Origin of the sequence: Janibacter indicus (genome assembly GCF_900176385.1) — a bacterium.
GTDB classification, from domain to species: domain Bacteria; phylum Actinomycetota; class Actinomycetes; order Actinomycetales; family Dermatophilaceae; genus Janibacter; species Janibacter indicus.
Genome location: NZ_FWXN01000013.1, coordinates 1 through 88,841, shown reverse-complemented (window position 1 = coordinate 88,841; position 88,841 = coordinate 1). Strand labels below are relative to the sequence as shown.

The window sequence follows — 88,841 nt, the reverse complement described above, 5'->3', positions numbered from 1 at the left end:
AACCCACCGGCCGAAAACCCGGCCCACAAAAGCAATAGCCGGACCTACAAAAACGTAGGTCCGGCTATGCCGATGTCCTGAGACATCACATTGGTCGGGCTGACAGGATTTGAACCTGCGACCCCTTGACCCCCAGTCAAGTGCGCTACCAAGCTGCGCCACAGCCCGTGGCTGCTCCCTCAGGAGCGAACGTCACCATATCCCACGTCCCCGGCACTCACCGAATCGAGGTCCGCGGGTCTCGGATCAGCGCCGACGACGCTTCTCGCGCACCCGCACGGAGATCTCGATCGGGGTTCCCTCGAAGCCGAACTCCTCGCGCAGGCGACGCTCGAGGAAGCGTCGGTAGCCGGCCTCGATGAAGCCCGAGGCGAAGATGACGAAGCGCGGCGGACGGGTCGAGGCCTGGGTCGCGAAGAGGATCCGCGGCTGCTTGCCCGAGCGCACCGGGTGCGGGTGTGCCGAGGCGATCTCGCCGAGCACGGCATTGAGTCGCGAGGTCGGCACGCGGGTGTCCCAGGAGTCGAGAGCCGTGTCGAGAGCCGGCGTCAGCCGGTCGACGTGGCGACCGGTGAGCGCCGACATGTTGACCCGCGGCGCCCACTGCGTCTGCACGAGCTCACGCTCGATCTCGCGCTCGAGGTAGAAGCGCCGCTCCTCGTCGAGCATGTCCCACTTGTTGTAGGCGATGACGAGTGCTCGGCCAGCCTCGACGACCTGGCTGATGATCCGCAGGTCCTGCTCGGTGATCGACTCGTGCGTGTCGATGAGCACGACGGCGACCTCCGCCTTCTCGAGCGCCGCCTGGGTGCGCAGCGAGGCGTAGAAGTCGGCGCCCTTGGTCTGGTGCACCCGGCGCCGGATGCCAGCGGTGTCGACGAAGCGCCAGGGGCGCCCGCCGAGTTCGATGATCTCGTCGACCGGGTCGCGCGTGGTGCCAGCGAAGTCGTCGACGACGACCCGCTCCTCCCCCGCGAGCTTGTTGAGCAGACTCGACTTGCCGACATTGGGCCGACCGATGAGGGCCACGCGACGCGGACCCCCTTCGGGCAGTGCCTTGGCGGAGGCGGAGACCTCCGGCATGACGTCGAGGACGGCGTCGAGGGCGTCGCCGCTCCCCCGTCCGTGGAGGGCGGAGACGGGCAGCGGCTCGCCGAGGCCGAGGTTCCACAGGGCGGCGGCGTCGGCCTCGAAGCGCTGGTCGTCGACCTTGTTGGCCACGAGCACGACCGGCTTGCCGGACTTGCGCAGCAGCCGCACGACGGCCTCGTCGTCGTCCGTGGCACCGACGATGGCGTCGACGACAAAGACGACAACGTCGGCCATCTCGATGGCCACCTCGGCCTGCTCGGCGACGCGCAGGTGGATGCCCTCGGCACCGATCTCCCAGCCACCCGTGTCGAGCAGCGTGAAGCGGCGCCCGGCCCACTCGGCGTCGTAGGCGACCCGGTCACGGGTGACGCCCGGCGTGTCCTCGACGACCGCCTCACGGCGGCGCAGGACGCGGTTGACGAAGGTCGACTTGCCGACATTGGGCCGGCCGACGATGGCGACGACCGGCAGCGGTCCGGCGGCCTCCTCGGCGGCCTCCGGCTGGAAGCCGTCGATGATCGCGCGGTCCTCGGGCGTCAGCTCGAAGTCCTCGAGCCCGGCACGCAGCACCCGCTCGACGCCCTCGGCGCTCTCGTCGTCCCCGTGGGATGCGGTGGGTTCGGTGGTGTCCACGATGCTCCTGGTCAGTCGGTGGTGACGGCCATTGTCGCAGCCGTGGGCGGCCGCGGCCGCAGATGTCGAAGGGGGTGTCAGCTCGCTCGCGCAGCAGCGACGACGTCCATCACCGCGGCGACCGAGCCCTCGAAGTCGAGATCGGAGGTGTCGACGACGGTCACACCCTCCGCGGCCTCGGTGAACTGCGAGACGGTCGAGTCGTCGCGGTCGCGCCGCACGACCTGGTCGCGGGTCGCGGCGATGGCCGCGTCGTCGGTGGCGCCGTGCACCTCGAGCGAGCGGCGCCGCAGCCGGGCCTCCTCGCTCGCGGTGAGCAGGATGCGCACCTGGGCGTCGGGCGCGATGACGGTCGTGACGTCGCGTCCCTCGGCGACGCACGCACCGTGGCGCGCGGAGATGTCGTCGATGAGCGCGCGCTGACGTCGCTGCATCTCGACGCGCACCTCGGGCACGGTCGCGACGGTCGAGACGAGAGAGCTGATCTCGCTGGTGCGGATCGCTACGGCGACGTCGGTGCCGTCGACGGCGACCGTCGGCGCCTGCGGGTCATCGCCGATCTCGAGCGGCAGGCCGAGCGCGGCCGCGATGATCGCGTCGGCGTCGCCGAGATCGACCTCGGTGTGGCGGCACCACCAGGTCAGGGCGCGGTACATCGCGCCGGTGTCGAGGTAGCCGGCGCCGAGCCGGGTGGCGACGGCACGCGAGACGCTGGACTTGCCGGATCCCGAGGGTCCGTCGATGCCGATGACGAAGGGGGCGGGCTGGCTGGTCACGAGGGGTCAGCCTAGTCGCCGCTCAGGAGTGGATCTGCCACCCACGGGTCTGCAGGGCCTCGGTGAGCGGTCCCGCGGCGGCCGGGAGCACGGAGATCTCCGCCACGCCGAAGGGCAGGCCGAGCCCGTGGTCGAGCCGCAGGTCCTCCATGTTGACCCCCTCCTCACCGATCTCGGTGAGCAGCCGGGCGACCTCGCCGGGTCGGTCGTCGACGACGACCCGCACCACGGCGTAGGCAGCCGGCGGCGCACCGTGCTTGCCCGGGATGCGGGCGTGGCCGGCATTGCCGTCGGCGATGCTGCGGGCGAGCACCGCGCGGGCGCCGGGGGCGTCCGCGACGTGCGGATCCGTCGACAGGGCCTCGAGGGCCTCGACGATCCCGACGAGGTCCTGGGACATCGCGCGCAGCACCTGTGCGACGGCTCCGGCGTTGCCGGAGAGGATCTGGGTCCACAGGCCGGGGTCGCTCGCGGCGATTCGGGTGACGTCACGCACGCCCTGGCCGGCCAGGCCCACGGCCTGCTCGCTCAGGTGCTCCAGCCGGGCCGCGACGAGCGAGGCGGCGACCTGCGGTGCGTGGGAGACGGCAGCCACGGCGGCGTCGTGGTCGGCGGGGCTGAGGGTCGTGACCGCGGCGCCCGTGGCCCGGGCGAGCCGGGAGACGACCTGCGTGGCGGCCGGGTCGGTTCCTTCGTGCGGGCAGAGCACCCACGCCCGGCCCTCGAAGAGGTCGGCCCGCGCACTGATCGCGCCCGAGCGCTCGCGGCCGGCCATCGGGTGGCTGCCGACATAGCGCTCGATGGCCACGCCGGCACGCACGAGATCGGCGAGGATCACCTGCTTGACGGACGCGACGTCGGTGACGACGGCCTCGGGCCACCGCTGCAGCGCGGCGACGACGAGCCGAGGCGTGACGTCCGGCGGCGCGGCCACGACGACGACACCGGGGGCGACGTCGGCGCTGATCCGTCCTGCCCCGAGGTCACGGGCCAGCGAGACCGAGGTCTCCGACTGGTCCTCGAGAGTGACGTCGGCACCGGCGGCGGTGAGCGCCAGCCCGATGCTCGCGCCGATGAGGCCGGTCCCGATGACGTGCACCGGGGGCAGAGCGGATGCCGCTCCCTTCGCCTCGGCGGAGGCCGTCACAGCCCCGCGGCCTTGTAGAGGTCGCTGATCTCGCGCTGGCTGAGCGGGCGCCACCGGCCGGACTTCGTCGAGCCGAGGGTGATCGGCCCGACCTGGGTGCGCACGAGGGAGATGACCGGGTGACCGACGTGGTCGAGGAGGCGACGCACGATGTGCTTGCGGCCCTCGTGGAGGATCACCTCGACGATCGCCTTGCCCGGCTTGGAGTCGACGATGCGGAAGGAGTCGACCTGGACCGGCCCGTCGTCGAGCTCGACACCCGCCCGCAGCTGCTTGCCGAGGTCCTTGGGCACCGGCCCGGGGATCTCGGCGATGTAGGTCTTGAGCACGCCGTGGGCGGGGTGCTGCAGCCGGTGGGCGAGGTCGCCGTCGTTGGTGAGGATGAGCAGGCCCTCGGTGTCGGCGTCGAGGCGCCCGACGTGGAAGAGCCGCTCCGGGCGGCCGGCGACGTAGTCGCCGATGTTGAGCCGGCCGAGCTCGTCGGACATCGTCGTGACGACGCCCGCAGGCTTGTTGAAGGCGAGGTAGACCCGCGACTCGTCGAGCTGGATCCGCTCGCCGTCGACGTGGACGGTCTGGCGAAGGGGGTCGACGCGCACCCCGAGCTCGGTGACGACCTGACCGTCGACCTCGACGCGGCCCTCGGCGATGAGCAGCTCGCAGGCGCGGCGGGAGCCGACGCCTGCGGCGGCCAGCACCTTCTGCAGGCGGGTGCCCTCGGGGTCGTGGACGTCGATCGTCGGCAGGCGCGGCGGCTCCGGGGCCAGGTCGGGCTGGCCTTTGCGGCTGCGACCGGTGGTCCCCCGGTCGGGCTGGGGGCGTCGGCCGGGGCGCGGGGGCTTCTTCGGTCCGGTGCCTCGGGGGGCACCCTGGGGGCCTCCGGGACGGCGGTTGCGGGGTGGGGTCATCAGCGGGCCTCGTTCACGAGTTCGTCGAGCACGGATGCGTCGGGCAGGTAGGGGGCGATGGGCGGCAGGTCGTCGAGGGAGTTCAGGCCCATGCGCTCGAGGAAGTAGGGCGTCGTCCCGTAGAGCGTGGCACCGGACTCCTCGTCCTTGGTCACCTCGATGATCAGGCCACGGGTGAGCAGGGTGCGCACGACACCGTCGACGTTGACACCGCGGACGGCGCTGATCCGCGCCCGGGAGATGGGCTGGCGGTAGGCGACGACGGCGAGGGTTTCGAGGGAGGCCGCGGTCAGCCGCGACTGCTGGCCGTCGAGGACGAAGCGCTCGACGACCGGGGCGTAGGCGTGGTGGCTGTAGAAGCGCCACCCTCCCCCGACGTTGCGCACGGTGAACCCGTGGGTGCCGTCGCCGTAGTGCCGCTCGAGGTCGTCGAGGACCTCGCGGATCTCCTCGACGGGCAGCTCCAGGGCAGAGGCGAGCGCGTGGTCGGTCACCGGCTCCTCGACGACCATGAGCACGGCCTCGATCGCCGCGCGGGCACCGCCGGGCAGCTCGCCGACGTCGAAGGCGACCTGCACGTCGTCGCCGGTCTCCGCCTCCGGGGCTGCGGCGTCGTCCTGCGGCTGGTCCGGCAGGGTCTCGGGTTCAGTCATCGTCGTCCTCCACGTCCGCTGCGTCCTCCTGCTCCGGCGAAGGGGGCGCAGCCTCCCCTTCGTCGAACTCGGCCCCGACGTCCACGGTGCCCTCGTCGCTGCCGGTCCAGCTCACCTCGAGGTCACCGAGGGCCTCCGGCTGGTCGAAGACGACCTGCTTGTCACGGAAGAGCTCAAGCAGCGCGAGGAAGCGGGCCACGACGACGAGGGTGGAGTCGGCGTCGCGCACCAGCGCGCGGAAAGACGTCGTGCCCTCGCTGCGCAGTCGGTCGACGACGACGACCGCCTGCTCGCGCACGCTGACGGCCGGCGCGTGCAGATGGGTCAGCCCGACGGTCTCGGGCTCCTTGGGGGTCAGGGCCCGGGCGGCGATCATCGCCAGCTGCTCGGGCGTGATGCTGATGACCAGCTCGGGCAGCAGCTGCGCCAGGTGCGGCTCGAGGCCGGCCTGGCGGGCGGTCATGCGCCCGGTCGCCTGCATCGTCTCGCCGAGGTGGGCGGCGACGTCCTTGAAGGCGCGGTACTGCAGCAGGCGCGCGAAGAGCAGGTCGCGGGCCTCGATGAGCTCGAGGTCCTCTTCGTCACCGTCGCCGGTGTTGGGCAGCAGGCGGGCGGCCTTGATGTCGAGCAGGGTCGCCGCGACGAGGAGGAACTCGCTCGTCTGCCCGAGGTCCCAGGAGGGTTCGCTCGCCTGCAGCGTCCGCAGGTGGGCCATGAACTCGTCGGTGACGCGCGCCAGCGCGATCTCGGTGATGTCGAGCTGGTGCTTGCTGATCAGACCGAGCAGCAGGTCGAAGGGACCCTCGAAGTTGTCCAGGTGAACGGTGAAGGCCTGCTCTGCACCACGCTTGGTGATGACGCCGCCGGGGACGGCCTCCACGGTCGTCAGGGGGCGCCGCCGCGCGAGATGAGCTCGCGGGCCAGCTGACGGTAGGCGTTGGCGCCCGAGTGGCCGGTGGCGTAGGTGGTGATCGGCTCCGCGGCGAGCGTGGCGTCGGGGAACTTCACCGTGCGGGAGATGACCGTGTGGAAGACCTTGTCGCCGAAGTGCTCGACGACCGAGCCGACGACCTCGCGGCTGTGGAGCGTGCGTCCGTCGAACATCGTCGCGAGGATGCCGTCGATCGTCAGGCCGGGGTTGAGCCGGTCGGTGATCTTGTCGATCGTCTCGACGAGCAGGGCGACGCCACGCATGGCGAAGTACTCGGTCTCGAGCGGGATGATCACGCCGTGGGCGGCGGTGAGCGCGTTGACCGTGAGCAGGCCGAGCGAGGGCTGGCAGTCGATGAGGACGACGTCGTAGTCGTCGACGACGGGGCGCAGCACCCGGGTGAGGATCTGCTCGCGGGCCACCTCGCCGACGAGCTGGACCTCGGCGGCCGACAGGTCGATGTTGGCCGGGGCGACGTCGAGGCCCTCGACCGAGGTGTGCTGGATGATCTCGGTGATCTCGTGCCCGCGGCTGACCAGCAGGTCGTAGATCGTGAGGTCGAGCGTGTGGGTGGGCACGCCCAGCCCGACGGACAGGGCGCCCTGGGGGTCGAAGTCGACGAGCAGGACCCGGCGGCCGGCCTCGGCGAGCGCGGCGCCGAGGTTGATCGTCGTGGTCGTCTTGCCGACGCCGCCCTTCTGGTTGCACATCGCGATGATGCGGGCCGGGCCGTGCGACGCCAGGGGCGGCGGCTCGGGGAAGGAGGGCATGGGTCGGCCGGTCGGACCCGGCTGGGCCATGTCGTGCTCGAGGTCGAGCGGCGGCGTCACCTCGGATGCCACAGTCGGATCACTCCATCGGGTCTGGCGGTCGGTCAGCCTCTCGCTGATCAGCGCCGACACTATCAGCGGGCGCGGGGGTGGCTCTGTGCGTAGACCTCGCGCAGCTGGTCGACGGTGACCATCGTGTAGATCTGCGTGGTCGTCACCGAGGCGTGCCCGAGCAGCTCCTGCACGACCCGCACGTCGGCGCCGCCCTCGAGCAGGTGGGTGGCGAAGGAGTGTCGCAGGGTGTGCGGCGAGACGTGCCCGGAGAGGTTGGCCCGTCCGGCCGCCGTGGTGATGACCTCCCAGGCGCTCTGGCGGGACAGGCGGGCGCCGCGGCGGTTGAGGAAGAGCGCCGGGCCCGCCTTCCCCTTCGCCGACAGCTCGGGGCGACCGCGCACGAGCCAGGCCCGCACCGCGTCGACGGCGTAGGAGCCGAGCGGGACGACGCGCTCCTTGCCGCCCTTGCCGAGAAGCCGCGCGGCACCGATGTCGAGGTCGAGATCGTCGAGGTCGAGGCCCACTGCCTCGGAGATGCGCGCCCCGGTGCCGTAGAGCACCTCGAGCAGGGCCTGGTCGCGCAGCGGGATCGCCCCGTCGCCGACACCGGCCGCGTCGATGAGTCGGGTCACCTCGTCGCGGCCGATGGCCTTGGGCAGGCGCGAAGGGGGTGCTGGCGGCGCCACGTCCTGGGCCGGGTTGTGCGCGGTCTCCCCCTCGAGCGCGAGGAACTTGTGCAGCCCGCGCACGGCCACGAGCGTGCGTGCAGCGGAGGTGGCGGCCAGCGGTGGGTGCTCGTCGTCCCCGGTGCGAAGGGAGGCCAAGAACCCTGAGACGTGCAGCTCGGTGACGTCGCCGGGAGCGGTGATGCCCTGCTCGGCGAGGTGCGCGGCGTAGCGCCGGACGTCACGGGTGTAGGCCGCGAGGGTGTGGGCGGAGACCCCGCGCTCGACGTCCAGCTGGGTCAGCCAGGTGCGCACGGCCCGCTCCATGGGCGTGCTGCTCACCGGGGCCGGCCTTCCGTGGAGGGTGCGTGTTGTGCCGCGGGCACGCCATTGTGCCCACGGGTGGCAGGGCCACGGATGGGGAGTGTAATGGCCTGCATGAAGATGGGGAGTGTAATGGCCTGCATGAAGCTTTATGCGGATCTGCCCGCACGTCGAACCGGACAGCTCGTGGCCGACGCGCTCATGCTCGCCTGGGTGCTCGTCTGGGCCCGGATCGGCGTGGCCGTGCACGACACGACGATGCAGCTGGCCGAGCCGGGGCGCAGACTGGAGTCTGCGGGCAGTGGGTTCAAGGAACGGCTGGAGTCCGCCGGCGACAACGTCGACGACCTGCCGATCCTCGACGACCGGGTGGCCGACCCCTTCCGCGACGCCGCTGGCGCCGGGACGAGTATCGAGGACGCCGGCCACAACCTCGTCGACGCGGTCGAGCGCCTGGCCACCACCCTCGGCTGGGTCACCGCCCTCACCCCGGTGCTCATCGTCGGCACCTTCTGGCTCGCCGCCCGCCTGCGGTTCGTCCGACGCGCCACGGCGGCCCAGTCGCTCGTGGACCACGTCGACGACCTCGACCTCTTCGCCCTGCGAGCCATGGCCAACCAGCCGCTGCAGCGCCTGTCCCGGATCAGCCCCGACCCCGCCGGCGCGTGGCGCCGCGGCGATGCCGACGTCATCCACGAGCTGGCGCTGCTCGAGCTCGCCGATTGCGGCCTGCGCCCGCCCCCGGGCCCGGACTCCGGCGGCTCCCGGAGCTGACGGTTCTGCTCCATCTGGTGGGTCAAGAGGTGGCACACCAGATGGATCAGGGGTCCGTGGCCGGCACTACGCTCCTGCTCCACCACATGGGTCAGGCGCCTCGGCTCGCAGGCCCTCGCCCTCGGCCCACTGCCGTAGCGTGGCGGCTCGCTCCGGCGCCCGGTTGACCCATCTCGTGGAGCAGAGCCGTAGCCAGCCCGGCCCCTCACCGGACAGGCCCCTGAAGGGCTGACCCACCACGTGGAGCAGGACCGACGCGGCGGGCGCACCAGGGCGGGCGTCGTCCCCACCCCGGCACCGAGGCGCACTGCCTTCCACAGGTTGCAGCCGCGCCTGTCGCAACCCTGCTCGACCCATTGACCATGGACCATGGACGACGAGCAGACCACCCAACCCACCGGGCCCGCTGAGGTGAGCGACCTCGACGGCTGCCCGGCTCCCTGCAGCTACTGCACCGCCCCCGGCGACTGCGAGGACTGCTTGGACTGCCTCTACTGGCCACGGACCGTCGAGCCTCCCCCGATCCGGACGAGCCCGGTCCGCGGCTGGACCACCGAGCGACCGGTCGCCGAGCTCGAGGCAGCGCGAGCAGAGCTCACGCCGTCGACCCGGGTCGGCCTGCTCATGCGCCGCCACCGCAAGCAGCATCGCCTCAGCCAGCGGGCACTGGCGGACGAGCTGGGGTGGAGCCGGTCCGCGGTCGGTCGGGCCGAGACGGACGCATCCTCGCTCACCCTGGAGAGCCTCGGCGTGCTCCTCGCCCATATCGGTTACCGAGTGGCGCTGGTCCCGGATGACCCGCCCGACCCAGCGACGTCCGCTGCGGCACGGCCCACGGCGGCGGCACCAGCGACCGGGCATCTCGACGACGAGATCCGGGACGACTCCTTCGGCGTCATCGACCTCCTGGCCCACGACGCCCGCCGTCGTCGGCTGCCGCCCTACGGCAGGGCCCGGCTGCGCAGCGCCGCAGAGTGCATCGCTGAGGAAGGCGTCGTCGGACACACCCACCCGTGGCTGTGGCAGCAGCCTGGGTGAGGGTCGCTCGGGTGCGAGCTGCCCGGCTCAGCCCTCGAGCGCCACGACCTGAGGTCGCAGGTCCTGCGCCGGGCACTCCCAGGACGCCGCATCCGCGTCACTCTGCTCGCCGGACCGGATGTCCTTGACCTGGTCGCCGTCGCCCTCGGCCGCGCCGGGGAACCACACGTACGGGATGCCCCGGCGCTCCGCGAAGCGGATCTGCTTGCCGAACTTCGCCGCCGCCGGCGCTACCTCGCAGGGGATCCCCCGCGCACGCAGCGCCGTGGCCACCGCCACGGACCGGGCCCGGGTCTCCTCGTCGGTCACCGCGACGAGGACCGCCGACGGCGACTTCCGCGAGGCACCGACGAGTCCCTTTCCGAGCAGCAGGCCGAGCAGTCGCGAGAGACCGATCGAGATCCCCACACCCGGGTAGGTGGTGCGCCCGTCACTGGCGAGCTCGTCGTAGCGGCCGCCGGAGCAGAAGGAGCCCCACGACTCGTAGCCGACCAGCTGTGTCTCGTAGACCGTGCCGGTGTAGTAGTCGAGACCGCGGGCGATCCGCAGGTCCGCAACCATCGCCCCGGGCGCTGCCGCGGCGCCGGTCTCGATGACCGCCGCCAGGGCGGCGAGCCCCTCGTCGAGCACCTCGTGCTCGACGCCCAGGGCACGGACGCGCTCCACGAAGGAGGTGTCCTCGGTCCGGATCGCCGCAAGGTCGAGGCAGGCCTGCGCCTGCTCGGGCGTGCGCCCGGCCTCGACGAGCAGCGCGACGACCTTGTCGGGCCCGACCTTGTCGAGCTTGTCGACGATGCGCAGCGTGCCGGCGACGTCGTCGATCCCCAGCCCGCGGTAGAAGCCCTCCGGGATCTTGCGGTTGTTGACCTGGATGACCATCTGCGGGATCGGCAGCTTGGCGAAGATCTCCGCCATGACGAGCGGCATCTCGGCCTCGAAGTGCGGCGCCAGCTCCCCCGCGTCGACGACGTCGATGTCGCACTGGGTGAACTCGCGGTAGCGCCCCTCCTGGGGCCGCTCGCCACGCCAGACCTTCTGGATCTGGTGGCGGCGGAAGGGGAAGCTCAGCCGACCCGCATTTTCGACGACGTAGCGTGCGAAGGGCACGGTCAGGTCGAAGTGCAGGCCCAGCTGCCCCTCACGACCGGCGGCGGACCCCCCTTCGTCATCGGCGAGACGGTGGATCCCGTAGATCTCCTTGTCGGCGTCGCCGCCCTTGCCCAGCAGCCGCTCGACCGGCTCCACGGCACGGGTCTCGATCGACGGGAAGCCGTGCAGCTCGAAGGTCGAGCGGATGACGTCGATGAAGTGCTGCTCGACGACCCGCTGCTCCGGCAGGTACTCGGGGAAGCCCGACAGGGGGGTGACCTTGGTCGGTCGGGGGGCGGTGGCGCGGTCGTTCATCACAGTCCTTGCAGGTACGGGTTGGTCGCCTTTTCGCGGCCGAGCGTCGTCGCCGGTCCGTGTCCGGGCAGGACGAGGCTGGAGTCCGGTCGCGGATGGACGACACGACGAAGGGATTCCTGCATCGCTGCGTCCGACCCGCCCGGGAGGTCGGTGCGCCCGATCGAGCCGGCGAAGAGCACGTCCCCGGTGATCAGGGTGCGGTCGACCTGCGCCTCGTCGGGGATGCCATCGGGTACCCGGCTCATCCCGAAGACCACGGACCCCTCGGTGTGCCCGGGTGCGTGCGCGACCTCGAGCTCCAGACCGGCCACGGTCAGCCGCTCGCTGTCGGTGATCTCGACGACCGTCTCGGGCTCACGCCAGGTGACCTGCTTGCCGAACTGCTGCTCGAGCATGCCGCTCAGGGCCGGGCCGAGCGACGAGCTCGACAGCGGGTCGGCGAGACGGTAGCGGTCGTCGGTGTGGATGTAGGCAGCCAGCTCGCCGCCGCAGACGGGGGTCACCGAGAAGACGTGGTCGACGTGACCGTGGGTGAGGAGCACCGCCGCCGGCTTGAGCCGGTGGGTGGTGAGCACCTCCCGCAAGGTCTCCTCGATGCCGATCCCCGGGTCGACGATGACGCACTCCTCGCCCGGGGCGTCGGCGAGGACGTAGCAGTTGGTCCCGAAGGCCTGGGCCGGGAAGGAGACGGTGAGCACGTCCCAACCCTACGTGCGCCCCCGCACGCGCTACGGGAATGGGTAACCTCGAGCCTGTGAGTGACGACACCAACGCCCCGCGCCCCGCTGCGCCCTCCCCTGCGGCCCTGGCCCGCATGGCTCCCCACCCCTCCGTGACCCCGGCCCCCGAGGTGCCGGCGGTCACCACCGACCACTCCGCCTCGGCCGCCTTCGGCCGCGCGGACGAGGAGGGCCGGGTCTTCGTGCGCGAGGGCGACGGCGAACGCGAGGTCGGCTCCTACCCCGGCGCCACCCCCGACGAGGCCCTGCAGTACTTCGCCCGCAAGTACGACGAGCTCTTCGCCTCCGCCACCCTCCTGCGCCAGCGTCTGGACTCCCACGACGTCTCCGCCAAGGAGATCGCCGACGGGCTGAAGTCGCTGCGCGAGCACGCCGAGCAGCCCAATGTCGTCGGTGACCTGCCGGCACTCGCCACGGTCATCGGCGAGCTCGAGGAAGGCCTGACCGCCAAGCGGCAGACCGAGACCGCCGAGCGCGCCGAGGCCAAGAAGGTCGCAGCCGCCGAGCGGGAGAAGATCGTGGCCGAGGCCGAGCAGATCGCGGCCCAGCCCGTCGACAAGGTCCAGTGGAAGCAGTCCACCGCGCGCATGCGGGCCCTGCTCGACGAGTGGAAGGCCCACCAGCGGGGCAAGGTCCGGCTGGACAAGGACGTCGAGAGCGCGCTGTGGCAGCGCTTCTCCAAGGCGCGCAACGGCTTCGACAAGGCCCGGCGTTCCCACTTCGCCCACCTCGAGCAGTCGCGCGGCGAGTCCAAGGCGATCAAGCAGGACCTCGTCGAGCAGGCCGAGCGCCTGTCGACCTCGACCGACTGGAATGCCACCGCTGGCGCCTACAAGCGCCTCATGGACGAGTGGCGCCGCGCCGGCCGGGCCGGCCGCGCCGACGACGACCGGCTGTGGGAGCGCTTCCGCACCGCCCAGGACACCTTCTTCAACGCCAAGGACGCCGAGGCGGCCAAGGAGGACGAGGCGCACCGGGGCAACCTCGAGGTCAAGGAGTCGCTGCTCGCCGAGGCCGAGGCGCTGCTCCCGGTCAAGGACCTCGACAAGACCAAGGCCGCGCTGCGCGGCATCCAGGAGCGCTGGGAGGCCGCCGGCAAGGTGCCGCGTGCCGACATCGACCGCATGGAAAAGGGGATGCGCCGCGTCGAGCAGACGGTGCGCGAGGCCGAGGACAAGAAGTGGGCCTCTTCCAACCCCGAGCTGTCCGCCCGCGCCTCGTCGATGGTCACCCAGCTCGAGTCCAAGGTCGCCGAGCTGCGAGCAGAGGTGGAGGAGGCCGAAGGCCGCGGCGACGCCTCCCGCGCGGCGAAGCTGCGCGAGCAGCTCGACGCCCAGCAGGCCTGGCTCGACCAGGCTCGCAAGGGCCTCGACGAGTTCGGCGGCTGACTTTCACTCGGGCGGCGAGGAGGGGTGGCGCAGGCTCACCCCTTCTTGCTCGACCCACCCGTGATGCGGAAGCAGTCGAAGACCGACTCGATCCGCTTGACCTGGTCCACTACGTGGCTCAGGTGGGCGACATCGCCCATCTCGAAGGTGAACCGTAGGACGGCCACCCGGTCGCGGGAGGTGTGCACGGCAGCCGAGAGGATGTTGACGCCGCTCTCGGACAACACCCGAGTGACATCGGAGAGCAGCCCCGCCCGGTCGAGGGCCTCGACCTGCACCTGCACGAGGAAGAGGCTCGTGCTGCTGGGGGCCCACTCGACCTCGATGAGCCGCTCGGCCTCCTTCTTCAGCGACGAGGCATTGGGGCAGTCGACCCGGTGGACCGAGACGCCGTTGCCCCGGGTGATGAAGCCCATGATCTCGTCGCCCGGCACGGGCGTGCAGCACTTGGCGAGCTTGACCCACAGGTCGTCGACGCCCTTGACGACCACACCCGGGTCGTTGGTGCTGCGTGGTCGACCGATCGGGCCGGGCATCGTCGCCTCGGCGAGGTCCTCGGTCGCCCCGTCCTCTCCCCCGGCCGTGGCGATGAGCCGGGAGACGACGTGCTGCGCCGAGACGTGCCCCTCGCCGACCGCGGCGTACAACCCGTCGACGTCCTGACGACGCAGCTCGCTCGCGACGGCGGTGAGGCTCTCGACGGTGAGGATGCGGTGCAGCGGGAGGTTCTGCTTGCGCACGACCTTGGCGATGGCCTCCTTGCCGGCGTCGACCATCTCCTCACGGCGTTCTTTGGTGAACCAGTGCTTGATCTTGTTGCGGGCCCGTGCCGAGCGCACGAAGTTGAGCCAGTCGCGAGACGGCCCCGCACCCTCGGCCTTGGAGGTGAGGATCTCGACGGCGTCACCGTTGTCGAGGGGCGAGTCGAGCGGGACGAGCCGGCCGTTGACCCGGGCACCGATGCACCGGTGACCGACCTCGGTGTGCACCGCATAGGCGAAGTCCACCGCCGTCGACCCGGCCGGCAGGGCGATGACCTGTCCCTTGGGGGTGAAGGCGTAGACCTCCTGGGTGTTGATCTCGTAGCGCAGCGAGTCGAGGAACTCGCTGGGGTCGGAGGTCTCCTTCTGCCAGTCGAGCAGCTGGCGCAACCACGCCATCTCCCCCACCTGGCCGTCGTCGACGCGACCGCCGTCGGGGCTGCCCTGGTCCTTGTACTTCCAGTGCGCGGCGACGCCGTACTCGGCCCGCCGGTGCATCTGGTGTGTGCGGATCTGGATCTCGACCGGCTTGCCCTGCGGCCCGATGACCGTCGTGTGCAGCGACTGGTACATGTTGAACTTCGGCAGCGAGATGTAGTCCTTGAAGCGTCCGGGCAGGGGGTTCCACCGGGCGTGCAGGGCGCCGAGCGCCGCATAGCAGTCGCGCACCGTGTCGACGAGGACGCGCACGGCGACGAGGTCGTAGATCTCCCCGAACTCTCGGCCGCCGACGATCATCTTCTGGTAGACGGAGTAGTAGTGCTTGGGACGGCCCGTCACCACGGCCTTGATCCGCGCCTCGCGCAGGTCGGTGACGACCTGGGAGCGCACCGTCGTGAGGTACTCCTCCCGTGCCGGCGCCCGCTCGGCGACGAGACTGACGATCTCCTCGTAGACCTTGGGGTAGAGCGTGGCGAAGGAGAGGTCCTCGAGCTCCCACTTGATGGTGTTCATGCCGAGCCGGTGCGCCAGGGGCGCGTAGATCTCGAGCGTCTCCTGCGCCTTGCGCTGGGCCGAGGCAGGTGAGACGTAGCGCCAGGTGCGCGCATTGTGCAGCCGGTCGGCGAGCTTGATGACGAGCACCCGGATGTCGCGCGCCATCGCGACGATCATCTTGCGCACCGTTTCGGCCTGGGCGTTGTCGCCGTAGGTGACCTTGTCGAGCTTGGTCACCCCGTCGACCAGCTTGGCCACCTCCGCCCCGAACTCCTCCTCGAGGTCCTCGAGGCTGTAGTCGGTGTCCTCGACGGTGTCGTGCAGCAGTGCCGCCGCGAGCGTCACCGGCGTCATGCCGAGCTCGGCGAGGATCGTCGTCACGGCGAGCGGGTGAGTGATGTAGGGGTCGCCGCTCTTGCGGACCTGCCCGCGGTGCGCCCGCTCGGCGACGGCGTAGGCGCGCTCGATGATCGAGACGTCGGCCTTGGGATGGTTCTGCCGCACGATCTGCAGCAGGGGGTCGAGTACGCCGGGCGTCGCGGCGCGGCCGCTGCCGATGCGCGCCAGCGAGGCACGCGCCAGCGACCGCGGTGAAAATCCGCTGCTGCCGGTGTTGCGCTCGCTCATGGAGTGAGCCTAGACCGTGACGAGGCTCCGGACGTCACGACCCGTCAGGGCGGTGTGTCCACCGAGTACGGCGATCTCGACGAGCACCTCGACGCCGGGCACCTCTGCGCCGCAGGACTCGAGCAGCCGGCACGCGGCAGCCGCGGTGCCACCGGTCGCCAGGACGTCGTCGACGACGAGCACCCGGGCGCCGGGCGCGATCGCGTCGTCGTGCACCTCGATCCGGGCACTGCCGTACTCGAGGTCGTAGTCCAGACCCACCGTGCGGCCGGGCAGCTTGCCCGCCTTGCGCACCGGCACGAAGCCCACGCCCAGGTGCACGGCCACGGCCGCGCCGAAGATGAAGCCCCTCGCCTCCAGACCGGCGACGGCATCGACCCGACCGTCCCAGGGCCGAGCGTGCTCGGCGACGACGTCGGCGAAGAGCGCCGCATCCGCGAGCAGCGGCGTGATGTCCTTGAAGGTCACCCCCGGCTCGGGGAAGTCCGGGATGTCGCGCAGCGCGTCGAGGATACGGTTGCGCAGCGTCGCGTCGACCTCGCGCGTCGGCAGGCTCACCCCTTGCCCCGGCGGTTGCGCGCGGTCTTCTTCGGCTGGTTGCGCGGCCCGGACTGCGCGTACTTGTGCACCTTGCGGCCGGTGACCGTCTGGCCCTCGCCCGACTCCTCCGACGACGAAGGGGAGGTCCCCTCGGTGGTCGAGGTGGCACGGGAGGGCGCCTCGGTGACGGCCGAGCCGTCGTCCGCACCACCAGCCGCCGAGCCTGCCGCAGCGCCGGCGCCGGCGCTCACCCTCGCCGGCACGCGCTCGCGCACGGCGGAGGCCTTGTGGTGCTTGCCCGCGGCCTTGTCGAGCGCGACGACGTCGGCGTCCTTGCGGCGCAGGTCGACGAGCAGCGGGGTGGCGATGAAGACCGAGGAGAAGGCACCGACGGTCATGCCGATGAAGAGCGCGAGCGACAGGTCGAGCAGCGTGCCGGGGCCGAGCTTGGCGAAGCCGATGATGAGCACGGCGACGATCGGCAGGACCGCGATGACCGTGGTGTTGATCGAGCGGACCAGGGTCTGGTTGACCGCGAGGTTGGCGGCGTGGGCGAAGGTCGAGCGCTTGTTCTGGAAGGCCGCCCGGGTGTTTTCCTTGACGTGGTCGAAGACGACCACGGTGTCGTAGAGCGAGTAGCCCAGGACGGTGAGGAAGCCGATGAGCGTGGCCGGCGAGACCTCGAAGCCGGTCCACGTGTAGATCCCGACGGTGATGAGCATGTCGTGGGCCAGCGCGACCATCGAGGCGACGGCCATCTTCCAGTTGCGGTAGTACAGCGCCATCAGGGCCGTGGTGATGACGAGGAAGACGACCAGCGCCCGCAGGGCCTGCTGGCTCACCGAGGCACCCCACGAGGGGCCGATGAAGTTGGAGCTGACCTCGGACTGGGCCACGCCGAAGGTGCTGGCCAGCTCGCGGGCGACCTCGCGCGACTCGTCGCCGTCGAGCTCCTCGGTCTGCACCCGGATCGTGTCGCCGCCGATGGTGGTGACATTGGCCGAGGCGGAGCCACCGGCGACCTCACGGACGGCCGAGGTCGCGTCGTCCTCGTAGGAGGCCGGCGCCCCCTGGGTGACGACGCGGAACTCCGAACCGCCGGTGAACTCGAGGCTGAGGTTGAGCCCCTGGACGACGAAGCCGAGTGCGGCGACCGCCATGATGACGGCCGAGGCGATGTACCAGGTCTTGGACTTGCCGACGAAGTCGATCGACCGGTCGCCGGTGTAGAGGTCGTTGCCCCACTGCGCCATGCGACTCATCGGGCGCTCCCTTCGGCCGGCACGGCGACCGGGTTGTCGATGTCGAAGTTGCCGCGGCCCTTGTATCGGACCTTGGCCTCACGCAGCGTGTCGACGTCGAAGCCCGACCACTTGTGACCGGAGGCGAAGAACTTGTTGCGGGCGAGGATCGTCAGCAGCGGGTGCGTGAAGAGCCAGAAGATCGCGAGGTCGATGAGCGTCGTCAGGCCCAGGGTGAAGGCGAAGCCACGCACACCCGAGCTGGCGAGGACGTAGAGCACGACAGCGGCGATGAGGTTGACGCCGTCGGCGACGAGAATCGTGCCCTTGGCCCGGGCCCAGCCGGCCTCGACCGCGGCCCGCAGGTTCCTCCCTTCGCGCAGCTCGTCCCTCACTCTCTCGAAGTAGACGATGAAGGAGTCGGCTGTCACGCCGATGGCGATGATCAGACCGGTCACGCCGGCCATGTCGAGGCGATAGTTGTAACCCCACGCCAGCAGCGCGATCGCCAGATAGGTGATGCCGAAGGCCACGAGCATCGAGCCGATGACGACGACCGAGAGCGCACGGTACTGCAGGAGCGCGTAGAGCAGCACGACGAAGAGGCCGATGAGGCCGGCGATGATGCCGTAGCGCAGCTGCTCGGAGCCGAGGGTCGGGCTGATCTCCTGACGGCTCTGCACGTCGAAGGACAGCGGCAGGGCACCGAACTTCAGCGACTTGGCCAGCGACCGGGCCTCGTCGATCGAGAAGCCGGAGATGCTCGCCTGGCCGTTGGGGATGGCCTCGTTGAAGCCCGGGTCGATGAGCACCTTGGAGTCGAGGACGGCCGCCAGGGCGTTGTAGGAGCCCGGCGGGTTGGTCGGGCTGGCCGGGTTGAGCCCCGGCAGCTTGACCATCTGCTTCGAGACGTCGCCGTACTCCTTGCGGCCCTTGCTCGTGAGCGTCAACTGGATCTCGGGCTCGTTGGTCTGCTGGCCCTGCGGGCCGACCCGATAGCCGGCCTCGGCGTCGGCGATCTCGGTGCCGGCGACGACGACCGGACCGAGGACGTACTTGAGGCTGCCGTCGTCCTTGCACGCGACGATCGCCTCGTCGGTCTTGCCGACGGGCTGGTCCTCCGGAGGCTTGGCGCAGTTGAGGTCCTGGAACTCGCGCCAGAGCTTGGTCGAGATGTGGTTGGGGTCGGTCGCGCTCGTGGGCTCGCCCGTGGGCTTCCAGGAGTCGGCCGAGGGGTCGGTGCCGGTCGGTGCGGCCGTCGAGCTGCTCGACGGGGCCGAGGCGGACGAGCTCGGCGACGACGTGCCCGACCCGCTGCCCGACGAGCTCGGGGTGGGTTCGGCGGTGCGCTCCTGGTTGCGCGAGGCCGGCGTCGAGCTGCTCCGGCTCGCGCTCGGCTGGGCGCTGGAGCTGCTCGAGCTCGAGGACCCCGAGCCGGAGGACCCCGACCCGGAGGAGCTCGAGGCGGACGGCTGCGGCTGGGCAGCCTCGGGGTCACCGATGTCGGTGGCGAGCACCGGGCGGAACTGCATCTGCGACGACGCGGCGATCGCGTCCTGCTGCTCCTTCGTCGGCACACCGGGCATGGCGACGACGATGTTGGACGAGCCCTGCGTGGTCACCTCGGCGCCGGAGGTACCCTGCGCGTCGATGCGCTGGACGATGATGTCGCGGGCCTCCTCGAGCTGCTGCTGGGAGACCGAGCCGCCGTCGGTGGTGCGCGGCGAGAGGATGAACTGAAAGCCGCCCTCGAGGTCGAGCCCGAGCGCGGGCGTCCACGAGGCGTCCTTCTTCCACACGCCGTAGCCCAGCGCGCCGGTGAGCATGATGATGAAGGCGAAGAGCCACATCAGGGTGCGCTTGGCGTTGTCCTTGCGGGCGACGTCCTGGGTGCGTCGGCGCTCGGCCATGTCAGTCCCGCCCGTCGGTGTCGGTGGTGACGTCCCCGTCCGGCGCAACCTTGGCGCCGATGGCGCGTCGGTCGAGGGTGAGCACGACGCCCGGGGCGGCCTCGAGGCGCACCCGGTCGTCCTCGACCTCGGTGATCCGCCCGAAGATGCCCGAGGTCGTCACGACCTCTTCCCCGACCTGCAGGGAGGCGGAGAAGTCCGCCATGGTCTTCTGCCGTCGCCGCGCGCTCCAGAGCATGAATCCGATGAGGACGAGCGGGAGGATCAGCAGGATCAGGCTGGCGGTCTGCGAGCCTTGGTTCATGGGTGCGGACTTCCTGGGTCGGGACTGGTCGGTCAGCTGACGTCGCAGTGGCTCGGGGTCTCCCGAGCCAGTGGCCGAGTCTAGGTCAGGGCTGTTGCCCTCACCAACGGACACGGCGGGGCGTGGGGTTCCGTCGTCGGCTCAGCCGAGTCGACCGGTGTCGGGGCCGTCGACGAAGGGGAGGCCCCCCTGCTCCCCCGCTGGTGGCGTGAGCCCGAGGTGCTGCCAGGCCGCGGGGGTGGCGATGCGGCCGCGCGGGCTGCGCACGATGTAGCCCTGACGCACGAGATAGGGCTCGGCGACGGTCTCGACGGTGTCGGTCTCCTCCCCCACGGCGACGGCCAGGGTCGACAGGCCGACCGGCCCACCGCCGAAGCGCCGGCACAGGGCGTCGAGCACGGCCCGGTCGAGCCGGTCGAGCCCGGCCTCGTCGACGTCGAAGAGCGCCAGCGCGGCCTGCGCGGCGTTGACGTCGACCTGCCCGGTGCCGTGGACCTGGGCCCAGTCACGGACCCGTCGCAGCAGGCGGTTGGCGATGCGGGGTGTGCCGCGGGAGCGCAGCGCGATCTCGGCCAGGGCGTCGTCGTCGGCCGTGACCCCGAGCAGTCGGGCGCTGCGCGCGAGGATCCGCTCGAGGTCGGCGACCTCGTAGAAGTCGAGGTGGCCGGTGAAGCCGAAGCGGTCGCGCAGGGGCGCCGGCAGCAGGCCGGCGCGCGTCGTCGCACCGACGACGGTGAAGGGAGGCAGCTCGAGCGGGATGGCGGTCGCGCCCGGGCCCTTGCCGACGACGACGTCGACCCGGAAGTCCTCCATCGCCAGGTAGAGCATCTCCTCGGCAGGCCGGGACATGCGGTGGATCTCGTCGAGGAAGAGCACCTCGCCCTCGGCGAGCGAGGAGAGCACCGAGGCCAGGTCGCCGGCGTGCTGGATCGCGGGGCCCGAGGTGACCCGGATCGGCTGCTCGAGCTCGGCGGCGACGATCATCGCCAGCGTCGTCTTGCCCAGACCGGGCGGCCCGGACAGCAGCACGTGGTCGGGCGGGGCGCCGCGCCGACGGGCGGCCTCGAGCACGAGACCGAGTTGGTCGCGCACCTTGGGCTGGCCGGGGAACTCGTCGAGCCGACGCGGCCGCAGCGCCGCCTCGACGGTGGTGTCGTCGTCGGTGCCGCCCGCGTCGACGATGCGGGCGGTCGCGTCGTAGGAGCCGTCGCCGGCGCGTGGGTCCTCGTCGTCGGCGACGCGCATCTCGGAGCTGAAGCCACTCATCGGGCGAGCACCTGCAGCGCGGCGCGCAGGGCGCCGGAGACGTCACCCGGGCCGTGCTCGTCGGTGACCGTGGCCACGGCCTCGGCGGACTGCTTGGCCGAGTAGCCGAGCCCGACGAGCGCCTCGGACACCTGCTCCTGCCAGGCCGCGGCGGGCGCGGCAGCAGCCGCGGCCCCAGCGGCACCGCCGGGCACCTCGGGCAGCTTGCCCCGCAGCTCGAGGGCGATGCGCTCGGCACCCTTCTTGCCGATGCCGGGGACCTTGGTGAGGGTCGCGATGTCGTCGGCCGCGACCGCGGCCGCCAGCTCGAGGGGGCTGAGCACGGACAACAGCGCCATGGCCACCCGCGGGCCGACCCCGGTGACCGTCTGGGCCAGCTCGAAGGTGTCGCGCTCGTCGGCGCTGGCGAACCCGTACAGGGTCATCGAGTCCTCGCGCACGATCATGCTCGTCGCGAGCTCGACCGGCTGGCCGACGCGTGCCGAGGCGGCCACGGCAGGTGGGGTGTGGACGAGCAGGCCGATGCCGTGGACGTCGACGACCACCCGGTCGAGCCCGACGCGCCGTGCGGCGCCGGTGACCGAGGCGATCATCGGGCGACCGACCGCAGACGCGCCCGCTCGCTCGCCGCGGCGAGCTCCCGGCGGGCCGAGCCGGCGCCCCGCCACTGGTGGCAGATGGCCAGCGCCAGCGCATCGGCCGCGTCGGCGGGTCGGGGGGCCTCGGAGAGAGAGAGGATGCGGGTGACCATCGTCGTGATCTGCGCCTTGTCTGCCCGGCCGGAGCCGGAGACGGCTGCCTTGACCTCGGTGGGCGTGTGCAGGGTGACCGGCAGCCCCCGTCGGGCCCCGGCGAGGTGGACCAGGCCGCTGACCTGGGCGGTCGTCATGACCGTGGGCACGTGGTCGGCGGCGTAGACGCGCTCGAGGGCGATCGCATCGGGCTCGAAGCGGTCGAGCCAGGCGTCGAGCTCGTCCTGGACGTAGGCCAGACGGTCACCGGTGGACCGCTCGCTCGAGGTCCGCACGACGCCGACCGCGACCATGCGCAGGGCGCGGGCCTCGCCCTCGACGACCCCCAGGCCGCACCGGGTCAGCCCGGGGTCCACGCCGAGCACTCGCACCGCGGCCTCCTGGGATCGACTCGAACACGTGTTCTGGTCGAGGTTACGTGTCGGCGGCGCACCCGGCGCCGCCGACACGCCGGGTCAGGAGTCGTCGGCCTCGAGCTCGGCGAGGACCTCGTCGGAGATGTCGCCGTTGGTGAAGACGTCCTGGACGTCGTCGCTGTCCTCGAGGGCTTCGACGACGCGGATCATCTTCTTGGCGCCCTCCTTGTCGAGCGGGACCTGCATGCTCGGCAGGAAGGAGGCCTCGGCCGAGTCGTAGTCGACCCCGGCCTCCTGGAGCGCCGTGCGGACGGCGACGAAGTCGGTCGCCTCGGACACGATCTGCCACGAGTCACCGAAGTCGTTGATCTCCTCGGCGCCGGCCTCGAGCACGATCTCGAGCAGGTCGTCCTCGCTCTTCTCCGCCTTGGGCACCATGACGACGCCCTTGCGGTTGAAGAGGTAGGCCACCGAGTTGGGGTCGGCGAGGTTGCCGCCGTTGCGCGACAGGGCCGTGCGCACCTCGGTGGCGGCGCGGTTCTTGTTGTCGGTGAGGCACTCGATGAGGATGGCGACACCGCCGGGGGCGTAGCCCTCGTAGGTGATGTTCTCCCAGTCGGCGCCACCGGCCTCGGCGCCCGAGCCGCGCTTGACGGCGCGGTCGATGTTGTCATTGGGGACCGAGCTCTTCTTCGCCTTCTGGATCGCGTCGTAGAGCGTGGGGTTGCCGGTGGGGTCGCCGCCACCGGTGCGCGCCGCGACCTCGATGTTCTTGATCAGCTTGGCGAAGAGCTTGCCGCGCTTGGCGTCGATCGCCGCCTTCTTGTGCTTCGTGGTTGCCCACTTGGAGTGGCCGGACACGTTGTCTCCTCGTTGTGGCTGGCAGGTGGTCCGAGGGTCGATCCTACGCGGCGCGCCGCACCATCTCGACGAAGAGCGCGTGGACGCGGTGGTCCCCGGTCACCTCGGGGTGGAAGCTCGTGGCCAGCAGGTGCCCCTGCCGCACGACGACGGGACGGGACTCCCCCTTCGCCTCGATGCTCGCGAGCACCTCGACGTCGGGACCGGCCTGCTCGACCCACGGAGCGCGGATGAAGACCGCGCGCACCGGCCCGCCGGCGACGCCGGCCACCTCGAGATCGGTCTCGTGGGAGTCGACCTGACGGCCGAAGGCATTGCGCCGCACCGTGATGTCGAGGCCGCCGAGGGTCTGCTGCTGCGGGTGCCCGTCGAGCAGGCGGTCGGCGAGCAGGATCATCCCGGCGCAGCTGCCGTAGACCGGCAGCCCCTCCGCGATGCGGGAGCGAAGGGGGTCCCGCAGCCCGAAGACCCGGGTGAGCTTGTCGATGGTCGTCGATTCCCCGCCGGGCAGAACGAGTCCGTCGACGGCCGCGAGCTCGTCGGGCCGGCGCACGGCGACCGTGCGCACCCCCGCCGCCTCGAGGGCGGTCCGGTGCTCCCGGACGTCGCCCTGGACGGCGAGGACGCCGACGGTGGGTGTCGTCACCAGCCGCGCTCGGCGAACTGGATCGAGCGGGCCGGCTCGTCGACGTTGATCCCGACCATCGCCTCACCGAGCCCGCGGGAGACCTTGGCCAGGGTGTCGGGGTCGTCGAAGAAGGTCGTCGCCCGGACGATCGCCTCGGCCCGCTGCGCAGGGTTGCCGGACTTGAAGATCCCGGAGCCGACGAAGACGCCCTCGGCGCCCAGCTGCATCATCATCGCGGCGTCGGCCGGGGTGGCGATGCCACCGGCGGTGAAGAGGACGACCGGGAGCTTGCCGGCCGTCGCGACCTCCTTGACCAGCTCGAAGGGGGCCTGCAGCTCCTTGGCCGCCACGTAGAGCTCGTCCTCCGCCAGCCCCTGGAGGCGGCGGATCTCCTGACGGATCTGGCGCATGTGGGTCGTGGCGTTGGAGACGTCGCCGGTGCCGGCCTCCCCCTTCGAGCGGATCATCGCCGCGCCCTCGGTGATGCGGCGCAGCGCCTCGCCGAGGTTGGTGGCCCCGCAGACGAAGGGGACGGTGAAGTTCCACTTGTCGATGTGGTTGGCGTAGTCGGCCGGGGTGAGGACCTCGGACTCGTCGATGTAGTCGACCCCGAGGGACTGCAGCACCTGGGCCTCGACGAAGTGGCCGATGCGCGCCTTGGCCATGACGGGGATCGAGACGGCCTCGATGATGCCGTCGATCATGTCGGGGTCGCTCATCCGGGAGACGCCGCCCTGGGCGCGGATGTCGGCCGGCACCCGCTCGAGCGCCATGACGGCGACGGCGCCGGCATCCTCGGCGATCTTGGCCTGCTCCGGCGTGACGACGTCCATGATGACGCCGCCCTTGAGCATCTCGGCCATGCCTCGCTTGACGCGCGCGGTCCCGGTCTCGGTCTGGGTCTCGGTGGTCATGTCGTGCTCCTCGTCGGGCCGCGTGTCGCGACGTCCATTTGATCTAGGCCAAAACGTAGCACGGCACAGGACAATATCCCGGCCCACGTCCGCAGAGCGGTCGGGACCACCTAGACTCACCCGTGATGAGCACCCAGACGCCGCAGATCTCCGGCGGCACCGCGGCCGAGATCGCCGACAGCGTCCGCGGCCTCGTCGAGCGCGGCCACCTGGCCCCCGGCGAGGTCCTCCCGCCGGTCCGTGCCCTCGCCGAGCAGCTCGGCGTCAACCGCAACACCGCCGTCGCCGCCTACCGCGACCTCGCCCGATCGGGGGTCGTCGTCTCGCAGGGACGCGCCGGGACCCGGGTGGCGCGACGCAGCCGGGTGCCCCAGGAGGGGTTCGCCGCGGCCGGCGCGCTCCGCGACGTCGGCACCGGCAACCCCGATCCGCGACTCATCCCCGACCTCGCGCCGGCCCTGGCGAGCGTCGCCGATCGCGGCCCCGTGCTCTACGGCGAGCCGACGATCGACCGGGACCTCGGGTCGTGGGCGCTCGACTGGATGGCCCCCGACGTCCCGGTCCCGGCCGAAGAGGTGCGGCTGACCCTGACGAGCGGCGCGGTCGATGCCGTCGAGCGCCTGCTCGCGCAGGCGCTGCTGCGCGACGACGCCGTGGCGCTCGAGGACCCGTGCTTCCTCGCGAGCATCCATCTCGCCCAGCTCGGCGGTTACCGGGCGGTCCCGGTCCCGGTCGACGCCGAGGGCATGACGGTCGAGGGGCTGCGCCACGCCCTCGAGCAGGGTGTGCGGGCGGTCGTGTGCACCCCGCGGGCCCAGAACCCCACCGGCTCCTCGCTGAGTGCCGCCCGCGCCACGGCGCTGCGCGAGGTGCTCGCCGACCACCCCTACGTCCTCGTCATCCAGGACGACTACTTCTCCTACCTGTCCCAGCAGCCCTTCCACTCCATCGTCGGCCCCGATCACCGGCGCTGGGCGCTGGTGCGCTCGGTCTCGAAGTTCGTCGGCCCCGACATGTGCCTGGCCGTCACGGCCTGCGACGCCGACACCGCCGCCCGCCTCGAGATGCGCCTGAGCCCCGGGACCACCTGGGTCAGCCACCTGCTGCAGCGGATCACCCACGCGGTGATCACCGACCCCTCCGCGCTCGCACTCATCGAGCGCGCCGGGGTGCACTACGCCGAGCGCAATGCCGCCTTCGCCGCGCTGCTCACCGAGCGTGGCCTGCCCACCTCTCCCGGTGACGGCGTCAGCCTGTGGGTCCCGCTGCCGGTCGCGGCACGGGAGGTCGCCGATCGGCTGACCCGGCGTGGCTGGCTGGTGCGCACGGGAGACGAGTTCCGCCTGGCGGAGGGCGCACCCCCTTCGCAGCACCTGCGCCTCACGGTGCACGACCTCGACGAGGCCTCGGCCGCGACCCTCGCCGACGACATCGTCGCCGCCGCGACCGCCACGGCCTGAGCCCGACGTCAGGGCAGCTGGTGGCCGGGCCCGCTCGGTGACGGCGGCTCGACGTGGCCCGGTGTCGTCTCCGCGGGTCGGTACCCGGCCCCACCACGAAGGGGACGCCGGCGGGCCCGCTCGCCGCGCACCGCGAGCAGGAGCGCGGCGACGAGTGCGGCGAGCAGCAGGGGGAGGCAAGCACAGCACCCCGAGGACCAGCGACGACATGCCCCGATCATGACGGCTGTGCGGCGCTCAGGCTCCCGGGAGCGTGTCGTCGAACTCCACGGTCTGCGGCAGGTCGGCGTGGCCGGCCAGTCGGAACAGGCGCACCACCCGCTTGGCCCGCACCCGCTGGACGTCCTTGACAGCGTCGTTGTGGAAGCGACGGGCGAGCTGCACCCGCAGGCCCGCCTCGCGGACGCGCTCGAGCGCAGCGGCTCCGGGGTCCCCTTGCGCCTCGATGTCGCGGGTGACCTCGGGTGGCAGCGCCGCGTGCAGGATCTCGGTCAGCTCGCTCTCGACCGACTCCCGGCCGGCGAAGTGCTGTCCCTCGAGGAGGTCGGCCTCGAAGGTGCGCTCGTTGACCCGCTCCAGCGACTCGCTCGCCGCGGCCGCCAGGAGGAAGCCCGTCGCCGGGTCGACCGCGCCGGAGTTGGCCAGCTCGAGGCTCGCCTCCGCCCGGCGCACGACGTGCGCGTCGAGGGCCGACAGGGCGCCCTCGACCTTGGCGTGCAGGCGATCGAGCCGCGCGGCGCTGTAGGAGAGGTACCAGGCGAGGAGGAGCAGGACGCAGAGCGTCAGGGCGATCCAGCTCAACGTCTCCATGGCTCTCCTGCCCGGCCACGCGGCCCGTGGTCACCGATCCGGCCCAGTCCCGGCCGCAGCCGGGTCACCTCGCGGGGGTGCCCCGCGTCGAGGACGGTCTCGTAGACGGCGATGATCTCGCGGGCGACGACGTCCCAGTCGAAGGCCCGCGCGCGCTCCCGCCCCAGTCGCGCGAGGGTCGCGCGTCGCTCTGGGTCGCCGAGCAGCTCGACGACCCGGCCAGCGAGGTCGTCAGGACGCTCGCTGCCGAAGAGGGCTCCTGCCATGCCGGCGCGCCCTCCGTCGAGGACCCGCTGGAAGGCCGCCAGGTCGCTGGCGAGGACCGGCGCGCCGGCCGCCATCGCCTCGACGAGGACGATCCCGAAGCTCTCTCCCCCGGTGTGGGGCGCGATGTAGAGGTCGGCGGATGCCAGGGCCGACGCCTTGTCCTCGTCGGACAGGGCTCCGAGGAACTCGGTGGCCGCCGCGACGCGCTCGGGCAGCTTGGCCCGGGCCGCCTCGGCGCTGCCGGGGCCGACGACGAGCAGCCGCGCACCGGGGACGGCGTCGAGGACCGCGGGCATCGCCTCGGCGAGGACCGGCAGCCCCTTGCGCGGCTCGTCGATCCGACCGAGGAAGACGATCGTCGGGCGTCCGGGCGCGCCGGTCCACCGCGGGTCACGCTCGGCGCGGGCGAAGGCGCTGGTGTCGACACCGTTAGGGATCACGACGGCGTCCCCACCGATGTGGGTGGTGACCGTGCGCCGCGCGTCCTCGGAGACGGCGATGCGCCCGTGGATCTTCTCCAACGACGGCCGCAGGAGCGGGTAGGCGGCCTGCATGACGCGTGAGCGGACGTTGGAGGTGTGGAAGGTGGCGACGACGGGGCTCGTGGCTGCCCACAGCGCGAGCACCGACAGGCTGGGCGCGAGCGGCTCGTGGATGTGCACGACGTCGAAGTCGCCTTCCTCGAGCCAGCGGCCCACGCGGGCCGACGCGACCGGACCGAAGAGCAGCCGGGCGGTCGAGCCGTTGTAGCGGATCGGCACGGCCCGACCGGCCGGGACGACGTGCTCGGGCAGGACGGTGCCCTCGTCGGCGGGGGCGAGCACCGACGGCTCGTGACCGTGCCGAGCGAGGTAGTCGGCGAGGTCGCGGATGTGGAACTGCACTCCCCCGGGCACGTCGAAGGAGTAGGGGCTCACCAGACCGACCCTCATGCGGCGCTCCGGTCCGCGGTCGTGGTCGCCCAGTCGCGTGCGGGGTCGAGGTCGTCGACGAAGACCCGCTGCATCATGTGCCAGTCGGCGGTGTGCCGGGTGATCGCGCTGCCGAAGGCGTCGGCGCAGGCCTGGGTCGTGCGCGCGACCGCGTCGCGCGAGCCGGCGGGCGCGACGGTGACCGCGTCGTGGACCGTCACGACCATGCCCCACCGGCGACCGACCCGCTCGTGCCGCAGGGTGACCGGGTAGAGCGGCAGGCCGGTCTCGACGGCCAGGGCTGCCGGACCGGCTGCCATCCGCGCGCGGTGGCCGCACAGGTCGACCTCGACCCCGCTCGCCGACAGATCGCGGTCGGCGAGCAGCGGCATGACGACCGGCTCCCCCGTCGCGAGCTGTGCCCGCAGCCGCTCGTAGGTGCCCCGCTCGGCCGGGTGAATGACCATGCCCAGCTGCTCGCGGTAGTCGAGGAAGGCCCGGAACATCTCCTCGGGCTCGAGCCGCTCGGCCACCGTGACGACGATGCCGAGGTGACGGGCGCACCACACCCCCGCCAGGTCCCAGTTGCCGGTGTGGCCGAGGAAGGCCAGCACCGGTCGCCCGGCGAGCAGGTGCGACTTCAGCTCGGGCAAGGCGCCCTCGAAGCGCACGAGGGAGTCGACGTCGGCGCCGCTCACGGACGGCAGCCGGAAGGCCTCGACGTAGTAGCGAAGGGAGGCTCGCACCCCCTCGGCGACGAGCGCCTCGAGCTCGTGCGGCCCCAGCTCCGGGCGCACCCGGGCGTAGTTGGCCCGCAGCCGCTGGACGGAGCTGCCGTTGCCCGCGACGGTCCGGTCGGCGGCGAGGTCGAAGAGCGCGTAGGCCGCGCGGGACGGCAGCACCCGCAGCACCCGCCAGGCCAGGAGGAAGGCGAGGACGGTGGCGCGCTGGCGCAGCCGGCTCACGGTCCCGAGGGTGTGGTTCCGGCGGCCTCTGCGGCGATGACCTGCTGGCGCACGAGGAGGACCCGCTGGAGGATCGTGACGAAGCTCGCGACGGCGAGCAGGCCGAGCACCACCGTGAGGACGATCTCGGGCAGGCCCAGCCCGACGAGACCGGTCGTCACGAGCGTGGCCACCAACCGGTCGGCTCGCTCGGCGATGCCGACATCGGCCCGCATGCCCAGGCCCTCGGCCCGGGCCCGGGCGTAGGAGACGACGCTGCCGAGGACAAGACAGGCGAGAGCGAGCCACGCCTTGAGCCGGTCGTCGCCACCCTGGAAGTACCAGATCGTCAGGCCGGAGAAGATCGCCGCGTCGCCGATGCGGTCGAGCGTGGAGTCGAGGAAGGCGCCCCACTTGCTCGAGTGACCGAGCTCGCGCGCCATGATCCCGTCGATGGTGTCGGAGAAGACGAAGGCGGTGATGACCAGGACACCGACGAGCAGTTGCCCCTGCGGGAAGAAGACGAGCGCCCCCAGGCAGACGCCGAGCGTGCCGAGGATGGTGACGACGTCGGGGCTGATGCCCAGGCGGAGCAGCAGGCGCGCCACCGGGGTGAGGATCCGGGTGACGGCTGCGCGCGCGTATCGGTTGAGCATGGCGGGTCAAGCGTAACTGCGCGGGGCCGGTGCTCCTGACGGCGCACCGGAGTGTGATGCAGGCCCCGTCGGCTCAGCTGCCGGCGTCCGGCCAGGCCACCGCCAGGGCGGCGCGCGCGTCCTCGAGGAGGATCGGCAGCGCCTTGGTCTGCGCGACGATCGGCAGGAAGTTCATGTCGCCGCCCCACCGCGGGATGACGTGCTGGTGCAGGTGGGCCGCGACGCCCGCCCCGGCGACGGCGCCCTGGTTCATGCCGAGGTTGAAGCCGTGCGGGTTGGAGCTGGCCTGCAGCGCCCGGATCGCCGCCTTGGTCAGGGCGGTGAACTCCAGGGTCTCCTCGTCGGTGAGGTCGATGTAGAGCGAGACGTGCCGGTAGGGGCAGACGAGGACGTGACCGGCGTTGTAGGGAAAGAGGTTCATGACGACGAAGCAGGTTTCGCCCCGGTGGACGATGAGGCCCTCGGCGTCGCCCTTGTCGGGGGCGACGCAGAAGGGGCAACCGTCCCCGGCCTCGTCGCTGGGCCGCTCCCCCGTCACGTAGGCCATCCGGTGGGGCGTCCACAGCCGGTCGAAGCCATCGGGCACGCCCACGAGGGAGCGATCGTCCTCGGTCGGGTGGTCGTGCTGCGTCATGGGCCCGATCCTGTCACGCCCCACGGCGAAGGGGAGTTCTCCCCTTCGTCATCCGGTCGGACCCCGGCAGGATGGCGACATGCATCCAGGACTGCAAAATGTCGCCAACCGGGCCGCCTACTACGCCACCCTCCGCCAGACGCTGCTCGCCGAGACGCTCGAGGAGCAGGTCGGCGATCACCAGATCGCCGGGGACCTGCAGAAGGGGACGCTGCAGTTCGTCGGCGCCGAGCGCACCCTCACCGCCCGCTCCCACCTCATCGCCTCGGTCGCACCTGGGCCGAAGTCGTTGCTCTGGGGCTGGGCGCACCCCCAGGGTGGCGGCGAGGTGGCCGGCCGGGTCAAGGAGCTCGGAGAGCGCTTCGGCATCACCGACCTCACCTCGCCGGAGCTGCCCTTCGACGCCGGCGACGACATCGCGGCGACGACGGCCCACCTGGGCCACCTCGCGGCCTGCGTGGGCGTCGAGGCGACGCGCCTCTCCCCCTACTACACGGTCATTGCCGGCGGCGGCACCCGACTCGTCATGGTGCTCGAGGGCATCGACGTCCCGGAGCCGAGCCTCATGCAGGTCGCCTCGCGCATCGAGCCGGTGCTCACCAGCGGCATCATCACCGACCACCGCTCGGCCGTGCTGGGTCTCGCGGAGCACCGCGAAGGCTTCTCGGTCGACGACCAGGGGCCTCAGCTCGTGCTCCAGGACGAGACCGGCTCGGTCACCTTCACCCTTGACGACCGGCAGCGGATCACCAACGCCAGCATGAGCCTGCACGGCGCACAGGGCTGACCTCAGGCCTTCGGGGGGACCCACTCGCGCAGCCGGCCGGTCGGGTCGCCGAAGCCGGTGGCGTCGAAGAGCGGTCGCCCCGCGTCGCTCGAGTTGAGCCGCACGAAGCGCACCCGCTCGGCGGTCGCCGCCTCCTGCACCGCGTGCAGCAGGCGCCGGCCCAGCCCCTCGCGGCGTCGGTCGGCGGTGACGAAGACCTGCTGGACGTACCACCACTCCGGCCGCCCGGGGTGGCTCAGCGTCGGCAGCTTGCGCACCGGGTGGACGAGGACGCACCCGACCGGGCGACCGTCGGGCTCCTCCGCGATCCAGCCCCGCTGCGCGGCGAAGTCGGCCAGGAGGGCATCGGCGTACTCGGTGAGGAAGCCGGGCCGTGGCGTGCGCCCGGCCTCACGGTCCTGCTGGAGGCGCAGCGCGCCGAGCGAGAGCGCGTCGTCGCGCTCGATCGGGCGGATCCGCGTCGTCATGCCCGCAACATAACCAAGAACGAGCATTTCTTTAGGGAAACGCGGCCCGGAGGCTGCATTGCCGTAGGGCAATGCAGCCTCCGGTGGGCTCGATCCCTCAGATCGTGCCGGCGGGGGCGGCATCCGGGCCGGGGTTGGTCAGGCTCGGGGCCGACATCACCTGGTCCTTGGCCTCGACGGCCGCGAGGACGCGCGCGATCGCGGTCTCGATCGGCAGCCCGTTTTCCTGGGACCCGTCGCGGTAGCGGAAGGAGACCGCGTTGTTGCTGCGGTCCTCCTCACCGGCGATGAGGGTGAAGGGCACCTTGGACTTGCTCGCATTGCGGATCTTCTTCGGGAAGCGGTCGTCGCTCTCGTCGAGCTCGACGCGGATCCCCTGCGCCCGCATCTGCTGCAGCACGTCCCAGAGGTAGTCGTTGTACTCCTCGGCGACCGGCACCCCGAGCACCTGGACGGGCGAGAGCCACACCGGGAAGGCGCCGGCGTAGTGCTCGACGAGCACCCCGATGAAGCGCTCGATCGAGCCGAACTTCGCCGAGTGGATCATCACCGGCTGCTGACGGGAGCCGTCGGCGGCCTGGTACTCGAGCGCGAAGCGGTCCGCGGACGGCTGGTTGAAGTCGTACTGGATCGTGCTCATCTGCCAGGTGCGGCCGATCGCGTCACGAGCCTGCACCGACACCTTGGGGCCGTAGTAGGCCGCGCCGCCCGGGTCGGGCACGAGCTCGAGACCGGTCTCGGAGCACACCTGCTCGAGGACGGACGTCGCCTCGGCCCAGTCCTCGTCGCTGCCGATGAACTTCGAGCTCTTGTCGCCCCCTTCGTCGCGGGTCGACAGCTCGAGGTAGAAGTCGTCGAGACCGAAGTCGCGCAGCAGCCCGAGGATGAAGTCGAGCAGGTGACGGATCTCGTCGGGCGCCTGCTCCTTGGTGACGTAGGAGTGGCTGTCGTCCTGCGCGAAGCCGCGCACCCGGGTCAGGCCGTGGATGACGCCGGACTTCTCGTGGCGGTAGACGTGCCCGAACTCGAAGAGCCGCAGCGGCAGCTCGCGGTAGGAGCGCTGCTTGCTGCGGTAGATGAGGTTGTGCATGGGGCAGTTCATCGCCTTGAGGCGGTAGTCCATGCCGTCGACGTCGAAGGGGGGATACATGCCTTCGCCGTAGTACGGGAGGTGGCCGGAGGTGTGGAAGAGCCCCTCCTTGGCGATGTGGGGGGTCCCGACGTACTCGAAGCCCTCCTCGATGTGCCGCCGCCGGACGTAGTCCTCCATCTCCCGCTTGATGACGCCACCCTTGGGGTGGAAGACGGGCAGGCCGGAGCCGATCTCGTCGGGGAAGGAGTAGAGGTCGAGCTCGCGGCCGAGCTTGCGGTGGTCGCGCTTCTCGGCCTCGGCGAGGCGGTCGAGATAGGCCTTGAGCTCGTCCTTGGTCGGCCAGGCCGTGCCGTAGACGCGCTGCAGCTGCGGGTTCTTCTCACTGCCGCGCCAGTAGGCCGCGGCGCTGCGCATGATCTTGTAGGCATTGCCGATGACCTTGGTGCTCGGCACGTGCGGGCCGCGGCACAGGTCACCCCAGGCGCGGGTGCCGTCGCGACGGACGTTGTCGTAGATCGTCAGCTGGGCGCCGCCCACCTCGACCGAAGCGCCCTCCGCAGCGTCCTCGGAGGCGCCGCCCTTGAGGCCGATGAGCTCGCACTTGTAGGGCTCGTCGGCCAGCTCGACGAGCGCGTCGTCGTCGCTGATCTCGCGGCGAACGAAGGTCTGGCCCTCGTTGATGATCCGCTGCATCGCCTTGTCGAGGGCCTTGAGGTCCTCGGGGGTGAAGGGCTCCTCGACGTCGAAGTCGTAGTAGAAGCCGTCGCGGATCGGCGGGCCGATGCCGAGCTTGGCGGAGGGGTTGATCTGCTGCACGGCCTGGGCCAGGACGTGGGCCGTGGAGTGCCGCAGCACGTCGAGGCCGTCCTGCTCCTGCGCCGTGACCGGCTCGACGACATCGCCCTGGGCGAGCTCGTGCGCGAGGTCCCGCAGCTCGCCGTTGACCCGGGCGACGAGCACGGCCCCGTCGCCCTCGAAGAGGTCCGCGGCAGTAGTGCCCTGGTCCACCGATCGCTCGTCTCCGGCGACGTTGATGGTGATCTGGGCAGACACGGGTGGCTCCTGTGGGACGGTTCGCGGTGCCCGGCCGGGCACCCGTCGAACTCTATCCCCGCGAAGGGGGCGGCCCCCAACGCATTCCCCGCTGAGTACCAGACCCCATGTGCGACCCCCTTCGTCGTCCCTACCGTCGAGTCATGCTCACCAAGGACGCTCGACTGCTCCCGCACACCGCCTGCTGGTTCGGCGTGCTCAGCCTGCTCGCCGTGCTGTGCTTCCACTTCCCCGAGCTGCTCACGAGCCAGGAGTTCCGCCCCGTCTACACCTCGGGGTTTGCTCGTGGCCTGCTGCTCGTCGGCATCATCGGGGCCTTCGTCATCGGCACGGTCGCCGTGCTCGCCGGGCAGCGACGGCCCATCGCCTTCATCGGTGTCGTCGCGGCCACGGTGGCCGTGCTCCTGGGTGGCTCCTCGATCCCGCTCGGCGAGATCGAGCCGACCCCGTGGTCGCTCGGGGTCGATTGGTTCATCCTCTCGCTCGTCTTCTCCGCGCTCGTCTTCATCCCGCTCGAGCGCTACCTCGCCCACCGGCCGCACCCCGTGCTGCGCCGGGGCTGGCGCACCGACGTCTGCTACTTCTTCCTCAGCCACGTCCTCGTCCAGCTGATCCTCATCGTCGTCACGACGTCGACGACGACGGTCGCCGCCGCCATCGCCGTCGACCCGGTCAAGGAGCTGGTCGTCGGCCTGCCCCTGTGGCTGCAGGTCCTGCTCGCCGTCTTCGTCGCCGACCTCGCCCAGGCCGTGCTCCACCGCGCCTACCACCGGGTCACGAGCCTGTGGCGCTTCCACGCGGTGCACCACTCCAGCCGCGACCTCGACTGGCTCGCCGGCTCCCGCGTCCACCTCGCCGAGACGGTGCTCACCCGCAGCATCGTCCTGCTGCCGCTGATGGTCCTCGGCTTCTCGACGCCGGCGATGAACGCCTACGTCATCATCGTCGGTCTCCAGGCCGTCGTGGCCCACGCCAACATCGGGGTCCGCTTCGGCTGGCTCGAGTACCTCGTCGTCCTGCCCCGCTACCACCACTGGCACCACGCCCGTCACGTCGACTACTGGGACCGCAACTACGCGATCCACCTGCCGGTGGTCGACATGCTGATGGGCAGCTTCAAGCTCCCGCGTGACGGCAGCTGGCCGGAGGAGTACGGCGTGCTGCGGCTCGAGACGGTCCCGGAGGGCATCGTCGAGCAGCACCTCATGCCGTTACGTGGTGACCGCGACTACGAGCGTCACGTCGCCTGAGCCCACGGCTGGTTGACTGGCCGCCGTGCACATCACCCGGATCGGCCTCACCCCGCTCAAGGGCGCCCGCCACGCAGACCTCGACCACCTCCGGCTCGACCCGTCGGGACCCCGCGGTGATCGGCTCTTCTGCCTGATCGAGGCCGACGAGGACCGGGTGCTGCGCACCGTGGAGAACCCCACGATGGTGCTCGTCTCCGCGGCCCGGGACGGCGCGGTCCTCACCGTCACCACGCAGAAGGGAGGGACGGTCGCCGGCGAGCCCGTGCCCACCGGGCACGTCGTCGAGGCGGACTACTGGGGGCGACCTGCTCGGCTCGAGGTCATGACCTCGGACCACGCCGAGCTCCTCGGGGACCACCTCGACCGCCCGGTCCGCCTGGCCGGCATCCGGTCCGCGGGCGAGGTCGTCTACGGCGGGTCGGTCAGCATCGTGACCACCGGCGCCCTGCGCGAGCTCGGCGAGGTGCAGGACTCCCGGTTCCGCGCGACGCTGACGATCGCGGCCGACCGCGACCCCGAACCGGGCAGCCTGCTGCGGCTGGGCGAGGCCGTGGTGCGGGTGCGTGGTGCGGTCCCCCGCTGCCGGGTCGTCGACATCAACACCGAGACCGGTGAGCTGGACACGAGGCACCTGCACACGCTGGCGCACCGCGACCGACCGGAGGGCGAGGTGCCCTTCGGCGTCGACGCCGACGTCGTCACCCCGGGCGTGGTGCGTCGAGAGGACCCCGTCGCCCTGATCTGAGAGTGTGGGCGGGCACACCACGGCGCACCCCATGAGAGGCACGACCATGCACGTCATCTGGGGCCTGGGCGGCATGCTCGGCCTGCTCCTCATCGCCGCCGCGCTGTCGACCAACCGTCGCGCGATCCGGCTGCGGACGGTGCTGCCGGCGCTGGCGATCCAGGTCGGCTTCGGGGCGCTCGTGCTCTTCGTCCCGTGGGGCCGGACCGCGCTGCGGTGGGCCTCCGACGGCTTCCAATCCGTCATCGACTCGGCGACCGAGGGGATCAGCTTCCTCTTCGGTCCGCTGCTGCCCGACGAGGGCGTCGTCTTCGCCCTGCAGGTGCTGCCCGTCGTCGTCTTCTTCGCCTCGCTCACCGGTGTGCTCTTCCACCTGGGCTGGCTCCAGGTCGTCGTGCGGGTGCTCGGCGGTGGCCTGCAGCGGGTCCTGGGCACCGGCAAGGCCGAGTCCACCAATGCCGCGGCCAACATCTTCCTCGGGCAGACCGAGGCGCCCCTGGTCATCCGGCCCTACGTCGCCGGCCTGACCCGCTCGGGGCTCTTCGCCGTCATGGTCGGTGGACTGGCGACGGTCGCGGGCTCGGTCCTCGTCGGCTACTCGCTGCTGGGCGCCGACCTCGACTACCTCATCGCCGCGAGCTTCATGGCCGCACCCGGCGCCCTGCTCATGGCCAAGATCCTCGTGCCCGAGGAGCCGGACAACGTCGCGTCCGGCACCGAGTTCGACGAGGCCGAGGTCGAGTCCTACAGCCCGCGCACGCAGGCGATCGTCACCTTCGCGCTCACCGGCTTCGCCAACCTCAGCTCGCTCGGCATCCTCCTCGGCGGGCTCGGGTCGATGGCCCCGAGCCGCCGCAAGGACATCGCGAGCCTGGGCATGCGCGCGATCCTCGCCGCGACCCTGGCCAACCTCATGAGCGCGACGATCGCCGGGATCATGCTCGGCTGACCTTGCGCCGGGCGCAGCCCAGCGCAGGGTCAGCTCGGGCGGGCTCAGCCCGCCTCGGTCGTGCCCTCGTAGAGCCCGATGTGGTTGCCGTCGGGGTCGGCGAGCACGGCGAACCAGCTCGTCTCCGAGATCGGTGACTTGTCCATGACGACCGACCCCCCGCTCTCCGTCGCCCTGGCGAGGACCTCGTCGATCGAGTCGACCTCGACGTAGGAGCGAGGATGCTCGAAGCCCTCGCCCCTGGGGGCCAGACCTCCCCCGCTGATCTGGTTGGGGGCCTGCCACATGGGATAGCCCTCGAAGCCGGGGATCTCGGCGATCTGCCAGCCGAAGAGCCCGCTGTAGAAGGCCGCGCCCGCCGTGAGGTCGCTGACCGGGATGTCGATGTGCGTGATGTCTCCGTGTGCCATCTGCCGAGCATGACACTGCGGTGTGACAGCCACCACACCCGCGAGGTGAGCGGTCCGGTCAGCCGCGACAACCTCACCTCCGCGACACCCTCGACCCCCGGGGCTACCGACGAGTAGCATGCGGCCATGCAGCCCCCGTCGGGCGTCACCGTCGACGCCCCGGACCCCTTCGCGGACCCGACGACACCGGTCCCGCCCGGGTGGATCGCCCGCCTCGGCCTTGCCGGTGTGGGCATGTGCGCCGGATGGTTCGGCCCGATCCAGGTGCTCCTCGGGCTCCAGGCCGCGAGCCTGACGCCCGGCCACAAGGAGGCCACCCTCTCCCTCGTCACCGGTGTCGGCGCCGCCGTGTCGACGCTCGCCAACCCGCTCGCGGGAGCCTTCAGCGACCGGACGACCTCGCGCTTCGGCCGGAGGGTCCCGTGGCTCGTCGGCGGGACGCTCGTCGGGGCCCTCGGCCTCGTCGTCCTCGCCGCGGCCGGGTCGGTCCCCCTCATGATCCTCGGCTGGTGCCTCGTCCAGGCCGGGCTCAACGGCACCCTCGCCGCGCTCACCGCCGCCGTGCCCGATCTCGTCCCCGTCGAGCAGCGCGGGCTCGTGAGCGGCGTCGTCGGCATGACCCAGACCCTCGGCATCGTCGTCGGCACCGGGGTCGCGACCCTCGTCTCCGGCACCACCGGCGCCTACCTCGTCCTGGCCGTGCTCGCGGTCGCCGCGGTCACCCCCTTCGTGCTGCGCTCCCTCGACCGGCCACTCCCCCGCGGCCACCTGCCGAGGACGCCCGTGCGGCAGTTCCTCGCCGGCTTCTGGATCTCGCCACGACGCCATCCCGACTTCGCGTGGGCCTGGGCCACGCGCTTCCTCGCGACGGTCGCCAACTCGATCTGCACGATGTACCTGCTCTTCTTCCTCACCGATGCCGTCGGCGTCGCCGACCCCGAGCTCGGCGTCCTCGTGCTCACCCTGCTCTACGCCGCGTGCCTCATCGTCTCCGCGATCGTCGCCGGCATCTGGTCCGACCGAATCGGCCTGCGCAAGCCCTTCGTCACCGCCTCCGGCGTCGTCATGTCGAGCGCGGCGGTCCTCCTCGCGATCGTCCAGACCTGGTCCGCGGCGCTCGTCGGTGCGGTGATCCTCGGCATCGGCTACGGCGTCTACCTCGCCGTCGACTTCGCGCTCATCACCCAGGTGCTCCCGCGGGCCGGTGACCGGGCCCGCGACCTCGGGGTCATCAACATCGCCAATGCCCTTCCACAGGTCCTGGCCCCGGCGGTCGCCGGACCGATCATCACGTGGTTCGCCGCCCATGCGACCCACGCTGCGGGCTACCGCACGCTCTACCTGCTCGCCGCGGCCATCGGCCTGGCGGCCGCCGTCCTCATCCGCAAGATCCGCAGCGTCGCCTAGGAGACCCATGCCCACGCCCCTGCCCCGCGACTTCCTCTTCGGCACGTCGACCGCCAGCTACCAGATCGAAGGGGGTGTGACCGCCGGTGGCCGTGGCCGCAGCATCTGGGACGACTTCTGCGACCGCCCCGGCGCGATCGCCGACGGGTCCTCGGGCGCGGTGGCCTGCGACAGCTACCACCGGTGGGACGAGGACGTCGAGCTCCTGCACGGGCTGGGCGTCGACGCCTACCGGTTTTCCATCGCCTGGCCGCGCATCCAGCCCGACGGGGCGGGGCCGGCCAATGCGGCCGGTCTCGACTTCTACGACCGTGCCGTCGACGCCCTGTGCAAGGCGGGGATCGCCCCCTTCGCCACCCTCTACCACTGGGACCTGCCCGCCGCCCTGCAGGCGAAGGGCGGCTGGATGGCCCGGGAGACCGCCGAGCGCTTCGGCGACTACGCGGCCCTCGTCGCCGACCGCCTCGCCGACCGGGTGGCCATGTGGATCCCGGTCAACGAGCCGGTCGTCGCGACCCTCTTCGGCCACGCCATCGGGCTGCACGCCCCCGGCGAATCCCGCGGCTTCGAGGCCCTGGCCGCAGCCCACCACCTGCTCCTGGGGCACGGGCTGGCCACGCGGTCGCTGCGCGCGGAGGGGGTCGCTGCGATCGGCACGGCCAACAACCACACCCCGGTCCACGCGGTGAGCGAGGCCGACGAGGACGTCGCTGCCGCAGCGCTTTACGACACGATCCACAACCGGGCCTTCGCCGAGCCGATCCTGCTCGGCGAGTACCCCAACGGCATGGGTGACGGGATGCCCGGCCCGGTCGCCGAGGACCTGACGGTCATCAGCTCGCCCCTCGATGCCTACGGGGTCAACTACTACAACCCGACGCTCGTCGGGATGCCCGGGTCGCCCGGCACCGCGGCCGCCCGCGCCGCGGTCCCCGACCAGCAGGTCCAGCTGGAGGTGCCCGATGGCATCCCCTTCCAGCTCGTGCCGGTGCCAGCTCGCGAGTACACCGCCTTCGGGTGGCCGGTCGCGCCAGAGTGTCTGACCGAGGTCCTCGTGCAGCTGCGCGAGCGCTACGGCGACCGGCTCCCCCCGGTCCACATCACCGAGTCGGGGTGCTCGACGCACGACGTGGTCGAGGACGGCACGGTGCACGACGAGGCGCGCATCCGCTACCTCGACCAGCACCTCGATGCCGTGGCCGATGCCCTCGACGCCGGGGTCGACGTCAGGGGCTGGTTCGTGTGGTCGCTGCTCGACAACTTCGAGTGGGCCGAGGGCTACACGCAGCGCTTCGGGCTCGTGCGGGTCGACGTCGAGGGTGATCAGCAGCGGGTGCCCAAGGACAGCTACGCGTGGCTGCGGGAGCGCATCCGGGAGATCCGGTCCCCGGGCTGACCACGGGGACGACGACGGCCCGTGTCCCCCCTGCGGGACACGGGCCGTCGTGACCTCGGCGGTCAGGCCAGGGTGAGCACGAGGTGCTCCGTCTCGGGCTTGCGCGTGCTGCGCAGTCCCGCGACGACCTCCTCGCCGGTGGTGTCGATGACGAAGTCGACCTTGGCCGGCAGCAGCACCGGCTTCTTGAACCACACGTGGCTCGTGCACGGACCGCTGGTGCGCGGCCCGATGGCGCCGAGGACCCGTGCGTAGGTCCACATGCCGTGGGCGATCGCCTTGGGGAAGCCCATGGCCTTCGCCGTCACGGCGCTCATGTGGATCGGGTTGATGTCACCCGACACGAGCCCGTAGGTGCGACCGAGGTCGCCGGGCAGCGACCACTTCGCGGCGGCCTGGCCCGTGGGGATCGAAGGGGGCTGCGCACCCCGGTCCGCCTCGGCGTCACCCTTGCCTCGGGCCAGGTAGGTCGAGCGCCCCTCCCAGACACGCTCGCCGGCGACGTCGACCTCGGTGACGAGGTCGACGACCTTGCCCTTGGGGTGGGCCCGCAGGTTGTCGGCGGACACGGTGATGTCCAGGGCCTCGTCGAAGCGGACCTCACGGTGCACCGTGATGACGTTCTCGACGTGGACCAGGCCCATGAGCGGCAGGGGGAAGCCCTTGCCCGACATCAGCTGCATCTGCAGCGGGAAGCCGACGACGTGCGGGTAGGTGTGCGGCAGCACGTCGCTGTTGTTGAAGCCGCAGATGCGCTGGTACTCGAGCAAATCGGACCGGTCGATCTCGTGGCCCTCCAGGCGCAGCCGGGTGTCGGGCAGCGACGAACCGCCGCCCTTGCCCGGCAGCGCCGCCTTGGCGTAGATCGGCCCGAGCGCCGGGATGCTCTTGACGGTCGTGACGGCCATCAGGCGCCCAGCAGCATCTGACCGCACACGCGCACGGTGTTGCCCGTGACGGCGCGGTTGCTGTCCCACGCGAACCAGCCGATCGTCTCGGCGACGTCGACCGGCAGACCACCCTGCGACAGGGAGTTGGTCAGGCGGCCGATCTCGCGCGTCGCGAGCGGGATCTTGGCCGTCATCTCGGTCTCGATGAAGCCGGGGGCGACGGCGTTGACCGTCACACCCTTGGCGAGGACCTGCCGGTCCTTGGCCAGGCTCGAGGTCATGCCGATGACGCCGGCCTTGCTCGCCGCGTAGTTGGCCTGACCGCGGTTGCCGGCGATGCCGGCGATCGAGGCGACGTTGACGATGTGGCCGCCCTCGTTGATGGCGGGCACGAGCGCCTCGTTCATCTTGAGGATCGACAGCAGGTTGACGTTGAGCACCGAGCCCCAGCGGTCGGCGTCGGTGTTGACGAGCAGCTTGTCGCGGGTGATGCCCGCGTTGTGCACGACGATGTCGAAGCCACCGTGCAACCGGCTCGCGTGCTCGACGATCTTGGCCCCCGCGTCCTCGGCGGTGACGTCGACCTGCAGGGCAGAGCCACCGATGCGGTTGGCCACCTCGGCCAGCGGGCCGCCGGCGGCGGGGATGTCGACGCACACGACGGTCGCGCCGTCACGGCTGAGGACCTCGGCGATCGCGGCACCGATGCCGCGCGCAGCGCCGGTGACGACCGCGACCTTGCCCTCGAGCGGGGCGTCCCAGCTCTCGGGCACAACGATGTCGCCGACGGCCTCGCCGACGTGCACGACCTGCGCCGAGACGTAGGCCGAGCGGCCGGAGAGGAAGAAGCGGACGGTCGCCTCGGCGTTGGCATCGGCACCCTCGGCGACGTAGACCATGTTGGCCGTGCCGCCGGCACGCATCTCCTTGCCGACCGAGCGCACGATGCCCTCGAGCGCGCGGCGGGCCGCGGCCTCGGCGACGTCGTCGGTGTCCGCGACCGGACGGCCGATGACGATGACCCGGCCGGTGGGGGCCAGGGTCTTCAGCGCCGGGGCGAGGATGCCGCGCAGGGTCTCCAGGTCCGCGGGGGTGCGGGCCTGGGTCATGTCCACGACAACACCGGCGACCGAGGTCGACGGAGAGGTCGCGATCTGCACGCCGTCGGCCTGCAGGGCCTCGGTGAGCAGAGCGGCGACCGGGGCGTCACCGTGCCCGGCGAGCAGGACCGCGCCGCCGATGAGCGGGGCGCCGGCCTTGTGGCGACGCAGCTTGGTCGGACGGGGCAGGCCGAGGGTGTTGGCGATCTGCTTGCCCAGACCGGAGCTGACGAACTTGCCGTACTCGAATCCCATGTGGGTGTTCTCCTTGAGTCGGTGCGGGGAAGGCTCAGGCGCCCTCGAGGATGGCCACGACGCCCTGTCCACCGGCGGCGCAGATGGAGATCAGGCCACGGCTGCCCGGGCCCTTGGCGTGCAGCATCTTGGCCAGCGCGGCGACGATGCGGCCACCGGTGGCGGCGAAGGGGTGACCAGCGGCGAGCGAGGAGCCGTTGACGTTGAGCTTGTCGCGGTCGATGGACCCGAGCGGGGCGTCCAGGCCGAGCTTCTCGCGGCAGAAGTCCTCGTCCTCCCACGCGGCGAGCGTGGAGAGCACCGTCGCGGCGAAGGCCTCGTGGATCTCGTAGTAGTCGAAGTCCTGCAGCGTCAGGCCGTTGCGCTCGAGCATGCGCGGGATGGCATAGGCGGGGGCCATGAGCAGGCCCTCGGCACCGTGGACGTAGTCGACCGCGGCGGCCTGGCCGTCGACGAACCACGCGAGCGGGGTGAGGCCCTGCTCCGCGGCCCACTCCTCGGAGCCGAGCAGCACCACGGACGCGCCGTCGGTGAGCGGCGTCGAGTTGCCGGCGGTCATCGTCGCGTCGTCGCCCTTGCCGAAGACCGGCTTGAGCTTGGCGAGCTTTTCCATCGAGGAGTCGGCCCGCATGTTCTGGTCCTTGGACAGACCCATGAAGCTCGTGACGAGGTCGTCCTGGAAGCCCTCGTCGTAGGAGCGGGCGAGGTTGTGGTGGCTCTTCATGGCGAGCTCGTCCTGCGCCTCGCGGGTGATGCCCCACTTCTTGGCCGTGATGGCCATGTGGTCACCCATCGACAGGCCGGTGCGCGGCTCGACGTTGGCCGGGGTGGCGATGCCGAGGTCCGTCGGGCGGATCTTGGTGAGCGCCAGGGCCTGCGCCTTGGCGCCCTTGGCCCGGTTGACCTTGAGCAGCTTCTTGCGCAGCGACTCGGTGACGGTGATCGGGGCGTCCGAGGCGGTGTCGACGCCACCGGCGATGCCGGACTCGATCTGGCCCAGCTTGATCTTGTTGGACACGAGGATCGCGGTCTCGAGGCCGGTGCCGCAGGCCTGCTGCAGGTCGTAGGCGGAGGTCGTCGGCGCGAGGGCCGAGCCGAGAACGGCCTCGCGGACGAGGTTGAAGTCGCGGGAGTGCTTGATGACCGCACCACCGGCAACCTCGTCGATGTGCTTGCCACCGAGGTTGTAGCGGGCGACGAGCCCGTCCAGGGCGGCGGTGAACATGTCCTGGTTGGACGCCTCGGCGTACGCGGCGAACTGGCGGGCGAAGGGGATGCGGTTGCCACCGAGGACGGCGGCGCGACGCGGCAGGTTGTTAGCCACCACAGGTCTCCTGGGTCGTGTTGGTGTCAGTCGGGGACGGCGTCGTGCGCCGCCTCTCCCACCACTGACTTTATGCGATACGGACGGTAGCAGGTACCCCTCGTCCCTGATACCGTCCCGCCTTGTGAGTGACACCACCGACGGCCGCAGCGCCCGCTGGGAGGTGCATCGTCAGGAGCGTCGCAAGGCGCTCGTCGAGTCGGCGATCCGCACCATCCGCAGCCGGGGCGCCACCGTCGGCATGGACGAGCTCGCCGCCGACGCCGGCACCTCCAAGACGGTCTTCTACCGGCACTTCACCGACCGACGCGGCCTCTACCAGGCCGTCGCCGCCCGGGTCGACGAGCTCATCCTGCGTGACATCGGCAAGGTCCTCGGTCGCCGGACGGGCGGGTTCGGCTCCGGGCTCGACGCGCTCGACGTCGACCCGCGCTCGGTGATCCACGCCGCGATCGACGCCTACCTCCAGCTCGTCGAGCGCGACCCCGAGGTCTACCGCTTCATCGTCTCCGCGCCGATCGTCGGCACCTCGACCGGCGGCAACGCCGCCGAGGTCGCCGCCAGCGCCACGGGTCGGATGGCGGGTCAGATCAGCGACCTCGTGGCCGCCGCCCTCGTCGAGCGCGGCAACGACCCGGCCCCCGCGATGCTGTGGGGCCAGTCGATGGTCGGCCTGGTGCGAGCCGGCGCCGACGCGTGGCTCGCAGGCACCGCGGGCGAGGTCTCCCGCGAGGAGGTCACCGCCCAGCTGACCGACCTGGCCTGGTCGGGTCTGAAGATCGCCTGGAAGCAGCCTACCGACGCGTAGGGTCGCGCCCATGGACCCCATCGACGCGGCTCCCGTCACGGCACTGCGCGAGATCCTGCGGCTGCCGACCGTGGCCTCCGCAGACCCGGAGACGACCGACCCCGCTCCCTTCGTCGAGCTGCACTCCCGCCTGCGCGAGCACTTCCCCCTGACCCATGAGGTGGGCGAGGTCATCGACGTCCCGCCGCACGCGCTGCTCATCCGGGTGCCCGCCGACCCGACCTCGCCGACGGCCGGGGCCGACCCCGTCGTCCTCATGGCCCACATGGACGTGGTGCCGCTCGGCGACGAGAGCCTGTGGACGCACCCGCCGCTGGCGGCCGAGGTCGTCGACGGCGTCATCTGGGGTAGAGGGACCCTCGACGACAAGGGCCAGCTCGTCGCCGTCATCGCCGCCGTCGAGTCCCTCCTGGCCGATGGGCAGCGGCCCGCACGCGACGTGTGGCTCTCCTTCGGCAGCGACGAGGAGGTCATGGGCAGCAGCGCCCGTCGTGCCGTGGAGACGCTGCGCGAGCGGGGCGTACGCCCCTGGTTCGTCCTCGACGAGGGCGGGGCCATCGCCTCCGAGGCCTTCCCCGGGGTCACCCGACCCCTCGGGGTCGTGGGCGTCTCCGAAAAGGGGGTGCTCTCCCTTCGGCTCACGGCCAGCGGCCGCGGCGGTCACGCTTCGCGACCGGCGAAGGGGGGTCCCGCCGCCCGCGTGGCCGCGGCGATCACCCGGCTGGAGCGCCGACCCTTCCCGGCCCACGTCTCCCCCGCGACGCTCGAGATGCTCCGGCGTCTCGCGCCGCACCTGCCGCGCCCCCTGCGACCGGTCGTCGAGCGCGCCGACCGCTTCCCCAGTGCCCTTGCCCGGCTGCTCGTCGCCGCCGGCCCCGAGGCCGCCGCACTGGCCCGCACGACGGTGGCTGTCACGACGCTCACCGGGTCGCCGGCGATCAACGTCAGCCCGACCTCCGTCGTCGCCGGGCTCAACCTGCGCATCGCGGTCGGCGAGACCACCGCGGACGCCACCGACCGGATCCGGCGGGTCGTCGGATCCGACATCGACGTCGAGGTGGCCGACGCGCACGAGCCGAGCCCGCTCTCGCCGGTCGACGACCCCGCCTTCGCCCTCCTCGAGCGGACGATCACCGAGGTCTTCGCCGAGGCGGTGCCGGTGCCCTACGTCATGTACGCCGCGACGGACGCGCGCCACTTCACGACGATCTGCGAGCGGGTCTACCGCTTCGCGCCCTTCCGGATGAGTGCCGCCCAGCGCGAGGCGATCCACTCCTACGACGAGCGCCTGGCGGTCGAGGACTTCCTCGACGGGATCCGGTGGTACCGCGCGCTGCTCGACGGCCTGGCGGGCGAGCGGTGAGCCCGACCATCTGGCGGATCGTCGGCTTCCTCGCCGCCGTCGAGATCGCCTCCGGCATCCTGCAGGGCTACTACACGCCGATCTACAGCGACATCGCCGACCACCTCCGCATCGCCGACGGCGACGTCAACTGGTTCGAGGCCGCCCAGCTCATCGTCGCGGCACTGGCCGTGCCCGTGCTCTCCCGGCTGGGCGACCTGCACGGTCACCGTCGGGTGCTCGTCGTCGCGACGATGATCACCGCCGTCGGCGGGTGGGTCGTGGCCCTGGCCCCCGGCTTCTGGACCTTCCTCGTGGGCTGGGCGATCCAGGGTGCCTACACCGTCTGGCTCCCCATGGAGATCGCGATCCTCCACGAGCGCTCTCGCGAGCACCCCGACCGCCCGGCGCTCGTCAGGCGCGGCGCCGCCCTCCTCGTCATGGCACTCGAGGTCGGCGTCATCGCCGGCGCGCTGGGGGCCGGTGCGCTCCAGCCGGTCCTCGGCATGACCGCACTGCTCGCCGTGCCCGCCGCCGCGACGACGATCGCCCTGGTGGCCATCCTCCTCGGAGTGCGCGACGAGTCGGCTCCGGCCACCGGCCGCCTCGACCTCGTCGGCACCGCGCTGCTGAGCACTGGGCTGCTGCTCGTCCTGGGTGGGCTCGTCGTGCTGCGCCTGCAGGGCCTGGGCAGTCCCCCGGCCTGGCTGCTCGTGGCCCTCGGCTGCGCCGTGATGTGGCTCTTCGTCCGCGTCGAGATGTCGAGCAGCTCGCCGCTCCTCGACGTGCGTGCCCTCGCCGCCCCGACGATGTGGCCGGTGCAGCTGGCCGCGGCCCTCTTCGGCATGAGCGTCCTGGGCGCGCAGATCCCCCTGTCGACCTTCGCCCGGACCGACCCCGCGGAGGTGGGCTACGGACTGGGCGTCGACGCCGCCGCGATCGCCAACCTCATCGGCCTCTACGTCGTCGCGATGGCCGTCGGGGCGATGCTGTCCCCCTTCGCCGCCCGTCGTCTCGGGGTGCGGGGCATGCTCGTCGGGGCCGCCGTGCTCGTCGCCGTCGGCTACGCGACCTTCATCCCGCTGCACGACGCGCTCGCGCACGCGATGCTCGCCATGGGCATCGCCGGCCTGGGATCGGGGGCCCTCGTCGCCTCGCTCCCGGCCGCCGCGGCCGCGGCCTCGACGCACGGGGGCACGGCCGAGGCGGCGGGCCTGACCAATGCGACCAAGACCGTCGGCGGGTGCCTGGCCTCGGCGCTCTTCGCCGTGGCCCTGGCGTCCACGGGCAGCATCTCCGACCCGACCGAGGGGCACGCACCACTCTCGGGCTATATCACGGTGTGGGGCATCTGCGCCGGCTCCGCCCTGCTCGCCGCGATCGCCCTCTCCCGCCTGCCCGCGACGGACCGCGAGCTCGAGCCCGTCGAGGTCTGAGCCACCCCGAGGCCGCATTGCCCTACGGCAATGCGCACACCCACGACCACCGCGCGCCCTCCCCCCTTCGCCCGCGTCGCCGATCCGGCGGGTCAAAGACGTCTCGCGTGCCTGAACACGCGGGACGTCTTTGACTCCGAAGGCCCGGCCGCCGCCCGTCGAGGTCTGAGCCACCCCGAGGCTGCATTGCCCTACGGCAATGCAGGTCGAGCGGCTACGCAGAGACGTCTGACGGGGCTCGCGGTGGCGGCCGCGTGACGCGGTCGCCACCGTCCCCCACGCCCGCGGCGACCGGGGATCTGCGAGCATGCGCAGCATGAGCGCCGAGCAGACCAAGGACCCCGTCGCCGAACAGATCCGCGCCGTCCTCGACGGTCGGTGGGAGGCGATCCGTCAGCAGCTGCGAGCGGACCCGCGCTTCCCCGTGGCCGAGCCCGACCTGCGGCTCGACCTCGAGCAGCACCGGGCGCGCACCCTGGAGCTCGTCACCGCCCTCACCGACAGCGAGCTCGTCCGGGCGACCCTGCCGGTCGAGCTCGGTGGCACGGGTGACGTCGGGGCCTCGGTCACCGGGCTGGAGATGATCGGCCACGGGGACCTGTCGGTCTTCGTCAAGGCGGGCGTGCAGTTCGGCCTCTTCGGTGGGGCCATCGCCAACCTCGGCACCGAGCGCCACCACCGCGAGTACCTGCCCGGCATGGCCGACCTGTCGCTGCCCGGGTGCTTCGCGATGACCGAGACCGGCCACGGCTCCGATGTGCAGTCGATCCTCACCATGGCCACCTACGACCCCGAGACCGACGAGCTGGTCGTGCACTCCCCTTCGCCCGCTGCCCGCAAGGACTACATCGGCGGCGCGGCCCGCGACGCCCGGCTCGCCGCGGTCTTCGCCCAGCTCGTCGTCGGCGAGGAGCAGCACGGCGTGCACTGCGTCCTCGTCCCCCTGCGCGACGAATCGGGCCAGCCGATGCCCGGCGTGACGATCGGCGACTGCGGGACCAAGCTCGGCCTCAAGGGCGTCGACAACGGCCGGCTGATGTTCGACCAGGTGCGCGTCCCCCGCGCCAACCTGCTCAACAAGTACGGCGACATCGACGACCAGGGCCGCTACTCCTCGCCCATCGAGAGCGTCAACCGGCGCTTCTTCACCATGCTCGGCACGCTCGTGCGCGGCCGGGTGACGGTCGCCGCCGGCGCCGGTGCGGCCACCCGCAGCGCCCTCACCCTCGCGGTGCGCTACGGCCTCCAGCGCACGCAGTTCACCTACCCCGACGGCGAGCACGAGGTCGTCGTCATGGACTACCGGGCCCACCAGCGCAAGCTTTTGCCCCGGCTCGCGAGGTCCTACGCGCTGGCCCTCGCGCAGAACGTCCTGACCGGCAAGCTCGCCGACATCAGCACCGGCGAGATCACCGACGAGTCCTCGCAGCGCGAGCTCGAAGCGCGCGCCGCCGGGCTCAAGGCGATCACGACCGAGCACGCCAACGACACGATCCAGGCCTGCCGGGAGGCGTGCGGCGGGGCCGGCTACATGGCGCTCAACCGCTTCGCCGACCTCAAGGCCGACACCGACGTCTTCGCGACCTTCGAGGGCGACAACACGGTGCTGCTGCAGCTGCTCGCCAAGGGCATGCTCACCGACTACAGGAGCGACTTCCAGGAGCTCGACACCCGCGGCGCGATCCTCTTCGGTGCCCGGCAGGTGACGACCTCGGTCATCGAGCACACGATCGGCGGGTCGATCATCCAGCGACTGATCTCCGGCGCCCCGGGCAAGGACGGCGACAACGCCCTCGAGGACCGCGGCGGTCAGCTCGCCGTCTTCGAGGACCGCGAGTCGCACCTCACCGAGACGCTTGCGATGCGCCTGCGCCGCGCCGGCGAGGAGGGCGCCGACTCCTTCCGGGTCTTCAACGAGGCCCAGGACCACCTGCTCGAGTCGGCCCGGGCGCACATCGACCGGATCGCGCTCGAGGCCTTCGTCACCGCGATCGAGGAGGCCCCCGACGGTCCCGGTCGCGATCTGCTCAACCTCGTGTGCGACCTCTTCGTCTTCAGCACGGTCGAGGCCAACCGCGCGTGGTTCATGGAGCACGGTCGGCTGAGCGCCAGCCAGTCGAAGGGGGTCGTCGCGCGCGTCAACGAGCTGTGCGGCGAGCTGCGGCCCCACGCGGCGACGCTCGTCGGTGGCTTCGGCATCCCCGACCACTGGCTGACCACGGAGATGATGGCGGACCTGGCGAGCTTCTAGGCCGGACCGGCCACCGCTGGGCAGGAGGTCACCGGGTGCGGGCGACTCTCCCTTCGTCCCAGACGGGACCGTCGGTCTCCCGGACCCGCCCGTCGGCCCCGTAGACGAGGAAGCGGTCGAAGCCGCGGGCGAACCACCGGTCGTGGGTCACGGCGAGGACGGTGCCCTCGAAGGCGTCCAGCCCCTCCTCGAGGGCCTCGGCGGACTCGACGTCGAGGTTGTCGGTCGGCTCGTCGAGCAGGAGGAGCGTCGCTCCGGAGAGCTCGAGCAGCAGGATCTGGAAGCGCGCCTGCTGCCCGCCCGAGAGCGACTCGAAGGTCTGCTCCCCCGCGTGGGCGAGCTCGTAGCGGTCGAGGACCCGACTCGCGGCCTCGCGCCCCAGACCCGAGCGGTGGTCGTCGCCGCGGTGCAGGATCTGCAGCAGGGTGCGGCCGATCAGCTCAGGGTGCTTGTGGGTCTGGACGAACCAGCCCGGGCGCACCCGCGCTCCCAGCCGGGCACGGCCGGTGTGTGCGACGGGCGCGATGACGGCCTCGCCGACGGGCAGGTTGTCCACCTCGGGGTCGCTGCCACCGGCGGCGAGCAGCCGCAGGAAGTGCGACTTGCCCGAGCCGTTGGAGCCGAGCACCGCGACCCGCTCGCCGTACCAGACCTCGAGGTCGAAGGGCTGCATGAGGCCGGTGAGCTCGAGCCGCTCGCAGACGACCGCGCGCTTGCCGGTGCGCCCTCCGTGCAGCCGCATGGTCACCTTCTGCTCGCGCGGTTGCTCGGTCGGCGGGCCGTCGGCCTCGAAGCGCTCCAGCCGGGTCCGCGCCGACTGGTAGCGCGTGGCCATGTCGGAGTTGTACTTGGCCTTCTGCTTGTACATGAGCACCAGGGCCTTGAGCTTGGCGTGCTCCTCGTCCCACCGCTTGCGCAGCTCCTCGAAGCGCGCGAAGCGCTCCTGCCGCGCCTCGTGGTACGTCCCGAACCCGCCGGGGTGGGTCCACACGCGGTTGCCCGCGCTGCCGAGCTCGACGGTGACGACGCGGGTGGCGGTGTTGGCCAGCAGCTCCCGGTCGTGGCTGATGAAGAGGATCGTCTTGTCGGAGGCGCGGATCTGCTCCTCCATCCAGATCTTGCCCGGCACGTCGAGGTAGTTGTCGGGCTCGTCGAGCAGCAGCACCTCGTCGGGTCCGCGCAGCAGGTACTCCAGGACGAGCCGCTTCTGCTCGCCGCCGGAGAGCGTGCTCAGCTCGCGGTACTTGCACCGCTCGAAGGGGACACCCAGCGCGGCCGTCGTGCACACGTCCCAGACGACCTCCTGGTCGTAGCCACCGGCGTCCGCGTAGTCGCTGAGGGCCGTGGCGTAGCGCATCTGGGTGCGCTCGTCCTCGGTCTCCATGAGGGCCAGCTCGAGCCGGTCGACCTCGGCCGCCGCGTCCCGAACCGCCTGCGGGGAGACCGACATGAGCAGGTCGGCGACGGTGGGTCGCTCCCCCAGCCCGGCGCCGACGTGCTGGCGCATGATCCCGAGCCCACCGGTGCGGGCGACGGATCCCGCGTGCGGGGTCAGCTCGCCGGTGACGATGCGCAGCAGCGTCGTCTTGCCGGCGCCGTTGGCCCCGACGAGCGCGACCTTGGCGCCCTCACCGACGCGGAAGGAGACCTCGTCGAGCAGCACCCGCCCGTCGGAGAGCTCGTACCTGACACCGGCGACGTCGACATGTCCCACGAAGGGGGATCCTCCCCGATCCGCCGGGTGCCACCAAGCGCATTCTCTGCCGGGCCCTGAGGAGGCCGCCCGCGGCCGTCGCCCCGGTCCCTGAGGAGGCCGCCCGCGGCCGTCGCCCCGGGCCCTGAGGAGGCCGCCCGCGGCCGTCGCCCCGGGCCCTGAGGAGGCCGCCCGCGGCCGTCGCCCCGGTCCCTGAGGAGGCCGCCCGCGGCCGTCGCCCCGGTCCCTGAGGAGGCCGCCCGCGGCCGTCTCGAAGGGTCAGCGCACCTCGAGGATGCGGTGCTCCTTGATCGACATGACGAGCGCGATGATCCAGCCGATGACGGTCCAGCCGAGGAGCAGGTTGACCCAGAAGACCGACCACGCGTTGCGGTTCCCGCGCACGGCCGCGATGGCCCACGGGAGCATGTAGCCGGCGGTGACGATGGCGACGATGATCGCCACCGGGGCGCTGACGACTCGGGTCTTCTGGTCGGTGACGATGCGTGCCATGACCCCAGCCTAGGGTCAGAGCCTGATCGTCCCCTCCACGAGCGTGGTGACGGCGCCGCCGACCCGAACCTCACCGTCGTCGGCGGTCGTCAGGGACAGCACTCCCGCCCGACCGATGCACCCGCCCTGGGTAACGGTCCAGCGGCGCGGGACCTCCCCTTCGCCCGCGAGCCACTGGGCGATGCCGGCGTTGAGGCTGCCGGTCACCGGGTCCTCACCGACGCCGAGACCGGGGACGAAGGCCCGTGTCTCGTAGAGGTGTTCGCCGCCGTCCTCGTGCCACCCGATGACGCCGACCTTGGCGTCGGGTGCCTGCGTCCAGTCCGGCTCGAGGGCCCGCACCTGCTCGGCCGAGCGCAGCCGCAGCGCGGCCCAGCCCGGCCCGTTGTCGACCCACTGGTGTGCGACGACGTCGGCGCGCGAGATCCCGAGGGCCGCGACGAGCGGGTCGAGGTCCGCGTCGTCGAGCGGCCCGGTCCGCATCAGCGGCGGCGCGGTGAAGGCCAGCTCGCTCCCGGAGCGGTGGACGTCGACGAGACCCGCGCCGCACTCCTGGACGACGCGGTCGCTCTGTCGTGGGGTGCCGCCGTGTGCCAGCCAGGCGTGCGCGGTCCCGAGCGTCGGGTGACCGGCGAAGGGGAGCTCGCCGCCGGGGGTCATGATGCGCACCCGGTAGTCGGCCTCGGGCGTCGTCGGCGGCAGGACGAAGGTCGTCTCGGACAGGTTGGTCCAGCGCGCAACGTCCTGCATCGCTGCGTCGTCGACGCCCTCGGCGTCGAGGATGACGGCGAGCGGGTTGCCGGCGTAGGGCCGGGTCCCGAAGACGTCGACCTGGGTGAAGGCACGGGAGCGGAGCATCGCAGTCCTCTCGTCGGGGTGGCCCCATCCTCCCCGGCCGGGCGACGCTCGACATCATGGGGGCATGACCGCCGACCCCCTGTACCTCGACCACAACGCGACGACGCCGATCGCCCGCGAGGTCGCCGAGGCGGTGTGGCCGCACCTGACGCAGGACTTCGGCAACCCGTCGAGCGCCTCGGTGCAGGGTCGGCGTGCTCGGGCGGCGGTCGACCACGCCCGCGAGCAGGTCGCGGCACTCGTCGGTGCCGAGCCGGACGAGATCGTCTTCACCTCGGGTGGGACAGAGGCCAACAACATCGCGATCCGGGGCGCCGCTCGGCACCTCGCGACCCGCGTGGCCGTCACCTCGTGCGTCGAGCACCCTGCGACGGCTGCGCCCCTGGCGCACCTGCGGGAGCACCACGGCTGGCGGGTGCACGAGCTGCCGGTCGACGGCGCGTGCCGGGTCGTGCTGGACGAGATGCCCTCCGGCGCAGTCGGTCTCGGCACACTGATCCTCGCGCACAACGAGACAGGTGCGATCCAGCCGGTGCCCGAGCTCGCCGAGCGGGTCCACCGGCTGGGTGGCCTGGTCCACGCCGACGCGGCCCAGGCCGTCGGCAAGATCCCGGTCGCCGCCGACGACCTCGGTGTCGACCTGCTGTCGATCGCGGGGCACAAGCTCTATGGACCGAAGGGGGTCGGGGCCCTCTACGTGCGGCGCGGCACCCGCGTCGCGCCGGTCGTCCTCGGTGCCGGGCAGGAGCGTGGCCTGCGGCCGGGGACGGAGAACGTCGCGCTGATCGTGGGCCTCGGCGTGGCCGCCGAACTGGCCGCGAAGGTGCTCGCGACCGAGGTCGAACGCCAGTCCGCCCTACGAGAGGCGTTGTGGGACAAGCTCGCCCGTGCCGTGCCGGGACTGGTGCGGGTGTCGCCCGAGCAGGCCTGTCTGCCCAACACCCTGATGGTTGCCCTGCCGGGCCGCGTCGGTGCGCACGTCCTCGAGGCGGTCGGCGACGTGTCAGCCTCGACCGGCAGCGCCTGCCACGCGGGCGTGCACTCCCCCAACGCCGCCCTGCTCGCCATGGGACTCGACGCCGACACCGCGCTCGGTGCGCTCCGCCTCTCCCTCGGGCGGTCGACGAGCATTGCGGACGTCGAGTCCGCAGCCACCGCACTGGCCCGAGGACTCGGCGGATGAGCGCGCCCTCATGGCTTGGCCCGGTGGTGCGGTCCTACCGCATGACGCCTGCCCCCTTCGACATCGCGGTCGCGGTCGTCGTCAGCTTCGCCCCTTGTGCGGCTCTCCTCTCCGAGGGCGGCCGGGAACGGCGGGCCTGGGCCGGCTTCGGGACCCTCGTCGTCGGCACGCTCGCCGTCGCGTGGATCGTGTGGTCGACCTCCTCGACGCTCCACCTGCACGCCCACGGCGTCGCCCTCCGCCGGATCGGGGAGCGCCACGACATCCCCTACGGCTCGATCCACCCCGCGTCGATCGCCACCTACAGCGACATCTCGGGTGTGGTGTCGGTCGTGGGGCGTGTGGTGCCGCACGCCTGGCACATCCACCCGACGTCGACCGGGGCCATCTCCTTCGTCGGTCCGTCGCCGGGTGCCGTCCGTGGGCCGGGGTTCACCTCGCCTCCTGCTCCGGGTGACGGCTTCGTCCTCTTCGCCTCACGCCACGCGAAGGAGATCGGGCACGAGCTGCGGGTGGCTCTCGTCGCCCACGGGGTGCCCCGTCACGTGGCCTGGTGGTCGTCAATCCGCCGGCCCGCTGAAGCCCGGCGGCTTCGTGAGCACGGCCCGCGACGAGATGCCCGGCTACCGGGCCGACTGGCGCCCCTGAGCAACCGCCAGCCGCCACAGGGAGGTCACCTCGGCGCGCCGGGCGGCGTGCAGTGCGTCCTTGGCGTCGCTCGCCCGCTGGTGGCGGGGCACCGTCTCGAGCCGGTCGACGACCTCGAGCCCGGCATCGTCGATGAGCCCCAGCAGCTCCTCCCGGGCACGCAGACCGAGGTGCTCGGCGAGGTCGGAGATGACCAACCAGCCCTCGCCGCCCGGCTCGAGGTGCTCGGCCAGGCCGGAGAGGAAGCGCCGCAGCATGTCCGAGCCGGGGTCGTAGATGCCCGCCTCGAGGTCCGAGGTCGGCTCCCCGGGCAGCCACGGCGGGTTGCACACGACGAGGTCGGCCCGACCGTCCGGGTAGAGGTCCGCCTCGACGGCCTCGACCCGGTCGCCGACGCCCAGCCGCTTGGCGTTGTCACGGGCACAGGCCACGGCCCGCGGGTTGATGTCGGTGGCGACGACCCGCTCGACGCCCCGCTGGGCCAGGACGACGGCGAGCACTCCCGTGCCGGTGCCGAGGTCGAAGGCGGTGCGCGGGACCGGCTGCGCCAGAGGCGCATTGGCCACGAGGTCGATGTACTCGCCGCGGACCGGGGAGAAGACGCCGTAGGCCGGGTGGATGCTCGCCCCGAGCGCCGGGACGTGCACCCCCTTCGTCTGCCACTGGTGGGCACCGATGACGCCGAGGAGCTCGCTCAGGGCAACCACCATGGGGCCGGTACCGGGGCCGTAGGCGGCCCAGCAGGCTTCGCGCACGTCGGGGGCCCGCCGCAGGTCGAGGGACCGATCGGGCCCCAGCTCGACGACGAGGTGCGCCAAGAGGGTGGCCCGCTGGGTGCGCTCGGCCCGGTGCCCGGCGAAGGTCACCTCGCCCCGCTGCCGTCGCGACGCGCGGCGCTCGATGCGGCGGTCCATGGCCTTCAGCAGCTGACGGGCGTTGTGGTAGTCACCGCGCCAGAGGATCGCGGTACCGCGGGAGGCGAGCCGCATCGCCGCGTCGGCGGTCATCGTGTCTTCGGCGACGACGACTCGCTCCGGGACGGGCGCCCCGCTCTCGGAGTGCCACTCGGCCTCGTGGTCACGGTCGCGGTCGACCCAGCGGATGGTCTCCATGGTGCGGCGAGTCTACGGTCGGGACCTCACATCCGGCGGGGCCGGCGCGACTACCGTGCGATGACGATGAAGATTCCCTTCGAGCAGGCCGTCGAGCAGCACGGTGAGACCGTGCTGCGGGTCTGCCGCGCCGTCCTCGGGTCCGGCCCGGACGCCGACGACGCGTGGTCCGAGACGTTCGTGGCCGCGCTCACCGCCTGGCCGGACCTGCCCGAGGCGACCAATGTCGAGGCCTGGCTGGTGCGCGTCTCGCAGCGCAAGGCGATCGACGTCACGAGGGCGCGTGCCCGGCACGCCGTCCCCACCGACCAGCTCCCGGAGCGGGTGTCGCCGCGGGGCAACCCCGGTGACGATGCGCACCGCGTGTGGTCGTCCGTGGCGGCCCTGCCGGAGCGGCAGCGCCTGGCGGTCGCCTACCACTACCTCGGCGGCCTGCCGCACGCCGAGACGGCCGAGATCATCGGCGGCACGCCGGAGGCCGTGCGCCGGGCCGCCTCCGACGGCATCAGGAGCCTGAGACGACAGCACTCCGGCGAGGACGCGACAGGAGCACCACGATGAACCCCACGACCTTCCCCATCGAGCCCGGAGCCATGGCCGACCTGCGCGCGCGCCTCGCGGCGCGTGCCGACGAGTTGACCCTGCTCGACGTCGCCTACCGCACGATCGATTCCCCCGTCGGCCCGCTGCTGCTGGCCGCCACCGAGACGGGCTTGGTGCGCGTCGCCTTCGAGCGCGAGGGGTTCGACACGGTGCTCGAGTCACTCGCGACCAGGGTCAGCCCGCGGGTGCTGCAGGCGCCGCGACGGCTGGACACGGCCGCTGCCGAGCTCGACGAGTACTTCGCCGGCACGCGACGGGCCTTCGACCTGCCCCTGGACCTCGCGCTCTCCTCAGGCTTCCGCCAGGTGGTGCAGCGCTACCTGCCGCACATCGGCTACGGGCACACGCAGACCTACACGGAGGTCGCCGAGACCGTGGGCAACCCCCGGGCGGTCCGCGCGGTCGGCACGGCGTGCGCGACCAACCCGCTCCCGGTCGTCGTGCCCTGCCACCGGGTGCTGCGCAGCGACGGCAGCATGGGCGGCTACCTCGGCGGTCTCGACGCCAAGCGGACCCTGCTGGAGCTGGAGGGCGCGGCGTGAGCGACGCCCGTGAAGCCGGAGCGGTAGACATGGTCGTGCCACCCGATGCCCACCGAAGGACGCACGCGTGAACGCACCCACTCCCACTGACGACTCGAGCGCGGCCGACGACCCCGGCATCGTCGTCGGCGACGACGGTCTGGCCCGCCCGGTCTGGGCGAGCGTCGACCCGATGATGCGCGAGTACTACGACACCGAGTGGGGCATGCCCGTCCGCGACGAGCAGGGCATGTACGAGCGGATCAGCCTCGAGGCCTTCCAGGCCGGCCTGTCGTGGGCGACGATCCTGCGCAAGCGGCCCGCCTTCCGGTCGGCCTTCGACGGCTTCGACCCGGACGTCGTCGCCCGCTACGGGGACGACGACGTCGAGCGGCTCATGGCCGACGCGGGCATCGTGCGCAACCGCGCCAAGATTCACGCCACCATCACCAACGCCCAGGCGACCATCCGGCTGCGGGACAGGGGCGGGCTCGCCCCCTTCGTCTGGTCCTTCCAGCCCTCGGAGACACCGACCCCGCGGACCTTCGACGAAGTCCCGACGAAGTCCGCCGAGTCGCTCGCGCTGTCCAAGGCGCTGCGCACGGAGGGCTTTGCCTTCGTGGGGCCGACGACGATGTACGCGCTGATGGAGGCGGTCGGGATCGTCGACACCCACCTGCTCGGATCGCAGCGGCGTGGCACCTCGGGGGTCTGGTCCGGGTGAGGCGCGGGCACGACGAAGGCCCGAGACCTGCTGGTGCGGGTCTCGGGCCTTCGGGGTGGTGGACGTAAAGGGACTCGAACCCCTGACCTTTCGCGTGTGAAGCGAACGCTCTAACCAACTGAGCTATACGTCCGTGGTGCTCCCCGAGCCAGCGTCCCGGCCGGGCAACCTGAGCAGAGTACCCGGCGGGCTCCCCAAGGTGCCAATCGGCTCTCTTCGCGGGTACCGGCCTTGGGTCTCGAGGCTCGTCGCAGAGCTCCTCACACCTCGACCAACGAGTGGCCTCACTCCAAACCGGGCACCATCACGAGGTACTCCTTGACCAGGTCCGGCGTCCAGTCCGGCACGCCGGTGACGAGCAGCGCGACGTAGAAGCAGAGCCAGCCGAAGGCCGCAGACAGCAACAGCATCGGGATCTTCGCCTTCCACGGCAGCGCCCGCGCGTACTGGTCGAAGGCCTTGACCTCCGCCTTGACGAACTGCGTGACCCGTCGGGCCCAGAGGAACTCCGTGCTCCACAGGAAGAGGCCGATGAAGATCACCGCCCACCCGGGTCCGATGAGCGGCACCATCGGGATGCCGGCGATGATCAGCGCCAAGCCGAGCACCGCGATGACGACGCGGTAGAGCGGCCCGGTGACCGGGTTGGTGCGCAGCGCCCGTCGCCAGCGGATCGGGTCCTCGTGCGCGTCGATCCGGCCGTCCTCGCCGAAGCGGTCGAGCAGCTCCTGGCGCACGATCGCGTGCTGCTCGCGGCGCACGTCACGGTAGGCCCTTCGGGCCCCCGATGCGTCCCTGCCCTGACCAGCCGTCTCGCTGGTCGTGTCCACGTCCCCCGCCATGGTCTCCACTCCGGTCAGGGGTTGATCTCGGTCGCGGACGCCGCGGCCCAGGCCTGCTGGACGCGGGTGGTCACGGGGCCGGGCGCCGGCAGCTCACGCTCGTCGACCCGGTGGACCGGGTGCACGTCGCGGGTGGTGCCGGTGAGGAAGACCTCGTCGCACGTCTCGAGGACGGACATCGGCAGGGCCTCCTCGACGACCTCGATGCCGGCGGCGCGGGCCCACTCGACGGTCAGCTCACGGGTGATGCCTGCCAATGGCGCGCTGCTCAGCGCGGGTGTGCGCACCACGCCGTCGACGACGACGAAGATGTTGCTCCCGGTCGCCTCGCACAGCTCGCCGCGGTTGTTGCCGAAGATCGCCTCCGACGCCCCGCGGGCCTTGGCGTGCGCGAGCGCGATGACGTTGTCGGCGTAGGAGGTCGTCTTGAGCCCCGCCGTCGCGGCCCGCTCGTTGCGGGTCCAGGGCACGGTCGCGACCGCCACGCTGGGGGCGAAGGGGGGAACCTCCGCCGCGGTGACGATGTAGGTCAGTCCGCTGTCGCCCCGGTCAGAGCCGAGCGGCCCCAGCCCGGCGGTCACGGTGTATCGCAGCCGGCCGAAGCCGATCGTGGGGCCGGCCCCGAGCACCGCGGCGACGCCCTGCTCGATGACGTCGCGGTCCGCCGCGGGCAGCCCCAGCCCGGCGAGGGTGCGGTCGAGACGGGCGTAGTGCCGGTCGGCCGCGAACACTTGCCCGTCGACGATCTTGCACGTCTCGAAGGCGCCGTCGCCCACGGTCACCCCGTGGTCGAGAGCTGCCAGCGCCGGCTGGTCCGCCGCGACGAGCGCCCCGTCGACCCAGACGCGTACCTCGTTGCTCATGTCACCACTCTTCCAGATGCCAGCCCGACGAGGACACGGGCCTTGAGCTCGCCCTCACGCCATTCCCCCTCCGGGTCGGATGCCCATGTGATGCCCGCCCCGGTGCCGAAGCGCAGCCGACGCACCCCGTCGGGGTCCGTCGCAGTCCAGAACGTGCGGATCCCCACGGCGAGTTCCCCGCGCGGACCGTCAGGATGATCGGCGTCGACCCAGCCCACCGCACCGCAGTAGGGACCGCGCGGCACCGGCTCGATGTCGGCGATGGCGGTGAGGGCGCTCGACTTCGGGGCCCCGCTCACCGACCCGGGCGGGAAGCTCGCGTCGAGCACCTCCGCCCACGTCGTGCCGGACCGCAGGTCGCCGGCGACATCGCTCACGAAGTGCACCAGCCCGGGGTGCTCCTCCGGCCCGCAGAGCCGCTCGACGACGACGCTGCCGGGAGCACACACGTGCTGCAGGTCATTGCGGACGAGGTCGACGATCATGACGTTCTCCGCGACGTCCTTGGTGAGCATCTGCTCGACCGTCGGCGCGGTCCCCTTGATCGGGCTCGACACGATCCGGTCCCCCGTGCGGGTCAGGTAGCGCTCGGGCGAGGCCGTGACGACGTCGACGCCGGCGGAGGGCACGTGCACGACCCCGGCGAAGGGGGCGGGGTTGCCGGCCGCGAGCCGCGCAGCGAGATCGGGCAGCCGGGCGTCATCGGGCAGCGGCGCCGAGAGCACCGTCGTGAGGTTGACCTGGTAGACCGTGCCGGCCGCGATGCGGCGGCGGACCTCCTCGACCCCTGCGACGTAGGTGGCTCGGTCGAGCGACGGGCTCCAGTCCGTGACCGCCGGCCAGCAGGCCGCGTCACCGGGGGCGCTCCCCCCTTCGTCCCGACGCGCGAAGCGCACGGCGGTCAGCTCGCCCTCAAAGGTCACCACGACGGCCCACCGGCCACGCTCGAGGTCGGCCGGGTCGTGGCTGACCTCGACCGGGTCCCACCACGTCGTCGACCCGAAGCGCGCGAACTCCACGCGACGAGGATAGGCGGCGGGTCAGTCGGCTCCGCGCTCCGCGTCGAGGCGGGTGACGAGCCGCGTGCCGGCGGTGCGCCGGTAGGAGATCTCGAGCAGCTCGGCGACCTCGTCCCAGTCGGTGCCGTCGTCGAGGTCGAGACCGACCCACCCGCTCGGCCCGAGGTAGGCCGGCCGGTAGCAGCGGGGGTCCTGCAGGAGCGCGCGGGCCTCCTCCTCGTCCGGCTGGACGACGAGCGAGGTGCCGTGCTGCTCGTACTGCCCGTCGACCTTGATCGAGCCGCCGTAGTAGGCGAAGACCTTGGTCGTGAAGAAGGCGGGGTGCCCGTGGCTGAACTTTTCGTCGCTGCCGGGCAGTGCGAGGGCCAGCCCGCGGACGCGCGCCAGCAACGGATCGTCGTCGTCGAACATCAGGGGGTGCGCCATGCGCTCCACAGTAGGCATGGCCCTCCTACTCCGTGGCGGTCCGCACAAGCGGCAATCCAGCGGCAACCTTGCCGACATCACTGGAGTCCACCGCGGCCACAGACCTACCGTTGGGTACGCACCAGTACATCGCTCCGGGGGAGATCGTCGAAGGGGGCCGTTCCCGACGCCGGGAGCGGCCCCCTTCGACATGCCGGGGGGTGTGGTCTGCGCCCCACCGGAGCCGCCGCTGGTGCACCCTTGGACCATGAGTCGGGCAGCACGGGGAGGCGCGTGGCTACGTCGGGTCCGCCGCGAGGAGGGCCTGACCCAGGGCGCCCTCAGCGACCGCTCCGGAGTGAGCGTGCGGACCATCCGTGGCCTCGAGCGCGGTGAGATCCTCACCCCGCAGATCGCCACGCTGCAGCAGATCGCCGTCGCGCTCGGCCTCACGCCCCAGGAGCAGACCGAGTTCATGCACGCCTGGGCGACCGAACGGCTCATCACCTTCGAGGACCTGCTCGACCCCGGGCTCAGCGAGCTCGAGCAGATCGACGCCCTGACCCGCCTCTCGCTGGGCGCCTACCGCGTCATCAGCCAGGTGTGGCGCACGAGCGTCGCGGCCAACCGCCGCATCACCCGCACCGGGTGCCACACCTCCATCGCCGCCGTCGAGGACGGCCTCGAGCGGGTCTTCAGCGTCCAGGGCGGCGACGAGACGACGTGCGCGGCGGACATGCGCTTCGTCCCGCTGCTCGGGTGCTCCCTGCTGGGCCGACACGACTTCCCCGACAGCAATGTCGTCGTCTTCGAGGTGGGTCTCCCCCGCCGTCTGGCGAAGGGGGAGATGCACGCCTACGCGTACCAGATCATCGACGAGGTGGCACCGGACGCCGACCTGGGTGACAGCGACGGCTTCGTCTGGGGTCCGCCCCACACGGCCCGGTCGGTCGTCGTGTCGGTGGAGTTCGAGGTCCCACCGGCCGCGATCACGCGGGTCGGGTGCCCACCCGGGGGTCAGCTGGTCCTCGGCGGGGCCGTGACCCTCGACGACGACCGTCGGGCGTCGATCGTCCTCGAGGACGCCGGCCCGGGCGCCTTCGGCTTCACCTGGCAGTGGTGAGCCGGCGAGTAGGTCGGGCCGGCGGGCGCCGGACCCACGGCCCGGTCACCGCCGGCGGCGCGGCTCCGTGGGTGGCCACTCGCCGTCGTCGCTGCCGTCGTCGGCGGAGAAGAGCAGGTTCTGCAGCTCGACCTGCACCCCCTCGACGCGGGGCACGTCGTGCAGCTCCATGCCGGCCTTGTCCGTCGCGTCGGAGATGACGAGCGTGCCGCAGCCGAGCATGCGGTCGAGCACGCTCTTTTCGATGGCGACGTCGTTGATCCGGTAGAGGGGGATGTCGCGCCCCCTCTTGGTCAGCAGGCCGTAGCGGTTGCTCACCCGACGGTTGGTGAAGACATAACGCGTGGAGTTCCACCGCCAGACAGGGACGAGGACCCCCGGCACGGCCAGCGCCAGGGCCACCACGGCGACGCCGAGCACGATCCACGTGCGCTGGTCGCTGTCGCGGGTGAGCACCGCGGCCGCCGCCACGAAGGCGACGAGGAGGACGAGGAGCACCAGGGGTCCGACGAGGGCCTTCCAGTGGGTGCGCAGGTCGAGCCGGATCTCCTCGCCGTCGGCGAGGTGCTTGTCCTTGAGGGCCATGGACGCATCCTGCCACCGCCGACGCGGACGGGGCCGGTTGCGGCTGACGAGGACAGCTCAGCAAGAGGAACTGCCCCTTCGCAAGAGTTTGAAACCCATGCGAAGGGGCAGTTTCTCGGGTCACCCGGAAATCGTGGGGCGCCGTGGCACGACGAAGGCCCCGGACCGCTCTCGCAGTTCGGGGCCTTCGGGGGTGCTGGTGGGCGATACTGGGTTTGAACCAGTGACCTCTTCCGTGTCAAGGAAGCGCGCTACCGCTGCGCCAATCGCCCGGGTCATGCAGCTGACTGCATGGTCGAGGTGGAGACGGGATTTGAACCCGTGTAGACGGCTTTGCAGGCCGTTGCCTCGCCTCTCGGCCACTCCACCACCGAAGGTGGCTATCAACCTTCTGAGCGGATGACCGGGCTCGAACCGGCGACCTCAACCTTGGCAAGGTTGCGCTCTACCAACTGAGCTACATCCGCACGCCCCGCTAGGTCGCGTTGTAACGCGGGGCACGAGGAGAAACATTAACCCATGGACCGCCGACTCTCCCAACCGACCCCCTTCAGCGTGGCGCAGGGCACCGAGCGGGCACGACGAAGGCCCCGGACCGCTCTCGCAGTCCGGGGCCCAAGGACCTCCGGTGGGCGATACTGGGTTTGAACCAGTGACCTCTTCCGTGTCAAGGAAGCGCGCTACCGCTGCGCCAATCGCCCGGGGACGGCGCCACCGGGGTGGCGCCATCAGAGCGGATGACCGGGCTCGAACCGGCGACCTCAACCTTGGCAAGGTTGCGCTCTACCAACTGAGCTACATCCGCACTCGCGGTCGGCATCGCTGCTGACCGCGCTGGGCGAGATTAGCCCACCTCGGGCACAGATTCCAAACCGAGGGTCCGGACCTCCCCTCGCCACCCTCGCGCGGGGTCGTATCGTGCGGTCATGCCGACGCACGAGGTCACCAACCAGGTCCCGCCCTACGGGGGTCACGACGTCTTCGCGAGCGATCCCGTCGTCGCACAGGGCGTCGATCGCTGGGTCCCCGACGAGCACCTTGCCGTGACCACCAGCGAGCTGTCCGCGCTCGGCCGACTCGCCGGATCCGACGAGGCCGCCGAGCTGGCCGACCGCGCCCAGCGCAACATCCCCCGCCTCGTGACCCACGATCGCTGGGGCCACCGCATCGACGAGGTCGAGTTCGACCCCGCGTGGCACGCCCTCATGGGGCACGCAGCGGCGGCCGGCCTGACGGCGGTCCCGTGGACCCAACCGTCCGGCAGCGGGGCGCACGTGACCCGCGCCGCGGCCTTCCTCACGTGGAGTCAGGTCGAGCCGGGGCACATCTGCCCGATCACCATGACCAACGCCGCGGTCCCCGCCCTTCGCCACTCCCCCGAGCTGGCCGACCGGTGGACGCCCAAGCTCGCCTCCCGCGACTACGACTTCGGCCTGCGCGAGGTGGGCACCAAGGCGGGCGCCATCGCCGGCATGGGCATGACCGAGAAGCAGGGCGGCTCCGACGTCCGGGCCAACTCCACCCTCGCCGTGCGCACCCCCGGTGGTCCGCTGACCGGCGAGACCTACCGGCTCACCGGGCACAAGTGGTTCTGCTCCGCACCGATGAGCGATGTCTTCCTCGTCCTGGCCAAGACCGCCGAGGACGCTCCGCCGAGCTGCTTCCTCGTGCCGCGGGTGCTCGAGGACGGCACGCGCAACCCCTTCGCCCTGCAGCGCCTGAAGGACAAGCTCGGCGACCGGTCCAATGCCTCCTCGGAGATCGAGCTCGACGGCACCTGGGGCGCGCTCGTCGGCGAGGAGGGGCGCGGGGTGCGCACGATCATCGACATGGTCTCGGCCACCCGGCTCGACTGCGTGCTCGGCTCCGCCGGCACCATGCGCGCGGCGCTGACGCGGGCGGTCCACCACACCCGGCACCGTCGGGCCTTCGGGGTGTTGCTCGTCGACCAGCCGCTCATGCGCAACGTGCTCACCGACCTCGCGCTCGAGTCGGAGGCGGCCACCCTCCTCGGGCTGCGACTCGCCCACGCCCTCGACGAGGACGACACCGAGCTGACCCGGCTCGGCGTCGCGGTCGGCAAGTACTGGGTCTGCAAGCGGACCTCCCCCTTCGTCGCGGAGGCCCTGGAGTGCCTCGGTGGCAACGGCTACGTCGAGGACCACGGCATGGCCCGGCTCTACCGGCAGGCGCCGCTCAACTCGATCTGGGAGGGCTCGGGCAATGTCAACGCCCTCGACGTCCTGCGCGCGATCTCCCGCGAGCCCGCGTCCCTCATGGCGCTGCTCAAGGAGGCCTCCGTCGCCCGCGGGCACCTCGCCGCGCTGGACACCGCGCTCGACGACCTCGAGCGCGACTGCGCCGGGCTCGCCTCTCTCGACGGGGTCGAGGTCGCCGCGGGCGCCCGACGGCTCGTCGAGCGGCTGGCGGTCACCCTGCAGGCGAGCCTGATGGTGCGGCACTCCCCCGCCGAGCTCGCCGAGGCCTTCGTGGCCTCACGCCTCGACGGCCGCCGCGGCGAGAGCTTCGGCACGCTCGACGCCGGCCTGGTGACCGCAGCCGGCGCCACGGCCATCGAGCGGGCCACGGTCACCGCCTGAGGCGCTGGACCCTGTGTCCGGTCTGCATTGCCGTAGGGCAATGCAGACCGGGGGGTGTCAGGACTTCTTGAGCCGCTTCAGCTCGGCCGCGACGTCGAAGTCGGCCACGGGCCACTGCGGGTCGAGCTGCTCGAGGTGCTCCTTGAGCAGCTGCATCACTGCCAGCCGCGCAAACCACTTGCGGTCTGCGGGCACGACGTACCAGGGCGCGACGTCGGTCGAGCACTTGTCGATGACGGCCTGGTAGGCCTCCTGGTAGTCGGCCCAGTGCTCACGCTCGTCGATGTCGCCGGGGTTGAACTTCCAGTGCTTGTCGGGACGCTCGAGGCGCTCGGTGAGTCGCGACTTCTGCTCGTCCTTGCTGATGTGGAGCATGACCTTGATGATCGTCGTGCCCTTGTCGGCGACGCTCTCCTCGAAGGTGTTGATCTGCCCGTAGCGGCGCGACCACTGGGCCCGCGGGACGAAGTCGTGCACGCGCACGATGAGCACGTCCTCGTAGTGGCTGCGGTCGAAGACGCCGATCATGCCGGGCTCGGGCAGCGCCTTGCGGATGCGCCAGAGGAAGGGGTGCTTGCGCTCCTCGGCAGTCGGCGCCTTGAAGCTGGTGATGTCGACGCCCTGGGGGTCGACCGCGCCGACGACGTGCCGCATGATCCCGCCCTTGCCGGCGGTGTCCATCCCCTGCACGACGAGCAGGACGCTGCGAACGCCGCCCCCCTTGGACTCGGCGAAGAGCCGCTCCTGCAAGTCGGACACGACGTCGGTCAGCTCGGCGAGGGCCGCCTGCCCGGCCTCCTTGTCCCCGTCGAAGCCCGGCGTGCTGCGCGGGTCGATCGACGCGAGGTCCGTGCCGGGGTCGGCGCGCAGGGCCTCGCTGAAGGACGCGGCAGACGACTTCTTGGCTGACTTCTTGTCCTTGGCCATTACCGCATCATGTCAGCACCGCGGCTACTGGGGCAGACTCGACGCCATGCGGATCCTCAGCGCGGACGCCCCCGCGGCCGATGTCACCCCCGGCTCCCCCGTCGACGACGACCTGCTCGACCGGCTCTACGCCCACCCCGGCCCCCTGCTGCGGTTGAACTTCGTCAGCACCCTCGACGGCGCCGCCACCGGCCCCGACGGACTGTCGGGCTCGATCAACTCCCCCGCCGACCACCGGGCCTTCACCGCGATGCGACGCGCCGCCGACGTCGTGGTGGTCGGTGCCGGCACCGCCCGAGCCGAGGGCTACGGGTCGGCGGGGCTGCCCCTCGTGGTCGTCTCGCGCCGGGGCGTGCTCCCCGAGACCCTGCGCGGCGCCGAGCGGGTCGTCCTGGCGACGACCCGCGCCTCCGGCATGGACGAAGGGGAGGACCGCTGGCTGTGCGGGGACGAGACGGTGGACCTGGCGCAGGTCCTCGAGCGCGCCCGCTCCGCCTTCGGGCCCCACGTGCTGTGCGAAGGCGGCCCCTCGCTCGCCGCGGACCTGGCCGCGGCCGGCCTCGTCGACGAGCTCGGGCTGACGTGGACTCCCCGTCTGGTCGGTGGCCACCGGGTGGAGCACCCGCGCATCCTCGACGGCGACGGGCTCTCCCTTCGCCTGACGTCGCGGCACCTGCTCGAGGAGGACGGGACGCTCCTCGGCCTGTGGCGCCTGACGCGCTGACCGGGTCTAGCGCACGAAGTCCACGACCGTGTCGGTCCACCGTCGCGGGTCGACGTTCCACTCCTTGCAGTGGCGAGCCAGCGACCACGGGACGAAGGTCACCAGGTCGGGGCGGGCCGCGGCGAGCGCCTCGCTCGGGCCGACGGGCACGAACTCGTCGTCGCGCGAGTGGATGAGCAGGATCTGGTGCTGCAGCTCGTCGGCCCGCTTGACCCAGTTGGTGCGAGCGACGTCGACGCTCTCGGAGACCCCGACGAGCCGGCGGGCCCAGTGCTGGCCCATGAGGGCGCTGCCGAGGTGCGAGACGGGCGCCGGGACCCGGTGCAGCTCGGCGTGGTGGCGCAGCACGTCGCCCCAGTCGACGACCGGGCCGTCGAGCACCGCCCGTGACACGTCGGCTGCCAGCGGCGACCGGTCGAGGAACTGCAGGACGATCGCCCCGCCCATGGACCAGCCGACGAGGACGATCTCGCGGGCGCCGCGGGCGAGCGCCAGACGGACGGCGTCCTCGATGTCGCGCCACTCCGACAGGCCGAGGTTGTAGCGGCCGTCGGGGCCGCGGGGGGCATCTCCGTCGTTGCGGTAGCTGGGCACGAGGCAGGTCAGGCCGGCGGCGTGGAGCGCCGGGATGGCGCGCAGCGTCTCGTGGCGACGGGCACCGCGGCCGTGGACGAGCACGGCCCACCGGTCGCCGCTGCCGCCCGGGACGACCCAGGCGGGCATCGGTCCGAGCTGGGCCGGGACGGCGACGTCCTGGGTCTCCAGCCCGAGGTCGGCGCGCGGGTCGCGGCCGTAGTAGTAGCCGTTGAAGCGGGCCGGCCCGGGCTGCAGCACGCCCTCGTCGACTTCGAGCAGCTCGCGGCGCACCCGCTGGCGGCGGTGGTCGACCTCGAGCACGCTGCCGATGCGGGCGTGGCCGCGGCCGCCGTCGAGCCACAGCCCGTAGCGGCCGGGCACGAGCAGGTCGGGGGTGCCGGAGAGGGTGACGCTGTCGGAGTGGATGACGTGGATCTCGGTGTCGTCCGGCCGCACGAGGTCCGGGGTGAGCACCTTGCGGGCGAAGTAGGTGCCGGCGCCGACCCAGACGGACCCGGCACCGACGAGGGCGGATCCCGTGGCGACCGCGCCATAGGTCAGGGCGCGCTCGGCAGCCGTCCGTTGTGTCACGTCGTCATCGTCTCAAATGTCGTGCCCCACGGGCAGAATGTGGTGAGTGACGCCACTTCCCGCTGACCTGCTCCTCGACCCGATGCTCGCCAAGGCTGTCAAGGACGTGCCGGCTGCCGACGCCGTCGAGGGGGGCTACAGCTACGAGCCGAAGTGGGACGGCTTCCGCTGCCTCGTGCGCAAGGACGGCGACGACGTCGAGCTCATCAGCCGCGGCAAGAAGCCCCTGACCCGCTACTTCCCCGAGCTCGTCGCGGCGATCCGCGAGCACCTGCCGGGCAGCGCCGTCGTCGACGGCGAGGTCGTCGTGCGCAGTGGCGAGCCGGGCGCGCAGCGCCTCGACTGGGAGGCGCTGGGTCAGCGGATCCACCCCGCCGAGTCGCGGATCACCAAGCTGTCGCAGGAGACGCCCGCGGAGCTGATCGCCTTCGACCTGCTCGCCGTCGGTGACGAGGACGTGACGGACTCCCCCTTCGCGGAGCGGCGGGAGCGGCTCGAGACGCTCTTCGACGGCATGGCGAAGGGAGCGCCGCTGCACCTCACGCGGGTCACCCGTGACGCCGACGAGGCCCGCGACTGGTTCACCCGCTTCGAGGGGGCCGGGCTCGACGGGGTCGTCGCCAAGGCGCTCGCCTCGCCCTACTCCCCCGGCAAGCGCACGATGCTCAAGATCAAGCACAAGCGCACGGCGGAGGCGGTCGTCACCGGCTATCGCGTGCACAAGTCCGGCCAAGGCGTCGGCTCGCTGCTGCTCGGGCTGTACCAGGACGGGCAGCTCTTCAACGTCGGCGGCATCGCCGCCTTCACCGCGCAGCGCCGGCTCGAGCTCGTCGACGAGCTCGAGCCGCTCGTGCGGCGTGACGCGGAGGGCAACGTCGAGCACGCCGAGACGGACCGGTCCCGGTTCAGCTCGGGCAAGGACGTGAGCTTCGTGCCACTGCGGCCCGAGCGGGTCGTCGAGGTGGCCTTCGACCAGCTCGAGGGGTGGCGCTTCCGGCACACCGTGCAGTTCCTGCGCTGGCGGCCCGACCGCGAGCCCGAGTCGTGCACGCTCGATCAGATCGACCGGGCCGCGGCGTACGACCTGGGCGAGGTCCTCGACTGACGCGGTGACGTCGACGCCTCGGCACGCGACGAAGGCGCGCGCCCGGGGCTGGGCCCGACGTCGTTGCGCGAGCGACCCGGCTAGCCTGCCGAACATGGGGATCACCAAGGACAACCACAACGTCACCGTCGACGGCCGCCCCGTGCGCGTCGTCGGCACCACGGGCCTGGTCAAGGCCACTTGGGAGCTCTTCGAGGGGGACGAGCTGCTCGCCTCCACGACGATGGTCTCGGGCAGCGAAGACCTCGTCGGCACCCTCTCGACCGGCACAGAGGTCACCGCCGCGATCACCCAGTCGATGGTCGGGCCCAGCCGGGTCGTCGTCTCCGCGGCCGGTGAGACGGTGGCGGAGTTCGACGGCTTCGTCGCCTGAGGGGCGCTGCTACTCCTCGACCCGGTTGCCGTCCTCGTCCCAGTGCTCGGCGACCTTCTTGCTCGGCTGCACGCGAGGCGGCTCGCCCGGCATCTTCGGGTAGTCGGGCGGGAAGTTGAGCTCGCCGCCCGGCAGGGTCTCCCACAGGTCGAGGAGCGGCTCGAGCGAGTGGGCCGTGTCGTCCATGTCGGCCCACGGGTCGCCGTCGGCCAGGTGGTCGAGCACGGTCGTGATGTTGTGCTCGGCGGGGTCGGTGACCTCGGCGATCTGCTCCCACGTCATCGGCGTGCTCACGGGTGCACCGGGTCGGGCGCGCAGGCTCCAGGCGCCGGCGATGGTGCGGTCGCGGTTGTTCTGGTTGAAGTCGACGAAGATCCGCTCGCCGCGCTCCTCCTTCCACCAGGCCGTCGTCACCCCGTCGTCACGCCGCTCGAGCTCGCGGCCGAAGCCGATCGCCGCGTGCCGCAGGTCCTCGAAGGACCATCGCGGCTCGATGCGCACGTAGACGTGGATGCCGCGGTTGCCGCTCGTCTTGGGGTAGCCCCGCATGCCGAGGTCCTCGAGGAGCTCGCGCGCGACTCCGGCGACGCGCTGCACGTCGGCGAAGGTCGTGCCCGGCTGCGGGTCGAGGTCGATGCGCAGCTCGTCGGGGTGGTCGACGTCGGGCCGGCGTACCGGCCACGGGTGGAAGGTCAGCGTGCCCATCTGGGCCGCCCACACCAGGGCCGCCGGCTCGCTCGGGCACAGCTCCTCCGCGGTCCGCCCGCTCGGGAAGGTGATGCCGACCGTCTCGATCCACTCGGGCGCTCCCCGGGGCAGCCGCTTCTGGTAGAAACCGTCGGCGTCCTTGTCACGCGGGCCGACGGCCAGCCGCATGCCCTCGCGCCACCCGTCGGGCCAGCGCTCCATCGCCGTGGGGCGCTCGCGGATCTGGCGCATCATCGCCTCACCCACGGCGGCGTAGTACTCGCACACCTGCAGCTTGGTGATCTCGGGGGTGCGGTCGGTGGCCTCGTAGATCACCCGGTCGGGGCTGGAGACGCGCACCTCCCGGTCGCCGGCGGGCACCATGACGGCGGGGGTCTTGGCCATGCGATCAGCGTATGGGCTGCCACCGACGAAGGGGGGCGGCTCCCCCCTTCGTCCCGTCGGGTGATCGTCACGCGACGTTCACCCGCTCGCGCTGCGCGCAGCACCCTGCGGTTCTAGTGTGCCCGTGGCCACACCCACCCCTTCCCAGGAGCCCACATGCCCTCCCGTCGTCGCCGTGCCCTCGCGGCACTGACCATCGCGCCGCTCGGCCTCACCGGCCTCGCGGTGCTTGCCCCCAGCGCCTCCGCCGCCTCCCCCGACCTCGTCATCTCCGAGGCCTACGGAGGCGGTGGCAACTCGCGCGCGACGCTGCGCAGCGACTTCGTCGAGCTCGCCAACCGCGGCCAGGCCGACGTCGACCTCACCGGCTGGACGCTGCGCTACTACTCCGCCAGCGGCACGACGCCGCAGACGACCTCGCTGAGCGGCCAGGTCTTCGCCGGCGGGCGCTACCTCGTCAAGCAGGCCGACGGCGCCAACACCTCGCTGCCCGCGCTGCCGACGCCGGACGCCACGGGCACGGTGCCGATGTCCTCCTCCGGGGCCCGCGTCGAGATCGTGCGGCCCGACGGCCAGGTCGCCGACCGCCTCGGCTGGGGCGCGGCCACGACCGCCGAGGGCGCCGCCGCCGACGCGACGAGCAACGAGACCTCCGTGGCGCGCACCGACGTGTGCGTCGACACCGACAACAACGCCGCGGACTTCGCGGTGGGTGCTCCGACGCCGCAGAACTCCTCGACCCCGCCGGTCGTCTGCGAGCCCGACGACGGCGAGGAGCCGCCCGTCGACGAGCCCGAGACCATCGCCCAGATCCAGGGCCGGCACCACCTCTCCCCCTTCGACGGCGCCAAAGTCAACGGTGTCGAGGGCGTCGTCACCGCCGTCTCCTCCTCCGGCTTCTGGCTGCAGAGCACGACGCCGGACGACGACGACGCGACCTCCGAGGCCGTCCTCGTCTACACGCGTTCGGCGCCGGCCGTCGCCGTGGGCGACACGGTGACCGTCGACGGCGTCGTCGACGAGTTCCGCCCCGGTGGCTCCAGCGGCTGGGACAACCTCACGACGACCGAGATCGTCTCGCCCGTGGTGACGAAGACCGGCACCGGCGAGGTGCCCGAGCCGGTCGTCCTCGGCGAGGACCGCACCGCGCCGCAGCAGACGATCGAGGCCGAGGACCCCAAGAGCGTCGAGTACGACGATGCGGCCTTCCGCCCCGACCGCGACGCGATCGACTTCTACGAGTCGATGGAGGGCATGCAGGTCGGTGTGCGCGACGCCGAGGTCGTCGGGCCGACCGGCTACGAGATCCCCGTCGTGCCCGGCAGCGCCGTCGAGGCGACGCGGTCGTCGGCCGGTGGGGTCGTCTACGGCGGCTACGACCAGCCCAATGCGATGCGCGTGCTCGTCGACGACGTGCTGCTGCCGAGCGGCTCGCTGCCCGACGCCGACGTGCGTGACCGGCTGCCCGGCCTGGTCGCCGGGCCGCTCGACTACTCCTTCGCCAACTTCAAGCTGCTCGCCACGCAGGTCCCGACCGTCGAGGACGGCGGGCTCGAGCGCGAGGTGACCCAGCCGCAGCACGACCGGGAGTTGTCGGTCGCCTCCTTCAACGTCGAAAACCTGGCGCCGGGCAACGACCAGAGCAAGTTCGACCGGCTCGCCGGTCAGATCGTCACCAACCTGCGCAGCCCCGACGTCATCGCCGTCGAGGAGGTCCAGGACAACAGCGGCCCGACCGACGACGGCACCGTCGACTCCTCGGCGACGACCGACAAGCTCATCGCGGCCATCGAGGCCGCCGGCGGGCCCACCTACGAGGCCCACTGGGTCGACCCGCAGGACAAGGCCGACGGTGGTCAGCCCGGCGGCAACATCCGCAACGTGCTGCTCCACCGCACCGACCGCGGCATCGACTTCGTCGAGCGCAGCTCCGGCGCCGCCGACCACGCGACGAGCGTCGCGAAGGACAAGAAGGGCCCCTACCTCACCGAGTCGCCCGGTCGCGTCGCGCCGTCGTCCGAGGCCTTCGCCGACTCGCGCAAGCCCCTCGTCGGCGAGTACCGCTTCCGCGGTGAGCGCGTCTTCGTCGCCGCCGTGCACTTCAGCTCGAAGGGGGGCGACGACCCGCTCTTCGGTCGCTGGCAGCAGCCGGTGCGCTCGAGCGAGGACGCCCGTCACGAGCAGGCGCGCGAGGTGCGGGCCCTGGCCGACGACCTGCTGGCTGCCGACCCGCAGGCCAAGTTCGTCGTCGCCGGTGACGTCAACGACTTCGAGTTCAGCGAGACGAGCGACATCCTCGCCGACATCGTCGAGGGCTCGGGCACGACAGCGATGACCGACCTGCCGCGCACGCTGCCGGCGTCGGAGCGCTGGACCTATGTCTACGACGGCAACAGCCAGGTGCTCGACCACACCTTCGTCTCGCCGGCGCTGGCGACGCTCGACTCGAAGAAGAAGAACGCCGGACCCTTCCGCCCCGGCACGGGGCACCGACCGGCCTTCACCTACGACATCGTCCACACCAACTCGCCCTTCGCCGACCAGGACAGCGACCACGACCCGCAGGTCGTGCACCTGGACCTGAAGAAATGAGCTGATCTCCCTTCGCCCCACGGCGTGCGACGGCCCCCGGATGATCTCCGGGGGCCGTCGCGTTGCATGATGAGCAGACCGATCGACGAGGAGCCTGACGATGATGGAGCCCACCGGCCGCGACTACGCGGTCACCAAGTCCGACGAGCAGTGGCGCGAGGAGCTGTCGGCCGACGAGTTCTCCGTCCTGCGGGCCGCGGGCACCGAGCGGCCCTTCACCGGCGAGTACACCGACACCAAGACCGAGGGCGTCTACGCCTGCCGCGCCTGCGGCAGCGAGCTCTTCACCTCGGACACGAAGTTCGACAGCCACTGCGGCTGGCCGAGCTTCTACACCCCGCTCGCCGAGGACCGGGTCGAGTACATCCAGGACGACTCGCTCCCCGGCCGCCCCCGCATCGAGGTTCGCTGCGCCAACTGCGGCAGCCACATGGGCCACGTCTTCGAGGGCGAGGGCTACGACACCCCGACCGACCAGCGCTACTGCATCAACTCGATCTCGATGACGCTGCGGCCCGCTCAGGGCTGAGGGGCTGGTACCTCACCCGCCCCACGATTTCCGGGTCACCCGAGAAACTGCCCCTTCGCAGGAGTTTGAAACTGCTGCGAAGGGGCAGTTTGTCTTGTCAACCTCAGGCGGCCGCAGCGAGGGCATCCCGGACCGCGCGCACGATGCGCTCGGCGTGGAAGAGGTCAGCCCAGGTCACGCGGATGACGACGTAGCCGAGGGACCTGATCCGGTCCTCGCGCTTCTTCTCCCGGAAGAGCGCATCGGGCCCACCATCCGTGTACTTGACCTTGCCGTCGAACTCGAGGAGCACGTGGGTGCCCTCGATGCCCAGGTCGACACGGGCGACGACCACCCCGTCACCGTCGGCGATGCGCACCTGCGAGTCGACGCGGTAGCCGGCACCATTCAGGATCGCGCGAGTGACGCTCTCTCCCAGCGACTCCGCCCGCCCATCGGACCAGGCAATGGCGCATCGAGCCCGGGACGAGCGGGGCCACGCGGCGATCTCGCCCAGCGCCGCCTGCAGCGCGTCGGTGTCCGTGGCGCCGGTGTGCAGGGCCGCGTCGATGGACGCGATCCCAGCCGGGATGCCGTGGTCCATCGTCAGCTGGAGGAGCGAGGTCGGCAGATCCGTCGCCGGCCCCCAGTCGGTCTCCACCGACGCATGACGAAGGGGGCGGATCCGCAGCTGCGCAGTCCGCGCCTCCCTGACGATCGGTCGCGCAATGTCCCCCGGCAGCGCCGGCACCTCGAAGAGCGGGATGCCATGAGCGGCGACGGCGGGCGCTCCGACGAGCACGGCGTCCTCGTAGGAGCGCAGTGCTGCGCGGGCCACGAGGTGACGCTGCTCGTCGACGGTGAGAGGGCCGGGTGACGTGTACACACCACGACAGACCCGGACGATGAGCCGACGGTGTACGGCGGCGGCGATGACGCGGTCACGCACCCCCGCGCGCACGGCGTCCTGGCGCGTGAAGAGACCGTCGGGCAGCCGCAGCAGATCGGCGAAGAGGTCGCTGGTGACGTCGATCATGGGACCACGGTGCTGGTCCCGCGGCCCGGCTGACCCTCCCTTCGTCCGGCTGTGGACGAGCGTCACACGGCACCGAAGGGTGTGGACGCGGCCGGCTCAGCAAGAGAAACTGCCCCTTCGCAAGGGTTTCAAACCCTTGCGAAGGGGCAGTTTCTCGGGTGACCCGGAAATCGTGGGGCAGGTGGGACCTGAGCCGCCGCGCCGCGTCAGCGCAGGCCGGCCACCAGGGCCTCGACGCTCACGCGCGGGCCGGTGAAGAAGGGGATCTCCTCGCGCACGTGCAGGCGCGCCTTGGAGGCCCGCAGCTCGCGCATGAGGTCGACGATGCGGTGCAGCTCGTCGGCCTCGAAGGCGAGAATCCACTCGTAGTCGCCGAGGGCGAAGGCAGGGATGGTGTTGGCGCGCACGTCCGGGTAGTCCTTGGCCATCGCCCCGTGCTCGGCGAGCATGAAGCGGCGGTCCTTGTCGTCGAGGACGTACCAGTCGTAGGAGCGCACGAAGGGGTAGACGCACACGTAGTCGCGCGGCTCCTCCCCCGCCATGAAGGCCGGCACGTGGCTGCGGTTGAACTCCGCCTGACGGTGGACCGCGGCGTTGGACCACACCGGGTCGAGGTGCGCGCCGAGCTCGGTGCGCAGCAGTCGCTTGTAGGCGTCCTGCAGCAGCTCGATGTCGTCGGCGTGCCACCACACGAGGATGTCGGCGTCGGCGCGCAGGCCCGCGACGTCGTAGACGCCACGGATGCGCACGCCCCCCTCGGTGAGCTCCGCGAAGAGCGCCTCGACCTCCTGCGTGATCGCCGCGCGGTCGTCGTCACCGACGGGCGTCACGAGCGCGAAGGCGCTGAACATCGCGTAGTGCACGCTGCTGTTGATCGCCTCGAGCTGCTCGCGCGTGGGCTTGGCGGGGACGGGCCGGGTGGTCATCGGTGCTCCTGTCGAGGGGTGGACGAAGGGGGAAGTGCGTCGAGGATCGTCGTGGCCGTGGCGGCGGCCCCGGTGAGGACCGCGCCGATGCCCACACCGTCGTAGGCCGCCCCGGTGACCTCGATCCCGGGCAGGTCGGCCACCGCGGCGCGGACCGCGGCGACCCGCTCAGTGTGCCCGAGGTCGTACTGCGGCAGCCCGCCGCCCCAGCGCTGCACGTGGTGGTCGACCGGCGTGGGCAGCGGCGAGCCCACCGCCTCGCCGATCTCGGCGAGCGCCGCGGCGACGAGCTCGTCGTCGTCGCGCTGGAGGGAGGCGACCTCGCCCGCGCGCCCTGCCGAGGCGCGCAGCAGGACGACCTCCCCGCCGGCCTCGCGGACCCAGGCCCACTTCGAGGCGCTGAAGGTGCTCGCCTTGATCGCCGTGCCCTCGACCGCCGGCACGAGGAAACCGCTGCCCGGAAGCTGCGGCGTGGTGGCCGCGGGCAGCGCCATCGTCATGACCGCCATCGAGGCGTACTCGATGCCGGCGAGCGCGGACGACCCGGCCGGCGCGTGGCCGGCGAGCAGGCGAGCGGTCGGGGTCGCGGGCGTGGCGAGGACGACGTGGTCGGCGTCGTGGACGACGGGCGCGGTGGTCGCCCCGGCGATGACCTGCCAGCCGGTGGGCGTGCGCTGCAGGCGCCGCACGAGGCTCCCGGTCCGGATCCGACCGCCGGCGGCGACGACGGCATCGGCCAGGGCGTCGGCGAGCCCCCCGATGCCCCCGCGCAGCCCCATGACGCGTGGTCGCGGCGGGGTCCCCGGCGGCGGGAGCAGCCCGTCGACGGCCTCGGTCATCGACCGGCCGTCGGCGAGCGCCGCCCACAGCAGCGGCATCGTCGCGCGCAGCGACAGGCGGTCCACCCGCCCGGCGTAGACGCCACCGAGGAGCGGCTCGACGACCCGGTCGACGACGGCACGGCCGTGGACGGTCGCGACCGCCTCGGCGACGGTGACGTCGTCGCGGTCCACGACGAAGGGGGTCGGCTGCGTGGCGCGGGCGACCTCCCCTTCGTCGAGGAGACCGGAGGGGTCGCAGTCGTGACCGGGGACGCCCATGAAGGTGCGGGCCGGCACCGGGTGCCGTCGGCCGCGGGACCAGATCGAGGCGGGCACCGGCTCGGGGTGGACGATCCGGTCGGCCAACCCCAGCCCGGTGACGAGCTCTCGGGCGGCGACGCTGCTGGCGACGACCGACTCGGCGCCGACGTCGACCCGCACACCGCCGACCTCCTCGCGGCGGACCTTGCCACCGGGGCGGTCGCCCCCGTCGAGGACGGTGACCTCGAGGTCGGGGCGGGAGCTCAGGAGGTGGTGGGCCGTGGCCAGACCGGCGAGTCCGCCACCCACGACGACGACCGAAGGGGGCATGCCCCCACTCTCCCACCGCCGCCCGCGTCGGGAGGAACCGGCCCGCACGGAACCGTCCGCACGGCGGCCCCGTCACACCCATGACAGCGAAGGGAGCAGACCCGACGCACGACGCAGGGGTGATCGAGATGAGCAACACACGAGGGACGACACGGTGGACGACGGCACGCTGGGCGGCGCTGGTCGCCGCGGGCGGGGTGACCCTGGCGGGCTGCGCCGGCGGTAGCGACAGTGGCAGCGACGTGGCACCCAGCATGTCCACGACCCAGAGCTCCGGGGACGGGCAGAGCGAGTCGGCCGCCGGTGGAGCGGCGCCGGGCTCAGCGCAGGACGCGTCAGGGCGGGACTCGTCAGGGCAGAGTGACCAGCAGCGGTCCAGCCACAAGGCATCGGACACGACGCCGGCCGGGACGCACGTGGCCCGTTCCGCGGAGCTGTCGCTGACCGTGGGGGACGTCGACCAGGCCAGCGCCAAGGTGCGCTCGACGGCCAGGCGTGCCGGCGGCTATGTCTCGAGCGAGGACTCGCGGGCTGATGACGGGTCGCGCGGCGACTGGGCGGAGATCACCGTCACCGTCCCCGTCGACGAGCTCGACGCGACGATCACCAAGCTTGCCGACGTCGGCGAGGTGACCCACCGTTCGGCCGAGGCGGAGGACCTCACCTCGCAGTACACCGACACCGACGCCAGGGTGCGCACGATGACCGCCTCGGTGGAGCGACTGCGCAAGCTCATCGACTCCGCCGACGACCTCGACCAGATCGTCTCGCTCGAGAGCCAGCTGTCGACGCGCGAGGCGGACCTCGAGGCGCTGAAGAGCCAGCAGAAGTCGCTCGAGAAGCGCACGACGACGGCCCCGATCACAGTGAGCCTGACGACCGAGGACGCACCGGCCGACGAGCCCGAGGAGGAGCGCACCGGCTTCCTCGCCGGGCTGGGCTCCGGGTGGTCGGCCTTCACCGACGCACTGGCCGTCGGCATGACCGTGCTCGGCGCGGTGACCCCCTTCGCCGTGACGCTGGCGATCCTCGGAGCGCCGCTCGTGTGGTGGGTGCGCCGCCGTCGGGCGGCTCGTCCCGCAGCCACGCCTGCGACCCCGACCGCGGAGGCCTGAGCCCCGAGCGGCTCAGCGCGCGCTGACCTCGTGGACCAGCTCGACGACCCGGGTGAGGACCACGGGGTCGGTGTCGGGCAGGACGCCGTGGCCGAGGTTGAAGATGTGGCCGGGGGCGGCCCGGCCCTCGTCGAGGATGCGCCGCACCTCGCGCTCGACGACCTCCCAGGGGGCGAAGAGCAGCGCCGGGTCGAGGTTGCCCTGGACCGGCTGGTCCCCGCCGACCCGCTCGATGGCCTCGGCGAGGTTGACGCGGTAGTCCACGCCGATGACCTCGGTGCCGGCAGCGGCCATGTCGGGCAGCAGCTCGCCGGTGCCGACGCCGAAGTGGATCCGCGGGACGCCTGCGTCGGCCAGCGCGGCGAGGGTCGCCTGGGTGTGCGGCAGGACGTAACGGCGGTAGTCGGCCTTGGAGAGGAAGCCGGCCCACGAGTCGAAGAGCTGCAGGGCGCTGGCGCCCGCCTCGACCTGGACCTTGAGGAAGGCGGCGGAGATCTGCGTCAGCCGGGCGCACAGGTCGTTCCACAGCTCGGGGTCGCCGTGCATGAGCGACTTGGTCAGCTCGTGGTTGCGGCTGGGCCCGCCCTCGATGAGGTAGGAGGCGAGGGTGAAGGGGGCACCGGCGAACCCGATGAGCGGGGTCGGGCCGAGCTCGAGGACGATCCTCCGGACCGACTCGGCGATGTCGGGGATCATGTCGGCGGTCAGCTCGGGGATCCGGTCGAGGTCCTCGCGGGAGGCGAAGGGCTCGTCGAGGACCGGTCCGACGCCCGGCTCGATGTCGATGTCGACGCCGGCGGCCTGCAGGGGGACGACGATGTCGGAGAAGAAGATCGCGGCGTCGACCCGGTGTCGGCGCACCGGCTGCAGGGTGATCTCGGTGACCAGGTCGGGCGTGCGGCAGGTCTCGAGCATGTCGGTGCCGCGTCGGACCTCGCGGTACTCGGGAAGCGAGCGACCGGCCTGGCGCATGAACCACACCGGGGTGTGCGAGACGGTCTCCCCGCGGGCCGCGCGGACCAGGGGGCTGTCGGAGGGCGAGGCAGAGGTGGTCACGGGCCGCATCCTCCCATGCCCGTCCGGCGTGCCCTCCCGCGCTGGCGGCCGTCGGCGACCTACCCTCGCAGGGTGGCCACCCGAGAGATCTCCGACGCCCAGTCGCCGGACTTCGCGCACGCGCTGCGCAGCCTGCACGAGTCGCGGCTGCGCCCCGAGGTGCGCCTGACGGAGGTGCCCGCGCCCAGCCGCCTGGCACCCCACGCCGTCGCCATGACCGCCGACATCTTCGACGCCTCCGACGGCGAGGACCTGGCGACCGGGCGCTTCGTGCTGCTGCACGACCCGAGCGAGCCCGAGCCCTGGGGCGGCGCGTGGCGCGTGGTGACCTTCGCCCGGGCCGAGCTCGAGCCCGAGGTCGCCGGTGACCCGATGCTCGGCGCGGTCGGCTGGTCCTGGCTCACCGACGCGCTTCAGGCGCACGGGATCACGCCCGGCAACCTCGCCGGCACCGTGACCCGGGTCGTCTCCGAGTCCTTCGCCGACCTCGAGGAGCGCGAGCCCGACGTCGAGATGGAGATCCGCGCGTCGTGGACCCCCGCCGACTCGGCCGTCGGTGTGCACCTGCAGGCCTGGGCCGACATGCTCGGCACCGTCGGCGGGCTCCCGCCCCTGCCCGCAGGCGTCACGGCTCTCCCGGGGCGCCGCCGGTGAGCGACGAGCCCGTCACGGACGAGGCAGCGGAGGCGCCCGCTCCGCTGCCGGTGCTCACCGAACCCGCCGAGGGCGTCCCGCCGGTCATCACGAGCGAGTCCGAGCTCGACGACTGCGCGGCGGCGATCGCCGCGGGCGTCGGACCGGTGGCGCTCGACGCCGAGCGTGCGTCCGGATATCGCTACGGGCAGAGCGCCTACCTCGTCCAGGTACGTCGCGAGGGCGCCGGGACCTGGCTCATCGACCCGGTGACCCTGCCCGACCTGACACCTCTCGACCGGTCCATCGGCACCGGTGAGTGGATCCTGCACGCGGCCACCCAGGACCTGCCCTGCCTGCGCGAGGTAGGTCTGGTGCCACGGCAGATCTTCGACACCGAGCTCGCCGCGCGCCTGCTCGGGCTCCCCCGCGTCGGGCTCGCCGCCGTCATCGAGCACTACCTCGGCATCAGCCTGGCCAAGGAGCACTCCGCGGTCGACTGGTCGACCCGACCGCTGCCCGAGCCGTGGCTGCGCTACGCGGCGCTCGACGTCGAGGTGCTCGGCGAGCTGCGCAACCTCATGGGTGCGGACCTGGCGTCCCAGGGCAAGGGCGAGTGGGCGCGACAGGAGTTCGAGGCCCTGCTGTCCTGGCGCCCGGCCGTCAAGGAGGACCCGTGGCGACGCACCTCCGGCCTCCACAAGATCCGTCAGCCGCGCGTGCTCGCGACGGTGCGCGAGCTCTGGTACGAGCGCGACCGCATCGCGCGCGACCGCGACACCTCGCCGGGTCGGGTCATCCCCGACACCTCCCTCGTCGACATCGCCCTCGCCGACCCGCACGCCCCCGCTGACCTGCCTCGCGGCCACCGGGCGATCCAGCGCAGTCAGCGGGCCTGGCTCGACGCTGTGGCCCGGGCCCGCAAGCTCCCCGACGCCGAACTGCCGCCGGCCTCGGTCAAGGCCGACGGCCCTCCCCCGCAACGCTCCTGGCCCAGCCGCGACCCGCTCGCCGCCGAGCGGCTGGCCACCACCCGCGAGACCCTCGGCGCCTTCGCCGAGGCACACACGGTCCCGATCGAAAACGTCTGCTCCCCCGACCCGCTGCGCCGGGTCGTGTGGAGCCCGCCGGCCGAGCGCACCCCCGCGGCCTTCGCCGCCGCCCTCGCCGACCTCGGCGTGCGCCCCTGGCAGCGCGAGATCGTCGCCCCGATGCTCGCCGACGCCTTCGCCGCCCACCCCGACGCCTGACGGGCACCCGCGGGGTCGCGACCCCGCTTCCGGTAGAGGTTCCAGCGACCGGATAGTCGGACGCGCTTACCTCGACCCGGCAGTCGAGGGCGGCCCGCGGGAGCGGGTGGAGGTACCAGCGACCGGATAGTCGGACGCGATCACCTCGACCCAGCAGTCGGCGGGTGAGGGGCAGGTCGGAGGGCACCGGGGTCTCGAGGCTCGGCCGTGGAAGGCCTCCCACCTCGACCAGCGAAGGGGGAACGTGGGCGGGGTCACGCGAGGCGCACCTGTCGCAGGTGAGCAAGCGCTTAGTAGCCTCAGAGGCGTCGGGTGGAACCACCCGGCTGCTCCTGCACCACGACAGAGAGGCCCACCGTGCCCCGCACTTCACGCGAGGTCGTTTTCGTCGACGGCGTCCGTACGCCCTTCGGCAAGGCCGGGGAAAAGGGCATGTACGCCCAGACCCGCGCCGACGACCTGGTCATCAACTGCATCCGCGAGCTCATGCGCCGCCACCCCGAGCTCCCGCCGGAGCGGGTCGAGGAGGTCGCGATCGCGGCGACGACCCAGATCGGCGACCAGGGCCTGACCCTGGGCCGCATGGCGTCGCTCCTGTCGGGCCTGCCCAACACCACCCCCGGCTACTCCGTCGACCGCATGTGTGCCGGCGCGATGACCGCGGTGACCAACATCGCCGGCGCCATCTCCTTCGGCTCGATCGACGTCGCCGTCGCCGGTGGCGTCGAGCACATGGGCCGCCACCCCATGGGTGAGGGCGTCGACCCCAACCCGCGCGTCGTCGCCGAAAAGCTCGTCGACCCGTCCGCACTCGTCATGGGCAAGACGGCCGAAAACCTGCACGACCGATACCCCACGCTCACCAAGGAGCGCTCGGACGAGTTCGCCGTCAACAGCCAGCGCAAGCTCGCGCAGGCCTACGAGGACGGCAAGATCCAGCCCGACCTCGTCCCGACCGCCACCCGCCACGCCGACAAGGGCTGGGGCCTGGCCACGGCCGACGAGCCCCCGCGCCCGCAGACGACGCTTGAGTCCCTGCAGAGCCTGAAGACCCCCTTCCGCCCGCACGGCAAGGTCACGGCCGGCAATGCCGCCGGTCTCAACGACGGTGCCACGGCCTGCATCCTCGCGGCCGAGGAGACCGCCCAGGAGCTGGGCCTGCCCGTCGGCATGCGCCTCGTCGAGTTCGCCTTCGTCGGCGTCGAGCCGGAGGTCATGGGCTACGGCCCCGTCCCCGCCGCGGAGAAGGCTCTGGCCAAGGCCGGCCTGACGATCGACGACATCGGTCTCTTCGAGCTCAACGAGGCCTTCGCCGTGCAGGTGCTCGCCTTCCTCGAGCACTTCGGCATCGCCGACGACTCCGACAAGGTCAACCGCTACGGCGGCGCCATCGCCACCGGGCACCCGCTCGCCTCCTCCGGCGTGCGCCTCATGACGCAGCTGTCCCGGCAGTTCGCCGAGGACCCGAGCGTCCGCTACGGCATGACCGCCATGTGCATCGGCATCGGCATGGGTGGCGCCGTCATCTGGGAGAACCCGCACCACGCCGACTACGGCAAGGAGAACTGAGCATGAGCGAGCCCAAGCCCGAGGTCGTCACCCGCGCCCTCGTCCAGGACGTCCAGCTCCCCGCCGACGGCGGGACGCTGGCCCTCGTCACGCTGGACAACGGCCACGACCACACCAAGCCCAACACCTTCGGCCTCGAGGGCATGGCCGGCCTCAGCGCCGCCGTCGCGACGCTGCAGCAGCGCGCCGAGGCCGGCGAGATCGTCGCGGTCGCCGTGACCGGCAAGCCCTTCATCTTCGCGGTGGGCGCCGACCTGTCCGGAGTCCCGGGTGTCGCCTCCCGCGAGCAGGCCCTCGAGATCGCCCGCGCTGGCCACGCCGCGTACGCGGCGGTCATGGACCTTCCGGTGCCGACCTTCGCGTTCGTCAACGGTGCAGCGATGGGCGGTGGCGTCGAGCTGTCGCTGGCCTGCGACTACCGCACGATGAGCAAGGCCGTGCCGGCGATCGCGCTGCCCGAGGTCTTCCTCGGCCTCGTCCCCGGCTGGGGCGGCTGCTACCTGCTCCCCCGCCTCGTCGGCCCGGAGAAGGCCCTCAAGGTCATCGTCGAGAACCCGCTCAACACCAACCGGATGCTGAACGGCCCGGCCGCGGCGAAGCTGGGCCTCGCCGACGCGCTCCTCGACGGCGCCGACTTCCTCGAGCAGTCGATCATCTGGGCCGCCGGTGTGCTCTCCGGCGAGACGAAGGTCGAGCGCGAGCCGGTGAACGACGACGCCGCCGTGTGGGAGGCCGCTGCCGCGGCCGCCACGCAGCTGGCCGACGCGAAGACCGCAGGAAAGTCCCCTTCGCCCTACCGCGCCATCGAGCTCGTCAAGGCCGCGCGCACCGCCGAGCGCGATGCCGCCTTCGCCGCCGAGGACGAGGCCCTGGCCGACCTGCTCATGGGTGACGAGCTGCGCGCCGGGCTGTACTCCTTCGACCTCGTGCAGAGGCGCGCGAAGCGACCTGCCGGCGCCCCCGACAAGGCGCTCGCGCGCCCGGTCGGCAAGGTCGGCATCGTCGGCGCCGGCCTCATGGCCAGCCAGCTGGCGATGCTCTTCATCCGCTCGCTCAAGGTGCCGGTGGTCATGACCGACCTCGACCAGGAGCGGGTCGACAAGGGCGTCGCCTATGTCCACGGCGAGATCGACACCTCCCTCGCCAAGGGCAAGATCACGCCGGACAAGGCCAACCAGCTCAAGGCCCTCATCACCGGCTCCACGAGCAAGGAGGGCTTCGCCGACGCCGACTTCGTCATCGAGGCCGTCTTCGAGGAGATGGGCGTCAAGAAGAAGGTCTGGGCCGAGGTCGAGCAGGTCGTCACGCCCGAGTGCGTGCTCGCCTCCAACACCTCGTCGCTGTCGATCACCGAGATGGCGTCCGAGCTGCAGCACCCCGAGCGGGTCGTGGGCTTCCACTTCTTCAACCCGGTCGCGGTCATGCCGCTGCTCGAGATCATCCCGGGCGATCGGACCGACGACGCGGCGCTGGCCACGGCCTTCGCCACCGGCAAGGGCCTGAAGAAGACCTGCATCCTGGTCAAGGACAGCCCCTCCTTCATCGCCAACCGCCTGCTCGGCCGCTTCATGGGCGAGTTCTCGAAGATCGTCGACGAGGGCACGCCGGTCGAGGTCGCCAACGAGGGCATCGCGGGCCTGGCCCCGATGCCGCCGCTGGTCCTCGTCGGCCTCGTCGGTCCGGCGATCGCGCTGCACAACAGCGAGACGCTCCGCCGTGAGCTCGGCGAGCGCTTCTACGTCTCGCCCAACCTCAAGGCACTCGTCGAGGCCGGCAAGCGCTCCTACGACGACGAGGGCGCGGCCGAGCTGCTCACCGCCCCCGAGTCGCCGGTCGAGCTCACCGCGCAGCAGGTCCGCGAGCGCGTCCTCGGCGTCCTCGCCGAGGAGGTGCGCACGATGCTCGACGACGGCGTCGCCCAGGCCCCGATGGACATCGACCTCGCGATGATCACCGGCGCCGGCTTCCAGTTCTGGAACGGTGGCCTCACGCCGCTCCTGGACCGTGAGGGCGTCTCGGAGAAGGTCACCGGGCAGCGCTTCCTGCCGAAGGGTGTGGCCAGCGTCCCGGCCTGATGCGTTGGCAGCATGACGAGGCCTGACCGGCTTCCGGCATGTCGAAGGGGAGGTCACGACGACGACCTTCGCTTCTCGTGGTCCTCGCAACTCCTGCGTCCGAGGAGTTGCGAGGACCACGGTCGTTTCGACGTGAAGAAGGGCCGAGGGCCCGGCGGTGACCAACGCCGTCGTGGTGATCGTCGTGGGCGTCAACGGCGACGGGCAGCGCGAGGTCTTGGACCTGCGGGTGGACACCGAGGAGACAGGCAGCATGGAACGAGTTCTTCGCCGACCTGACCGGGCTGACCGGGGTAGGCCCGGTCACCAGCGACGCCGCGCCGTCCGGGTCGAGGCGTTGCTGCACGCGGTGAACGACCAGGCCGACCCCTACCGCGGTCCAGGCACAGTTCAAGCCGTGCGATGCTGACGTTGTCATGGGACCTGGTGATGAGGTCCAGATGGGCATCTCGACCTAGACACTGTCGCGAGGGGACGTCATGAGATGAGTGCGGATCTGGGTATGTCGAGCGTCGTCCCCCTCTCCCGCATCCCGAAGATCGTCGGGGTCGTCCAGGCGGGTGGTCAGGGCTCCCGGATGGACGTCCTCACGCGTGAGCGCGCCAAGCCCGCCCTCCCCTTCGCCGGCAGCTACCAGCTCGTCGACTTCGCACTGAGCAACTTCGGCAACAGCGGCATCCCCGACGTGTGGGTCTCGGTGCAGTACGAGGCGTCCTCGCTCGACCGCCACCTCGCCGGTGGGCGGCCCTGGGACCTCGACCGCACCCGCGGCGGCTACCGGCGGCTCGTGCCGGAGGAAGGGCAGGCCAGCGGGTCCGAGGGCTTCAGCGCCGGCAACGCCGACGACCTGCTGAAGATGGGTGCCCAGCTGCGTGAGGCGGGCGCCGAGGTCGTCGTCGTGACGAGCGCCGACCAGGTCTACCGCCTCGACATGCGGGCCGTCGTCGCCCAGCACCTCGAGCGCGGGTCCGAGGCCACGATCGTCACCGTCGAGGTGCCGCTCGCGCAGGCCAAGCACAAGACGGTCGTCGACGTCGGCCGGGACGGCGTCGTGCAGGGGCTGACCGACAAGCCCACCGGCCCGCCGCACGGGACGATCGCCGCCGAGATCTTCGTCTACGACGTCCCGGTGCTGCTGCGCACGCTCGACGCGGTCCGGCACGAACGGGCGCAGGCCGACCCAGGGCTCACGGAGGGGATCGGCGACTTCCCCGACCGCCTGCTCCCGCGGCTCGTCGAGGGCGGGAAGACCCACGCGTACGCGCTCACGGGCTACTGGCGCGACCTCGGCCGCCCCTCCGCCTACCTGGCCGCGCACCGCGAGCTGCTGCGCGGACGAGTCGACGTCTTCGACGACCCGGCGTGGCCGATCCTCACCCGGTCGCCGGAGATGCCGCCGCCGATGATGCACGCGGGCAGCGTCGTCGAGGACTCGATGATCAGCCCCGGGTCGCACGTGCACGGCACCGTGCGCCGCAGCGTCGTCGGACCGGGCTGCGTCGTCGAGGCGGGAGCGGTGGTCGAGGACTCGGTGCTCATGCACCGGGTGCGGGTCGCGTCCGGTGCACAGGTCTACGCCTCGGTCGTCGACGACTCGTGCCGGGTCGGCGAGGACGCGCAGGTCGGGGCCCAGCCGAAGCGCTGGCCGCCCTCGGACTCCGCCGTCGTGCTCGTCGGTCGTGAGTCGCACGTGGCGAAGGGGGTCGTCCTCGAGCCGGGAGCCCGCCTCGAGCCCGGCACGACTGCGAGCTGAACGAGCCCCCACTCCTTCGGTGTTCCTGAGTCGTGGACTCCGCATAGGGCAGATGTCGTCACTGGCCCGTGTGCGGACCCGGGGACGCTTCGTGAAGCCCTGTGCTCACGCGAGCAGTGAAGGGTTCATGGGGCTGCTCTAGGTAGACTCCCCGCATGGAAACCACGGCACCAGGTCGCCTGGTTCCCGGTCACATTGCACGCAGTTTACGGACGGAGTCCGGATCGGCGATGTTTCTGGCGCTCGTGACCGTCATGGCGCTCGTCTGGGCGAACTCGCCGTTGTCTGAAAGCTATTTCGAACTGTGGCATCAGGAAGTCGGCTTCGATGTCGGCCCCGCCGGCATGCATATGAATCTGCATCATTGGATCAACGACGGCCTGATGGTGATCTTCTTCTTTGTTGTCGGATTGGAGGTTCGACAGGAGTTCGTGCACGGGACTTTACGGGATCGCAGCCGTGCTCAACTCGCTGCGATGGCTGGAGTTGCAGGTGTCGCTCTTCCGGCTCTGGTCTATGTGCTTGTCGTCAGCGTGTCCGGCGGGAGCGGACTTGGCGGATGGGGTGCTGTCGTCGGAACCGATACAGCATTCATGCTGGGCGCACTCGCCATAGTGGGTCCACGACTGTCTGGCCAGTTGCGTGTCTTCCTCCTCACCCTGACAGTGGTCGATGACTTCCTAGCGGTATCGATCATTGGAATTGTCTACAGCGATCAGATCAAGCTTGTCCCCTTGTCGATTGCTCTCGCCTGCCTCATCGGCTTGTGGGGACTCGGCCGCTCACAGCAGTGGAATGCCGCACCTTATGTGATCCTTGTGATTGTCATGTGGTTCGCCACTGTCTCTTCCGGGGTGCACGCCTCACTCGCCGGCATGCTCGCCGGTCTACTGATCCCCGCCTACCCCACTCAGCGCCAAGAGGTAGTCGCCGCCCGCCAGTTCTTCCGTGACTTCTGGCAGTCGCCCAGCGCCGCGTCGGCGCGCAGTGTCAGCCGTGGCCTGGCCCGGGGGATCTCGGTGAACGAGAGAATGCACGAAGTCCTTCGCCGCCCCACTGCACTGCTTGTCGTGCCGATCTTCGCTCTCGCCAATGCCGGCGTCGACCTCAGGGGTGGACTCCTGGCAGATTCCTTCGGATCATCCGTGACCTGGGGGGTCATTGCTGGCCTCGTACTCGGCAAGCTTGCCGGAATTGGCGTTGCCACTCTCCTGGCGGTCAGGATGGGCCTTGGTCGACCCCCGGAAGGAGTGGGTATGGGCAGCGTCTTCGGCGGTGCAGCACTTTCAGGCATGGGGTTCACCGTCTCTCTGCTCATCATCGGACTTGCTTTCGGCTCGACAACCGACCTCGGGCGACAGGCGACGGTTGGGGTGCTGGTGTCCATGGTGCTCGCCGTCGCCCTGGGCTGGTTGATATTCAAGATCGCCGCTCAGCGGTGGGGCGAGGAGAGTGCAGATCTCCCCATGGTGCTCGACCCCCCAGTCGACCCCGAAGTTGACCACATCCGCGGCCCTGAGGATGCCCAGCTGACGCTGGTCGAATACATCGACTTCGAGTGCGAGTACTGTGCACACGCCACTGGCTCCTGGGAAGATCTGAGTGGGCACTTCGGTCACGATCTTCGTTACGTCGTACGGCACCTTCCCCACCACCCACATGGGCCGCTGGCTGCAAAAGCATCTGAAGCAGCCGCGAACCAAGGCGAGTTCTGGACATGGCTCGACTACGTATTCACCCATCAGGACGCGCTCGAGCGAGAGCACCTTATTGGTTACGCGGAAGACCTCGGACTGGACGTCGATCGCTTCGTACAGGACATGGACGGCGAGGCCGTCGCAGAACGAGTCAACCGCGATCTCGTGAGCGCCGAGAACAGCGGAGCCCACGCCACTCCAACCTTCTTCGTCGAAGGTCACCGCTTGCTGGGCGACTATGACGCCCGGACGTTGACTGCGGCACTCGAGTCCAGCAGGCGCGGCACACGAACCCAGGTGGCCTCTGTCTGAGACGGATCGGGACGACACAGAGACTCGCTTATTCGTGATCTCGGCGGCCGCGGCGTAGTTTGCCAGAGGTCAGTCGGAGGGCCTCGCCGGGAAGGGCGATTACTGGCACATGACGCCCGCCCACGGTTGATAACGTGGCTCTTCGCGCTTGAGCGGGGTGCCCGGTAGTTGATGGGGCTCGTGGCCCCGACATGCTGTTGGTCTCTCACAACGCGACAACAGCGAGGCCACGAGCATGAACCAGGGTACGTCAGTGCTGCTCGGGCTGGAGGACGAGTTCACCGTCCTGCAGCTCGAACGAATCGATGCCGACACGGTGCGTGTCGTCATCGAGGTCATCGACCCGGAGGGCGCCTGCCCCGAGTGCGGGGTGCTCACCTCAAGGATCACGGAGCGGCCACTGGTTCGAGTCAAGGACTTGCCTGCCTCCGGCCAATGAACCGATCTGTGGTGGCTCAAACGGCGCTTGGTGTGCCGCGAACCGGCCTGTGGGACAGCGACATTCACGCAGCAGTCCCGCGCTGTGCCGGCACGGTCGCGGCTCACGACCCGGCTACGAGAGAAGATCGGTTCGGCGATCGCGTCGGGCAACCGCGCCGTCAGCGAGGTCGCTAGCGAGTACCAGGTGGCGTGGTCGACCGCGCACCGGGCGCTCATCGCACTGGCCAACCAGTGGCTGCCCGAGCCGGAACCCACCCGCGTGCTCGGCATCGACGAGACCCGCGCCCGGTCGGTGCGCTGGGTGCTCGAAGAGGCCGGCTGGACACGGTCGAACCCGTGGATGACCTCGTTCGTCAACGCCGACCCCACCCTGCCCGGGCACCTTCTCGGGCTGACCCCGGGCCGCTCCGGGGCGTGCGTGATCGACTGGCTCGCGCTGCAGACACCCGCGTTCCGGGCCGGCATCGACCTGGTCGTGATCGACCCGTCCGCGCCGTACGCGGGCGGGATCCGCACCGCCCTGCCGGACGCGCGGATCGCAGTCGACAAGTGGCATCTCGTCGCCCTCGCCAACCTCATGGTCACCCAGGTCCGTCAACGGATCACCCGGCAACTGCACGGCCGCCGCGGCACCGCCACCGACAAACTCTGGGCCAGCCGGCAACTGCTGCTCACCGGCTACGAGCACCTCACCGTGAAGCAAAAGGCCCCCGGTTCAACGCCGCCCTCGCCGCCGAGGATC

General features: G+C 71.6%; 83 protein-coding genes, 7 tRNA genes and 1 pseudogene. 35 read left to right on the top strand and 56 right to left on the bottom strand.

Annotation, left to right across the window (positions count from 1 at the left end):
* Positions 1–91 precede the first annotated feature (91 nt).
* The 9 genes from B9B60_RS15420 to B9B60_RS15380 form a co-directional block, all read right to left on the bottom strand.
* A tRNA-Pro gene (locus tag B9B60_RS15420) sits at positions 92–168 on the bottom strand.
* A 78-nt stretch (positions 169–246) separates the two neighbouring features.
* The gene (der, locus tag B9B60_RS15415) at positions 247–1,728 is read right to left on the bottom strand and encodes a ribosome biogenesis GTPase Der (RefSeq protein WP_084452808.1); all 1,482 of its coding nucleotides are present in this window, start codon (positions 1,726–1,728) and stop codon (positions 247–249) included.
* Between the two features lie 74 nt (positions 1,729–1,802).
* Positions 1,803–2,501, bottom strand: a complete 699-nt coding sequence (gene cmk, locus B9B60_RS15410) for a (d)CMP kinase (RefSeq protein WP_084452810.1) — start codon at positions 2,499–2,501, stop codon at positions 1,803–1,805.
* Positions 2,502–2,523: 22 nt separating this feature from the next.
* Positions 2,524–3,648, bottom strand: coding sequence for a prephenate dehydrogenase (locus B9B60_RS15405; protein ID WP_084452794.1), 1,125 nt, complete (start codon positions 3,646–3,648; stop codon positions 2,524–2,526).
* On the bottom strand, positions 3,645–4,556 hold the full coding sequence (locus B9B60_RS15400) for a pseudouridine synthase (RefSeq protein WP_084452791.1): 912 nt from the start codon (positions 4,554–4,556) through the stop codon (positions 3,645–3,647). Before B9B60_RS15400 ends, B9B60_RS15405 begins: the two co-directional genes overlap by 4 nt.
* On the bottom strand, positions 4,556–5,209 hold the full coding sequence (gene scpB / locus B9B60_RS15395; RefSeq protein ID WP_084452790.1) for an SMC-Scp complex subunit ScpB: 654 nt from the start codon (positions 5,207–5,209) through the stop codon (positions 4,556–4,558). The genes B9B60_RS15400 and scpB overlap by 1 nt, the downstream gene beginning before the upstream one ends.
* Complete coding sequence (locus tag B9B60_RS15390) at positions 5,202–6,089, bottom strand: segregation and condensation protein A (RefSeq protein WP_084452788.1); 888 nt, start codon at positions 6,087–6,089, stop codon at positions 5,202–5,204. The genes scpB and B9B60_RS15390 overlap by 8 nt, the downstream gene beginning before the upstream one ends.
* Before the next feature lie 5 nt (positions 6,090–6,094).
* Complete coding sequence (locus tag B9B60_RS15385) at positions 6,095–6,940, bottom strand: ParA family protein (RefSeq protein ID WP_084452806.1); 846 nt, start codon at positions 6,938–6,940, stop codon at positions 6,095–6,097.
* Between the two features lie 104 nt (positions 6,941–7,044).
* On the bottom strand, positions 7,045–7,956 hold the full coding sequence (locus B9B60_RS15380; protein ID WP_084452785.1) for a site-specific tyrosine recombinase XerD: 912 nt from the start codon (positions 7,954–7,956) through the stop codon (positions 7,045–7,047).
* Positions 7,957–8,139: 183 nt separating this feature from the next.
* Between B9B60_RS15380 and B9B60_RS15375 the strand changes: the two genes are divergently transcribed.
* Both B9B60_RS15375 and B9B60_RS15370 read left to right on the top strand, forming a co-directional pair.
* Complete coding sequence (locus B9B60_RS15375) at positions 8,140–8,727, top strand: hypothetical protein (RefSeq protein WP_234993897.1); 588 nt, start codon at positions 8,140–8,142, stop codon at positions 8,725–8,727.
* A 369-nt stretch (positions 8,728–9,096) separates the two neighbouring features.
* Complete coding sequence (locus tag B9B60_RS15370) at positions 9,097–9,765, top strand: helix-turn-helix domain-containing protein (protein ID WP_084452781.1); 669 nt, start codon at positions 9,097–9,099, stop codon at positions 9,763–9,765.
* Positions 9,766–9,792: 27 nt separating this feature from the next.
* On the opposite strand, the gene hisS is transcribed toward B9B60_RS15370, so the two are convergent.
* The gene (gene hisS / locus B9B60_RS15365) at positions 9,793–11,169 is read right to left on the bottom strand and encodes a histidine--tRNA ligase (RefSeq protein WP_084452780.1); all 1,377 of its coding nucleotides are present in this window, start codon (positions 11,167–11,169) and stop codon (positions 9,793–9,795) included.
* Entirely contained in the window at positions 11,169–11,870 is a 702-nt protein-coding gene (locus tag B9B60_RS15360) for an MBL fold metallo-hydrolase (RefSeq protein WP_084452777.1), read from the bottom strand. Before B9B60_RS15360 ends, hisS begins: the two co-directional genes overlap by 1 nt.
* 56 nt (positions 11,871–11,926) lie before the next feature.
* On the opposite strand from B9B60_RS15360, the gene B9B60_RS15355 reads away from it, so the two are divergent.
* Positions 11,927–13,300 (top strand): DUF349 domain-containing protein, encoded by a 1,374-nt coding sequence (locus B9B60_RS15355; protein ID WP_234993896.1) that lies wholly within the window; start codon positions 11,927–11,929, stop codon positions 13,298–13,300.
* A gap of 35 nt (positions 13,301–13,335) precedes the next feature.
* Here B9B60_RS15355 and B9B60_RS15350 read toward each other — a convergent pair whose 3' ends face one another.
* The 11 genes from B9B60_RS15350 to pdxS all read right to left on the bottom strand — a co-directional run bounded on the left by B9B60_RS15350 (position 13,336) and on the right by pdxS (position 24,396).
* Positions 13,336–15,624, bottom strand: a complete 2,289-nt coding sequence (locus tag B9B60_RS15350; RefSeq protein WP_084452774.1) for a RelA/SpoT family protein — start codon at positions 15,622–15,624, stop codon at positions 13,336–13,338.
* A gap of 9 nt (positions 15,625–15,633) precedes the next feature.
* Positions 15,634–16,182 carry an adenine phosphoribosyltransferase gene (locus tag B9B60_RS15345; protein ID WP_084452772.1) on the bottom strand — a complete coding sequence of 183 codons (549 nt, stop codon included), beginning with the start codon at positions 16,180–16,182 and terminating at the stop codon, positions 15,634–15,636.
* On the bottom strand, positions 16,179–17,426 hold the full coding sequence (gene secF, locus B9B60_RS15340) for a protein translocase subunit SecF (protein ID WP_234993895.1): 1,248 nt from the start codon (positions 17,424–17,426) through the stop codon (positions 16,179–16,181). Before secF ends, B9B60_RS15345 begins: the two co-directional genes overlap by 4 nt.
* The gene (secD, locus tag B9B60_RS15335) at positions 17,423–19,315 is read right to left on the bottom strand and encodes a protein translocase subunit SecD (RefSeq protein ID WP_084452767.1); all 1,893 of its coding nucleotides are present in this window, start codon (positions 19,313–19,315) and stop codon (positions 17,423–17,425) included. Before secD ends, secF begins: the two co-directional genes overlap by 4 nt.
* Before the next feature lies 1 nt (position 19,316).
* Positions 19,317–19,619: a preprotein translocase subunit YajC gene (gene yajC, locus B9B60_RS15330; protein WP_084452765.1), complete on the bottom strand. Its 303-nt coding sequence runs from the start codon at positions 19,617–19,619 to the stop codon at positions 19,317–19,319.
* A 141-nt stretch (positions 19,620–19,760) separates the two neighbouring features.
* Entirely contained in the window at positions 19,761–20,885 is a 1,125-nt protein-coding gene (ruvB, locus tag B9B60_RS15325; RefSeq protein ID WP_234993894.1) for a Holliday junction branch migration DNA helicase RuvB, read from the bottom strand.
* On the bottom strand, positions 20,882–21,478 hold the full coding sequence (gene ruvA, locus B9B60_RS15320; protein WP_084452762.1) for a Holliday junction branch migration protein RuvA: 597 nt from the start codon (positions 21,476–21,478) through the stop codon (positions 20,882–20,884). Before ruvA ends, ruvB begins: the two co-directional genes overlap by 4 nt.
* Positions 21,475–22,008, bottom strand: coding sequence for a crossover junction endodeoxyribonuclease RuvC (gene ruvC / locus B9B60_RS15315; protein WP_072624520.1), 534 nt, complete (start codon positions 22,006–22,008; stop codon positions 21,475–21,477). Before ruvC ends, ruvA begins: the two co-directional genes overlap by 4 nt.
* An 84-nt stretch (positions 22,009–22,092) precedes the next feature.
* Complete coding sequence (locus tag B9B60_RS15310) at positions 22,093–22,854, bottom strand: YebC/PmpR family DNA-binding transcriptional regulator (RefSeq protein WP_084452761.1); 762 nt, start codon at positions 22,852–22,854, stop codon at positions 22,093–22,095.
* 43 nt (positions 22,855–22,897) lie between these two features.
* A complete protein-coding gene (gene pdxT / locus B9B60_RS15305; RefSeq protein ID WP_084452760.1) occupies positions 22,898–23,500 on the bottom strand; it encodes a pyridoxal 5'-phosphate synthase glutaminase subunit PdxT in 603 nt (200 codons plus the stop codon).
* The gene (gene pdxS / locus B9B60_RS15300) at positions 23,497–24,396 is read right to left on the bottom strand and encodes a pyridoxal 5'-phosphate synthase lyase subunit PdxS (RefSeq protein ID WP_084452759.1); all 900 of its coding nucleotides are present in this window, start codon (positions 24,394–24,396) and stop codon (positions 23,497–23,499) included. The genes pdxT and pdxS overlap by 4 nt, the downstream gene beginning before the upstream one ends.
* A gap of 125 nt (positions 24,397–24,521) precedes the next feature.
* Between pdxS and B9B60_RS15295 the strand changes: the two genes are divergently transcribed.
* On the top strand, positions 24,522–25,856 hold the full coding sequence (locus B9B60_RS15295; RefSeq protein ID WP_084452758.1) for an aminotransferase class I/II-fold pyridoxal phosphate-dependent enzyme: 1,335 nt from the start codon (positions 24,522–24,524) through the stop codon (positions 25,854–25,856).
* Between the two features lie 8 nt (positions 25,857–25,864).
* On the opposite strand, the gene B9B60_RS17005 is transcribed toward B9B60_RS15295, so the two are convergent.
* From B9B60_RS17005 to B9B60_RS15270, 6 genes are all read right to left on the bottom strand, one after another.
* Positions 25,865–26,077, bottom strand: coding sequence for a hypothetical protein (locus tag B9B60_RS17005; protein WP_143445617.1), 213 nt, complete (start codon positions 26,075–26,077; stop codon positions 25,865–25,867).
* Positions 26,078–26,093: 16 nt separating this feature from the next.
* The gene (locus tag B9B60_RS15290; protein WP_200811247.1) at positions 26,094–26,666 is read right to left on the bottom strand and encodes a hypothetical protein; all 573 of its coding nucleotides are present in this window, start codon (positions 26,664–26,666) and stop codon (positions 26,094–26,096) included.
* A complete protein-coding gene (locus B9B60_RS15285; protein ID WP_084452757.1) occupies positions 26,654–27,865 on the bottom strand; it encodes a glycosyltransferase family 4 protein in 1,212 nt (403 codons plus the stop codon). Before B9B60_RS15285 ends, B9B60_RS15290 begins: the two co-directional genes overlap by 13 nt.
* Positions 27,862–28,809: a phosphatidylinositol mannoside acyltransferase gene (locus tag B9B60_RS15280; protein ID WP_084452755.1), complete on the bottom strand. Its 948-nt coding sequence runs from the start codon at positions 28,807–28,809 to the stop codon at positions 27,862–27,864. The genes B9B60_RS15285 and B9B60_RS15280 overlap by 4 nt, the downstream gene beginning before the upstream one ends.
* Positions 28,806–29,444 carry a phosphatidylinositol phosphate synthase gene (pgsA, locus tag B9B60_RS15275; RefSeq protein ID WP_084452753.1) on the bottom strand — a complete coding sequence of 213 codons (639 nt, stop codon included), beginning with the start codon at positions 29,442–29,444 and terminating at the stop codon, positions 28,806–28,808. Before pgsA ends, B9B60_RS15280 begins: the two co-directional genes overlap by 4 nt.
* Before the next feature lie 73 nt (positions 29,445–29,517).
* Entirely contained in the window at positions 29,518–30,078 is a 561-nt protein-coding gene (locus tag B9B60_RS15270) for an HIT family protein (RefSeq protein WP_084452751.1), read from the bottom strand.
* 79 nt (positions 30,079–30,157) lie between these two features.
* On the opposite strand from B9B60_RS15270, the gene B9B60_RS15265 reads away from it, so the two are divergent.
* On the top strand, positions 30,158–30,865 hold the full coding sequence (locus B9B60_RS15265; protein ID WP_084452749.1) for a DUF6882 domain-containing protein: 708 nt from the start codon (positions 30,158–30,160) through the stop codon (positions 30,863–30,865).
* Positions 30,866–30,867: 2 nt separating this feature from the next.
* On the opposite strand, the gene B9B60_RS15260 is transcribed toward B9B60_RS15265, so the two are convergent.
* Both B9B60_RS15260 and thrS read right to left on the bottom strand, forming a co-directional pair.
* On the bottom strand, positions 30,868–31,332 hold the full coding sequence (locus B9B60_RS15260) for a GNAT family N-acetyltransferase (protein ID WP_159451230.1): 465 nt from the start codon (positions 31,330–31,332) through the stop codon (positions 30,868–30,870).
* Positions 31,333–31,429: 97 nt separating this feature from the next.
* Complete coding sequence (gene thrS, locus B9B60_RS15255) at positions 31,430–33,478, bottom strand: threonine--tRNA ligase (protein ID WP_084452746.1); 2,049 nt, start codon at positions 33,476–33,478, stop codon at positions 31,430–31,432.
* A gap of 143 nt (positions 33,479–33,621) precedes the next feature.
* Here thrS and B9B60_RS15250 point away from each other — a divergent pair, with 143 nt between their 5' ends.
* The 3 genes from B9B60_RS15250 to B9B60_RS15240 are packed head-to-tail and all read left to right on the top strand — an operon-like array spanning position 33,622 to position 36,425.
* Complete coding sequence (locus B9B60_RS15250; protein ID WP_234993893.1) at positions 33,622–34,728, top strand: sterol desaturase family protein; 1,107 nt, start codon at positions 33,622–33,624, stop codon at positions 34,726–34,728.
* Positions 34,729–34,753: 25 nt separating this feature from the next.
* On the top strand, positions 34,754–35,476 hold the full coding sequence (locus B9B60_RS15245; protein ID WP_084452742.1) for an MOSC domain-containing protein: 723 nt from the start codon (positions 34,754–34,756) through the stop codon (positions 35,474–35,476).
* A 31-nt stretch (positions 35,477–35,507) separates the two neighbouring features.
* Positions 35,508–36,425 carry a NupC/NupG family nucleoside CNT transporter gene (locus tag B9B60_RS15240; protein ID WP_234993892.1) on the top strand — a complete coding sequence of 306 codons (918 nt, stop codon included), beginning with the start codon at positions 35,508–35,510 and terminating at the stop codon, positions 36,423–36,425.
* 44 nt (positions 36,426–36,469) lie between these two features.
* On the opposite strand, the gene B9B60_RS15235 is transcribed toward B9B60_RS15240, so the two are convergent.
* Entirely contained in the window at positions 36,470–36,835 is a 366-nt protein-coding gene (locus B9B60_RS15235) for a VOC family protein (protein ID WP_084452739.1), read from the bottom strand.
* Positions 36,836–36,961: 126 nt separating this feature from the next.
* Between B9B60_RS15235 and B9B60_RS15230 the strand changes: the two genes are divergently transcribed.
* Both B9B60_RS15230 and B9B60_RS15225 read left to right on the top strand, forming a co-directional pair.
* Positions 36,962–38,242, top strand: coding sequence for an MFS transporter (locus B9B60_RS15230; protein WP_084452737.1), 1,281 nt, complete (start codon positions 36,962–36,964; stop codon positions 38,240–38,242).
* A gap of 7 nt (positions 38,243–38,249) precedes the next feature.
* Positions 38,250–39,638, top strand: coding sequence for a GH1 family beta-glucosidase (locus B9B60_RS15225; protein ID WP_084452735.1), 1,389 nt, complete (start codon positions 38,250–38,252; stop codon positions 39,636–39,638).
* Between the two features lie 62 nt (positions 39,639–39,700).
* Here the strand turns inward: B9B60_RS15225 and B9B60_RS15220 are convergent, their stop codons facing one another.
* Genes B9B60_RS15220 through B9B60_RS15210 form a run of 3 tightly spaced genes read right to left on the bottom strand, consistent with a single transcriptional unit; the run spans position 39,701 to position 43,207 of the window.
* Positions 39,701–40,546, bottom strand: coding sequence for a MaoC/PaaZ C-terminal domain-containing protein (locus B9B60_RS15220; RefSeq protein ID WP_084452733.1), 846 nt, complete (start codon positions 40,544–40,546; stop codon positions 39,701–39,703).
* Entirely contained in the window at positions 40,546–41,883 is a 1,338-nt protein-coding gene (locus B9B60_RS15215; RefSeq protein ID WP_084452731.1) for a 3-oxoacyl-ACP reductase, read from the bottom strand. The genes B9B60_RS15220 and B9B60_RS15215 overlap by 1 nt, the downstream gene beginning before the upstream one ends.
* A 34-nt stretch (positions 41,884–41,917) precedes the next feature.
* On the bottom strand, positions 41,918–43,207 hold the full coding sequence (locus B9B60_RS15210; protein ID WP_084452727.1) for an acetyl-CoA C-acetyltransferase: 1,290 nt from the start codon (positions 43,205–43,207) through the stop codon (positions 41,918–41,920).
* 124 nt (positions 43,208–43,331) lie between these two features.
* Here B9B60_RS15210 and B9B60_RS15205 point away from each other — a divergent pair, with 124 nt between their 5' ends.
* From B9B60_RS15205 to B9B60_RS15190, 4 genes are all read left to right on the top strand, one after another.
* Positions 43,332–44,015 carry a TetR/AcrR family transcriptional regulator gene (locus B9B60_RS15205; RefSeq protein ID WP_159451229.1) on the top strand — a complete coding sequence of 228 codons (684 nt, stop codon included), beginning with the start codon at positions 43,332–43,334 and terminating at the stop codon, positions 44,013–44,015.
* Between the two features lie 10 nt (positions 44,016–44,025).
* Complete coding sequence (locus B9B60_RS15200) at positions 44,026–45,378, top strand: M20/M25/M40 family metallo-hydrolase (protein ID WP_084452722.1); 1,353 nt, start codon at positions 44,026–44,028, stop codon at positions 45,376–45,378.
* Positions 45,375–46,793, top strand: coding sequence for an MFS transporter (locus B9B60_RS15195; RefSeq protein ID WP_084452720.1), 1,419 nt, complete (start codon positions 45,375–45,377; stop codon positions 46,791–46,793). The genes B9B60_RS15200 and B9B60_RS15195 overlap by 4 nt, the downstream gene beginning before the upstream one ends.
* A 316-nt stretch (positions 46,794–47,109) precedes the next feature.
* Positions 47,110–49,044, top strand: coding sequence for an acyl-CoA dehydrogenase family protein (locus B9B60_RS15190; protein ID WP_084452798.1), 1,935 nt, complete (start codon positions 47,110–47,112; stop codon positions 49,042–49,044).
* A gap of 28 nt (positions 49,045–49,072) precedes the next feature.
* Here B9B60_RS15190 and B9B60_RS15185 read toward each other — a convergent pair whose 3' ends face one another.
* From B9B60_RS15185 to B9B60_RS15175, 3 genes are all read right to left on the bottom strand, one after another.
* Positions 49,073–50,758 (bottom strand): ABC-F family ATP-binding cassette domain-containing protein, encoded by a 1,686-nt coding sequence (locus B9B60_RS15185; protein ID WP_084452718.1) that lies wholly within the window; start codon positions 50,756–50,758, stop codon positions 49,073–49,075.
* A 258-nt stretch (positions 50,759–51,016) separates the two neighbouring features.
* The gene (locus B9B60_RS15180; protein ID WP_068316049.1) at positions 51,017–51,250 is read right to left on the bottom strand and encodes a superinfection immunity protein; all 234 of its coding nucleotides are present in this window, start codon (positions 51,248–51,250) and stop codon (positions 51,017–51,019) included.
* A 15-nt stretch (positions 51,251–51,265) separates the two neighbouring features.
* Positions 51,266–52,108: a PhzF family phenazine biosynthesis protein gene (locus tag B9B60_RS15175; RefSeq protein WP_084452716.1), complete on the bottom strand. Its 843-nt coding sequence runs from the start codon at positions 52,106–52,108 to the stop codon at positions 51,266–51,268.
* Between the two features lie 64 nt (positions 52,109–52,172).
* On the opposite strand from B9B60_RS15175, the gene B9B60_RS15170 reads away from it, so the two are divergent.
* Positions 52,173–53,291, top strand: coding sequence for a cysteine desulfurase family protein (locus B9B60_RS15170; RefSeq protein WP_084452714.1), 1,119 nt, complete (start codon positions 52,173–52,175; stop codon positions 53,289–53,291).
* 623 nt (positions 53,292–53,914) lie between these two features.
* On the opposite strand, the gene B9B60_RS15160 is transcribed toward B9B60_RS15170, so the two are convergent.
* Positions 53,915–55,051, bottom strand: coding sequence for a methyltransferase (locus tag B9B60_RS15160; protein WP_084452710.1), 1,137 nt, complete (start codon positions 55,049–55,051; stop codon positions 53,915–53,917).
* Positions 55,052–55,117: 66 nt separating this feature from the next.
* Here B9B60_RS15160 and B9B60_RS15155 point away from each other — a divergent pair, with 66 nt between their 5' ends.
* The 3 genes from B9B60_RS15155 to B9B60_RS15145 all read left to right on the top strand — a co-directional run bounded on the left by B9B60_RS15155 (position 55,118) and on the right by B9B60_RS15145 (position 56,899).
* Positions 55,118–55,612, top strand: coding sequence for an RNA polymerase sigma factor (locus B9B60_RS15155; protein ID WP_084452708.1), 495 nt, complete (start codon positions 55,118–55,120; stop codon positions 55,610–55,612).
* Entirely contained in the window at positions 55,609–56,196 is a 588-nt protein-coding gene (locus B9B60_RS15150) for a methylated-DNA--[protein]-cysteine S-methyltransferase (RefSeq protein ID WP_084452706.1), read from the top strand. The genes B9B60_RS15155 and B9B60_RS15150 overlap by 4 nt, the downstream gene beginning before the upstream one ends.
* A 67-nt stretch (positions 56,197–56,263) precedes the next feature.
* Complete coding sequence (locus B9B60_RS15145) at positions 56,264–56,899, top strand: DNA-3-methyladenine glycosylase I (RefSeq protein WP_084452704.1); 636 nt, start codon at positions 56,264–56,266, stop codon at positions 56,897–56,899.
* 56 nt (positions 56,900–56,955) lie between these two features.
* Here the strand turns inward: B9B60_RS15145 and B9B60_RS15140 are convergent.
* The 5 genes from B9B60_RS15140 to B9B60_RS15120 form a co-directional block, all read right to left on the bottom strand.
* Positions 56,956–57,032, bottom strand: a tRNA-Val gene (locus B9B60_RS15140).
* A gap of 151 nt (positions 57,033–57,183) precedes the next feature.
* Positions 57,184–57,660, bottom strand: a complete 477-nt coding sequence (locus tag B9B60_RS15135; RefSeq protein WP_159451228.1) for a PGPGW domain-containing protein — start codon at positions 57,658–57,660, stop codon at positions 57,184–57,186.
* A 95-nt stretch (positions 57,661–57,755) separates the two neighbouring features.
* Positions 57,756–58,604 (bottom strand): aminotransferase class IV, encoded by an 849-nt coding sequence (locus B9B60_RS15130; protein ID WP_084452700.1) that lies wholly within the window; start codon positions 58,602–58,604, stop codon positions 57,756–57,758.
* The gene (locus B9B60_RS15125) at positions 58,601–59,623 is read right to left on the bottom strand and encodes a chorismate-binding protein (protein ID WP_084452698.1); all 1,023 of its coding nucleotides are present in this window, start codon (positions 59,621–59,623) and stop codon (positions 58,601–58,603) included. Before B9B60_RS15125 ends, B9B60_RS15130 begins: the two co-directional genes overlap by 4 nt.
* A 21-nt stretch (positions 59,624–59,644) precedes the next feature.
* A complete protein-coding gene (locus tag B9B60_RS15120) occupies positions 59,645–60,049 on the bottom strand; it encodes an MmcQ/YjbR family DNA-binding protein (protein ID WP_084452696.1) in 405 nt (134 codons plus the stop codon).
* A 247-nt stretch (positions 60,050–60,296) separates the two neighbouring features.
* Between B9B60_RS15120 and B9B60_RS15115 the strand changes: the two genes are divergently transcribed.
* The gene (locus B9B60_RS15115) at positions 60,297–61,151 is read left to right on the top strand and encodes a helix-turn-helix domain-containing protein (RefSeq protein ID WP_159451227.1); all 855 of its coding nucleotides are present in this window, start codon (positions 60,297–60,299) and stop codon (positions 61,149–61,151) included.
* Positions 61,152–61,196: 45 nt separating this feature from the next.
* Here the strand turns inward: B9B60_RS15115 and B9B60_RS15110 are convergent, their stop codons facing one another.
* The 6 genes from B9B60_RS15110 to B9B60_RS15085 form a co-directional block, all read right to left on the bottom strand.
* Positions 61,197–61,736: a PH domain-containing protein gene (locus B9B60_RS15110; RefSeq protein ID WP_072624483.1), complete on the bottom strand. Its 540-nt coding sequence runs from the start codon at positions 61,734–61,736 to the stop codon at positions 61,197–61,199.
* A gap of 197 nt (positions 61,737–61,933) precedes the next feature.
* A tRNA-Val gene (locus B9B60_RS15105) sits at positions 61,934–62,008 on the bottom strand.
* A gap of 26 nt (positions 62,009–62,034) precedes the next feature.
* Positions 62,035–62,105: transfer RNA gene (locus tag B9B60_RS15100), tRNA-Cys, on the bottom strand.
* Between the two features lie 25 nt (positions 62,106–62,130).
* Positions 62,131–62,203 (bottom strand) — tRNA-Gly (locus tag B9B60_RS15095).
* A gap of 162 nt (positions 62,204–62,365) precedes the next feature.
* Positions 62,366–62,437 (bottom strand) — tRNA-Val (locus B9B60_RS15090).
* A 31-nt stretch (positions 62,438–62,468) separates the two neighbouring features.
* Positions 62,469–62,541, bottom strand: a tRNA-Gly gene (locus B9B60_RS15085).
* A 121-nt stretch (positions 62,542–62,662) separates the two neighbouring features.
* On the opposite strand from B9B60_RS15085, the gene B9B60_RS15080 reads away from it, so the two are divergent.
* Positions 62,663–64,336: an acyl-CoA dehydrogenase family protein gene (locus B9B60_RS15080; protein WP_084452692.1), complete on the top strand. Its 1,674-nt coding sequence runs from the start codon at positions 62,663–62,665 to the stop codon at positions 64,334–64,336.
* 57 nt (positions 64,337–64,393) lie between these two features.
* Here the strand turns inward: B9B60_RS15080 and B9B60_RS15075 are convergent, their stop codons facing one another.
* Positions 64,394–65,263: a polyphosphate kinase 2 family protein gene (locus tag B9B60_RS15075; RefSeq protein ID WP_084452690.1), complete on the bottom strand. Its 870-nt coding sequence runs from the start codon at positions 65,261–65,263 to the stop codon at positions 64,394–64,396.
* 46 nt (positions 65,264–65,309) lie between these two features.
* Between B9B60_RS15075 and B9B60_RS15070 the strand changes: the two genes are divergently transcribed.
* The gene (locus tag B9B60_RS15070; RefSeq protein ID WP_084452688.1) at positions 65,310–65,987 is read left to right on the top strand and encodes a dihydrofolate reductase family protein; all 678 of its coding nucleotides are present in this window, start codon (positions 65,310–65,312) and stop codon (positions 65,985–65,987) included.
* Positions 65,988–65,993: 6 nt separating this feature from the next.
* On the opposite strand, the gene B9B60_RS15065 is transcribed toward B9B60_RS15070, so the two are convergent.
* Positions 65,994–67,154, bottom strand: a complete 1,161-nt coding sequence (locus B9B60_RS15065; RefSeq protein ID WP_084452686.1) for an alpha/beta hydrolase family protein — start codon at positions 67,152–67,154, stop codon at positions 65,994–65,996.
* 46 nt (positions 67,155–67,200) lie between these two features.
* On the opposite strand from B9B60_RS15065, the gene B9B60_RS15060 reads away from it, so the two are divergent.
* Positions 67,201–68,259: an ATP-dependent DNA ligase gene (locus B9B60_RS15060; RefSeq protein WP_084452684.1), complete on the top strand. Its 1,059-nt coding sequence runs from the start codon at positions 67,201–67,203 to the stop codon at positions 68,257–68,259.
* 94 nt (positions 68,260–68,353) lie between these two features.
* On the top strand, positions 68,354–68,632 hold the full coding sequence (locus B9B60_RS15055; protein WP_084452682.1) for a hypothetical protein: 279 nt from the start codon (positions 68,354–68,356) through the stop codon (positions 68,630–68,632).
* A gap of 9 nt (positions 68,633–68,641) precedes the next feature.
* On the opposite strand, the gene B9B60_RS15050 is transcribed toward B9B60_RS15055, so the two are convergent.
* Positions 68,642–69,724: a DNA polymerase domain-containing protein gene (locus B9B60_RS15050; RefSeq protein ID WP_084452680.1), complete on the bottom strand. Its 1,083-nt coding sequence runs from the start codon at positions 69,722–69,724 to the stop codon at positions 68,642–68,644.
* Positions 69,725–69,880: 156 nt separating this feature from the next.
* Here B9B60_RS15050 and B9B60_RS15045 point away from each other — a divergent pair, with 156 nt between their 5' ends.
* Both B9B60_RS15045 and msrB read left to right on the top strand, forming a co-directional pair.
* Entirely contained in the window at positions 69,881–72,316 is a 2,436-nt protein-coding gene (locus tag B9B60_RS15045) for a lamin tail domain-containing protein (RefSeq protein ID WP_084452677.1), read from the top strand.
* Between the two features lie 103 nt (positions 72,317–72,419).
* On the top strand, positions 72,420–72,845 hold the full coding sequence (msrB, locus tag B9B60_RS15040; RefSeq protein ID WP_084452796.1) for a peptide-methionine (R)-S-oxide reductase MsrB: 426 nt from the start codon (positions 72,420–72,422) through the stop codon (positions 72,843–72,845).
* A 103-nt stretch (positions 72,846–72,948) separates the two neighbouring features.
* Here the strand turns inward: msrB and B9B60_RS15035 are convergent, their stop codons facing one another.
* The 3 genes from B9B60_RS15035 to hemG all read right to left on the bottom strand — a co-directional run bounded on the left by B9B60_RS15035 (position 72,949) and on the right by hemG (position 76,198).
* Positions 72,949–73,860: a type IV toxin-antitoxin system AbiEi family antitoxin domain-containing protein gene (locus B9B60_RS15035; protein WP_084452675.1), complete on the bottom strand. Its 912-nt coding sequence runs from the start codon at positions 73,858–73,860 to the stop codon at positions 72,949–72,951.
* Between the two features lie 206 nt (positions 73,861–74,066).
* Positions 74,067–74,786, bottom strand: a complete 720-nt coding sequence (hemQ, locus tag B9B60_RS15030; RefSeq protein ID WP_072624474.1) for a hydrogen peroxide-dependent heme synthase — start codon at positions 74,784–74,786, stop codon at positions 74,067–74,069.
* Positions 74,783–76,198, bottom strand: a complete 1,416-nt coding sequence (gene hemG / locus B9B60_RS15025; RefSeq protein WP_084452673.1) for a protoporphyrinogen oxidase — start codon at positions 76,196–76,198, stop codon at positions 74,783–74,785. The genes hemQ and hemG overlap by 4 nt, the downstream gene beginning before the upstream one ends.
* 128 nt (positions 76,199–76,326) lie before the next feature.
* Here hemG and B9B60_RS15020 point away from each other — a divergent pair, with 128 nt between their 5' ends.
* Positions 76,327–77,313, top strand: a complete 987-nt coding sequence (locus B9B60_RS15020) for a DUF4349 domain-containing protein (protein WP_159451226.1) — start codon at positions 76,327–76,329, stop codon at positions 77,311–77,313.
* 12 nt (positions 77,314–77,325) lie between these two features.
* On the opposite strand, the gene hemE is transcribed toward B9B60_RS15020, so the two are convergent.
* Positions 77,326–78,378 carry a uroporphyrinogen decarboxylase gene (hemE, locus tag B9B60_RS15015; protein WP_084452669.1) on the bottom strand — a complete coding sequence of 351 codons (1,053 nt, stop codon included), beginning with the start codon at positions 78,376–78,378 and terminating at the stop codon, positions 77,326–77,328.
* 63 nt (positions 78,379–78,441) lie between these two features.
* On the opposite strand from hemE, the gene B9B60_RS15010 reads away from it, so the two are divergent.
* The 9 genes and pseudogenes from B9B60_RS15010 to B9B60_RS16995 all read left to right on the top strand — a co-directional run.
* Positions 78,442–79,023, top strand: a complete 582-nt coding sequence (locus tag B9B60_RS15010; protein ID WP_084452667.1) for a DUF3000 domain-containing protein — start codon at positions 78,442–78,444, stop codon at positions 79,021–79,023.
* Positions 79,020–80,252, top strand: a complete 1,233-nt coding sequence (locus tag B9B60_RS15005) for an HRDC domain-containing protein (protein WP_084452665.1) — start codon at positions 79,020–79,022, stop codon at positions 80,250–80,252. Before B9B60_RS15010 ends, B9B60_RS15005 begins: the two co-directional genes overlap by 4 nt.
* A gap of 357 nt (positions 80,253–80,609) precedes the next feature.
* Positions 80,610–81,821, top strand: a complete 1,212-nt coding sequence (locus tag B9B60_RS15000; RefSeq protein WP_084452664.1) for a thiolase family protein — start codon at positions 80,610–80,612, stop codon at positions 81,819–81,821.
* A gap of 2 nt (positions 81,822–81,823) precedes the next feature.
* A complete protein-coding gene (locus B9B60_RS14995) occupies positions 81,824–83,896 on the top strand; it encodes a 3-hydroxyacyl-CoA dehydrogenase NAD-binding domain-containing protein (protein ID WP_084452662.1) in 2,073 nt (690 codons plus the stop codon).
* Positions 83,897–84,041: 145 nt separating this feature from the next.
* A pseudogene (locus B9B60_RS17000) lies at positions 84,042–84,213 on the top strand (transposase); the annotation flags it as partial.
* A gap of 167 nt (positions 84,214–84,380) precedes the next feature.
* The gene (locus tag B9B60_RS14990; RefSeq protein ID WP_084452660.1) at positions 84,381–85,649 is read left to right on the top strand and encodes a glucose-1-phosphate adenylyltransferase family protein; all 1,269 of its coding nucleotides are present in this window, start codon (positions 84,381–84,383) and stop codon (positions 85,647–85,649) included.
* Between the two features lie 155 nt (positions 85,650–85,804).
* Complete coding sequence (gene nhaA / locus B9B60_RS14985; RefSeq protein WP_084452658.1) at positions 85,805–87,658, top strand: Na+/H+ antiporter NhaA; 1,854 nt, start codon at positions 85,805–85,807, stop codon at positions 87,656–87,658.
* Between the two features lie 253 nt (positions 87,659–87,911).
* On the top strand, positions 87,912–88,097 hold the full coding sequence (locus tag B9B60_RS14980) for a hypothetical protein (RefSeq protein WP_143445614.1): 186 nt from the start codon (positions 87,912–87,914) through the stop codon (positions 88,095–88,097).
* A 186-nt stretch (positions 88,098–88,283) separates the two neighbouring features.
* The coding region (locus tag B9B60_RS16995; protein WP_234993891.1) for a transposase at positions 88,284–88,841 on the top strand (558 nt) is incomplete at its 3' end.

Coding starts and splice junctions, on each gene's coding strand:
- B9B60_RS15400 (WP_084452791.1), bottom strand. CDS start 4,556: ATGACCCCACCCCGCAACCGCCGTCCCGGAGGCCCCCAGGGTGCCCCC.
- scpB (WP_084452790.1), bottom strand. CDS start 5,209: ATGACTGAACCCGAGACCCTGCCGGACCAGCCGCAGGACGACGCCGCA.
- B9B60_RS15385 (WP_084452806.1), bottom strand. CDS start 6,940: ATGGCCCAGCCGGGTCCGACCGGCCGACCCATGCCCTCCTTCCCCGAG.
- B9B60_RS15380 (WP_084452785.1), bottom strand. CDS start 7,956: ATGGAGCGGGCCGTGCGCACCTGGCTGACCCAGCTGGACGTCGAGCGC.
- B9B60_RS15370 (WP_084452781.1), top strand. CDS start 9,097: ATGGACGACGAGCAGACCACCCAACCCACCGGGCCCGCTGAGGTGAGC.
- hisS (WP_084452780.1), bottom strand. CDS start 11,169: ATGAACGACCGCGCCACCGCCCCCCGACCGACCAAGGTCACCCCCCTG.
- B9B60_RS15350 (WP_084452774.1), bottom strand. CDS start 15,624: ATGAGCGAGCGCAACACCGGCAGCAGCGGATTTTCACCGCGGTCGCTG.
- secF (WP_234993895.1), bottom strand. CDS start 17,426: ATGAGTCGCATGGCGCAGTGGGGCAACGACCTCTACACCGGCGACCGG.
- secD (WP_084452767.1), bottom strand. CDS start 19,315: ATGGCCGAGCGCCGACGCACCCAGGACGTCGCCCGCAAGGACAACGCC.
- yajC (WP_084452765.1), bottom strand. CDS start 19,619: ATGAACCAAGGCTCGCAGACCGCCAGCCTGATCCTGCTGATCCTCCCG.
- ruvB (WP_234993894.1), bottom strand. CDS start 20,885: ATGAGTGGCTTCAGCTCCGAGATGCGCGTCGCCGACGACGAGGACCCA.
- ruvA (WP_084452762.1), bottom strand. CDS start 21,478: ATGATCGCCTCGGTCACCGGCGCCGCACGGCGCGTCGGGCTCGACCGG.
- pdxS (WP_084452759.1), bottom strand. CDS start 24,396: ATGACCACCGAGACCCAGACCGAGACCGGGACCGCGCGCGTCAAGCGA.
- B9B60_RS15295 (WP_084452758.1), top strand. CDS start 24,522: ATGAGCACCCAGACGCCGCAGATCTCCGGCGGCACCGCGGCCGAGATC.
- B9B60_RS17005 (WP_143445617.1), bottom strand. CDS start 26,077: ATGATCGGGGCATGTCGTCGCTGGTCCTCGGGGTGCTGTGCTTGCCTC.
- B9B60_RS15290 (WP_200811247.1), bottom strand. CDS start 26,666: ATGGAGACGTTGAGCTGGATCGCCCTGACGCTCTGCGTCCTGCTCCTC.
- B9B60_RS15285 (WP_084452757.1), bottom strand. CDS start 27,865: ATGAGGGTCGGTCTGGTGAGCCCCTACTCCTTCGACGTGCCCGGGGGA.
- pgsA (WP_084452753.1), bottom strand. CDS start 29,444: ATGCTCAACCGATACGCGCGCGCAGCCGTCACCCGGATCCTCACCCCG.
- B9B60_RS15270 (WP_084452751.1), bottom strand. CDS start 30,078: ATGACGCAGCACGACCACCCGACCGAGGACGATCGCTCCCTCGTGGGC.
- B9B60_RS15265 (WP_084452749.1), top strand. CDS start 30,158: ATGCATCCAGGACTGCAAAATGTCGCCAACCGGGCCGCCTACTACGCC.
- B9B60_RS15260 (WP_159451230.1), bottom strand. CDS start 31,332: ATGACGACGCGGATCCGCCCGATCGAGCGCGACGACGCGCTCTCGCTC.
- B9B60_RS15250 (WP_234993893.1), top strand. CDS start 33,622: ATGCTCACCAAGGACGCTCGACTGCTCCCGCACACCGCCTGCTGGTTC.
- B9B60_RS15240 (WP_234993892.1), top strand. CDS start 35,508: ATGAGAGGCACGACCATGCACGTCATCTGGGGCCTGGGCGGCATGCTC.
- B9B60_RS15235 (WP_084452739.1), bottom strand. CDS start 36,835: ATGGCACACGGAGACATCACGCACATCGACATCCCGGTCAGCGACCTC.
- B9B60_RS15230 (WP_084452737.1), top strand. CDS start 36,962: ATGCAGCCCCCGTCGGGCGTCACCGTCGACGCCCCGGACCCCTTCGCG.
- B9B60_RS15225 (WP_084452735.1), top strand. CDS start 38,250: ATGCCCACGCCCCTGCCCCGCGACTTCCTCTTCGGCACGTCGACCGCC.
- B9B60_RS15220 (WP_084452733.1), bottom strand. CDS start 40,546: ATGGCCGTCACGACCGTCAAGAGCATCCCGGCGCTCGGGCCGATCTAC.
- B9B60_RS15215 (WP_084452731.1), bottom strand. CDS start 41,883: ATGGGATTCGAGTACGGCAAGTTCGTCAGCTCCGGTCTGGGCAAGCAG.
- B9B60_RS15200 (WP_084452722.1), top strand. CDS start 44,026: ATGGACCCCATCGACGCGGCTCCCGTCACGGCACTGCGCGAGATCCTG.
- B9B60_RS15190 (WP_084452798.1), top strand. CDS start 47,110: ATGAGCGCCGAGCAGACCAAGGACCCCGTCGCCGAACAGATCCGCGCC.
- B9B60_RS15180 (WP_068316049.1), bottom strand. CDS start 51,250: ATGGCACGCATCGTCACCGACCAGAAGACCCGAGTCGTCAGCGCCCCG.
- B9B60_RS15175 (WP_084452716.1), bottom strand. CDS start 52,108: ATGCTCCGCTCCCGTGCCTTCACCCAGGTCGACGTCTTCGGGACCCGG.
- B9B60_RS15170 (WP_084452714.1), top strand. CDS start 52,173: ATGACCGCCGACCCCCTGTACCTCGACCACAACGCGACGACGCCGATC.
- B9B60_RS15160 (WP_084452710.1), bottom strand. CDS start 55,051: ATGGAGACCATCCGCTGGGTCGACCGCGACCGTGACCACGAGGCCGAG.
- B9B60_RS15155 (WP_084452708.1), top strand. CDS start 55,118: ATGAAGATTCCCTTCGAGCAGGCCGTCGAGCAGCACGGTGAGACCGTG.
- B9B60_RS15150 (WP_084452706.1), top strand. CDS start 55,609: ATGAACCCCACGACCTTCCCCATCGAGCCCGGAGCCATGGCCGACCTG.
- B9B60_RS15130 (WP_084452700.1), bottom strand. CDS start 58,604: ATGAGCAACGAGGTACGCGTCTGGGTCGACGGGGCGCTCGTCGCGGCG.
- B9B60_RS15120 (WP_084452696.1), bottom strand. CDS start 60,049: ATGGCGCACCCCCTGATGTTCGACGACGACGATCCGTTGCTGGCGCGC.
- B9B60_RS15115 (WP_159451227.1), top strand. CDS start 60,297: ATGAGTCGGGCAGCACGGGGAGGCGCGTGGCTACGTCGGGTCCGCCGC.
- B9B60_RS15110 (WP_072624483.1), bottom strand. CDS start 61,736: ATGGCCCTCAAGGACAAGCACCTCGCCGACGGCGAGGAGATCCGGCTC.
- B9B60_RS15080 (WP_084452692.1), top strand. CDS start 62,663: ATGCCGACGCACGAGGTCACCAACCAGGTCCCGCCCTACGGGGGTCAC.
- B9B60_RS15075 (WP_084452690.1), bottom strand. CDS start 65,263: ATGGCCAAGGACAAGAAGTCAGCCAAGAAGTCGTCTGCCGCGTCCTTC.
- B9B60_RS15070 (WP_084452688.1), top strand. CDS start 65,310: ATGCGGATCCTCAGCGCGGACGCCCCCGCGGCCGATGTCACCCCCGGC.
- B9B60_RS15055 (WP_084452682.1), top strand. CDS start 68,354: ATGGGGATCACCAAGGACAACCACAACGTCACCGTCGACGGCCGCCCC.
- B9B60_RS15050 (WP_084452680.1), bottom strand. CDS start 69,724: ATGGCCAAGACCCCCGCCGTCATGGTGCCCGCCGGCGACCGGGAGGTG.
- B9B60_RS15045 (WP_084452677.1), top strand. CDS start 69,881: ATGCCCTCCCGTCGTCGCCGTGCCCTCGCGGCACTGACCATCGCGCCG.
- msrB (WP_084452796.1), top strand. CDS start 72,420: ATGGAGCCCACCGGCCGCGACTACGCGGTCACCAAGTCCGACGAGCAG.
- B9B60_RS15035 (WP_084452675.1), bottom strand. CDS start 73,860: ATGATCGACGTCACCAGCGACCTCTTCGCCGATCTGCTGCGGCTGCCC.
- hemQ (WP_072624474.1), bottom strand. CDS start 74,786: ATGACCACCCGGCCCGTCCCCGCCAAGCCCACGCGCGAGCAGCTCGAG.
- hemG (WP_084452673.1), bottom strand. CDS start 76,198: ATGCCCCCTTCGGTCGTCGTCGTGGGTGGCGGACTCGCCGGTCTGGCC.
- B9B60_RS15020 (WP_159451226.1), top strand. CDS start 76,327: ATGAGCAACACACGAGGGACGACACGGTGGACGACGGCACGCTGGGCG.
- hemE (WP_084452669.1), bottom strand. CDS start 78,378: ATGCGGCCCGTGACCACCTCTGCCTCGCCCTCCGACAGCCCCCTGGTC.
- B9B60_RS14995 (WP_084452662.1), top strand. CDS start 81,824: ATGAGCGAGCCCAAGCCCGAGGTCGTCACCCGCGCCCTCGTCCAGGAC.
- B9B60_RS14990 (WP_084452660.1), top strand. CDS start 84,381: ATGAGTGCGGATCTGGGTATGTCGAGCGTCGTCCCCCTCTCCCGCATC.
- nhaA (WP_084452658.1), top strand. CDS start 85,805: ATGGAAACCACGGCACCAGGTCGCCTGGTTCCCGGTCACATTGCACGC.